Here is a 110859-nt window from a genome sequence, read left to right on the forward strand (position 1 = left end):
GCGCAGTTCCACGAGCGCTTCGACCTGCTGCTGACGCCGCCGCTGCCGCCAGAGTTGCTTGCCGAACCGCCGCCCGATCCGCCGCTGCCGGAGTTCCCATCTCCGCCGCTGGAGCCGTCGCTGCCGTTGCGGCCATTGCCTCCGAAGCTCGCATCGCTACTCGGCCCTCCAGACGACAAGGCTCCCGTCGTCTGTGGCGGGCAGGCCCAGAGTTGATTGCCGTCCTGCTGGACCAGTGTGCATGCGGAGTTGGGAGCGCGCGTGCGCCTGCCATTGGACGAAACCGCGCTGTAGTATTGGATGTTGCCGGCCGCTGCGCCCTGAGGCGCCGGTGCCGGGCTGCCGATCGAAGCGGTCGTCAGCGGCGGGCAGGTCCAGAGCAGGTCGCGCTCATACTGCACGATCACGCAGTCGCGGCTCGGCGCCCGCGTTCTGCGGCCGTTCGCGGACAGGGCGTTGTAGTAGCGTACCCCGCCGGCGTCCGCCATCGTGGGTCCCGCTCCGGACGGCGCTACTGCGTTGTGGCGGAACGGGTTGCCGCGCGCCGCCGGATTGCATTCCCACAGCCAGCTGTTTCTGATGAGCTTGCGTTCGCAGGCGCTATGCGGCTGCGGTGTCGGAGTGCCGTCGATCTTGAAGCCCTCATGATACTCTGGCCAGGGGCTGATCGCCTGGGCGTAAGCAAAGGTTGATGTGGTGACGAAAAGTCCTGCAATGAGGATCTTGCCGTTCAAATGTCGCATGACATCCCTCCCGACTGAGAGGTCTATCGGCCGCCCAGTGCAAAATTTTACTTCGGCACGGTCGAGGATATACTCGGAGGATGGCCATGCCGACTACTTGATCAGTAGCGCATTGGTCTGAGTTGATCTTGTTCTATTCAAGTGAAGGGCCTAGGTCGCGCGTATTAACCCGATCGGGCTATTGCTCGGCTTGGCGCTGGGAACGGAGGCCGGCGATGATGACATGCTGGAAATGCGCGCTGGCGGCGCTGGCCGTATCGTTGTTTGCACTCCCGACGCTCGCCCAGATCGGTACGCCGGGCAATGCCCCGCTGGCGCCGGGTGGCCCGCGCCAGGGCCTCGGGCCGCCCTCGATCTTCGATCATCAGCCCGATATCAGGCTGCATGCGCCGGGCCCGGGCGGCCTGCCCGGCGCCGGCCCGCCGGTCGACTATGGCGGCACGCCGCGCGGCGCGCCGCGCTCGCAGAATCCGATCTACATGCCACGCTACGGGGCGGTCGATGATCCCTCGCCCCGGCGAGCCGTTGTCGCCTATTGCAAGACCCCGCGCCGGGCCTGCGCGGCCCCGAGCCGGGCCCGGCCCGGGGCGGCCTGCTCCTGCCGCCTGCCGAACGGGACGCGGCTGCGCGGGCGGGTCGCCCGCTGATGCGGTCGGCTAGGCCGTCAGCGCCGGGCCACGGCCCTGACCAAGCCGCTCTTGCCGCCGCCGCAATAGAAGCGGTCGCCGCCGGCCTCGAGCCCTGAGACGAAGACGCCTTGCGGCATGTGCACGCTGTTCAGCACCTTGCCGCTTTCGGGATCGACCTGGCGGAGCTCGCTCTCCTCGTCCTCCCAGGTCGCATGCCAGAGCTCCCCATCGCTCCAGGTCACGCCGGTGACGAAGCGGTTCGACTGCAGCGTGCGCAATACCTTGCCGGTCTCGGGATCGATCTGGTGGATCTGGCGCTCGCGATAATGCCCGACCCAGAGCGTGCCTTCGGCCCAGGCGAGGCCGGAATCGGCACCGCCGGCCGGCGCGGGAATGGTCGAGAGCACCTTTCCGGTGTCCGGATCGACCTTCTGGATGCGGTCCTCGGCGATCTGGTAGAGGTGCTTACCGTCGAAGGCGGTGCCGGCATGGGCGGGGACGTCGAGGCTGCGCATGGTGTCGCCGCTCTCCGGATCGAGCGCGTTGAGCTTGTCGCCCGAGGCGAACCAGACGTTCTTGCCGTCATAGCTGACGCCATGCACGGCCTCGACGCCGGGGAAGGGGCCGTATTCACGGATGATCGTGGCTGTCCTGGTCATGGGATGATCTCCTCTGTTCGGTTGGACCGACACAGGGTCTAGCCATCCGGCAGCGGAGCCGGGAGTAACAAGGCTGTCGGGAAACCGGGCACCGGCGGCGTCAGCCAGCGCCGCGCCCGCGCCTGGCCGAAGGACTGGATCTTGCCGGCCGCGGCCAGCGCCTCGAGCGCGCGCTGCATGTTGCGCTGGCTGGTGCCGAGCGCCAGCGCCAGCGCCGAGCTCGACCAGGCCTCGCCATCGGCCAGCAGGGCGAGCACGTCGGCATGCGCCTCCTCCAGCGGCTGCGCCAGCACCGCGACCTCGCGCGCCCGGTGCGGCTTCAGGGCAAAGCCGCGCTGGGTCGCGTTGATCTCCGCGATCCCGTGCAGTTCGGCGCGCAGCCGCCCGATCTCGACCCGCAGGCGGGCGCGATGCGACTCATCGGCCTCCTTCGCCCGGAAGGCGCGCTTCAGCAGTTCCTCGCGCGAGGCATCCGCCGGCCAGGCTTCGGCGAGCGTGCGCGCGAGCGAAAACAGCACGGGCCGCGTCGCCAGCGGCACGGCGGTGCCGGCCTCTCGCACCATATTGCGGCAGGCATCGACGACGAAGGCGCCGGAGCCGAGCAGCGCCGCGACCTCGCCCAGCATCAGCGGGCGTTCCGCGCCTCGGTTGATCAATCGCGCTGCCGGCGCTGCCAGCACCTTAGCTGCCGCGTCGACCTCCACCGCGAGCGCGGGAATGCGGGCGCGCCCTGCCGCCTCTTTCGCTTTCGCGAAAGCCGCCCGGGCAGGCTCTGCCTGCAGCCGGCGCAAGGCGATGCCGCCGATGGCGAGCGCCCGCGCCGCCTCCAGCGCCGGCGGCAACGGCTTCCCGTCGAAGCCGGCGAGCAATCGCTCGGCCTCGCCTAGCCGGCCGATCAGCAGCAGCCGGCGCAGCTCGATCGTGCGGGCATGGGCGGCGTTGAGCCGGTCGCCATGGGCCTCCAGCGTCGTGCGCGCCGCATCGAGCGCCTTCACCGGCCAGGACAAATCGCGCGAGACCAGAGCGATCTCGGCCTCGGCGAGGATGCAGCGCGCCCGCGCCACCGGCTGCTTCACGCCAAAACCCTGGCCGGCGCGCTTGAGCAGGACCTTCGCTCTGGCGAGGTCGCCGAGCTGCGCCATGGCGATGCCGCGCAGCGCCAGCGCCGGCGCATCCTCGCGCAGCGCGACGCGGTTGAGCGCGCCGAACGGATCGCCCGCCGCCAATGCTCTCCCGGCTGCCGTGATCAGCGAATCCATGCCGCCCGAAATCCCGCCAAACTTGTCACTCCCGCTCCCGGTCGCCCCAAGCCTACCCCTGTTTCCGACGCCGCATCGCGAAACGGCGAGCGGCGAATGTCAACCGATGACAGGAGCAAGCATCATGACGGCTCACCTCACTGGAACGCGCGAGGAGTGGCTCAAGGCCCGGCTGGACTTGCTCGCGGCCGAGAAGGCATTGACGCATCAGAGCGATGCCGTGGCGCGGCAGCGCCAGGCTCTGCCCTGGGTCAAGATCGACAAGGATTACCGCTTCGTCACCGAGGCGGGCGAGGTTGGTCTCGCCGATCTCTTCGCCGGGCGCTCGCAGCTGCTGGTCTACCACTTCATGTTCGGCCCGGATTTCTCCGCCGGCTGCCCGTCCTGCTCGCTGATCGCCGACGGCTTCAACGGCATCCATGTCCATCTCGCCAACCATGACGTAACGCTGGCGGCGGTGTCGCTGGCCTCGCTCGACAAGCTCGTCGCCTTCAAGCGGCGTATGGGCTGGAGCTTTCCCTGGGCCTCTTCGGCGACGAGCGATTTCAACTTCGACTTCAGCGCCTCCTTCACCGAGGAGCAGGAGCGGCGGGGCGCGGTCGACTACAATTTCCAGCGCGAGCCGCAGATGGACTGGAGCAGCAACGGCGTCGTCTCCGGGCTCGCCGTGCAGAGCGGCACGACTCCGGGTGGTTACATGCGCGAGCGGCCAGGGGTGAGCGCCTTCATCCGCGAGGACGGCGCGATCTATCACACCTACTCCAGCTATGCCCGCGGCATGGACGCGATCTGGAGCATGTATCCCTGGCTCGACCGCGCGCCGAAGGGACGCAACGAGCCGACCGGGCCCTGGTGGCGTCTGCGCGACGCCTATGAGGCGCCGGCAGCCGGCAAGGTCCAGTCATGCTGTGCCTGAGCGCCAGGGCGCATGCTGATCGCGGAGCGCCGGATATTCCATCCGGCGTCTCCGTCGCCGATGCAGGCCGCGTCTTTCGCGCCGTCTGCATCCTGCTGTTCATCGCCAGCGCGAGCGCGACCATCCTGATCTGCCGCGCCATGGCCGATATGGGCGAGGTGCCGATGGCCGGTGGCTGGTCGATGTCGACGGCCTGGACGCCACTCTGCGGCGGCTCCTGGGCCGCTGCCATCGGGGCCTTCCTCGGCATGTGGGCCACGATGATGATGGCGATGATGCTGCCTTCGCTGACGCCTGTGCTCCGCAGGATACACGAGGATGCCGCGATAGCCGGCGACGCCCGGCCGGCTCTGTTCACCGCTCTGGCCGGCCTCTTCTATTTCATGGTCTGGACCGCATTCGGCCTGGTGGTCTTCATCGGCGGTGCGACGCTGCTCGAAGCCGCGCTGCGCTGGCCTCAGCTGGCCCGTGCCGTACCGTTCGCCACGGGCCTCGCGATCATCGCGGCCGGCCTCTTTCAGATGTCGCGCTGGAAGCTGGCGTTGCTCGGCCAGTGCCGACAGGTGAACTCACGCGGCGTCGGCTCGGCAGCCGCGGCCGGGCATGGGCTTCGGCTCGGCCTCGCCTGTTGCGCCTCCTGTGCCGGGCTGACCGTGCTGCTGCTCGTCGGCGGCGTGATGGACCTGCGCGCCATGGCCGTCGTCGCGTTGGCGATCACCGCCGAGCGGCTTGGCTCGGCCGGCGAACGCATCGCCGGCGCCTCCGGCAGCCTGATGCTGGGGGCGGGCGTTGTCCAGCTGACGCAGGCATTCTGGCTGCTCTGAGCCGCGTCGGAGTGCGGCCGCCATGCCTGCCATGCATTTTTGCATCTGCACAGAAACGCGCCACGCAGTGCCGCGGCGCCTCGCTCTGGCCTATACAGGTCGCAGGCGACCCGCGGATTGGGTCGCACGCAAAGATTGTATGATCTACGAGGAGACGCACATGACGCTCAAAGCCCGATTCCTGATGGGAGCGGCCTTCGCCACGGCAGTGCTCGCAGGTGCGCCGGCGCGCGCCGACATCACCATCGGCCTGCTCGCGCCGCTGACCGGCGCCGTCGCCGCCTATGGCGACCAGGTCAAGAACGGCGCCCAGGCCGCCGTCGACGCGATCAACAAGAAGGGCGGCATCGGCGGCGAGAAGGTCGTCCTGAAGCTCGCCGACGATGCCGGCGATCCCAAGCAGGGCGTCTCGGCCGCCAACCTCCTGGTCGGCGACAAGGTCCGCTTCGTCGTGGGCCCGGTGACCTCCGGCGTCGCCATGGCCGCTTCCGACGTCTTCGCCGAGAGCGGCGTGCTGATGGTGACGCCGACCGCGACCTCGCCGGCCTTGACCAGCCGCGGCCTTTCCAACGTCTTCCGCACCTGCGGCCGCGACGACCAGCAGGCCGAAGTCGCCGCCAGCTATGTGCTGAAGAACCTGAAGGGCAAGAAGGTCGCCATCGTCCACGACAAGGGCACCTATGGCAAAGGCCTCGCCGATTCCTTCAAGAAGGGCATCAATGCCGGCGGTATCACCGAGGTCGCCTATCTCACCGTGAACCCGGGCGACAAGGATCTCGCGGCGGTGATCACCCGGCTGAAGTCGGGCGGCGCCGAGCTGATCTATTTCGGCGGCTATCACCCGGAAGGCGGCCTGCTCGCCCGCCAGCTGCACGATGCCGGCGTCAATGCGACGATCATCGGCGGCGAGGGCCTCTCTAACACCGAACTCTGGGCGATCGGCGGCGACACCGCGGCCGGCACGCTCTTCACCAACGCGACCGACGCGCTGAAGAACCCGGCCTCGGCCGAGGCGGTGGCGGTGCTGAAGGAGAAGGGCATCCCGCCGGAGGCCTTCACGCTCAACGCCTATGCCGCCGTCGAGGTGCTGAAGGCCGGCATCGAGAAGGCCGGCAAGGACGCCAAGGCCGATGCGGTCGCCAAGGCCTTGAAGGCCGGTCTCGAGGTCAAGACCGCGATCGGCACGCTGACCTATGGCAAGACCGGCGACCTGAGCTCGCCGAGCTTCTCCATGTACAAGTGGGAAGCCGGCAAGATCGTCGCTGCCGACTGACGAACGCGCCTCTCAAGGCGAGGGGAGGGCCTGCGGCATGCCGCAGGCCCTTATTCGTGACGCTTAGCGCTGGGCCACTCACCTGAACGCGCCGTTCGGGAACCGTTCAGGCGCCGGGTCGTTCAGTCCGGCGACCGAACTGGAACTGCCCGCAAATGCCAGTCACTGAAGCCTTCGCTGCCGAGCCTCTCGCTAAGCCGTCCCTGATCGCGATTCGGCGGGAAGCGGACGGCTATGGCATCCGCTTCGGCCTCAGCGAGGCCGAGGATGCGCGGATGCCGGGCCCGATCTTCGCGACACTGGATGAGGCAATGGCGTGGATCGAGTGTATCGACCGTGCCGGCGGCCATTGAGGCGGCCTGATCGGGACGATTTGCCCGATGCCTGTCGATCGCGCGTTCTGACGGCTTGTCAAAGCGGGTCGCGATCGGGCATAGAGCCTTCCAACGGAGACGTGGCCGAGAGGCTGAAGGCACTCGTTTGCTAAATGAGCATACCCCACAAGGGTATCGAGGGTTCGAATCCCTCCGTCTCCGCCACTCTTTTTCACGTAAGTAGCTGATATTATTCGATTTTCTGTCGCGCGCTTCTAGCGGAACCCTAAGTTTCACCCTAAGCCTTGCTGAGCGCTACAGCGCCGGCGGCGGACGAACCCCGTCAAAATTCTGTATCACAAAATAAATCGCTGTGTAGTCAGCGTTTTCGACGTGGTGAAGGCTCTATCGATACGTCTTCGCGCTAGGGTCGGACAATTTGTCCGGCCGATCGGTGTCTGATTAGATAACAAGACGGACAAGTTGTCCGATTTTATTTTCAGAAAAATCTATAGCAGTGCCTACTTGACACGGGATGGTCCATTGTTGAATCTCTATCAAGAAAGTTGATATTGAGGGATTCTGCGATGGATACTGACAGTCGACCTGCCGCATTCACCGTCAAGGGACTGCAGACTTATCTCAGCCTCTCCCGAACGACGATCTATCGGATGATCAAATCAAATGAGATCACGCCCGTGAGAGTGGGCGGCCGCGTGCTGTTCAGACGCGCAGACGCGGATGCACTGCTCGGCCTAAAGCCCGCGACTCAGTCGTCCGCTCGTTCCGTCTTTGACTGAAGCGGGGCGGCACGATGTACACTGCCAGCCTGATTGCCTTGCTCGAAACTGCGGAAACCCGGACGCCGTCAAAGCGCGGCAGCGTGGCAGTTGCCGCTCGTGTCGAGCGTGCTCGCGCGTCGTGGGGTGCCTGACGATGGCCCTTCCTGAACCAGCGCATGCAAAGAAGCCCAACCCTCGCGCAGGCATCATGCTCGGGCCGAGCCCGCTCACTGATCCGCCGGCGGGCTCCAGGCTGAAGTTTCTGGCGACTCATCTCCGGCCAACCCCCGCCGACGATGAAGCCTATTGGCAAGCTCTGGACTCTGACGGCCGCCGCCTCTCCGTGGCTTTGCAAATCCATGACGATCCTCGCATCTGGACACTGCCGTTCGCCAAGTATCGGGATTATGTGCTGATCCCGGGGTTGGAACGTCTCGGGATGCCGCCGGCGCCGCGGCCGCAATGGCTCGAAATCGTCATCGATGAACTGGCGTCGTTCCTCCAGGCACAAGACCGCGCCGCACACCCCCAGAAACCCGGCAAAAAGGGGCGTCCGAAGCCAGACGAGAGCATCAAGAACATCGTCTTCGGCGCGTTCACGCTAATGCAAATTCGGTGGCCAGGTGCATCCGACACGGCGCTGTTCGCCAAAACCGAGGAGTATCTAGGCCCCGGCGTGCTCGCCGATGTGGTGCGGCGGGTCGTGACGGGTCTGCGGAGCGCAACACGAGCTCGGGAGTTGAACGTCGCCGTGCTGAATCTCGCCGGGGTCGGTACGGCGAAGCTGCTTGACGAAATCGAGCGCGAGCGTCCCTGGAAGCGCAGCCGCCGTGCCCAACATGGCGTCCGCGAAAATGCCCCGTAAGGCGCTCCCCTGTTTCCGCGCAACCTGGTCGGGCAGGATCGTCCTCTCGCACGGAATAGAGGGGCGGTGATGATCTCAACCGGACCTACCCAAAGCGGCGCGTCGTCGTTGCTGCTTACCGTTGCCGCTGAGCGTGCAGGCCGAAGCTACGGTTGGGCTTACGCCTGCGCAAAAGGCGGCCGCCTTGAACTCGTCTCCAATTCGCGCCCGCTGTCGGTTACCGCCGATAGCTTTGACCGTCTCCTTTTCACGATCAAGCGCCAGCGACTTGGCCAAGCGTTCTCCAAGCCGCGGCAGAAGAAAAGACCGCATCTGAGGCTCGTAGTCGACAATACCTGAAATAGAAGGGCCGGCTGCGTCTTGACCACGCGCCGGCCCGAAAGGCATGTCAAATGAACTCTCATAATATACCCGTCACCGGATCAGTTGTCCAGTCTCGACAGTTCGGTGATTTGGTTTCCCCGCATAAGCTCTCAACTGACGCGAAGGCGCCGGACGCTAGAGCCGTCCGAGTAGCTGCGAAGGTGAATCCCTTCCGCGAATGGCACGATGCCGGCTACCGCGAGCTGATCCCGATCGTTCCGCCCGGCGCGGCTCTGCATCCGAAATCGCATTACTCTAAGGCGCCCGCCAACTCCATCGGCAAGCAGCCCGGCATCCCTTGGGACGGCGGCCTGTGGGGTACGCTGAAGGGCTGGTCAACCATCCAGGCCGACGACGAGGCGCTCGACGCCTGGGGCGCCTGCGGGGCGTCCGTGGGTCTGCGCTGCGGTGAGGTCGTGACGATCGACATCGACGCCATGGATCTCGCACAAGCCGAACAGATCGAACGGATCGCAATCGAGATGCTGGGACCGGCACCGGTTCGCATCGGCCAGGCACCGAAGCGCGCCTTGCTGTACCGGGGCGTGGGTGAACTGAAATTCCCCAAGGTCCGTTTCCTTGGGGCTAGTGGCGCGATCGAACAGATCGAGATGCCCAAGCAGCTCGTGATCGACGGTGTCCACGCCAAGACGGGGAAGCCCTACCAGTGGCCTCGAGGGCGCCCCTCGTTCGATAAGCTGTCCTTGGTCGATCAGGGGACGTTGGACACGTTCAGGGGACGTGTCCGGTCGCTCTTGCCGCCCGTCGGCAGTGATAGCGCAGCCAGCGTGGACCGCGACAAGGTCGACCAGACCGGGCTGCGTGGTGATGCTGCCCTGATAGAACGGGCGGTTGCCGCCATCCCGAACAAGCACGCACTCTTCGACTACGACGGCTGGGTCAAGATCGCGGCTGCACTACGCGCGGCCCTACCGGACGACTACGAGACCGGGCTGCGCATCTTCGAAGAGTTCAGCGAGCGCACCGATCTGTTGGAGCCGGAAGAGGACGCCGCACGCGTGTTCGGGTCGGTCAATCCCCCCTTTGCCGTGGGTGCCGGTTACTTGCTCGATCTGGCTGCCAAGCACTCGTCAACCGGCAGCGCGATCAAGGCCGAGCTCTGGCTGGATTCGCAAGGTAGCGACGCACCGCTCTTTCCTGAAACATCTGGTGGCACTGTTCCGGCTGGCCACTTGCCGGAGCCGATCGACATTTTTGGCGACGCCTCGCCCGCGGAACTAGGCAGGCTACCGTCAAACTCCGTACCGAGCGCCGTGCTTCCTTGGATCGCGAGCGAGGCGAGGCGAAAAGGCGTACCGGAAGCCTTTGCGGCTGCTTGCGCCGTGGGAGCTGTTTCCGCGGCTATTGGAAACTCACTTCGAATTCAGGTGCGCCAGCACGATACCGAGTGGACGGAGCCCGCAAGCTTGTGGATCTGCCTTGTCGGCGAACCTGGTAGTGGCAAGTCGCCCATCATCTCTGAAGCGCTTCGACCACTGCGGGATCAGGATCGCGATTGGGCACAGGTCGATATGCCACGGCACGCGCGATGGCTTGAGACGAAGCGCAAGCCACCCGGCGGCATTCCTCTGCCCGAGCCTTCAATCCGTCGCGCGGTCGTCGACGACGTCACGCTCGAGAAGCAGATCAAAATCCACGCCGACAACCCCCGTGGCATCCTGCGAGCACCGGATGAATTGGTGTCCCTGCTCGGCGCGTTGGGCGCCTACAAGAAAGATGGGTCTGCTGACCGCGGACAAATGCTGCGCTTCTTTGACGGCGGAAGCATCACCGTCGATCGCGTCTCGTCTGCTCCGGTCCGGGCTGACTGCGCACTCATGAGCCTGCTGGCCGGAACCCAACCAGAGAAAATCGCGAAGCTAACTAGCGACCTAGGCGCCGACGGGATGCTCCAACGCTTCCTGTTTTTCCGTCACGACGGATCTCGGCGCACTGGCGCCGATGAGGCTCCCGATCGCGAGGCTCAGGAGGCCTACAGGCGCCTTGTCCGAGGATTGGCGTCAGCGCCTGCCGGATGCCACATCCTGCGGATGACGCCTGAGGCGCAGGCCGTCTTTCGCGCCTCCACTGGCATTATCAAGACGCAGGCTGAGCTCCCTGGCGCCTCCTCAGCTTGGCGCGGCCATGTCGAGAAATGGGAGAAAATCCTGGCGCGCCTCACGCTGTGCTTCCATGCGGTCGAAATGCTCGCTGCATTCGGCGAGGTATTTCCCGAGATGCGGATCGACCCGGAGACGGTCACGCGGGCCTCAAACTTCGCCAGGCTCTCAATCCGGCACGGCTTGCGCTTTTACGAGGAATTCTTCGGCGCCGCGGCCGCGGCGAGCGAAGCCAGGGAAATCGCCGGTTACCTCCTCACCAAGCCCGAGCTCAACGAATTGAACCGTCGCACAATCTACGACGCGAGGAAGAACCTGCGTGGCGATGAAAACCGGAGGCTTCTGCAGGCGGTCATGCGCGAGCTGGAAGAGGCCGGGTGGTGCCTGAGCACGGGACGGGACAGCGATGGCCCGGCACGCTGGATCATCAATCCCCTCGTCCGTGAGCGGTTTAGCGAGCGTGCGAAGCGGGAGGCTTCGGAGCGAGCGGCCCGCCGAGAGCGTATTCGGGAAGCATCGGAGCTGCGCCGAAATTGGACGGATACGGACAATGTGTCCGGAGGAGCTGCAAAATGAGCGTTGGCCCGGCCATTCCGTATCCCGAAATCGCTGATTTGCGGAAACTGCGGCTTGCGTGTGCGAGAGGTAGAATCATTCTTCTTCCTTCTTCTTATATTAAGCCCGGGGATTGGCAGCTTTCGCTGTCTTCGCGCGCACACAAGCCGCAGTTTCCGCAAATCTCTAGTGGCACGGTGCAATGGGGTAGGCCGACGATGCCGAGCCGGTGCATTACGTCACGGGGCCTTGGCGCGAAATGAGCCGGCGGAGAAGACCCCAGGCCAACGGTCCGACGACTTGGCAGCGCTCAGCAGAGTTCCGCGAGATTGCCCGCGCTGCAGCACGCAAGCAAAACCACCGTGCCAAGTCCGAGCCGCTCTGCGGAGCGGCGAAGCGCGATGGGGAGCCCTGCCGCAACCTCGCAATGAAGAACGGCCGCTGTCGGATTCATGGTGGCACGACCCCCGCCGCCGACAACTGGCACGTGGTCCGATGGCCAGATCCGAATTCGCCTGGCGCGAACGAGAAGCTCCACCGAAAACTGAAAGATCGAGAGCGGCGGGAGGCCCAGCGAGCGGCCCGGATCGCGGCCATGACGCCTGAAGAGCGAGCGAAACATGAGCGCTGGCATCGAACGCACCAGCCGGGCAGCGCAGCGGCCAGGCGTCGCGAAAAGATCCTGCGCCAACAGAACCGGGCCGTGTTGGGCATCTTTCCGGAGCCGAGCGAGGAACCACCCTTGTCTCCCGAGTCGATCGCACTGCGGGAACGCGTGCGCCAGCTTGAGGAAACTGCAGCAGCAATGAGGGCCGACCTTGCCGAGATGGAAGCCCGCGCGCAGCCGCCGGATGATCCTCCTCAGCTTCCAGATTGCGTACCAAATGCTTTTGGAAATTCGGAGGCTGATCCAGAGATCTCCTCCGATCCTATTGGAGTGTTCGCATGACCGACCACATCACAGACGCTGAGCTCGTCGAAGTCGACGATGATGACTTCCTAAAGCACGTCCGGACGGTTGGCATCCGGGCAGCCTACGACGCAGCGCTTGCGATGGTACGCGATCCAAAAACGCCAGCAGGCGCACGTGTCACGGCCGCCAGGTGGATCGCGGATATTGCCGGATATCTGGGCGGCGCCGGAGACGAAGGCGCCAGTAAGGAGCTGCACGAGATGACCGGCGACGAACTGCGGGCGCACACGACCAAGCTGGAAGCCCAGGCCGCAGCCATGCGCCAGGGGATGGCCGGACGAAAATCGGCCTCCGCCTCAGTCTCCGTCTTTGACTGATGGTCGGTTAGGGCGCCGCTTTACGTTTCCCAGCTTCATCTGGAGCCAGGCCTCCCGCGCGCGTATCGCAGCCGCTGCAAACGAGGCTTTCTCCGCTGCTAGCCTTCTCGCTTCCACAATCTCCGATGTAGGCGCCTCGGCCGCATTCGCAGAACGCGTTTCGTCAGCGATATAGGCAAGCAGATCGTCTCGATCGATTAGGGGCGGCCGCCCGGGTATATAGGCTAGCCGCCCGTCCAAACGCAGGCGTTGGACCTTCTTGGTCGAACACCGCAGGTAGGCCGCGACCTCACGCTCCGTCATCATCATGTGAACCTCCCGTGCCAAAAAATCCAACATTCAACGAAAGATTGACCGAGTAATTTGTGATTCGCAAGTAAATATGAGTAGTGTCCTGTTTGTCCGTTTAGACCGTTTTGTATAGATGGGCAGGACGGACAAGATATTTCTTGACGATGTCGTTTACCACAGCGTAATTTTCTCGTGGAAGTTAGCGCACCGGCGCGATATAGGTAATGGGCTTACTTGATATGCCCGGAGTCTCGGCGTGTATGTCCAGGGTGTGAGCCTAAAGACGCTGAGGCCGACGTAGCCGGTGTTCTAGCTCCGGGTGATCAATCGCCGCCTAGAACGCGGCAGTGGAGCTACAGCCATGAGCAACGTTTACGATCAGGAACTGTCGATGTTTCAACGGATCGCTGAGGATCTGAACAACCCAAGCATCTCGCCAAGGAAAAGGGAACGATTTCGCGACGAGATGATAGCTTTCGGTCTGATGTGTACGACTGACGTTGCCGATTTTGCGGCGAGTGAGGCGGCGAAAATCGCAGCGCTCAAAGTGGACCCTGTAGGATTCGACCCTAACGCAGAGCCCGTTCCTGTAGTGGGGGCGCCGGAAGCTCGTCTGTGGGCTCGGTCCGACGGTAAGTACGATCTCGCGCTTTGTGATCTCGGCGGCGAGTTCGCCGACAAGGTCATCGATCTGTACGAAGACTATTTGGACGCCGAAGCGGCAAATTCTGAGCTTGAAGCTGCCGAGTGAGACGCTGGCTTCCTATACAAGATTGGCAACACGGCGCCCTCGGGCGCCGTTTTCATGTGCTTTTCCTCAGTTTAGCGCAGCTGCGCGCGCCAGAGCCCTTTGCCGCTGCTCCAAATGAATGCGAGGTTCGGCACTGCCGACCTTACGACGGAGAGATGAATATGCGCGCCTTGGTCACCGCAGCAATGTTTGTGTTGTGGGCGCCATTCTGCCAGGCCGAAGAGCTGCGGCCGTCCGCGGGCACCGAAAGAGATCGGGCCGTGTTCATCGGGACCGTTGCGCTGACACTGAATAACGCCAACGTCCAGCTTATTGCCGGCGGCGAGAAAGCGCTGTTCTGCAAGCCTGGCGTGATGGTGACGAGCGCAGAAGCTTGGGCGGCCGCATCGGCGGCGCTCAAAGGCCCCCACGAGCCCACCACAATCGTTACCGCGGCGATAGACGGCCTGCGTCGAGCCTATCCTTGCTCAAGGTAAGCTGGACGCCGACTCCCAGGACAATCTAGGCGGAAAGCCGTCCAGCCAACTCCCACTCGGCCAAGGCAAACTCGGCGGCTGCGGGGTCGTCCTTGAGACGATAGACCGTCTGTCTGCTGAGACCGGTAGATTTTGCGATTAAACTAACGCCGTTGCCCTGGGCCAACAGATCCTGCGCCGTTTCGAACTGTCGCCGCGTGTAGCTAGGTTTGCGTCCGAGGTAGCGTTTGCCGTCCTGGGCTTTCGCGTGCTCGATCCCAGCTGCCTGGGCGGCTTTGGACGCTTCGGCCTGAGCCTGGGCCGTGGCCGCCATGAATCCGATCAGCGCGTCTCTAACAGCCTGCTGAATGGGGTCGCTAGTCGCTCCGTCGAACGTCATTCCGTTGATTATGGTCCGCACGATCACCCCGCGCCGCATGAGCTCGCGGATAGTGTCCGTCACGTCGGCATAATTCCGGCCGAGGCGGTCGACCCAACGCACGACTAGCACGTCGCCGGCGCGCAGAATGTCGAACAGCCTCTGGCCCTCGGGGCGGTCAACGAGTCGTGTGCTGACGCCTGAGACGCCATGATCGGCCACGACCCGATCGAACTTGAAACCGGCGGCTTCGGCCTGCGCCTGTTGATGGGCGATCGTCTGATCGATTGTCGAAACGCGGGCGTAGAGCACAGTCTGCATGGCATCGCCTTCTGTAGTCCGTTAAGGTTATGTCCGTATAAGATAATGTCCGTTGATCAATGTCAACCCTTGCGGACGCCCTCTTTGCACCTCCACGCCGTGTCCGCAGCGGTATACCCCTGCGGACGATCCATGATGCACTGGCCGGCTGCCCGGCAGCCGGGGGCACCCTCCCGGGGTAGTCCAAACGCATTCGCGAAAGCCTCGTCGGGCGCCGCTACCAATTTTCGCCCCCACCAACTTTCGGACATTCTGTCGGCCACTTTGCGCGAAAACTCGCCGAATTTTGTCTCTGTATCCGCGCATTTTCCGCCGCTAGCGTCCCGTCATCACGCCGTTTGGGCCGAACATGACGACGAACCAGATCAGCGCGGACGACCCCGATTTCGGCTTTGAGGCCGACCCTCCGAGCTCGGAGGAAATCGCTGTTGGCCACAGGGTCGCGTTCATCATCGGTCTGCTTGAACAAGCTGGCCGCGGACAGCATGTTGCCTGGGCGCTGAGCGAAGCGCTCGCATCGCTGGCGAGGGGACCAGCGTCGGCCATCTCGCCGGGACAGGCCCAGGCGCTGAAAGATGCAGCCCTGCGTGCCGAACTGGCTGCGATGCGTCTATTGCCCGCGATCTACAGCCGCGAGGGCATCCGTACCGGGATGTGGGCAATGGGTCTGCAGATCGCTCGATGGGGTGGCGACTCCGCGGCGTTGAAGCACCTGTCTCCGGGCGCCGCTCGCGATATCAATCTTTACGCCCGGATCTTCCGGAACGACTGCCACAGCATGTCGATCGGGGAGGAGCTCCGGGAGCGGGCGGCGAAACGCCAGGCCGAAGCTCAGGAGCGATTGAGGCGCCAGACAGCGGCCATCATTCGCGATGCGCTGGAGCACGTGCCTCAGTTCATCCCGCCCGATGGGGCCGACACTCGAGGCGACGTCAATGGCTGAGGTCGGGACGCCAAGTCTCACTAAGGACGTCGGAAGTGCCGAGGTCGACAGCATGACGCAGGCCGTCGGCTTTCGCCTGCTGGCTGCTTCGCGTGAGGCCGCGTCGTGCCAACACCTTCTGCGCGCTTTCCGCACTGTCCTGCATATAGCCGGCAAAGCGGAGCGGCGACTTATCTCCGTCGCGCGTCGCGACGAGATCGCGAACCTGCTGCTTGACCTTCGACCGCAGCTGGAAAGCTGCCTGCCAGATGGCGCGGAAGACGCGACGCTCATCCTGGCAGCCGGCGCCATGCTGGTCGGTCAATGGGGAGAGGACGCACCGGCCTTGCCGCCCGATCTGCACCTCGATTGCTTCGACGCGGTCACGATCGCAGCGAACCGGCTGGAGATCGTCCACCTGCAGGCAGGCATGGCCGCCCGCGGCGACGTGCTTAAGGCCCAGGCCACGAAGATCAGAACGCATCTGGGTGCACCCGCGCCCCGGGCAATTCATTGAGGGGAGGACCTCGCCATGGGCATGAAAACGAGCAAGCGCGAGTCTAACATCGCGCGTTTCGAAGAGAACGAACGTCAAGGCCGTATTCGCGCCGGCACCGATCGCATCGCCAACATCTTCGACGGCAATTTCAACGACGCTTTCTTCAAGGGCCGCCGCGACGCCTATACGGCATACGCGACGCCTCAGTTGGAGGATCAGTATGCTGATGCGCAGAAGGAGCTGACCTACTCACTCGATCGGTCGGGGCTGCTGGACAGCTCGACGCGCGCTGAGAAAGTCGGCGAGTTGCAGAAGCTCTACGACACGAACAAGCAGAACATCGCCGACCAAGGGCTGAACCACGAGAATGAATCGCGTGCTGCGGTCGAAGGCGCACGCAGTGATCTGGTGCAGACGCTGAACGTCACCGGCGATGCTCAGGGCGCCGCGAACTCCGCGATTAACCGGGCCACGGCCCTTTCCGCACCGCAGACCTTCAACCCGCTCTCGCAGCTCTTCGCCGCGTTCACGACCGGGCTCGGCCAGCAGGCGGCGCAGGAGCGCGCTGAATCCATGTCGGGCGTCAACGCGAGCGGCGAGCCGAACTACAAGGCGAGGTACAACACCGGCCTCTTCGGCACTCCGTCGAGCTCTGTTCAGGTGAAGTGACGTTTTGGAATCGCGTACAATCAAAGAGGTCATGTGACCCGGCCGGTTGCGCGGAACAATATTGAAACTCGCCCCGTGTCATTCTCTGACACCCGCTGCGAAGGAGGCCGCCACTAGTTAACGCACGGGGCGAGCGGTCAATGCAGGCCGGGCGGCCACCCGGCGAGCCTGCGCATGCTCTTGCGCCTGCTGAGCTGCAGCAGCGGCGGCCTTCTCGAAATCTCGCCAGTTGCTCGCCCCCGGTGGCTCGCCGATCCGATACAAGATGTAGAGAGCCAGGCCAACGACCAGGACGCCGATGATAGCGCCAATCTCCGGGTGAACCTCGAAGTTCGCGGTTGCGCTGTCGCCAAGCTCTGGTCCCAATCGCTTCACGACGCCAGCAAAAGCGTCCTTGCTGTCGCGTATTTGCCCCTGGATGGTGGTTAGAGGATCGCCGCGATCTGCGGCAATTTCTTCCGCGGTGCGCGAAGTCAAAAGACGATCCTGCAACGTCAGAAGTTGCCCCTCGCTCAGGGTTCGAGAAAGCCTCCCGGCCTCTTTCAGCAGCCTGCTAGCCGCGTCTGGCGCCATCGCCGGTACAGGAATGGCAAATGTTTCCTGTCGCCGCGCGAACTCGGCCTCGCGAAGGGTGCGCGCCTTTTCAACATTCCACTGCTTGTAAAGGTTGCGTTGCGTAGCGGTGAATAACCACGCCTTGGGATCTGCGATCGACGCGAACCCGTCCTTCCGGCATTTCGCTAGCAGCGATATTGTCGCGTCCTGCAAGGCGTCATCAATCTTCTCAAAGCTGAATCTCAAAAGCGCGGAACGGTCGAAGCTGCGAGCCTTCACGACCATATCCTGGCAGGGGTCGACGGCTTCGGGCGATTTGGCTGTTGCGCCGGCACCGAATAGCAGCGCGAAGGTAACGAGAGCTTTCAGAACAATGTTCATTGTCTGCATCGCTTTCAGAACAGTAGGTTTCTTGAAATGGTGAAATGAGGCCGCCCTAGGGCGGCCTCGATCGCCTCAGCGTGACCGCCCGCCCGAGTTTGTGGTCTGGCTGCCGGACATGGTCACACTCTTGCCGTCCGTGTTGACCCGAACGGTTGTTTGGGTGTTGCCCCGGTTTTGGGTGTGGCTGGCCCCGGCATCAAAGCTGACCTTTCCGGTGTCGGTCTGAACCGTCACCGACCCGCTGACCGTGGTTTCGTCCTGCGCGAGCGCTGTGCTATTGAGCGCCAGGACGGCCAGTGCGGCGATCTGAAGTTTCGTCATTGGGGTCACCTTCAGCGGGCGTGTGAGAGGTTCCCGCTGCCTTTCTGACCTGATGATCCGGCTGGCCGTAGAATTTGGACTTTTCTTTCAGGATTTTTCCATGGGCGCTCCGGCCGCCCACCGCGGCCGTCGATCCGGGCTATACCTGGGCGAATGTCGACACCGCCCCGCCCGAAGCGATGAACGCCAGCATTGCGCAGATCGACGAGCTCATGGAGCAGCACAGCCCCAACTTCGTCGCAGGCAAGCAGGCGTACACGGATTTGAGCCGCGACATTGTTCAGACTGTAGCTGCCGGGCCGCTCGGCCAGGTCGCCGCGGCGTCGCGTGCGGTGCTGCCGCCGCGCCCGCTGGCGGTGGCGACGCCGAGTTCGTCGACACGATCATGCGCATGTCGTCGCGCGATCCCGAGCTCGCCGCCGGCATCTCGCGTCAGCGCCTGGCCGATCAGTTCGATCAGAGCGCGGGCCGGCTCGTCGGCGGCGAGAACCAGTACGGCGGCGCTCGCTTCGCCAAGGACATCGCCGGCACGCCGCAGCAGGAAGCCAATCTGCGCGGCGTCGTCGGCGCCCTGCCGAACGGCGCCACTGCCGGGCCCGCAGTGGACGACATGGTCGACATTCTGCGGGCCACCGGCATGCGAAGGCCGCAAAGCAGCGCCACAGAATTCAATCGCCAGATCGCCGATGACCTCGGCGCCGTGCCGGTGGCGCTTGGTGGCGTCTCGACGGTCGGCACCGCCTTGCCGCGCATTGCAGGCGATGCTGTCCGATGGGCATGGTATGGCCGCGGTGCGAATAGACTGGCTGATCTCTTCCTGGCGCCGGACAGCGTCGATCAGATGCGAGCCATCGCGGCGCGAGGGGGTGAGACGCCGTTCACCGACGCTCTGTTGCGCCAGATCATCCAGGCGCCGAACGTCCAGCCCTAGCCGCCGCGGTTAGCGACCATCGCATCGGGCGCCCGCCGTCTTTCTCGACGACGCCGCGGAGCTCCAATTCGCGCAGATATTTCCTGGCGGACGGCTCTGAGACTAAAATTGCAGCGGCGAGCTCATGGCACCGCAGGAGCGGCGATGTCTGCAGAGCTCCCCGTACCGCATTCTCGATCGCTTTACTCAGCGGTCGCGCCGGCCGTTTCTTCTTGCTCGAGGTTCGGGGTTGGCCGCGACGGCTGTTTCCCGGCCCCGTTCCGATGCGGCTTTGCCGAGCCGTGATCTGGGCCGCAGTCAGAGCTGTCGGCAAGACCTGCCTCTTTGGAAGGCGCGTTAAATCCACGACGAGGGCCCAAGCAAGAGACCATCGGGCCGGACGCCCGTGATCCTTGACGCAATCGTTTCCTTTTAGGGCGCGAAGGTGCCTTCTGACGCAGTTTTCGGACAGACCGACCTTCAGAGCGAGCTCTCTACATCGCTGCGCCGGCCGTTCCCGTAGCGCAGCCATAATGTCGAGTTCGCCGCTCTTGTCGCCGGGCAGCCCCTCCCATCGCGAATTTACCGGACGCCATTGTCCGTCGACTTGCTCTTCCGTTTCGCCGAGCTCATGGAGCTCGAGTGCGGGTAGCCACTCTGGGTGGTGGTAGTGTTTGGCCGCTCGCGCTTCCGCAAATTCGGGCATGTAAGCGGTCACTAGCTCACGAGCTGCCGTTGCGAGTGACATGCCAGCCGGAATGTTCACGACCGCCTCACCGGCGACAGTCGTCACGAGCTGGAGTGCCAGAGTTCGAAATTCGGCGCTTGAATGTGAGCCCGGCCCAATCGCGCCGAAAGCCATCGTCTGCACCATGGATATAAAAAGCGTCTTGCAATCCGTCATGGCAACAATTCTAGAAGCAAATTTGTAAAACAAGCAACCGACTCCGAAAGTGTATGTCGGTTGAATGTCGCATGTATGCTTTGATTTGCCAGTTTGACATACAATATTCTTATGTGTTCGTTAGTAATTAGAGCCTAGAAATCTCCGACGTAGCTGCTTCCCCTTCCGGGGTCTTCGCGCGCATGTCCAGGGCATCAGCCTAAAGGCGCGAAGGGCCGCCTATGCCGGCTTTCTAGGCCCCGGAACCGATCGCCCTAGAAAGCGATCCCTTACGAAGGGAATGCATAGATGACCGCGACCATCATCGATTTGGCTGCGCGCCGCGAAGCGCGAGACGCCGCAGAACGCGAAGACCTGGAAGTGGCGAGCTATGGCATCGCCCAAGAACGCCCGGGCGACGGCTTCGAACTTTACGCCGAGCTCAGATCCGGCCGGCGCGTTCTCGTCGGCGGTGATCTGCCGTTCGCCGAAGCGCATCGGCGGCTGCAGACGGCGATCGAAGCCGAAACCGTTCAGTCGGCGCCCGCGCGTCGAGGCCGCTATACGAATTGAAGGAAGGGAGATCACGCGCCCGCTTCCCGTCGCGACACTTGCAGGGAACCAAGGGCCAACCCATTTCGTTGTCCGCGCGGCATCCTTGGATGCCTGCCTGCTCTCCAGTTGGATGCGTCGCCGCGGATGTACCGGCCGCACCGACAGGAGGGCAAAGCCAGTTTCCCGGCGATTGCCGGAGCCGCCTAGTCCTGACTGAAGTCAGAGGCCCGTCGCTTTCCAAGCGGCGGGCTTTTTCGTTTCACCGAACGGAAGCCGCTTCATCGGCCGTTGCTCAAATCCCGCCTGAATCGCCTGATACATCGCAGGCGCGCGGTTTTCCGGGCAGGAGTGGTTCGGAGCGTCGCATCGGCATGAAGCGCATTTTGCCCATCCTTGGGCTCGGCCTTGCCGCAGCCGGAATTCTTGTCCTGCCTCTTGGCTTTCAGCACTGGCAGATGGTTGCCGCGGCGGACGATCCGATCGCTCTCTCCGATCATCCGCGACATGGGTGAGTATCGGTGGCGCCCTGCCGGCGCGAAACGGCCTGAGCGCGGTGAAAGCGGCGAGCAAGGCGAAAGTGCTGTCGCCCGCTCTAACTGCGAACCTGACGCGGGCGGCCGCGGGCGCCATCGACGGTCCAGCCCTCAATGCCAATCTGGCAGCCGCGTCGCGGCTGAACCTCGCGGCAGCGCGCGCCAACGCGGGCAGGATCATCAAGCCCGCCTCCCTGGCTCGGTTCACCACGCTCGGCCAGGATGCCGGGGTGTTCTACAGCCGCACCGGACAGCGCGGCCTTCGTCAGGTGCTGACGCTGGCCGACGACGCCGGTGATATCGGAAAGGCCGCGAAGCTCAGCCAGGCCAAAGGCGTGACGACGCGCGCAATCCTGAAGGTGCTTGGCCGTGGAGCTCTGGTGCTCGGCGCCTTAAGCGTGAGCGCAGTGGGCTGGATGGTCGCGATCATCGGCTACGCGATCGCATTGGCTATGCTGGCACAACGCTTCGGGTGGTGGCTCGGGAGGAGACTGGCGCCGCGTCAGGTGTCAGCCTGAGCAAGCGATCGATGACGAAGTCGAGCGCCGTTTTCAATGGCGCGATGCATATCGGAGGCGCCGTGCGGCTGCTCTCGCTCTCGGCATCGTTACGCGGCCGCTTCTCACAAAGCGCGCCGGCTGATCTCCAACCGCGTCAGCACTTTTGGCTTGCAGAGCGTCGCTTGTAGGGTGATCACGACCATCGCAATCTGCGGTGACAGAGGAGGCATCTATTGGCCCAGGGGTACGCTAAGGCGCCAATTACGGAAGCCACGGTTGAGTTTCGGCTTTCGGAAGCATTGACTGACCGCGAGCTGAGTAGGCTCGGCGCGCGCTTCAAAAAAGGCAATTGGAAGTCCGACGATCTGGCCGAAATTTCCGTTCGCGTCGGCGTCACATCCGAGATTTTGCAGAATCCTATTGGACATAAGTACACATCCGCCGACGGACGGTACGTAATCCAACAACTTCGGAAATCTCTTGTCGTTTCTAGGAATGCTCCGTACTGCGGGTGGGACGATTATATAGCATTTGTTAGAGATCAATACAGTAGATGGCGAAAAGTAATTGGCCATAAATCGATAGAAAGGATAGGTGTTAGATACATAAACAGGATAGATATTCCATTTGACGGGAAAGAACATATAGATCCTCAGGATTATTTTAGATTTCTACCTAGAAATCTGGAAATCCTAGATGCACCTCCGTTGGGATGGCACGCGCAGGTTCTGTCAACCCATTCCACTAATAGAATTAGCGTGACCTTAACGACCGCTACGGTAGAACCTGTTCTGATCGACCATATTTCCGTTCTGCTCGACTGCGACATGTACCGCTTTCGCGTTGACGTTCCGCAGGCGGATGACCAAATATGGAGCTTCTTGGATCTGGTCCGCGAATCAAAGAACGAGATTTTTGAGGCATGCATCACGGACAGCACGCGGCAGCTGATCAGCTGATCACTCTGCCTCTGAGCAAGCCGCGTATTTCGCCCGTGTCCGATGGGACGGCATCGCTAGTTGATACCGCTCTGGCGGCGCAGACGCGGTTCCGCTCGGTCGATCAGGGCACTGCTTGGGTCGACCCGGCTGTATCACCCCGAAGCCGAATTGAAGTTCCTTCGAAGCCTTCCGACGAAGAGGCCGTATTCGATCGCCTGGTTTCACTTAAAGTTCAGGCTTCCCAGCTTTCCATGCACCTCGAAACAGCATGGCGAACAGGTATGTTCGGGCAGCTCGATTGCCTGCTAGATCACGACAATTGGCATCTTTCCGATAAGCTTCCGAGGCTGGATTCTTTTCGTACCTTTCTCCGCGCGGTTGTTTTTAATAAACTCAGCCGTCGCCCCGGATTAGGTGTCACGGCCGAGGGCAATATTGTCGCTGCCTGGACCAAAGGAAAAGATCGGCTAACCGTTGAGTGCCTGGCGCAGGATAAATTGCGCTACACGGTGATCAAATATGTCGGTGAGGAGCGGGTCAGCGCTGCCGGCCAGGCACCGGCGCGTCTTCTCCTTCGATACCTACAGCCGTACGAACCAGAGGTGTGGTTTGGCTAAGGTCGTTCCGCTTCCGGATTCAGACCATATCGCCAGACACGTTACGCCCAGTCGCTTTCGTCGCGACGAGAACCTAAAGGTCATCGGGTTCCTTGGCGTTGCATTTCGTCTCAGAGACAAAGAGGCGTCATTGTCTGCCGCGTGGGTCGAATACCACGGCACTGGCTCGAAAGCATCGGATATCGCGGCCACGATCCAATCGTTTAGGAACGCAAGAGAAGTTAAGAAAAACGACAGGTTTGCGATAGGTAACGTCAGGCGAATTCGTGAGACGTGCGCAGGATCAGGACAAAAGGTCAGAATTGTCCACGAGCCCCAGCCCGGATTTTCCTGCCATGCTGCTGTTCGCCAGATAAGCACGGACGACGACGGTCTGCTAGAATTGCTGGCCGAGGACGCTTGGGCCGAAATGCACCCTTAGCGGCAGATCAATGAAAGACCACTTCCGGTGTCTGAAGATGATGCCGATCGGATAGCGCCCTCGATAGGCCAACAATCGAAAATCCGGCCGTGGCGCGGTCGCGGTCAAAGCGCCCTGATCTGCTCCTCGAATTCCTCGGGGATCGCGCCGTGGCGGGCGAGGACGTCGAGCGCGCTGACCTCGCCGGTCTCGTCATCCGCGGTGACATGGATGACGGCGACGCCTTCCGCGGTGCGGCCCAGGCGCTCGCCCTCGTTCAGGGCGTGATATTTCGTCTTTGCCGGCACGCGCTGGCCCGGCACCAGTCGCTTCCGATGGGTCTTGAAGGGCTGGAGGAAGAATGTGTCGACGGTTGCCATGGCTTGACTCCCTGCTATGGTTTGTTCTCATAATGTTCTCATTCAGAGGACGCAAGCCATGTCAGCCGTGCCATTGCCGGACACGTCGCCAATGACGGAACTGGAAGCCGAGATCGATGATCTGATCGCGGAGCATGGCAGTGAGCGCGCGTTGATACGGGCGTTGCTGCTGGATCTGGACGAGCTCGCGCGTGACGGTGATCGCGCATCCTCGAAGGGCTTTCTCCGCGGGTTGTTTTCGGAGGGCGCCAGGCCGCTCTCAGTCGATGACGAGCCGTGATGAAACCCCGCATCCGGAGACGACGCTTGAGCACTATCCTTGGATCATCGTCCGGTTCCGCTGCACCCGCTGCCGGCGCTATGGCGATGCCCGGCTGGCGCGGTTGGCGGAGAAGTTCGGGGCAGCGGAAACCATCGCCAAACTGGTCGAACGCTTTCATGCGAGCTGTCCGCACCGGCCGGCCAAGCGCAATGGCAGGCTCGCGCATCGCCCGGACCCGTGCGGCGGTTACTGTCCCGATCTCGGCACCAACATCCCGCCGGACCTGCCGCCGAGCATATCTGGCCTCACTCTAATCGAAGGAGGAAAGGATGAGCAGCTTGCAGAGAAACCCGCCCGGAATGACCGTCGCCGCGTTGTCGGAGGCTGAGAAGCTCATGGCCGATCTGCTCAAAGAGATCGAGGCGGTGGAGCAGACGGGCCAGCCCTATGTAATTACCATGAGCGAGATGCTTGATCTCGGCCTTTTCGATGAGGTCAAGGTCAAGGGCTGGACGATGCACGTCATATCCGGCGAGCTAATGGCGGCCTTGGGAAGTCGAGGCTGCTATTGCAGCGGACCGTATCTCGGTCACCCCGAAGTCGGCGCCGACGACTACTATCTGGTCGAGCGCAAAAAGGCCGCATAGGCTGCCGGCCGATTGAGTGGAGGTGCACATGTGTGGCCGCTATAGCGTCAACTACACCTGGCCCCAGATTTACGCTTTCAGCCAGCCGCTCACCGTCCCGGCCGAGCCGGCTCGCAATGTGCAGGCGCGCTACAATATCGGTCCGACGACGCTGATCGACATTCTGGTGAAGACACCGGCCGGGCGTGAGCTCTGGAAGGCGCGCTGGGGCCTCATCCCGCCCTGGCACAAGGGCACGAAGAGGGACATCAAGCCACACATCAACTCCCGCATCGAGACGGTCGATACCAACGGCCTGTTCAAGCGCGCCTACGTCAAGAACCGTTGCATCATCCCTGCCTCGGGCTTCTACGAATGGACTGAAGAGGATGGTAGCAAGATTCCGCACTTCATCAGCGCCAAGGATGAGGCGATCCTGGCCTTCGCCGGCATCTGGGAGCGTTGGCGCGACGAGAATGGCGAGGAGGTGATCAGCGCCAGTATCATCACCCGTGAAGCCAATGAGTTCATGTCGAAGATCCACGACCGTATGCCAGCGATGCTGCATCCGTCAGACTTCGATGCCTGGCTCGACGGCATTGCCGGCAAGGATGTGCTGATGAAGCCGCCGCCGGAGCTGCGGGAATGGATCGTCAACAAGCGGATGAACAAGGCCGGCGTCGGTGACGACGATCCGGCGACAGCCGCCCCGGTCGAGCCCGAACCCTCGCCGCCTGCGCCAGAGCCGACTACGCAGGGCAGCCTTTTCTGATGGGGCACTGGGAGCAGATCGGCCGGGGTAATGCCGAAAAGCGAGAGCGCAGGGCTGCCTGGCCTCGCTGGCGCCGCGAACTTCATAGCCATGGCAACGCAGCGTTTGCTGCGGCCGGCTGGGGTATTCTAGTGGCGATGGCGCTCTGGGCCTTCGGCCTGCTCGACGAGCTTGCGCAGATAAGTAAATAGTCGATCCGAAATGGAGATGATCCGCCGCCGCATCTATCGTCGCAAGCTCCAGCGGATGCTAGCGCGCGTTCCCGATCAGGCGTTCTTCACTATGTGCTGGGCCACGCACGCGATCCAATCCGGGCGTGAGGCCGGTGTTGAGAGGATACTTCGGTTTCCGCCAGACGCAGTCGTCGATCGGCTCAACCACCCCCTATCCATTCATCCATGGGCGATAGAGACGCTTCTCAACGAAGCTCTTATTGCGCCCAAGGCCCTCAACATAATTGGCCCAATTAGCGCCTGCAGCTCATTCAGCGAAATGTCGCGATTCTTTCAGGTGCTAAACGATCTCGAAAACGAAGAACATCTACTTACGCCCCCGGCCGGCCGAGGAATAGCCAACCTCGCGCGCATCTCACAGCGGCAATTCGAATGGCAGCGTGGCTTCTTATCCCTGCCGCAAGTTTTTCGGGCAGGCTATCTGTATGGCGGCCCGCACGCTCGCGCGCATTTCGAGCGCAAGCACGGTTTCACTTTCGAAGCTTTCACGTTTACCTGCTTTGCTATTCACGCTGCCCTGATGGAGGCGCCTTGTGTTCGGCTGACTGACGGCCTGGAGGCGTACGGCTTCCCCAGGTCAGTCATGGCGCCGGTGGTTGCCGCAATCTCACGGCCGATCCAGGAAGCGCGACAGGTCGCCGCTGAACTTCGGCAAGGCGACGGTGAAACGGCCTACAAAATCAGCATTCTCCGAACGCATCCCTGTGTGACGTTTGACGATCTGATCTACGCGCCACTGCCCGAGCTCGTCAGCCTGAGGGGCTCAGCAGGCATATTCTACGATATCGTTGGCGGGCCACCCGACGCCACCAAAGAAGTCGGCCGGCAGTTCGAGAGGTATACCGAACGTCTCCTAACGGCGATGACCGCCCCGTTAAGAGTTTCCGGCGAGTACAAGTACTCCTTCCGGCGGCAACAGCAGCCCACGCCCGACATTCTTGTCTACGACCAGGACGAGTTAGCGCTTATCGTCGAATGCAAGGCGGTTCGAATGCCCCTCGCAGCTCGTTATTCGTCTGTCCCCGATGTTAGCGACGCCAATGGCTACGACGAACTTGCTTGGGGCGTCCGCCAGATTTGGCGCTTTGCTTCCCATGTTCGGCGCGGCTTAGCGCCGATGGAGCGGCTCAGCCCTGCTGCGATAGGGATGATTGTCACGCTTGATACATGGCTGTCGATGGCACCGGCCGTTCGAAACCAAGTGCTGAGGAAAGCGGGCGACTTGGCTGACCAAGACCCCGAGATCCGGGAGCAGGATCGAATACCAATCGCGTTTGCACTGATTGACGATCTTGAATCGTCGCTGTCAGTCCTTACAGCACAGCAGTTTCTTGCAACGGTGCGCGCCGCGACGAAAGCACCGTATGATGGGTGGTTGCTGTTCTCTATATTGCAGGAACTATTTCCGGAGCGCGGCCGGCAACGTCCGTACCCGTTCGAAGCGGAGATCAATCAGTATGTGCCTTGGTGGAAAATGAAGCCCGGCGCCGAGTAGGCCACAATCGACGTGACGCAGGCTGACGGGCGGCTTCACATTTCGACCGCCGATGCCCATCTACGTCGTCGAGCGGCTTACGGCAGCAGCGTCGTGCAGGTCGTCAGTCCTTGGAGTCTTGTCAGGTTCGATCGTCGCCCTCGTCCTCCTCAATCTTCCGATGACCGGCATTACGCCGGCTCAACCGAATGGAGGTCTCGCGATGATCCAATCTACTTGCTCTAACCTCGTTGCCGGATTTCTTGCTAGCTACGTCGCCGGACTGGTGCTCCTGCCGTAAGCCGCTCAACCTCTATCGACGTCAGCAAGGTCCGCTTCGGGTGATCCGCGTCACGCGCCAGCTATCGGCTGTGCCCTTCGCATCCGCAGCCTCAGTCTCGACGAGCATCTGGCACTGGAAGCTGCGTCCCACCGTCGGAGCCCCGTAGCTGCCCGGGACCACGATCGACGTCGTGGGGCCATGCACGACGAAGGTCCGGCCAGAGCTCGTCGGATACGCATCGGACGGCGTCAGGCTGGTGCGCCGCATGAAATCGGCCATGGTCCCGCCAACGAGAGATTGGAATTGCGCCTCGCGCTGCGCCGCGATGTCGGCATTCGTCGTGCAGGCCGCGGCTGCGAGACAAAGCGATAGGGCTACGTTCCTCACGAGAATACGTCGAAGCATTCGTCATCCCCCCGTCCTGCTTGGCTCACCGCTTCTGCTTTCGCTGGCTTCTTATCGACCTGCTTCGGCTCGGGTGTAGGCGAGGGGGCCTTCATCGGGGGCTGCGTGCTCATGCAGAAGGCCGCCCATGCATCCATCAGATCCCGGCGCTTCGCCAGAGCATCGCCGCGGCGGTAAGCGCGTTCGGTCGCGTCGCCGACGAGGTGCGCTAACGCCGCCTCTGCTAACTCCCGCGGGAACGAAGTCTCTTCGCCGCACCAATCACGGAACGAAGATCGAAAACCGTGCACAGTTACGTCCAGCTTCAGGCGCCGAAGCACCATGTCCATTGCCATGTTCGACAGCGGCCGGTGGATATCGCGGCTGAAGAAGATGAAGTCGTGGGGCTCGCGCCCCTCTCTGGCCATCGCGTTGAGCTCAGCGACCGCCGGCGCGGAAAGCGGAACGCGGTGTTCCCTTTTTCCCTTCATGCGCTCGGCCGGGACGGTCCATACAGCACGCTCCAGATCGACTTCGCGCCATGTCGCTCCGAACGTTTCGCCGGAGCGCGCGGCGGTCAGGATGGTAAATCGGAGCGCACTCGCTGACATCGACTTCAACTCGCCGAGCCGCGCGAGAAACGCCGGCACATGAGGAAACGGCATAGCCGCGTGATGACCACGGGCTAGCTTCCTTCGCTTTGGAAGAAGACGATCGAGATGGTTGCGCCAGAGGGCAGGATTGGCGCCGTTCCGGTGTCGCTTTGCCGTCGCGGCCGCCAGAACGGCTTCGATCCGCCCGCGCAGTCGGGAGGCGGTCTCGGGTTTCTGATGCCAGATCGGTGCGAGCACTGCCAAGACATGCTCCGTTTCGACCTGGTCGATCGGCAGCGCGCGCAGAATGGCAAGAGCGGCACGGTGCTCCTTCTCTGCTGCTTCGTTGATCCGCAACTTGCTCGCGTCAGCTTCGGTGTTCCCAAGGGTCGTACGCCACTGTTCGACATGCTTCGGGTTCCGCCAACCAGGAGCCATGCTATCCACGTAGTCATTGGCGACTTCGCCGAATGTCGGCACGGCGATGACAGCTGCGGGCTTCTCGGCCAGTGGGTCCTTGCCTTGCTGCAGCAAAGCCCGGGCCGCTTGCGCAAGATCTCGAGCTTGAGCCAGGGAGACAGCGTTGATGCTCCCGAGTCCCTTTTCGCGCAGCTTCTTGTCCAGCCAATAGAGGAACACCCAACGTTTGGCGCCGGACTTGTCGACCTGAAGATACAGATTGCCGCCGTCGGCATGCCTGCCCGGCGTCGTGATGGCCGACACCGTCCTTGCCGTCAGCCTGTTTATCTGCCTAGCCACGTCACCCTAATTCCTACCCTAAGCCGAGACGGGGATTAGGGTGCACACGCCGAAGCGGCTGGCTACAAAAAACGACAGAATTGGCCAAAAATAAGAGAAAATAGGACAGTTAGAGGCATGCTGGGAAAAGAGTTAGGCGGACTCCGTCTCCGCCACCATTTTTTCATCTTACTTTTCAATCGCTTATCTTGGAAGTTGTAAGCGATTATGTAGCAAAAGTGTGGGTGCTTTTGTGTAGCGATTTCCGGCCGCTCATTGGAAGCGCCGACGCTTGAACGCTGCGACATCGGCCACGGTCAGCTTGAACCACTCCCCGTTCGCTCGCCGGTTGGCGAATCGCCGATGCCAGTAAGCTTCAATGCCGGCCGGATCGTCGGTCGCGATGACGTGGACAAGCTCGGCCTTATCCGGCAGCGCGGTCCTGATTTCTTTCACGCGGCGCTCAAGTTCATCGCTGCGGCCGATCTTGTGGTGAGCGCCCGACTGGATCAAGTAGACCGAACCGTCAGCTGGCCGGCGAGATGGGTGCGGCTTTGGAGCCGCCGGAGTGTCCGGCAGGACGGTCGCAATGTCCGCGAACTCCGGGTTCGCAGCGATCCATTCCCGCAGAGCTTCGGCGAGCACCACACCAGCAAGGGCGGTTGAGATCGTGGTGTGCGACGGGAAGCCCGGCTTGCCCCGGCCGTAGATGCGAAGCTCCCCATGCGTCGGCACTTTGCCGAGGTGCCGGGCAGCCTGCGCGATCTCGCGCAGTATGGCGTCCCTATCGAGGCGCTTTTGCATGACGTTCGGGCTCAGCCCCGCCTCGGCAAGGGCGTCGCTCCAACGCGCCCAAAAGACGCCATACCACTCATGATAGCGAATGCCGGTCTCGGCCTCGAATGCCTGCCGGCCGGGAGTCTTGCCGGCGTTGGCAGCCGCTAGGCGTTTGATCTCTGAAAGGATTCGCTCGCGCGTATATTGATGATTGAGAGGATATATAGTTCAATCGTCACTCTGCGGGAAATTTTTATCGTCATGTTTCGTTATCATTGAAAAAAGATGTAAACTTGGCATGCCAGAGACCAATCATGAATTTGAGACGACTTGTAAATGGCTCGAAGACAATAGGTTTCTGCCGGATGCCGATAATATCGAACTACTCAGGACGCTATCCAACGCAATTATGCATCAGATCTATACCGTTATGAAGAAATTCCCCAAATTATTCGAGCCGTGACCATCTCACGACAAGGCGTGGATGCTCCGAAATTTCATTGAGACTGTGCAGTTCGGGGATTTGGTGGGCGCTGTTAAGCGATCCGGACCGCAAACTAGTTTGATCTAGGCTGCGGAATACAGCAGCGCCCTCGTCCTGCGCCTGCCGGATCGCCTTGATGCGACCGATCAGGATCGTATGCGAGTGGCGCTCGATCGCCTCGTCGGTCTCGCAGTCAAGGACCGCCAGGGCGCCGACGAGGGGCGGGGCGCCGGCCACGAGTGATGCCCAGTCGCCCCCCGCGAAACGGGCCTCGCCCTTGAAGCCGCCGCGACCGGCGAAGCGGTCGGCAATGCTCTGATGGCGGGCCGCCAGGACGTTGATCGCGAAATGGCCGGGGGCCTCGATCTTCGGCTAGGCCGAGGCGCCGCGATTGATGCAGACGATCACGGTCGGCGGTTCGGCCGAGAGGGCGGTCAGCGACGTGGCGGTCAGGCCGGCGCGATCGCCGGCGTGTGAGGCTGTGATGATGCTGGTCGCGCCCGCGACATTGCGCATCACCGCCTTGAACGCGTCGGAATGGGTATCGGCGGCGGGCGGCGCGAACTGCTGATTCATGATCTCACCGAATGCGGTTTCCGCTTCGAATGAGAATAGGGGCGGCTGCCTTTTGTCTACTAAAGAAATAGATTTTAGATCGCGAAATCGATCTCGGGTTTGTGGGCAGCGGCGCGGCTGACGAGGTCGGCGATCGTCGTGTTGTCGACCACCGCCGCCATGGCGTCGCGCACCTCGCGCATCACCGAACGAACGACGCAGGCCTCGATGTCCCCGCAATCCTGGCACGGTTTGAAAGCAGACTGGCTGGCGCAGTCAATCGGCGCGATCGGCCCTTCCAGGGCGCGAATGACGGCGCCGACCTTGATAGTCCGGGCGGGCTTCGCCAGGGCGTAACCGCCACCCGGTCCCTTCTTGCTGCGCAGCATGCCGGCGTTGCGCAGATCCAGCAGGATGGCGTCGAGAAACTTCTTCGAGATGTTGTTGCGCTGCGCGATCTCGGCGATCTGGGCGGTCTCGCCGGCTTCGAGCCTGGCGAGATGCACCATGGCCTTGATGCCGTATTTACCCTTGTTGGTCAGCATTGCCAGCCCCCCGCCTAGAAGTACAGTATATCGATCTATTTTGCGGGAGCTGCAAGTGAGTGGCGGTAGACCGTCAGGTACGAGTCTGCGGCTCAGGGCGCCGGGCTGCCATGGAGCTGATAGGCCGCATCGATACGCGCCTCGATCTCGGGCGTGATCTTCACGTCGAGCGCGGCCAGATCGGATTCGAGCTGCTCCAACGATGTGGCACCGATGATCGCCGACGTCACGAAGGGCCGGCTCGCGACATAGGCGATGGCGAGCTGGGCCGGGTCGAGCCCGAAATCGCGGGCGATGGCGAGATAGCTGTCGATGGCCGCTTCGGTGCCCGGCTTCTGATAGCGCTGGCCGCGCTCGAACAAGGTCGTGCGGGCTCCAGTCGGGCGGGCGCCGCGCTGATACTTGCCCGTGAGGAAGCCCTGTCCGAGCGGCGAATAGGCGAGCAAGCCGACCTGCTCGCGCTCATGGAATTCGGCGAGTCCGATCTCATAGGTTCGGTTCAGCAGACTGTAGGCGTTCTGCACGCTGGCGACCCGCGGCAAGCCGCGCGTCTCCGAGAGGTGCAGGAAACGCGACAGGCCCCAGGCGGTCTGCAGGCTGTTCCGGCAGGCCAATACGAGGCGGCGAAGGAGCTGGGGCTGTCCTATTGGCGGACGATGCGCCTCGTCGTGCTGCCGCAGGCTCTGCGCGCCGTGATCCCGCCACTCGTCAACCTCGCGATCGGCATCTTCCAGGACACGACGCTGGTGATCATCATCGGCATGTTCGATTTCCTGAACACGGCGCGCGTCTCGGCGACGGACCCGAACTGGCTCGGCTTTTACCGGGAAGCCTACGTCTTCGCCGCACTGGTCTATTTCATCGTCTGTTTCTGCGCGTCTCGCTGCAGCCTCTGGCTGGAGGCAAGGCTGGCAGCCGGGCAACGAACGCGAATCGGCAGCTGACGGGCCGTGAGAAGGGACTCAAGCACGTGCACGCTTGCAATAATTCATAGCTGCGCGCTGAGAGGCGTCAGAGCGGTATTGGATTATTGCCCATACGGGACATCCATGGCCAGGACGCGGAGCGACACTTGCGCCCCGAAGTCGACCCGCTCGAATGATCGTCCGCGAAGAAAGCCATTCGCGGAATCACGGCCGTGACTGATCGTCGAGCTTCCGACCTCCCTAATAAACATCCGCCTGATAGCGCCCCGCCTTCTTCAACGCCGCGACATAGGCCACCGCCTCGTCGACCGAGCGCTTGCCATGCTCGGCGACGACGTCGACCATGGCGCGCTCGACATCCTTGGCCATGCGCTTGGCGTCGCCGCAGACATAGAAATGCGCGCCCTGTTCCAGCCAGGCGAAGAGCTCGGCGCCGCGCTCCCGCATGCGGTCCTGGACGTAGATCTTTTCCTTGCCGTCGCGCGACCAGGCGAGGGTGAGGCCGGTCAGCACACCCTCCTGCTTCATCGCGTTGAACTCGTCCTCGTAGAAGAAGTCCGAGGCCCGGCGCTGATGGCCGAAGAACAGCCAGTTCTTCCCCTTGGCGCCGGTCGCCTTGCGGTCATGCAGGAAGGCGCGGAATGGTGCGACGCCGGTGCCGGGACCGCACATGATCACCGGCGTCTCCGGGTTCTCCGGCAGGCCGAAGCCATGAGCACGCTGGACATAGACCGGCACCTTGTCGCCGGGTTGGACGCGCTCGCCGAGAAAGGTGGAGGCGACGCCCCAGCGCGGCCGCGAGCCCACCTTGTAGCGCACCGTATCGACGGTCAGCGAGATCAGGCCCGGCGTCGCGTTGAACGAAGAGGAGATCGAATAGAGCCGCGGCTGCAACGGATCGAGCGCCTCGACGAAGGCCTCCGGCGAAAGCCGCGCCGAGGAGAACTTGTGCAGCGTGCCGAGCACGTCGAGGCGGTCGAGATCGCCGTCCGGGTCCTCGCCGGCTGCCAACCGCTTGGCCTTCTGCCGGGTCTCGCCGCCGGTGACATAGGAGATCAGTTGGAACAGCGCATCCGGCGCCGGCCCGAGCGCGCAATCGACCAGCAGTTTTTCGCGGAGGGTCTTGCCGCCCAGATCGGCATCGGGGCGGGCACCCAGCAACGCGATCACGGCGTCGACGAGGCGCGGATCGTTCTGCGCCACGATGCCGAAGGCGTCGCCGACGATGTAGTCGAGCCCGCTCTCGGAGAGATCGAACTCGACATGCCAGGTCTCCTTCTCGGAGCCCTCGCCATTGAGCTTGCGGCGCGACAGGAAGGTGGCAAGCGCGGGGTTCTCGCGGGAGCGGCCTATCGGACCCGCGGGCGCGGCTGGAGCGAGCTCGGTGGGTGCGGCAGCAGGAGCGGCGCCGCCAGCCTCCATCAGCACCTTGAGCTGGCGCAAAGTCTCCTTGCCGCCGGGCGCGCAGAGATTGAGCCGGCCCTCCTTGCCCTCGGCGATCGCCGCCGAATAGGTCTCGCAGACATAGCCGCACTGGCCGCAATCCTGCTGCGCCATCGCCGCGAAGAGCTTGCGCGGCAGCGGTTTGCCCTCGGCGAGCTGCATGCGCTCGGCGATCGCCATCGCCGGATCGTGCCAGGGCGCGCCGTCATCGGCCTCACCCATCACCGCGGCGTTCTCGGCTGGCGACAAGGCGGTGACGCCGGCATTGTCGAGCGAGAGCAGGCCGGCGAAGAAGCCGTTGAGCCAGGAGCGTTGCTCCTCGCTGAAGGGCGCGGTTTCCGGCAGGACCTGGACCAGTGGGTTCGGCGTCTGCACGGTCATGCGGCCTCTCCCGTCTCGGCGACCAGTGCCTGCAGCGCCGCGATCTCGTGGCGGCGGGCGAAGGCGACGAAGCTCTCCTCGGGCGCGGCGCGATGGACCTGCCAGGTGCGGAGGATCGCCTCGACCAAGGCCGGCGCTTCCTCGGCCTTGACCTTCTCGCGGAAGGGCCGGGCCATGCCGCCATCGACGCCATAGCCGCCGCCGACCAGCAGGTCGTAGCCCGGCACGGTGTCGCCCTCCTCATTGACCGGCACCTTGGCGCCGATCAGGCCGAGATCGCCGATATAGTGCTGGGCGCAGGAATGATGGCAGCCGGTCAGGTGGATGTTGACCGGCTGCTCCAGCGTGATCCGCGGCTCGCAATGGGCGGCGATGGCGAGCGCATCTTCCTTGGTGTGGGCGGCGGCGAATTTGCAGCCGGTCGCGCCGGTGCAGGCGATCAGACCGGCACGCAATATCGAGGTCTCGGCGGAGAGGCCGATCGCCTGCAGATTGGCGATGACGTCGTCGACCTTCACGTCGGGCACGCCGGAGATCAGCAGGTTCTGCCAGACGGTCAGGCGGATATCGCCGTCGCCGCAGGCCGTCGCGATCGCGGCGATGGTCCGCATCTGCTGGGCAGTGAGCTTGCCGACAGGCAAAGCGACACCGACCCAATTGAGCCCGGGCTGAAGCTGCCCGTGCACGCCGATATGGGCGAGCCGGTCGTAAGTTGGGCGCGGCTTGACGAAGGCGCTGTCGACCCGGACCAGCCGGCGGCCGAGAGTCTCCTCGACCGCTGCCAGGAACTTGTCGAAGCCCCAGGCGTCGAGCACGTATTTCAGCCGCGCTTTGTTGCGGTTGGTGCGGTCGCCACTGGCGATGAAGACGCGCACGATCGCGTCGGCCACCGCGATCGTATCGGACGGCGCGACGACGACGCCGGTGTCGCGGGCGAGGTCGTGATGGCCGGTGATGCCGCCGAGTGCGAGCCGGTACCAGATGCCGGGCTCGACCGGCTGCCCTTCGAAAGAGGCGCCTTCGCCGATCTCGATGGCCTGGAAGCCGATATCATTGGTGTCCTCCAGCGTCGCGATCGAACCGGCACCGTCGAAGGCGACGTTGAACTTGCGCGGCAGCCCGTAGAGCGAGCGGTCGTTGAGGATGTGGTGATGCCAGGCGCGGGCGTGCGGGCGCGTGTCCAGGAGTTCGAGCGGGTCGATGCCGGCGGTCGCCGAGCCCGTGACATTGCGGATGTTGTCGGCGCCGGAGCCCTTGGCGGTGAGGCCGAGATCGGCGAGGCCTTCGAGCAGCAGCGGCGCGTTTTCGGCCTTGATCTCGCGGACCTGGAGATTGGCGCGGGTGGTGACGTGGCTGTAGCCCCCGCCGAAGCGCTCAGCGAGGTCGGCGACGCCCTCGAACTGCCAGGCCTTCAGGATGCCGTTCGGGATGCGCAGGCGGCACATATAGCTGTCCTGCGCCGGAGCGACATAGAACAGGCCGTGATAACGCCAGCGGAAATTGTCCTCGGGCTTGGGATAGGTGCCGGACGAGGCCTGCTCCTTGAAGCGGGCATAGGCGTCGAAGGGGTGCTCGGCGGCCTTCCACTTCTCCTGGTCGACGAGCTTGCCGCCGCCGGCGACGGTCTTCGCCTGGGCCTCGGCGTGCTCCTTGTCAGGGCCTGACGGCGTGGCGTTGCCGGAGCCTCCGGCGCCGCCGAGCGGCCCGAGGCCACGCGCAGTCCGCGCCGATTGCAGGCCGCTCATGAAGCCTTCGAGATAGCGCTTCTGCTCGGGGGAGAAGTCGTTGCTCATGGGCGTTTCCGTCACGCCGCCTCGACGAAGCGGTGGCGCTCGTAGAGGAATTTCAGCACCGCCTCGCGCGCCGCGATGTAGGTGCGGTCGGAGACCAGCTCAAGCCGCTTGCGCGGTCGTTCCAGCCTGACGTCGAGCACTTCCCCGATCCGGGCCGAAGGGCCGTTGGTCATCATCACGATCCGGTCGGAGAGCAGCACGGCCTCGTCGACGTCATGGGTGATCATGATCATCGTGTTTCCGAGCGTCGCGTGGATCTGCATGATCGAATCCTGCAGATGGGCGCGGGTCAGCGCATCGAGCGCGCCGAAGGGCTCGTCGAGCAGCAGGATCTTCGGCTCCATGGCGAGGCCGCGGGCGATGCCGACGCGCTGCTTCATGCCGCCGGAGATCTCTCCGGGGCGCTTGTCCTTCGCGTGGCCCATCTGGACGAGGTCGAGATTGTGCATGATCCAGTCATGCCGCTCGGCCTTGCTCTTCACGCGGCCGAAGACCTTGTTCACGGCGAGCGCGACATTGTCGTAGACCGAGAGCCAAGGCAGCAGCGAGTGGTTCTGGAACACCACGGCGCGCTCGGGGCCCGGCGCATTGACCTCCTTGCCTTCGAGCAGGACCGCGCCAGCACTCACCGGCGTCAGCCCGGCGATGATGTTGAGCAAGGTCGACTTGCCGCAACCGGAATGGCCGATGATCGAGACGTACTCACCCTTGTCGATGACGAGGCTGACATCCTTCAGCACATTGGTGCTCGCCGCGCCGCGCTGGAAGGTCTTCTCGACATGGTCGATCTTGAGATAGGCGCTGGTCATGGTCGCGCTCCTCACTGTGCCGCGGTGCCGCGGGTGACGATCGCGCCGATGAAGGCGACGAGGCGGTCGAGCACGAAGCCGACCACGCCGATATAGACGAGCGCCACGATGATGTCGGACAGGCGCGATGAGTTCCACGCGTCCCAGATGAAGAAGCCGATGCCGACGCCGCCGGTCAGCATCTCGGCGGCGACGATGGCGAGCCAGGACAGGCCGACGCCGATCCGAAGGCCGGTGAAGATGTAGGGCGCCGCCGAAGGCACCATGATCTTGAAGAAGAACTCGACCTGGTTCAGCCGCAGCACCTTGGCGACGTTGCGATAATCCTGCGGAATGTTGCGGATGCCGACGGCGGTGTTGATGATCACCGGCCAGATCGCGGTGATGAAGATCACGAAGATCGCCGATGGCTGGCTGTCGCGGAAGGCGGCGAGCGACAGCGGCAGCCAGGCGAGCGGCGGCACGGTGCGCAGCACCTGGAAGACGGGATCGAGACCCCGCATCGCCCAGACCGATTGGCCGACGAGCGCCCCCAGCAGCACGCCGACCACGGCCGCCAGGCTGAAGCCGATCGCGACGCGCTGGAGCGAGACCAGGATGCGCCAGCCCAGCCCGATATCCTGCGAGCCGGCCCAGTAGAACGGCTCGGTGATCAGGTCCTTGGCTTCCTCCCAGATCTTGCTCGGCGGCGGCAACGAGGATTGCGGTCCCGATGCCGCGATCTGCCAGAACAGCAGGATCAGGGCCACGGTGACGAGCGGCGGCAGCACTGTGACCAGCACCGACTTCGCCAGCGGCGCGAGCCTCTCCCCCAGTGGCTTTCCGGTCGCCTGAGGCAACGCCACCACCGCGGCGCCGTTTGCCGGCAAGGCGATGACCTCGGCCCCCGTGCTCGCCGACTTCAAGGCAGCCTGACCCATTGCGTCACTCCTGTGATCGATCGGTGCGTTCATGCCGGCACCTCGACGCGGGCTTGCGCGCCGATGCGGCGGATTTCGGGAAGGCACGAACCGCAATTCGTGCCGGCCTTCAGCTTACGGCCGATGTCCTCGACCGTGACGCTCGTGCCTTCGGCGAAAGCGGCGCGGATCGCGTTCAGCCCAACGCCGAAGCAGGCGCAGACGGTCGGGCCCTGGTCGGCGGCGCCGTCGAGGCTGCGGCCGGAGAGGAGCGCGAGGCGCTGGCTCGGATCGATTTCACTGCCGGCGAAGACCAGCTTCACCGCATCCCAGACCGGCGCGTCATGATCCGGTCCGAGGAAGACCGCGGCTGCGAGCTGGCCGTCGCGGATCAGGGCGCAGCGATAGAGACCGCGCTCGGCATCGATCATCTCGATCAAGCCCTCGCCATCGAAGGCTTCGCGGGCGAGTTGCATGATCTCGGTGGCGTCGGCCTGCGTCGCGAACAGCCGGCCTTCCCCGCCTTCGACCGCGACGCGGGTCCACCAGCTTCCTTCCGGCAGAACGAAGCCGTCGGCACCGAGCAGGAAGCCGCGCGAACGGAATGAAACAGGAGAGATCGCGGCCGGGGTCGCCTTCAGCTCAGGCTGACCGGAGAAGGGATCGGTCAAGGGCTGGACGGCGGCCCCGACACGGGCGTCGGAGGCGTTCTCTCCCGACCAGTGGATCGGAGCAAAGAGCGAGCCCGGCTGCGCACCCGGATCGAGTGCGACCTTCAGGATGACAGCGCCATGGGTTGTGGCGATGCGGGCGAAGCCCTTGTCGACGAGGCCAAAGCGCGTGGCGTCGTCCGGATGCACAAGCACCGTCGGCTCGGCGATATGGCCCGAGAGCCGGGCGCTGAGGCCTGTGCGCGTCATCGTATGCCAGTGGTCGCGGACGCGGCCGGTGTTGAGCAGCAACGGGAGGGCTTCGCTGGTCGCGGCGGCGAGCGCCGGCACGGCGAGCGGCTGCAGATTTGCCCTGCGGCCGGCGGTGAAGAAGCCGCCTTCGGCGAAGAGGCGGGCCGTGCCCTCCGGTTTGCCGGCGGGAACCGGCCACTGCACCGGGACGAGCGTATCGTAGGCGCGGCGGGTCAGCTCGGCATGGGCGCCGATGTCGAAATCGCGGCTGCCCTCGTTCTCGAAGGCCGAGAGCGCCGCATGCTCGGCATAGATCTCGTGCGGGCCGGCATAGTCGAACGCCGCTTCGAAGCCGAGGCGTTCGGCAATCTCGCAGATGATCCACCAATCCGGCTTCACCTCGCCCGGCAGGGTCAGGAAGCTGCGCTGGCGCGAGATGCGGCGTTCGGAATTGGTGACGGTGCCGTCCTTCTCGCCCCAGGCGGCGGCCGGCAGGATGTAGTGCGGGCCGGCGGCGAGCGTGTCGTTGGAGAGCACGTTCTCGGAGACGACGAAGAGATCGAGACCGCGTAGCGCCGCCTGAACCGCATCGGCCCGTGGTAGTGAGACGGCCGGGTTGGTCGCCATCACCCACATCGCCTTGATCCGGCCGTCAGCGACGGCGTCCATCATGGCGACGGCTTTAAATCCCTCCCTGTCCGCCATGCGCGGCGCGTCCCAGAAGCGGCGGACGCGGTCGATCTCTGCCGGCGAATAGCCCATATGAGCGGCGAGCATGTTGGCGAGGCCGCCGACCTCGCGCCCGCCCATGGCGTTGGGCTGGCCGGTCAGCGAGAACGGGCCGGCGCCGGCTTTGCCGATGCGGCCGCTGGCGAGGTGGCAATGCAGGATCGCCGCGACCTTGTCGGTGCCCTGCGCCGACTGGTTGACGCCCTGGCTCCAGGCGGTGACGACGGCAGGCGTGCCGGCCCAGAGTGCGTAGAAGCCGGCGATCTCGGCCGCAGACAAGCCGGTCAGGTTCGCGACGGCGGCAAGGTCCGGCGCGATCTCGCGCGCATTGGCGAGCGCGGCTTCGAAGCCTGCAACATGGCGCTCGATATAGTCGAGGTCGAGCAGACCAGCCTCGGCGAGATGGACAAGCAGGCCGGCGAAGAGCGTGCTGTCCGAGCCCGGCTTCAGGGGCAGGACGAAATCGGCATCCTCGGCGGTCGCGGTGACGCGCGGATCGATCACCACGAGCCTGGCGCCGCGCTCGGCCCGGTTCTGCTGGATGCGGCGGAACAGGATCGGGTGGCACCAGGCGGTGTTGGATCCGACCAGCACGATCAGGTTGGCGCTGTCGAGGTCCTCATAGCAGCCGGGCACAGTGTCGGAGCCGAGCACGCGGCGCTGGCCCGCTACCGTCGAGGCCATGCAGAGCCGCGAATTGGTGTCGACATGCGGCGAGCCGATGAAGCCCTTCATCAGCTTGTTGGCGACGTAATAGTCCTCGGTCAGGAGCTGGCCGGAGAGGTAGACGGCGACTGCTTCTGGGCCGTCGCGGTCGATGATCGCCTTCAGCCCGGCTGCGACCGCATCGAGCGCTTCCTCCCAGGACACCCGGTCATAGGCGCTACGGGCGTTGCGCTTCAGCGGGTGGAGCACGCGCGTGCCGAGGCCGAGCGTCTCGCCGAGCGCCGAGCCCTTCGAGCAGAGACGGCCGCGATTGGCCGGGTGATCGGGATCGCCGGCGATCGCCGCGCCGCCCTTGCCGTCCGGCGTCGCGAGCACGCCGCAGCCGACCCCGCAATAGGGGCAGGCCGTGCGTGTCGGGACGGGACCGGCGAGCGGGGCGTCGTGGCGCATGATCAGGCCGCCCTCGCGCAATAGGCTTCGCCGAAGGGCAGGTCGGCGCGGATCGGCGAGATGTCCTGCTGCGAGCGGATCAGGCCGAGATAGAACAGTGCCCCCGTGGTATCGCCGACGAGAACGCAGCCGGCGAGCCGGCCCTGGCGCAGCACGAACTTGCGATAGACCCCCATGGCCGGGTCGCGCAGCAGCAGGACCTCGTCCTCCTCGTCCGGCTCGACGGAACCCGCCGAGAAGACGCTGACGCCGCTGACCTTGAGATTGGTCGCCAGCAAGGAGCCGGTATAGCGCGCCGCTCCGCCGGCAAGTCGCGTCGCCAGCACGCGGGCCTGCTCATAGGCCGGCTCGACCAGGCCATAGACCAGGCCACGATGCTCGGCGCATTCGCCGATGGCGAAGATCGAGGGATCGCTGCTGGCGAGGCCGTCGTCGACATCGACGCCGCGATTAACGTCGAGCCCTGCCGCGACGGCGAGATCGACGCGCGGGCGCACGCCGATGGCGACGACGACGAGGTCGGCCGGGATCGTGCTGCCATCGGTCAATTCCACCGCCTCGACCCGTTCCGTGCCGACGAAACGCTCGGCTGTGCAGTTCAAGCGGATGTCGATGCCGCGGGCAGCGATCTCGGCCGCGAGCAGGCCGGCCCCCTCGCGGTCGAGCTGGCGCTCCATCAATCGGTCGGCCAGATGCAGCACGGTGACCCGGGCGCCGATCCTGGCGAGCCCATAGGCCGCCTCCAGCCCGAGCAGGCCGCCGCCGATCACCACGACGCGGGCGCCGATCGCGGCGATGGTGCGGAACAGCGCGACATCGGCGACATCGCGGAAGGTCGCGACACCCGGCAATTCGAAGCCCGGCACCGGCGGCATCAAAGGCTTCGAGCCGGTGGCGAGGACGAGCTTGCCGTAAGGCAAGGTCAGGCCATCGGCCAGCGTCACGCTCTTCGCCGTCCGGTCGATGCCGGTGACCGGCTTGCCGTAGAGCATCGAGACGCCGCGCGCCTGCCACCAGGCGGCGGGCTTGAGCTCGATCTCGGGCTCGCCGATCTCGCCGGCGAGCAGCGGCGAGAGCAGCACGCGGTTGTAGGCGAGCCTGGGCTCGGCCCCGATCACTGCGATCGAATAGCGGCCGAGCGCGCGCTGGCTGAGCTCGTCGACCAGCCTGGTCGCCGCCATGCCCTTGCCGACGATGACGAGCGGCTCGGCCATTGCGTCAGGCCACCCGCTTGATCTTGAGCGCTTTGAGATAGTCCATCGGCGCTGCCGGATCGAACTTCACGCCGTCGAAGAAGGTCTCGACGCCGCGCGAGTCGCCGCTGGCCGCATTGGCGACGCCGAGGGTCTTGGCCGCCTCCGACCACAGGTCCGAGCGGTTGGTCTTGTCGACCAGCGCCTTGATGTCGGTGTTGGTGTCGAACTTGCCCCAGCGGATGTTCTCGGTGACGAACCAGCTGTCATGGCTCTTCCAGGGATAGGAGACGGTGCCGCCTTCGCCCCAGAACTTCATGTAGAGGTTGGTGCCCTTGGCCTCGCGGCCATTGCCGTAGTTGATGTCGCCCTGCAGGCGCTTGTTGATGTCGCCGACCGGGACGTTGAACCATTGCCGCTTGCCGACGATCTCGGCGAGCTCCTGGCGGTTCTCCATCTTGTCGGCCCACATCTGGGCCTCCATCACCGCCATCAGGATGGCCTGCGTCGCCCTGGGATTGGCGTCGACGAAATCGGCGCGCATGCCGAGGATCTTCTCGGGGTGCTTGAACCAGAGCTCGCCGGTGGTCAGCGCGGTGTAGCCGATGTTCTGGTTGACGAGCTGCTCGTTCCAAGGCTCGCCGACGCAGAAGCAGTCCATGGTGCCGACCTTCATGTTCGCCACCATCTGCGGCGGTGGCACGACGATCACCTTGATGTCGCTGTCGGGGTCGATGCCGCCGGCCGCGAGCCAGTAGCGGATCCAGAGATCGTGGGTACCGCCCGGGAAGGTCATCGCGGCGGTCAGCTCCTTGCCGGCCGCCTTCTTGCGCTCGAACGCCTGCTTCAGCGGCGAGGCGTCCTTCTGGACGTTGAGGTCCTTGTATTCGTTCGAGACCGAGATCGCCTGCCCGTCCTGGTTCAGGTTGAGCAGCGTGTACATCGGCAGCGGCTGGCCGTTCTGCATGACCTTGCCGGTCGAATAGAGATGTGTCTTCGGCCGCAGGATGTGGCCGCCGTCGATGCCGTTGTTCTTGAAGCCGAGCGCCATGTTGTCGCGCGTCGCGCCCCAGGAGGCCTGCTTGGCGATGTCCATGTCGGGCAGGCCGTATTTGGCGTAGAGACCCTTCTCCTTGGCGATGATCAGCGGCGCCGCATCGGTCAGGGCGATGTAGCCGAGCCGGGTGCCCTTGACCTCGGGACCGGCGCCTTGCGCGAAGGCTCCATTCGGCAGCGCGAGCTTGGCTGCGGCAGCCACGGCCGCTGCGCCGGTCAGATTCAGGAAGTCGCGTCGGCTCGGCTTAACCGGAAGGGCCAGGGCCCTGCTCTGAACGGTCTTCGTCATCGATCCCTCTCGTGAGCGGCGAAGTTGGGGTGTCCGCGAAAACGAAAACGCCGCGCGAAAGCGCCCTGCCGGGCTCCCTTCGACAGCGGCGTTGCTGTGCGTTCCGATTTCGAACTTGCGCGCGGGCAGCATTGGCCGCGGTCAGAATGAGCTTTACAAGGACCGTGCCAACTCCGGGGCGAACGGCAAGCGTTTGAATTGTTTCAATTTACCTCGGCGAGCTGAGGTGGGTGGCGTCCTCGATCTGATTTTGTGCATCGCACAATTCCACTGCATCTGCATAAAAAACAGGCGAGCCTAGAATTTCATCTCGCGGCGATGCCCGCGACGAACGGACGGAAGACCGCCTGTGCCCGCTTGCTCAATTCCGACGTAACCGCGACCTGCCCGGCACGCGCCATCGCGGTGAGCAGGACATCGGCATGGGCCGGATCGGGTCGGATCGCGGCAGCGTCGAAGCGGATATAGTCCGATACGTGCCGGGTCGGCCTCCCACCGCCTTGAACGATGTCGCCGCGCAGGATCGCCTCGATCAGGCCGGCAGGGGCAGCGAGGCGATCGGGCGCGCCGAGCATCTGGGAAAGAGCAGGCCAATTGCTTTCGTTCGAAACCCAATGGCTCGCTTCGATCAGGGCAGCGTTCAGGCGCGCGACCGCCTCGCCGCGCTGCTCGACATCGTCGGCGCGCCAGGCCAGCACTTTTTCAGGGCAATCGGCCATGAGATCGACGCCGCAATGCAGGATCGCGCCGGCACCGGCCTCCACTGCCAGGGTGTTCCAGGGTGCGCCGGCGCAGAAGCCGTCGACTTCGCCACTGGCCAGCGCCTCGACCGTGCGGACCGGAGGTACGATCTCGAGCCGGACATCGTCGCCGAGACGAAGGCCGGCCAGCGCCATCCAATCGCGCAGCAGATAGGTGTGGCAGGAAAAGCCAAAGACCGTCGCAAAGGCGAGCGGGGGCAGGCCGGAAGTCTTGCGGGCAGAGACCAGCTTCGCCAGCGCCTGCGCTGACACAGCCGGATCCGCCAGATCGCCCTCGGCTGCGCGCGCTATCTCCTCGAAGCGACGAGTCGACAGGGTAAGTGCATTGCCGTTCAGGTTCAGCAGGATCGGCGCCGCCATCGGCGCGGTGACGCCGCCGATCCCGAGCGTCGAGGCGATCGCCGCCGGCGCCAGCATATGCGCGGCGTCGAGGAGCCGGACATGCAGGCGGTCGCGCAGGTTCGACCAGGACACCTCGCGCACGAGTTCGAGCGCAAGACCGTGGCCTTCGGCGATGCCGCTGTCGGCGGCAGCGACCAGCAGCGCCGCATCGACCAGCGGCATGAAGCCGACCCGCAGGTGCAGCGTGGTCATTTGAGCATCTCCGCGGCGGTGATCAGGGAGCGGGCGATGTCGACGAGCTTGCGCTTCTCGTTCATCGCGGTCCGGCGCATCAGCGCGTAGGCCTCTTCTTCGGAGAGGCCTTTCAAGCGCATGACGATAGCCTTGGCGCGGTCGATCGTCTTGCGGTCCTCGAGTTGGGAGCGGGCTTCATCAAGCTCCTCGCGCAGCTTGCGGAAGGCGTTGAAGCGGCTGATGCAGGTCTGCAGGATCGGCTGCATTCGCTCCTTCTTCAGCCCGTCGACGATATAGGCGGAGACGCCGGCCTCGACTGCGGCCTCGATCGAGGCGGAGTCGGACTGGTCGACGAACATCGTGATCGGTCGCCGCACATGCCGGCTGACGAGGAACATGTCCGCCAGCGCATCGCGGCTCGGATCCTCGAGGTCGATGACGACGACATCGGGATCATGGGTTTCGATGGCGGCGACGAGTCCGGTCGTACCTGTGATGCGGATGAGCTCGTCATAGCCGGCTTCGCGCAGGCCTTCCTCGATAATCGCGGCCCGAACCTGGTTCGCGTCGACGATGAGTATCCGCAGATTTGGCGCCATGCCTTTCAGCCGTTCTCGTGGGTGACTTGCGACCAGCCAATCAGGAATCGTGCCACGACGGCCAGCACCCCAGTGCAGGCTCGTGAAAGCCGGCGGCGCGGGCTCGGCGCAACGGCAATGTCATTCGGTCGCCCGCGACGAGGCCGTCTCCGCGCCTTCCTTGACATAACGCAGCATTCGATATAGGAATAATAACCTAATTAGGTTCATTATCATATGGAGTGCCAATGTCAGCCACGCTCCGCCTAGCTCTTCCGTTTCTGGCCGCCGGGCAGGCGCAGAAGCATGTCACCCACAACGACGCGTTGATGGATCTCGATGCGCTCGTGCAATTGCGTGTCGTCGCCCGCGATGCGCTCTCGCCGCCGCTTTCTCCGGCCGATGGAGAGATTTGGCTGCTCGGTGCTGCGCCGCTCGGCGATTGGGCGGGGCAGGCCGGGCAACTGGCCGAGCGGCGCGACGGCGGCTGGATCTTTCATGCCCCCCGCGCCGGCTGGATTGCCTGGGTCGCAGACGAGCAGGTGCTTCTCGTCTGCGACGGCTCGACCTGGCGCGGCATTCTCGACGGTGGGTCTGCGGCCTCGCTGACGCGTTTCGGGCTCGGCACCCCGCCCGATGCCGCCAATCCGTTCGCGGCCAAGCTGAACAAAGCGCTGTGGACGGCACGCGGCTCGGGCGAGGGCGGCGACGGCGATCTGCGCATCACCCTGAACAAGGAGGCCGTCGGCGGCGTGCTCTCGCTGTTGTTCCAGAGCGGCTATTCCGGGCGGGCGGAAATCGGTCTCGTCGGTGACAACGATTTGCAGTTTCGCGTCTCCGCCGACGGCTCCCTCTGGCAGGAGGGGCTGCGCATCGATGCCGCGACGGGCGCACTGCGGCTGCGCGCCGGCTCGGCTGCTGCGCCGGCGCTGTCTCCCGTGGGCGACAGCGATACCGGGCTGGTCTTTCCGGCCGCCGACACGGTCGCGATCTCGACCGGAGGGAGCGAGAACCTTCGCGCCCTGCCGGGCCAGATCCTGATCGGGACGCAGACCGGCCTCGACCCGAGCCAGGCCCCTTCGGCGCGGTTCCAGGTTGCCGGCACGACCTCCGGCAATGCTTCGATGGCGCTCGGTCGCTATTCGGCGAACTCCGCCAGTGCTTCCTTCAATTTCGTGAAGTCGCGCGGGGCTTCCGGCGGCCATGCAGCCGTCGCGGCTGGCGATCAGCTCGGGGCGATCCATTTCGACGGCGATACCGGGGCGGCATTCGAACTCGGCGCGCGCATCTCCGCGAGCGCGGACGGGACGCCCACGGCCGGCAGCATGCCGTCGCGATTGAGTTTCGCAACGTCGCCGTCGGGCTCGGTGGCGCCGGTCGAGCGGCTGCGCATCGCCGCCGATGGACGTGTGAACTTTCCGAATGTCGCTACCACGGCGGCTGCGGCCAATGCCGTGCTCGACAGCGCCTCCGGCAACAGCCTGCTGCGCTCGACCTCGTCGCGCCGCTACAAGCGCGACGTCAAGCCACTCGATCCGGCCGCGGCAGACCGGGTCCTCGATCTCGTCCCGGTCCGCTACCGCTCCGCCGCACCGCAGGATCGCGCCGAATGGAGCTGGTACGGCCTGCTCGCCGAGGATGTGGCGGCGATCGATCCGCGCCTGGTCCATTGGGGCTATCAGGACGACCAGTATGAGGCGCTGCCGGAGGGCGCCGTCGGGCGGCGCTTGCTCCCGGATGCGCAATTGCGGCCCGATGCCGTTCAGTATGACCGTCTGAGCGTGCTGCTGATCGACGTGGTGCGCCGCCAGCGCACCACGATCGCCGGGTTGGTGGCCCGCGTCGAGGCGCTGGAGGCACAGGCCGGCCGCGGCTCTTGAATGCCGCGGCGCAGCCGACTGCCGCGCTGTCTCAATCCGTGAAGACGACAGCTTTCTTGCCGTTGAGCAGCACGCGATCCTCCAGATGGTAGCGCACTGCCCGCGCCAGCACGCGCCGCTCGATGTCGCGGCCCTTGCGGACGAGGTCGTCGGGCGTGTCGCGATGGCTGATGCGCTCGACGTCCTGCTCGATGATCGGCCCTTCGTCGAGATCGGAGGTGACGTAGTGCGCGGTCGCGCCGATCAGCTTCACCCCGCGCTCATGTGCCTGATGATAGGGCTTGGCGCCCTTGAAGCCGGGCAGGAACGAGTGGTGGATGTTGATGCAGCGCCCCGAGAGCTTGGCCGAAAGCCCGTCCGACAGGACCTGCATGTAGCGCGCGAGCACGACAAGATCGCTGCCGGTCTCCTGGATCAGGCGCCAGAGCTCGGCTTCCTGCTCCATCTTGGTTTGCCGGTTGATCGGCAGGTGGTGGAAGGGCAGGTCGCCCAGATCGGTCGAGGCGATATGCTCGCGGGCATGGTTGGAGACGATCGCGGTGATCTCCATCGGCAGTTCGCCGATGCGCCAGCGATAGATCAGATCGGCCAGGCAATGGTCGAATTTCGAGACCAGCAGCAGGACGCGCTTGCGGGCAGCGGCATCGCGTAGCGAGACGGTCATCTTGAAGCGCGCCGCCAGCTCGTCGACGAGGCCGCGGATGTCAGTGGCGCTGCGCGCGCCCTCCAGCCGGTCGAACACCACCCGCATGAAGAAGCGGCCGGTTTCGAGGTCGTCGAACTGCTGGGCGTCGCGGATGTTGCAGCCGGCCTCGGCCAGCAGGGTCGAGACAGCGGCGACGATGCCCGGCCGGTCGGGGCAGGACAGAGCGAGGATCATTGGAGAATCGGACATATGACGGATCGGCCCGCTCGCGCGGGTCCCTGAAGACTTGAGGATCGGAAAAGGTCGAAGGAAGGGACGGCGCGCGACGCGCTGCCGTCAACCTCGGCCGGTGGCGCGGTCGATAGAAATCCGGCAGCCGAATTCGGCCGCGGAGGCGGCGAACCAGGACCAGAAGCTTCCCACCATGCTGCGTGCGACCATGATCTCGAACACGGACCCATCCGGCCCGTCAGCGAGCCGCCAGAGATGCACACCAACATGGGCGATGCTTGTCAAGGCGGTATCGCCGACCGCGAAGGCTGCGGGATGCAGATCGAGCATCACGCCCTTGGCCAGAACGTCACGCACATGCGGACCGGAGAGCCGCAGGGCCGCGCGCGCATCGCTCTGGTCGCTGACCGCTGCCTGAGTCGACAGCGCGTCCAGCAGGCCGCTGAAACCGTCGCGCGTGGCGGCACGCAACAGCCACTGATCAGGGCCGGACCAGATCGCGTCATGCGAGGCGCCCGAGGCGATCTTCGGCGTCGACGGCAGGGCGATGCCGGCCCGGCCTTCGACGAGAGTCGACAAGGCTGCTGTCCCGCCCGGCGCGGCGATCATTGTCGCCAGCCCAAAGCCGTCGAGCAGGGTCGCAGTGACGCCGGCCGGCCCGGCCGCGCCGATCTGCCCGGGCTGCGCGATGCCGGCCCAGGCGCTGCGCGGCGCCCATGAACGCGCTGTCTCAGCCATGGAGGCGGGCTCCTTCGGGGTCGACGAAGACGGGCGAGCAGATCTCGACGACGACGTCGCCATTGCGCACCGGATCATAGGCGCGCACGCGTTCGCCGATGCGGGCGGCGCCGCCCTTGATCAGGCCGAGCCCCATCCAGTGGTTGAGGTGAGGGGAGTAGGCGACCGAGGTCATGTAGCCCTCGTCGTTCTCCATCGCCGCTGGCTTGCCGATGCCGATGAAATGCGCGCCGGCGCGCAGGCGCTGGCCGGGCTCGACCGGCTTGAAACCGACGAAGGAGGGCCGGTTCTGCTCGACCAGGGCCTGCCGGCCCGCCATCAGCCGGCCGACGAAATCCTTCTTCGACGACATCATCTTGCTCAAGGCCAGATCGCGGGCCGTGGTCTGGCCGTTCAGCTCGTTGCCGGCGACATGGCCCTTCTCGATGCGCATCACGCCGAGCGCCTCGGTGCCATAGGGCGTGATGCCGAAAGGCGCGCCCGCCTGCATCAGAGCCCGCACCATCGCATCGCCATAGTCGGCGGGAACGGCGAGCTCATAGGCGAGCTCACCCGAGAAGGAGATGCGGAAGAGCCGCGCCGGGATGCCGCCGCCGACGGTGACGGGACGCGCTGCGAGATAGGGGAAGGCCTCGTTCGAGAGGTCGTGCTCGGGGTCGACGACACCTCGCAGGGTCTCGCGAGCCTTCGGCCCGGCGATGGCGACCTGCGCCCATTGCTCGGAGACCGAGACCATGCGGACATCGAGCTCCGGCCACAGCACCTGATGGCAGAATTCGAGATGCTGCATCACCTTGCCGGCATTGGCGGTGGTGGTGGTCATCAGGAAATGCGTCTCGCCGAGGCGCGAGGTGGTGCCGTCGTCCATGACGAAGCCGTCCTCACGCAGCATCAGCCCGTAGCGGGCCTTGCCGACCGGCAGCGCCTTCCAGCCGTTGATGTAAACCCGCTCCAGGAATTCGGCGGCATCGGTGCCCTGGATATCGATCTTGCCGAGCGTCGAGACATCGCAGAGGCCGACGCCGGCGCGCACCGCCTTGACCTCGCGGTTGACCGTCGTCAGCCAGTCGGTCTCGCCAGGGCGCGGGTAGTATTGCGCGCGCAGCCATGGCCCGGCCTCGACGAAGACGGCGCCCTGTTCCTTCGACCAGTCATGCGTCGGCGCGAGCCGGATCGGCCTGAAATCCCTGCCGCGATGATGGCCGGCGAGCGCCCCGATCGCGACCGGCGTATAGGGCGGGCGGAAGGTGGTGGTGCCGGTCTGCGGGATCGTCCGGCCCGTCTGCTCGGCCATGATCGCGAGGCCGGCGAGGTTCGAGGTCTTGCCCTGGTCGGTCGCCATGCCGAGCGTGGTGTAGCGCTTGAGATGCTCTACCGGCCGGAAGCCCTCGCGGGCGGCGAGCTCGACATCCTTGTCGGTGACGTCGTTCTGGTAGTCGACGAAAGCCTTGCCCTTACCGCCCGATACTCGCCAGACCGGCGTGAGCCCGTTGGTCTCCGGATCGGTCGTCGGGGTCGGCTCGGCCGGCCTGGCGGCGAAGCCAGCTTCGACAGCCGCCTCGCCCCCCAGCCTCGCGCCGTCCTCCAGCGCCTGCGCCAGGGTGAAGCGTCCGGCGGCGCTGCCGGCGACCGTGAGCCCCCCCGGCACCGTGCCGGGCACGAAGCATTGCAGGCCATCGTCCCAGGCCGGCTTGCCGTTCTGGTGCGAGGTCAGGTGCAGCGTCGGGTTCCAGCCATTCGAGACCGCAAGCAGATCACAGGACAACTCGCTCACCGCGCCCGAGGCATCGCGGATGGTGACGCCGCTGAGCTGCCGCCCACCGCGCGCGCCCATCACGGCGCCACCGGCGAAGAGCCGCGCGCCGAGCTTGTCGGCGAGGGCCTTGCGAGTGGGATCTGCGGGGCGGGAATCGACGATCGCGGCAACCGTGCCACCGGCAGCGGTGATGTCGCGGGCCGTCGCCCAGCCATCGTCTCCGGCGGTGAACAGCACGGTTTCGCGGCCGGGCAGGACGCCATGGCGATTGACATAGGAACGCACCGCGCCGGCCAGCATGACGCCCGGCCGGTCATTGCCCGCGAACACGATCGGCCGTTCCAGCGCGCCGGCGGCGAGGATCGCGCGTTTGGCGTGGATGCGCCAGCCGCGCTGGCGCGGCTGATGCGCCGGCGGCTGCGGCAGATGGTCGGCCACCCGTTCGACCGCGCCGTAGATGCCATGGTCGTAGAGGCCGAATACGGTAGTGCGCGACATGATCCGCACCTCCGGCAGGCTCTTGAGCTCGGCCAGCGTCGCGGCGAGCCATTCGAAGGCCGGCTTGCCGTCGATCTCGCGCTTCTCGGCCAACAGCCGCCCGCCCAACCGGAAATCCTCGTCGCAGAGGATGACGCGGGCGCCGCAGCGCCCGGCTGCGAGCGCCGCAGCGAGGCCGGCCGGCCCGCCGCCGATCACCAGCAGGTCGCAGAAGGCGAAGGCTTTCTCGTAATGGTCCGGGTCTTCCGCGCCAGCCGCACGGCCGAGGCCGGCGGCGCGCCGGATCAGCGGCTCGTAGAGCTTCTCCCAGAAAGAGGCTGGCCACATGAAGGTCTTGTAGTAGAAGCCGGCGACGAGGGCCGGCGAAACCAGCCCGTTGATCGAGAGCAGGTCGAAGGCGAGCGAGGGCCAGCGGTTCTGGCTCGCCGCGTCCAGCCCTGAAAACAGCTCGACCACGGTGGCGCGGGTGTTGGGCTCGCGACGCGCGCCGGAACGCAGTTCGACCAGCGCGTTCGGCTCTTCCGGTCCGGCCGAGAGGACGCCGCGCGGACGGTGGTATTTGAAGGAGCGGCCGACCAGGCGGACGCCATTGGCGAGCAATGCAGAAGCCAGCGTGTCACCGGCATAGCCGCGATAGGAGGTGCCGTCGAAGCGGAAATCCAGCTGCTGGCCGCGGTCGATCAGGCCGCCGGAGGCGAGGCGGAAAGGCTGGGTGCTCATGCCGCCGCTCCCGCCTTGCGCGCCTTGGCCGGCTCGACTGCCGTGATCGCGTGGTTGCGGGTATCGCGGGTCACCACCAGCCAGGCATGGCAGCCGGCGCCGTGATACCAGAACTCGCGAAGAACGCCGGCCGGATTGTCGCGCTGGTAGACATAGTCAGCCATCGCGGCTTCGCTCGCCGCCATGCCGTCGGGGCGCTTGAGATCGGCGGCGCCGAGATAGCTGAATTCCTGGGCGTCGCGCGCGCCGCAATGGGGACAGGTGATGCGCATGGTCAGGATTCCACGATCTTCGGGATGCGATGCGCCACCACCGTCATGCTCGCCCTTGTGGCGGGCATCCACGTCTTGAGCACCACGCTCGACCAGCGAAGACGTGGATGGTCGGGACAAGCCCGACCATGACGGGAATGGGGAGCGCGGCTTGTCATCTCAGTGCAAATTCGGCTGGGCGCCGGCGCCCTTTTCGTCGATCACCCGCCCGGTGGCGAAGCGGTCGAGCCGATAGGCGGTGGCGACCGGGTGCGGCTGGCCCGTCGCGATCAGATGGGCGAAGCAGAAGCCCGAGGCCGGCGTCGCCTTGAAGCCGCCATAGCACCAGCCGGCATTGAGATAGAGCCCGTCGACCGGCGTCGTATCGATGATCGGCGAGCCGTCCATCGACATGTCCATGACGCCGCCCCAATGGCGCAGCATCCGCACGCGGCCAAGGCCCGGCCAGAGCGCCATGGCGGATTCCATCACGTCCTCGATCACCGGCAAATTGCCGCGCTGGGCGTAGGAATTGTAGCCGTCGATGTCGCCGCCGAAGACGAGGCCGCCCTTGTCGGACTGGCTGATGTAGAAATGCCCGGCGCCGTAGGTGACGACGCAGTCGATCAGCGGCTTTAGCCCCTCCGAGACGAAGGCCTGCAGGACATGGGTCTCGATCGGCAGGCGTATGCCCGCCATCGCCGCGACGCGCGAGGAATTGCCGGCGACCGCCATGGCGATCTTCTTCGCCCGGATCGGTCCGCGCGAGGTCTCGACGCCGATCGCGCGCGCGCCGGACATGGTGATGCCGGTGACCTCGCAGTTCTGGATCATGTCGACGCCGCGGCTGTCGGCGGCGCGGGCGAAGCCCCAGGCGACGGCATCGTGCCGGGCCGAGCCGCCGCGGCGCTGCAGCAGGCCGCCCTGGATCGGGAACCGTGCATTATCGAAATCGAGATAGGGCAGCATCGCCCGGACCTGCTCGGTGCCGAGCAGTTCGGCATCGACCCCGGCGAGCCGCATCGCGTTGCCGCGCCTGGCGAAGGCGTCGCGCTGGGCATCGGAATGGTAGAGGTTCAAGACGCCACGTTGGCTGACCATGGCGTTGTAGTTCAGGTCTTGCTCCAGCCCCTCCCAGAGCTTCATCGAGAGCTCGTAGAACGGGGTGTTGCCCGGCAGCAGGTAGTTCGAGCGGATGATCGTGGTGTTGCGGCCGACATTGCCGGAGCCGAGATAGCCCTTCTCCAGCACAGCGACATTGGTGATGCCATGCCGGCTGGCGAGATAATGCGCCGTCGCCAGGCCATGGCCGCCGCCGCCGATGATGATGATGTCGTATTCGGGCTTGGGCGCTGGATCGCGCCAAGCAGGCGTCCAGCCCTTGTGGCCCTGGAGGGTCTGCGACAGCAGCGAGAAGATGGAATAACGCATCGACGGGTCCGGGCGGTCTTGTCATCGCGAGATTGACCGACATAGGTTCGCCGACATGCTCGATAGCGACATCAGATTGCCTGAAAGCGACGACAGCACGCCGACCCATGTCGGCTTCCTGCTGATCCCCGACTTCGCGCTGCTGCCTTACGCTTCGGCGATCGAACCCTTACGCGCCGCCAATCGGCTCTCGGGCCGAGCGCTCTATCGCTGGAGCCATGTCTCGATCGATGGCGCCGCCGCGCCGGCCTCGAACGGCGTCGCCATCGCCGCCGATGCCAGCGTCGGCGCCGAGCTCAGGCTCGACTATCTCTTCGTCTGCGCCGGCGGCAACCCGGCGCTGTTTCATCACCAGCCGACCTTCGCCTGGCTGCGCCAGCTGGCGCGGCGCGGGGTCAAGATCGGCGGCGTTTCGGGCGGCCCCTATCTGCTGGCGCGCGCCAACCTGCTCTCCGGCTACCGCTTCACCATCCACTGGGAGCACGCGCCGGCCTTCCTGGAGGAGTATCCCGATCTCGACCTGCGGCGCTCGCTCTACGAGATCGATCGCGACCGTTTGACCTGCAGCGGCGGCACGGCGCCGCTCGACATGCTGCACGGGGTGATCGCGCGCGAGCATGGCAGCGAACTCGCGCTCGCGGTCAGCGAATGGTTCCTGCAGACCCATGTCCGGGAAGGGGCGGGGCCGCAGCGCATGCCGCTGCGCGAGCGGCTCGGCATCGCCCATGCGCCGCTCCTTCGCGTCATCGCCCGCATGGAACAGACCATCGAGACGCCCGAGGCGCGCGAGGATCTCGCCCGTCTGGCCAATGTCTCGCTGCGCCAGCTCGAACGCCTGTTCCGCCAGCATCTCGGCCGCTCGCTCGGCGAGCATTATCTCGGCCTGCGCCTCGATCGCGCCCGCGACCTCCTGCGCCAGACCAGCCTCTCGATCCTGGAGACGGCGCTCGCCTGCGGCTTCGCCAGCGCCAGCCATTTCTCGCGCAGCTATCGCGAGCGCTTTGGCCACCCGCCGCGCGCCGAGCGCTTGCAGGAGGTCCGCCCGGCTCGCCGCTGAGAGTCAAGAAAGCGTCGCACAGGATCAAATCTGTGCGCCGATCCGCCGGAAGCTAGAGCCTCAAATAAAATAAAGGGGATCGCGACCGATGAAACGATTGACCGCTCTTGCGTTCGCACTCGCCGCCACGCTTGCCGCTGCGCCGGCTTTTGCCCAGGACACGCTCGCCAAGATCAAGGAAAAGGGCGTCCTCACCGTCGGCGTCAAGAACGACTACAAGCCCTGGGGCTTCCTCGATCCGTCAGGCAAGATCGTCGGCCTCGAGATCGATCTTGCCCAGGAGGTTGCGAGCAAGATCGGCGTGAAGCTCGAAATGGTGCCGGTGATCGCCGCCAACCGCATCGAGTTCCTGCGCCAGGGCCGCATCGACATGATCCTGGCGACGCTCGGCGACACGCAGGACCGGCGCAAGCAGATCGGCATGATCGAGCCGAACTATTATGCCGGCGCCACCAATGTGCTGGCGCCCAAGAGCGCCGGCCTGAAGAAGTGGGAAGACCTCAAGGGCCGCAAGGTCTGCGCCGTGCAGGGCGCCTATTACAACCGCCGGGTCTCGCAGATGTATTCGCCGGAGATGGTGGTGTTCCCCTCGGTGCCGGACGGGTTGAACGCGCTGCAGGGCAACAACTGCGTCGCCTTCCTGTTCGACGACACGCTGATCGTCTCGACCCTGTCGGGCGGCGACCCGAAATGGGCGAACTACGAGATGCCGCTGACCTCCGAGGACCCGCAGCTCTGGGCGATCGGCGTGCGGCTGGAGGATCTCGACGGCGCCTTCGGCAAGCTGGTCAAGGAGATGTCGGTCGACTGGCACAAGAGCGGCAAGCTGCTGGCGCTCGAGACCAAATGGGGCATCAAGCAGAGCCCCTATCTGATCGAGACCAACAAGAAGCTGAAGGGCGGCTCGTAGGCGAGGGCGCGTTGGTTCCACCCGCGCCGTCATCCCGGACGGAGCGCAGCGGAGATCCGGGATCCATGCCCGAACCTCATTCGTCTGCGCTCCGACATGGATCCCGGGTCTCCCTTCGGTCGCCCGGGATGACGGTGTGGCCAGCGACGGGCCGATGACACAATGATCGCCGCTTTCTTCGAGCGCCTGAACGAGGTCCACGGCCTCAACTTCTCGATCTTCTACGACGCCTTCGACCGCTCGCGCTTCCTGACCGGGCTGTGGACGACGACCTATATCTGCGTCGTCTCGATCCTGGCTTCGCTCGCGATCGGGCTGCTCGGCGTCTGGATCGCTGGCAGCAATTCGCGGCTCGGCCGTCTGCTGGTGCGGGGTTACGTCCAGTTCTTCCGCAACACGCCGCCTCTGGTGCAGCTCTCCTTCTTCTATTTCGCCGTCGGCGGCCTGCTGCCGACCGTTTCGGACGGCTTCGGCGGACAGTCGCCGCTGGTCAGCGGCACCGGCTGGGCGATCATCGCCTTCTCGCTCTTCGCCGGAGCCTTCAATGTCGAGATCTTCCGCGCCGGGATCGAAGCCGTGCCGGAGACGATGGTCGAGGCGGCGGAATCGCTCGGCTACACCCGCTTCCAGCTCTGGCGCCAGATCGTGCTGCCGCTCGCCTTCCGCATCTGCCTGCCGGCGCTCAACAACAACCTCGTCAACCTCGTGAAGACCACGACGCTCGCCTACGCCATCGGCGTGCCCGAACTGCTCTATGCGGCGTCACAGATCTGGTCCGAGGTCTTCAACGTCCGCGAGATGATGAACGTGCTGCTCGTCGTCTATGTGCTGCTGGTCGCGGTGCTGGTCTGGGTGATGCATCGCTGGGAGCGGGCCATGCGCATTCCCGGATACATGCCATGAAGACCGCCGCGACCGATTTGCCCGTCCTGAAGCCATTCCGCGCGACGCCGATCGCACCGAGCGGGCTCGCGGCGCCGATGATGCTCAGCGCCGGCCTCGTCGCAGGCGTCGCCGTGCTCTTCGCTGCCTCGCTCGCCGTGGCGCAGGCGACGGCTCCTGCCGCGCGCGATGGCGCCGTCACCATCCTGCTGCGCTGGGCGCCGCTGATCTTCCAGGGCTTCCTGTTCAACCTGCTGATCAGCGTCCTCTCGATGGCGCTCGGCACCGCGGTCGGCGTGCTGTTCGGCATCGGCCAGGTCTCGCCCTCGGCCGCTTTGCGCAAGCCGTCCTGGGCGGCGACGCAGTTCTTCCGCAACGCGCCCTGGCTCGTCCTGCTGTTCTACGCGATGTTCCTCCTGCCCTTCGAGATCAGGCTCGGGCCGGTTACCATCGCCTTTCCGGCCTGGGTCAAAGCGATCATCGGCTTGGCGTTGCCCGTCGCGGCCAATGTCTCGGAGATCGTGCGCGGCGGCATCCGCTCGATTCCCTCTGGCCAGTGGGAATCGGCCGAGGCGCTCGCCTTCACCCGCCGCCAGACGATGTGGATGATCATCCTGCCGCAGGCGGTGAAGCGCATGCTGCCGCCCTGGATGAACCTCTACGCCATCCTGACCATGGCGACGACGCTGATCTCGGTCGTCGGCATCCAGGACGGGCTGACCATCACGCGCGCCGCCCTCGTCGCCGAGAGCCGGCCCGAGCTGATGCTGCCGATGTACCTGCTGCTGCTCCTGATGTTCTTCGCCTACTGCTACCCGATCGCGCGCCTGACCATGGCGCTCGAACGCCGCTTCAATGTGAAGGGATGACCATGGCCGCCAACCATGAACTCGGCGAGCCGGTCGTCGTCGTCGAGGGCGTCGAGAAGGCCTTCGGCGCCTTCGTCGTGCTCAAGGATGTCAGCCTCACCATCCGCCGCGGCGAGACCGTCTGCATCATCGGCCCGTCCGGATCGGGCAAATCGACGCTGCTGCGCTGCATCAACGCGCTGGTGCCGATCAGCCAGGGCTCGATCACCGTCGCCGGACGGCAGGTCAACGATCCCGCGCTGGACAAGCTGGCGCTGCGTCGCGACGTTGGCATCGTCTTCCAGCAGTACAATCTCTTCCCGCACAAGACGGCGCTGCAGAACGTGATGATGGCGCCGATCCATGTGCTGAAGCAGGACCCTGCCGAGGTCGGGGAGCGGGCCAGGCGCCTGCTCGCCAAGGTCGGGCTCTCGCACAAGCACGACGCCTATCCGGGCGAGCTCTCCGGCGGCCAGCAGCAGCGCGTCGCCATCGCCCGCTCGCTGGCGATGAATCCGAAGGTGATGCTCTTCGACGAGGTCACCGCCGCGCTTGACCCCGAGACCAAGAAGGAGGTGCTGGTCACCATCCGCGACCTCGCGGCCGAGGGCATGACCTGCATCCTCGTCACCCATGAGATGGGCTTCGCACGCGAGGTCGCCGACCACGTCTACTTCACCGATGGCGGCGTCATCGTCGAGCACGCGTCGCCGGCCGAATTCTTCGGCGCACCACGCGAGCCCCGCACCCGCGCCTTCCTCGAACAGGTGCTCTGAGCGGGGCAAGTGTCCCAAGCCGGGATGTCGCGTCCCGGCCGGTCGATGTCGCAAACCGGCCGGCTCCGCCAGGCGCCGGTGCCAAGAATGAGCCCAGTCATTCGAAAGCGCAGCCCATGACCGTTCCGGCCTCCGATCCCAAATCCGTCACCGGCAAGCCGCTCGCCATCGCCGAGAGCGTTGATGTCCTCGTCATCGGCGCCGGTCCGGCTGGGCTCGCAGCGGCCATCGGCGCGGCGGCGCGGGGCTTGGGCGTCTTGCTGGTCGATGAGAACCCGGTTCCGTTCAGGACGATGGGTGACGACGTCCCCTTGCATTTCGGCCAAGGCATGGCGGCGAGTGCTCGCAACCGCAACGCCATGATGGAAGCCTTCGTTGCCTCCGAGCCGCGGATCGCCGAAGCCTTCGAGGCCGGCGTCGATCTTCGCCTCGGCACGGCCTGCTGGGGGCTCTACGCCAACGGCCCGGCGCTCGGCTGGATGCCCGGCCTCGTCGCCGGCCTCGCCGATGAGGAGAGCAGTATCCTCGTCCAGGCGCAGCACGTCATCGTCGCCTGCGGCCGCCGCGACATGGGCCTCGGCTTCCCCGGCTGGGAAAAGCCTGGCGTGATGGGCGCCACCGCCGCGCTCAACCTCGCGACCCGCTATGACGCCTTCGGCCCGCGCAAGGCCGTGATCCTCGGTTCGAGCACGGAAGCGCTAACCACCGCGCTCGCGTTGCGTGAGGCGGGCGTCGCGATCGCCGCCATCGTCGAGCAGGCGGCGGAACCGATTGGCGATGCGGACTTGCTGGCGAAGCTCAGCGCCAGCGGCACCGAAATCCTGCCCGGTCATGTCGTGCGTGAAGCGACCGGCCGCGACGGCGTCGAAGCGGCGCTGGTCGCGAGCCTGGACGGGGAAGGCCGCCCGGTTGGCGAAGAACGCGCCATCGCCTGCGACGGGATCGTGCTGGCGGTCGGTGCGACGCCGGTCATCGACCTGATCGACGCCGCCGGTTGCAAGGTCGCGTTCCAGGCCGAGTGCGGCGGCTATGCACCCGTGCTCGACACGAGCCAGCGCACCACCATCGCGAACGTCTATGCGGTGGGCGATTGCGCCGGCATCTGGGCGGACAAGACGCGCGATCGCGCCATTGCCGAAGCGGAGGCCGCCCGCGCCGTCGCGGCGCTCGGCGAAGACAGCGCCAGTATGGAGGCCGCCGCGCCGCCCCCGCCGGGCTATGACATCTCCGCCTATCGGCTCGCCTGGGTTCGGGCCAGCGTGATCGAGGCGCGCGCCGAATTCCATGTCTGCCAATGCGAGGAGGTGACGGCGCGCGAGATCCTCGAAGTCCGCCCGCCGCGCTATCTCGACTGGCAGAACGAGCGCCGCAATGACCGCTCGCTCTCGGCTTTGCTCGGCGATGGCCCGCCCAATCCCGACCAGGTCAAGCGCCTGACCCGCGCCGGCATGGGTCCCTGCCAGGGCCGCCGCTGCCGCGAGCAGGTCGCCGCCCTGCTGGCGCTCGGCGCAGCGCAGCCGCTCTCGGCGATCCCGCTCGCCGGCTACCGCGCGCCGGTCCGGCCGATGCCACTGGCGATGACCGCCCTTGTCCCTGAGGCGCCCGAGCAGGCCGAGCATTGGGACACCTGGTTCGGCATGCACGCGCAATGGGTGCCATTCTGGGAGGTGCCGGCGCGCTACACCGTCGCGACCAATGACGCGACCGGCCCCGTCGCGAGCGAGTGAGAGCCATCATGAGCGAGATCAAGGGAGCTTCCGTCGTCATCGTCGGCGGCGGCGTCACCGGTCTTTCCGCCGGCTGGTGGCTGGCGCGGGACGGCGTCGATGTGCTGGTGCTGGAAAAGGGGCTGATCGGCTGGGAAGCCTCAGGCCGCAATGGCGGCGGCTGTTCGCATCATCATTCGCCACTCTTCGCCGAGGAGCAGCGGCTCTGGCCGATCATGGACGAACTGCTCGGCTATCCGACCGAGTTCAGGGGCGAGCGTGTTCGCCTCGCATCGAGCGAGCATCAGATGGCGCTCTATGGCCGCGCCCTGCGCAATGCCGCACGGCAGGGCTTCGAGTCCGAGGTGCTCGACGTCAAGCAGGCCAAGGAGATGGTGCCGTTGGCGGGCGACACTGTCGTAGGCGGCTACCACTACAAGTTCGGCGGCCATGCCAATCCGCATCGCACGCTGCAAGGCTATGCCTGGGCGATGCAGGACCATGGCGGGCGCGTTCTGCAGAACACCACCGTCACCGGCTTCCGGACCGAGAGCGGCCGCGTTGTCGCGGTCGAGACCGATCGCGGGCCGATCGGCTGCGATAGCCTCGTGCTCGCCGCCGGCCCGCAGACCGGGCGGCTCTCCGCGATGCTCGGGCAGGAGGTGCCGGTGCAGTCGGCCCGCTGCGAGATGATCGTCACGGAGCCGCTGCCGCTGATGCCGCTCGGCGGCGTCGATGGCTGCGGGCTCTATGGCCGCCAGACGCTGCGCGGCAACCTCGCCTATGGCGGCGGGCCACATGAATGGCTGGCCATGGCGGAGGAGGGCACGCCGGCGAAGCCGACGACGCCGCTGATGCTGCATATGGGCATGCGGCTCGCGCAATTGCTGCCCAAGGCGGCGCATGCCCGCATCATCCGCTCCTGGGCCGGGGTGATCGAGAACACGCCCGACGGACGGCCGGTGATCGACCGTCTCGCCTCCCAGGCAAATGTCGTGGTCGCGACTTTGTCGAGCGTCGGCTTCGGCCTCTCGCCTGCAAGCGGGCGGGCGATCCGGGACCTCATTGTCGACGGCGCCTGCGGCTTCGCCGACATCTCCAGCTTCGGCCTGGCGCGCTTCGCCGAGCTGGAGCCGAACTGGCGCGAATTGCAGGGCTGGCAGGTGACCGCCGCAACCGAGGCGTTGGCGGCGTAGAACGGCGGGAGGACCGCCGCACTCGGCTTCGGCCTCCAGCATATCGTCCTTGCCGTCGACCCTTGTCGCGACCGCCGGCGTTTCGACGCCCATGGATCGCAGCCTCGATCCAGCCCCGCGGCCCTGCCCGGCAAAGCATATTCAATCTGCAAATAATGGGCATTTCGGAACCGGGCTCACCGTGGAGCGCCAATCGGACTATTCGGCATGGTCGGAGCCAGTGGTCGGGCCGAGCCTGAAAGACCGCGGCGCACAGGGGAGATCATCATGTCGACAGCCGTCACTCACGGAGCGGACATCTCCGAGAGCACGCCATCACAGCAATTGGATGCGGCTTTCAGCAAAGTTACCTGGCGTCTCATTCCGTTTCTGATGGTGCTCTGGATCCTTGCCTGGATCGACCGGGTCAACATCGGTTTCGCCAAGCTGCAGATGCTGAACGATCTCAAGTTCAGCGAAGCGATCTACGGCCTCGGCGCCGGCATCTTCTTCATCGGTTACTTCCTGTTCGAGGTGCCGAGCAATCTGCTCCTCGAGCGGATCGGGGCGCGCAAGACGATCGCCCGCATCACCATGCTCTGGGGCATCACCTGCGTCGCGATGATGTTCGTGACGACGCCGACGCAGTTCTACATCCTGCGCTTCCTGCTAGGCGTCTTCGAGGCGGGCTTCTATCCCGGCGTCATCCTCTATTTGACCTACTGGTATCCGACGGAGCGGCGCGCCAAGGCCTTCGGCTTGTTCATGTCCGCCTCGGCCCTGGCCGGCGTGCTCGGCGGCCCGCTGGCCGGCACGATCATGACCCAGCTCAATGGCGCCAATGGCTGGGCCGGCTGGCAGTGGGTCTTCCTGATCGAGGGCATTCCCTCGGTGATCGCCGGCATCGTCACCCTGTTCTACATGACCGACAAGCCAGAGAAGGCGAACTGGCTCACCGATAGGGAGAAGAGCCTGATCCTCGCCGATCTGGAGCGTGATCGCACTGCGCTCGGCCCGCGTGAGCACAAGATCCTGAAGTCGCTGCGCGATCCGCGGGTCTGGCAGTTCATCGCGATCTACTTCTGCATCATCCTCGCGAATTCGACCCTGACCTTCTGGGGCCCGACCGCGGTGCGTGAGGTCGGCTTCACCAGCCCGGCCGCCGTCGGCTGGATCATGGCGGCCTGCTATCTCTGCGGCGCCGCCGGCATGATCCTGATCGGCCGGAGCTCGGATCGTCATCGGGAAGCCCGGCTGCATACCGGATTTGCCGCCCTGCTGGGTGCGGCTGGGATGGCGGCGCTCGGCTTCCTGGTTCCGAACGGTTCCTACTTCGCCCTGATCGCGCTGGCTTTCGCCATCATCGGCACGATGAGTGCCATCCCGGTATTCTGGCAGATGCCCAACGCATTCCTGTCGGGCTCGGCCGCCGCCGCCGGCGTCGCCTTGATCAACTCGGTGGCGAACCTGGCCGGGTTCGGAGCGCCCTTCGCGATGGGCGTAATCAAGGATGCGACGGGGCTGATGTCGCCAGGGCTCTGGATGGTCGCCCTGTTCGAAGCGGCCACTGTGTTCCTGATCATCAAGTTCATCCCCACCTCCGCCAAGGCCGGGAAATAAGGGGGCTGGGGCCGCGGCCGCAGAAGCCGCGAGCGTCGCGAGACGCTACCTAAGCGGAGGCGGTTCCCCGTCGCAGCTGACGGAAAGCAGCTTCTGCCAGACCGGGCCGCCCGCATGGTGCAACACCGGTGGGCGGCCGTTTCTGTTCGATCCCTACGAACCCGCGGCAGGCTCGCCCGGGAGGCGGTTGCGGGTCAGGACCTGGCGCAGCCAGTGGTGGATCGGCGAGTGCTGGGTGCGGTCGTGCCAGAGCTGGTAGAACCGCATGCGCGGGAATTCGAGCGGCGGCTCGACGATCGCCAGCGGCAGGATCGTGGTGAAGTAGCGCGCGAAATGCCGGCTGGTGGTGAAGACCAGGTCGGTCCCGACGAGCATATAGGGAGCCATCGCGAAATAGGAGATCACCAGCCGCCGCTCGCGGCTGATCCGCATCTTGGTCAGATGGGTCTCGACCACGCCGCGATGGGCGATCGAATAGGGCGTCGGCGCGATGTGGTTGGCCGCGAGGAAGTCCGCTCGCGACGGGGCCTCGCGCGCAAAGGGGTGCTCGCGGTCGACCAGGGAGACGACATCGTCCTCGAACAAGGTCGAGGTGCGCAGATAGGGCGGAGGCGAGGGCCAGTTCCCGATGACGATGTCGACCGTACCGGCTGCGAGCGCGCCTTCGAAATCGAAATCGGCGCCGAGCGAGCGCAAAGCGAGCCGGGCATGGGGCGCGCGCTGGCGGAACTCGCGGACCGCTCCGGCGAGATAGGCCGGCGCGACATAGTCGGGTAGGGCGATGGTGAAGCTCTGAAGGCTCGAGGCCGGGTCGACCCGGTTCGGGTCGACCAGCAGATTGTCCAGCTCCTCCAGCGCCTTGATCGCGGTCTGCTGCAGTGCGATCGCCCGCTCGGTCGGCACCATGCCGTCGCGGCCGCGCACCAGCAGCTGATCGCCGAAGATTTCGCGCAGGCGCTTCAGGGCGAGGCTGGCGGCAGGCTGCGACAGGTTCAGTCGGGCGGCCGTTCGGGTGACGCTGCGCTCCGCCAGGAGGATGCAGAAAACCCGCAGGAGCTGGGCGTCGAGGGGGTTCTCGGTAGGCTGCATGGCCGACGACCTTCGCGACGGAACGGCTCGGGCAAGCCATCCCCCTCAAGCTCTATTCGGCTTTGCAAATAATGGGAATTGGGCGCGCCCGATCTTCAGGTAGCGCGGCATGCGGTACATGCGAGGGAGCGATGGCGAGCCGTTTGCGCCGGCCATGTTCCGAAGGACAGGAAACCGAGATGACGCCCTCTTCCAAAGCAACGCAGCCGCCCTTCACCCTGGCGGCGATCAACGCCATGGATCGGCCCGGCTTCGTATCCGCCTTCGGCGCGATCTTCGAGCATTCGCCCTGGGTCGCCGAGGCGGCCTCTGCGGCGCGTCCCTTCGCCAGCATCGACGCGATGCATGCGGCCATGATCGCCGCCGTCCGCGACAGCGACGAGGCGAAGCTGATCGCACTCCTCTGCGCCCATCCGGAGCTCGCCGGGCGCGAGGCCAAGCGGGGTGAGCTGACCCAGTCCTCGGATGTCGAGCAGGCCAGCGCCGGCCTCACCAGCCTGACGCAGGCGGAGGTCCGGCTGATCGACACGCTCAACCGCGCCTATCGCGAGCGGCACGGCTTTCCCTTCATCGCCTGTGTCAGGCACTACACCAAGGCCGGCATCTATGCCGAGCTGGCGCGCCGCGCGGCGCGCGACACCGCTCCGGAGCGCGAGGAAGCGCTCGCCCAGATCAGCTTCATCACCCGCAGCAGGCTGGCGCAGGTGACGGATGAATTGCAGGCCTCGCGCGCGGCCTGACGCCTGCAAACGCATCCGCTCCGGAGCTTTCCAGGAGGCGTTCTGGAAACGGCCTCGGGGTTTTCTCCGGTTGTCTAGGTCGACTTAGAAACGAAATTATGACAATAATTTACGGGCGATTTCTGAATCGCCTTCGCATCAGTTTGAATCACTCTGGCAGGATTCGGCGATGCTGGCGCGGGTCGAAATCAGCTCTCTTTTTCAGCTGAACGAGCTGCTGCCGCGATAGACCCGCCTAGCTGGCCTTCGCCTGTGCGGCGAAGGCGATGAACTGGTCGATGATCGGCTCGGCGTCCTTCTGCGTCACGGCATGCACGTCCGCCACAGGGCAGGGGCCGGTGAGGCGCAGATAGCGCAGGCCGGGCAGGCCCTGCCTGCCGACCGATTCCGGCACGAAGCCGATGCCGAGTCCGGCCGAGACCAGGCTGACGATCGACATCGACTCGACCACCTGCTGCACGATCCTGGGCAGGAAACCGAGCTGCGCGCAGAAGGACTGCAGATGCGCGGCGAAGGCGGAATCGCGCAGCCGATAGAAGACGAAGTCCTCGTCCTTCAGCTCCAGGATCGTGGTCGCCTTCTTTCCCGCCAACTTATGGCCGGCCGGGACCGCCAGGCCGATCCGCTCGCTCCAGACGCGGCGGATGACGAGGTCGCGGTCGTCGGGGGCAAGGCGCAGGAAGCAGATGTCGACCCGCCGCGCCTTGAGCGCCGCGATCTGCTCCTGCGGTGGCATCTCGTCGATGGTGATCTCGACATCCGGATGCATGCGCTGAAACTCGGCGATCGCCAGCGACAGACCGCTGAGCAGCACGGAATTCGTCGTCGCCAGGTGGATGATTCCGGCCCGGCCCTGGCCGATCGCCCGCACCTGCGCCGCCGCCTGCCGCGTCTGCGCCAGGATGGCGAGCGCATGGCGGCGGAAGGCATGGCCGGCAGCGGTGAGCTCGACCTGCCGGCTGCTGCGGCGGAACAGCTCCGTCTTCAGCTCATGTTCGAGGTCGCGGATCTGCTGGCTCAGCGGCGGCTGGGAGATGTTCAGCTTCTGGGCGGCGGCAGTGAAGCTCAGCTCTTCGGCCAGGGCCACGAAATAGCGCAGGTGACGCAGTTCCATCCCGAGCTCCCGCCGTGCCGCCGGTTTCCTATCTATATGTCATACATATAGATAGGAACGAACAATATATTGGACCGATTGGTCTTCGACTGCCACTGCTTTCCGACAACAAGGCGCGGATGCGCTGATCGGGAGGATAGGCCATGCCGAAGATGACCGCTGCCGAAGCCGCCGTGCTGATCCTGGAGCTGGAGGGCGTCAGGCAGGCCTTCGGCGTTCCGGGCGCTGCGATCAACCCGTTCTATGCCGCGCTGAGGCCGCGCAACCGCATCGGTCACATCCTGGCCCGCCATGTCGAGGCCGCCTCGCACATGGCCGAGGGCTATACCCGCGCTGAAGCCGGCAATATCGGCGTCTGCATCGGCACGTCCGGGCCGGCCGGCACCGACATGATCACCGGGCTCTATTCGGCCTGGGCGGATTCGATCCCGATCCTGTGCATCACCGGCCAGGCGCCGCGCGCCCGGCTGCACAAGGAGGATTTCCAGGCCGTCGACATCGAGTCGATCGCCAAGCCCGTGACCAAATGGGCGGTGATGGCGCGCGAGCCGGGGCAGGTCCCGGGCATCTTCCAGCAGGCCTTTCATCTGATGCGCAGTGGCCGTCCCGGCCCGGTGTTGATCGACCTGCCCTTCGACGTCCAGACCGCCGAGATCGAGTTCGATCCCGACACCTACCAGCCGCTGCCGGTCTACAGGCCGGCGGCGACCCGCGCCCAGATCGGGAAGGCGCTGACCATGCTGAACGGCGCCGAGCGGCCGCTGATCGTCGCCGGCGGCGGCATCATCAATGCCGACGCCTCCGATCTCCTGGTCGAGTTCGCCGAGATCACCGGCGTGCCGGTCGTCCCGACCCTGATGGGCTGGGGCTCGATCCCGGACGACCATCCGCTGATGGTCGGCATGGCCGGCCTGCAGACCAGCCATCGCTACGGCAACGCGACCATGCTCGCCTCGGACCATGTCCTGGGCATCGGCAACCGCTGGGCCAACCGCCACACCGGCAATGTCGACGTCTATACCAAGGGCCGCAGCTTCACCCATGTCGATATCGAGCCGACCCAGATCGGCCGCGTCTTCACGCCCGATTTCGGCATCGCCTCGGATGCGGGCAAGGCGCTGGAGCTGTTCGTCGAGGTCGCCACGGAATGGCGCGCCGCCGGCAAACTCAAGGACCGGACGGCCTGGGTCGAGGAATGCCGCGAGCGCAAGCGCACCATGCTGCGCCGGACACATTTCGACGAGAACCCGATCAAGCCGCAGCGTGTCTATGAGGAGATGAACAAGGCCTTCGGCCGCGACACCACCTATGTCAGCACGATCGGCCTGTCGCAGATCGCCGCCGCCCAGTTCCTGCACGTCTACAAGCCGCGCGGCTGGATCAATTGTGGGCAGGCGGGGCCGCTCGGCTGGACGATTCCCGCGGCGCTCGGCGTCTGCGCCGCGACGCCCGGCACGCCGGTGGTCGCGATCTCCGGCGACTACGACTTCCAGTTCCTGATCGAGGAATTGGCGGTCGGCGCCCAGTTCCGCACGCCCTACATCCATGTCCTCGTCAACAACTCCTATCTCGGGCTGATCCGCCAGTCGCAGCGCGGCTTCAACATGGACTACTGCGTGCAGCTGTCCTTCGAGAACCTCAATGCGCCCGAGCTCGGCGTCTACGGCGTCGACCACGTCAAGGTCGTCGAAGGGCTCGGCTGCAAGGCGATCCGGGTCACGCAGGCGCAGGAGATCCTGCCGGCGCTCGAGCGGGCCAAGGCGATGCTGGACGAGTTCCGCGTGCCGGTCGTCGTCGAGATCATCCTGGAGCGCGTCACCAATGTCGCGATGGGGACCGACATCGACAAGGTGACGGAGTTCGAGGACCTCGCGCTCGCGGCCGAGGACGCGCCGACCGCCATCGCGCTGCTCGACTGACACCGACCGGGAGCTTTCAACCCATGCCGAAGTTCTGTGCCAACCTGACGATGCTCTTCAACGAGCATCCCTTCCTCGACCGCTTCGATGCCGCCGCCAAAGCCGGCTTCAAGGGCGTCGAGTTCCTGTTTCCCTATGCCTTCGCCAAGGACGACATCGCCGAGCGGCTCAAGACGAACGGCCTGACCCAGGTGCTGTTCAACCTGCCGGCCGGCGACTGGGACAAGGGCGAGCGCGGCATCGCCTGTCACCCCGATCGCGTCGGCGAGTTCCAGGACGGCGTCGGCAAGGCGATCGACTATGCCAAGGCGCTCGGCGGCACGCTGGTCAACTGCCTGGCGGGCCTGGCGCCGGCCGGGGTCGAGCGCGACAAGGCGCGGCAGACGCTGGTCGACAATCTCGCCTTCGCGGCGGCGGCGCTGAAGCGGGAGGGCATCCTGCTGATCATGGAGCCGATCAACGCTTACGACATCCCCGGCTATGTCGTGAATCGCTCGGCCGAGGGCATCGCCATCATCGACGCGACCGGCTCCGACAATCTCAAGCTGCAATACGACATCTATCACATGCAGCGCATGGAGGGTGAGCTGGCGGCGACGATCGAGAAGCTGCTGCCGCGCATCGCCCATATGCAGCTCGCCGACAATCCCGGCCGCAACGAGCCCGGCACCGGCGAGATCAATTACGGCTTCCTGTTCGGGCTCATCGACCGGCTCGGCTACGCCGGCTGGATCGGCTGCGAATACAAGCCGCAGGCTGGCACGGTCGAGGGGCTGGGATGGCTCAAGACCGCAACGCGCTGACCCCAGCGAGCAGAGGACACGTCATGAAGATCGGATTCATCGGGCTCGGCATCATGGGCGCGCCGATGGCGGGCCAGCTGATCAAGGGTGGACATGAGGCCCATCTCTACAGCCGCACCCAGGTTCCGCAGGAACTGACCGCGGCCGGCGGGCGCCCTTGCGCCTCCGCGACGGAGGTCGCGCAGAACGCCGAGATCATCATCACCATGGTGCCGGACACCCCTCATGTCGAGGACGTGCTGTTCGGCGAGACCGGCGTCGCCAAGGGCCTGTCGAGCGGCAAGATCGTCGTCGACATGAGCTCGATCTCGCCGGTCGCGACCAAGGAGTTCGCCAGGCGGATCAACGCACTCGGTTGCGACTATCTCGACGCGCCGGTCTCGGGCGGCGAGGTCGGCGCCAAGGCCGGGACGCTCTCGATCATGGTCGGCGGGCCGCAGGGCGCCTTCGATACGGTGAAGCCGCTCTTCGACCTGATGGGCAAGAACATCACTTTGGTCGGCGGCAATGGCGACGGCCAGACCACCAAGGTCGCCAACCAGATCATCGTCGCCCTCAACATCGAGGCAGTCGGCGAGGCGCTGCTGTTCGCAGCCAAGGCGGGCGCCGATCCCGCCAAGGTCCGCCAAGCGCTGATGGGCGGTTTCGCTTCCTCCCGCATCCTGGAGGTGCATGGCGAGCGCATGATCAAGCGCACCTTCGCGCCGGGCTTCCGCATCGAATTGCACCAGAAGGACCTGAATCTGGCCCTGTCGACGGCGCGCGCGCTCGGCGTTTCCCTGCCGAACACGGCGACGGCGCAGGAATTGTTCAACGCCTGCGCGGCCCATGGCGGTGCCGCCTGGGATCATTCCGGCATGGTCCGCGCGCTGGAGACGCTGGCGAATTTCGAGATCGGCCAGACTGAGAAAGCCTGAAGGCTCCGATCGGGGCGGGCAGGGGCCTGCCAAGGGGAAGCGCACCATGACGCTCTTACAGAACGCATCCCGTGACAGGCGCTCCAACGCGGCGCCGGACGGCCATGAGGTCATGCGCCGCCTCGACGATCTCGCGCGCTTCTCCAGCGACCAGGGCGCGCTGACCCGGCTGTTCCTCACGCCGGAGCATCGCCAGGCCATCGGCCAGGTCGATGCCTGGATGCAGGAGGCGGGCCTTGCGACCCATGTCGACGACATCGGCAACGTCGTTGGCCGTAGCGAGGGCGGCGGCGAGGGCCTGCCGACCCTGCTGCTCGGCTCGCATATCGATACGGTTCGCAACGCCGGCAAATACGACGGCAATCTCGGCGTTGTCGCCGCGATCCAGGCGGTCAGGCGACTGCGGGCTGAAGGGATCGAACTGCCCTTCGCGATCGAGGTGCTCGCCTTCGGCGACGAGGAGGGCGTGCGCTTCCCGGTGACGCTGAACGGCTCGCGCGCCGTCGCCGGCCGCTTCGATCCCGCCGCGCTGGAGGTCTGCGATACCGACGGCGTCTCGCTGCGCCGGGCGCTGACCGAGTTCGGCCTGGATCCGGCGGGCATCCCCCGCATCCGGCGCGACCCGGCCGGTATCCTCGGCTATGTCGAGGTCCATATCGAGCAGGGGCCGGTGCTGGAGGAGCGCGGCCTGCCGGTCGGCATCGTCACCGCGATCAGCGGCGCCAGCCGCTTCACCATCACCATCGACGGCGTCGCCGGTCATGCCGGCACGGTGCCGATGAACCTGCGCCGTGACGCCTGCGCGGCGGCGGCTGAGATGATCCTGGCGGTCGAGCGTGTCGCCTCGATGCGTCGCGACGTCGTCGCCACGGTCGGGCGCATCGCCATCGCGCCGAGCGCGGTCAACGTCATCGCCTCGCGCGCCGAGTTCTCGCTCGACCTGCGCAGCCCCTCGGACGAGGCGCGCCACGCCGCTGTCCGCGACCTCAAGCGCGCCTTCGAGGCGATCGCCGCCTATCGCAATGTGACCTCGACGATCGTCGCCTTCTACGAGGAGGACGCGGCGGTCTGCTCGCCGGCGATCGTTGCGGCGCTGGAGAAATCGGTGGCGGCGCGGGGCGTCGCCCCGCTGCGGCTGCCGAGTGGGGCGGGGCATGACGGCCTCGCCATCGCCAATCTCTGCCCGTTCGGCATGCTGTTCATGCGCTGCGCCGGCGGCATCAGCCACAATCCGGCGGAGGCGGTCGAGGCCGCCGACGTGCAGGTCGCGGTCGACGTGCTCGTCGACGTCCTGCGCACCGCTTCCTCCGAAACCTTCAGGACCTGAGCAGGAGACCGACCATGAGCGTCGCGATCGACGGAACGACACTGACCGCGGAGCAGGTGGTGCGCGTCGCGCGCGCCGATGGCGAGGCCGGCTTCGCCGCCGCGACGCTCGCTCCCGAGGCGCGCGAGCGCATCGCCGAGGCGCGCGACTATATCGATGCGAATTTCATGAGCGACGACGCGCCGTTCATGTATTCGTTCAACACCGGCGTCGGCCTGTTCAAGGACCAGCGCGTGCTGATGTCCGAGATGACGGACTATCAGCGCAACACCGTCTATGCGCATGCGACCGGCATCGGCGAGCCGCTGGCCGAGGACGCGACCCGCGCCACCATGCTGCTGCGCGCCAACGCCTTCGCCTCGAACTATTCCGGCCCGCGCGTCGAAGTGGTCGAGCGCCTGCTCGCATGCCTCAATGCCGGCTTGCATCCGGTGATCCCGTCCAAGGGCTCGGTCGGCGCCTCCGGCGACCTTGCTCCGCTCGCGCACATGTCGGGCGCGATCTGCGGCTTCCCGGAAGCCGAGATGGTCTACAAGGGCGTGCGCATGCCGGCGCGCGAGGCGCTGCAGCGGGCCGGGCTCCAGGTCGAGTTCCCGCTCGCGGCCAAGGACGCTTCGGCCCTGATCAATGGCTCCACCGTCTCGCTCGCCATCGGCGTGCTGGCGATGGAGGATGCCCGCCGGCTGTTGAAGCATGCCGACATCGCGCTCGCGCTGACGCTGGAATGCATCCGCGGCGAGCTCGCCGCCTTCGATCCGCGTGTCCACAAGGCTCGCCCGCATCCCGGCCAGGCGGCGACGGCACGCAACATCCTGCGCATCGCCGGCGACTCGAAGCGCTGCGGCGAAGCGGCCAGGCAGCTTGTCTTCCCGGACGAGGCGCGCACGCCCGGCAGCAAGGCGCCGTCGCGCGTGCAGGACGTCTATTCGATCCGCTGCGGCCCGCAGGTCCACGGGCCGGTGCGCGAGGCGATGGAGTTCGTTACCCGGGTGATGACCACCGAGATCAACTCGGCCACCGACAACCCGCTGATCTGCAAGGACGGCGACGGCTATGTCTGCATCTCGGCCGGCCATTTCCATGGCGCCTACGTCGCGCAGGCGATGGACCTGCTCGCCATCGCCGCCACCGATCTCGGCTCGATCTCCGAGCGTCGGCTGGCGCGCCTGATCGACCCGACCATGAGCTACGGCCTGCCGCGCAACCTCTTGGCGGGCAAGCGCGGGCTCAACACCGGCTATGCCACGGTGCAGTGCTCGATGTCGGCGCTGGTGATGGAGAACCGGCATCTCTCGACCCCCGGCTCGGTCGACTCGATCCCCGGCAAGTCGAACGCCGAGGACCATGTCTCGAACTCGACCTGGTGCGCGCGCAAGGCCCGGACTGTGGTCGAGAACGTCGAGCAGATCCTCGCCTGCGAGATCCTGATGGCTTGCCAGGCGCTCAGCCTCGTCGACGAGCTCGCCAGGGATTATCCGATCGCCAAGGGCAGCCGCGCTGCGCTCGACGCGGTGCGGGCGGTGATCCCGCCTTCGCTCCAGGGCGACCGCTGGTACGCCACGGAGATCAACCAGGCGCTGACGCTGCTGCGCTCCGGCGCGATCGTCGAGGCGGTCGAGAGCGCGGTCGGCCCGCTGGAATGACGACGGGACGCGCCCGGCACCGGCCGGAAATTGTTCGTTTTCTCCGATTTGAAAGCAAGGGCCGGAGCGCGGTCCTTCGCTCGGCTTTCTAGACTCGCCCAACACTCAGCTTCGAGGATTGGGACGATGAAAGAGATCATCCGTTTTGCCTGGGGGATCAGCTCCCTCGGCGACTTCATGGTCGCGATCTCCGACAAGGGGATCGTGGCCGTCGAGTTCAGTTCCGACCATGCGGCGATAGAAAGCGCGCTTGAGGCCCGCTTTCCGGACGCCGTTCTGGAACATAGCCAGGAGGGGCTGACGGAAGTGGCGACGACGGTGGCGGGCGTGATCGACGATCCGGCGAGCGTTTGCGACTTGCCGCTCGACCTGCGCGGCACAGCCTATGAGGTGAAGGTCTGGCAGATGCTCCGGGAGATTCCGACCGGCCAGACCACGAGTTATGGCGCACTCGCCGCCAGGCTCGGCACGCGCGATTCCCGCGACGTGACGCAGGCGATCGCCAACAACGCCGTCGCGATCCTCGTTCCCTGCCATCGCGTCATCAAGAAGGACGGCTCGATCTCTGGATATCGCTGGGGTGTCAGGCGCAAGCGGGCGCTGCTTGCGCGCGAGCAGGGCTCTCAAGCGCATTGACCGGTGCGGCGAGCGGCGGGAAGCCAAGCCAAAAAGCTCCGGCGGTTCGATCGCCGAGGCTTTTTCATGTTGGTGATCGCGTGAGACGGCCGATGCCTGCCCTCAGCGCGCGTCGTGGAAGATGATGCCGAGTGTGTGGCGCCTGCCTGAGCGGACGCGGCTGACGCCATGGCGCAGGTTGACGCGATAATTCCCCTTCGAGCCCTGCACCGGCCGGTTATGGACGGCAAAGGCGACCGCATCGCCCCGGCGCAGCGGTACAACCTCGACCCGGCTCTGCATGCGCGGGCGCTGCTCGGTCAGGACGAACTCGCCGCCGGTGAAGTCGCGTCCCGGTTCGGACAGCAGGATCGCGACCTGGATCGGAAAGGCGATGTCGCCGTAGAGGTCCTGATGCAGGCAATTGAAATCGCCCGGGACGTATTGCAGCAGCAGCGGTGTCGGCCGTGACTGGCCGGCCTCATGGCATTGCTGCAGGAATCCGGCATGCGCATCGGGATAGCGCTCGTCGATGCCCATGCGAACATTCCACGCATTGGCGACGCCGGCGAGGCGCGGATAGAGCGCTGTCCGGAGGCTGCCGACCAGATCGGGGAGCGGATACCTGAAATAGCGGTACTCGCCCTTGCCGAAGCCATGCCGCGCCATGACGATATGGCTGCGGAAATGGCTCTCGTCGGGATAGAGCGCCGCGACCGCGCGGCACTCCTCCAGCGTCAGCAGCTTGGGCAGAACGGCGCTGCCGAAGCCGTCGAGTTCATCCGCGAGCACGCCCCAATCGTAAGTGGCGACCCGTGCCTCCGCGGACTTGTCCGCCGAGGCGCGATCGATCGTGGCCATCTCGTTCATGCCGTGGCTTCCTTCTCGATGAGCGCGCGCTTGCGTTCGAGGCCCCAGCGATAGCCGGCGAGGTCACCATCGCTGCGGACGACGCGGTGGCAGGGAATGGCCAGCGCGATCGGGTTGGCGGCACAGGCCCCGGCGATGGCGCGCACCGCATGTGGCGAGCCGATACGGCGGGCGATTTCGGAATAGGATACCCGCTCGCCGACCGGAATCTCCTGTAGTGCCTGCCAGACGCGGCGCTGGAAGGCGGTGCCGCGCACGTCGAGCGGCAGGTCGAGTCCGAGGCCGGGATTCTCGACGAAGCCGACGACGCGGGCGATCAGCGCCTCGTAGTCCCGGTCGGCGCCGATCAGCCGTGCCTTCGGAAAACGATCCTGGAGATTGCGGACGAGTTCGCCGGGATCGTCGCCGAGCAGGATCGAGGCGACGCCTTTCGTGCTTGATGCGACCAGGATGGCGCCGAGAGCGCTCTGGCCAACCGCGAACTTGATCGCCTCGTCGGCCCCGCCGGCGCGATACCGTGTCGGCGTCATGCCGAGCATCCCTGTCGATTTCTCGTAGAAGCGTCCGCTCGAATTGAAGCCGGCATCGTAGATCGCCTGGGTGATGCTGCTGCCGGCATCCAGGCCCTCGCGGAGCTTCTTCGCCCGGTCGGCTGCGGCATAGTCCTTTGGCGTCAGGCCGGTCGAGGCCTTGAAGAGGCGGTGGAAATAGCTCGGGCTGCGGCCGACCGCGTTCGCCAGCACGTCCAGAGACGGTTCTTCTTCGCTCTCCGCGATGAACCGGCAGGCCTTGGCCACCAGGGCCGCGTTCTCGCAATCGAGTGAGGGGCCCTCCGGCTTGCACCGCCGACAGGGTCGGAATCCCGTTGCCCGCGCACTCTCCACCGTGTCGTGCAGCGCGACGTTCCTGGGGTTGGCCAGGCGCGAGGGGCAGGACGGGCGGCAATAGACCCCCGTCGTCGCGACCGAATACCAAAGTTCGCCATCGGCGCTCTTGTCGCGGGCGACGATGCGGGCCCAGCGCGGATCGCTCGCGACGGCTAGGAGCGGTGGCCTCGGGCTCGCTGCGGGCCGCGTCGTGATCGTCATCGTCGTCATCTCGCATCGTCCCTGTTCGACCGTGGCTGCGACCAGCGCTCATCACCCTCCGATCCTTGCTGGCGAATGTGCTCGCCGGCCACCCGATTTCCGGATGGCTCGCTCTTGGCCCGTGTTCGCCACTTCGAAACGTCTTGGTACGATCATGCCGCGAGCCGTTCGGAGAGCCTGCGTGGAAACCACCCTTTACCCGCCCGTCAAGCGCTTCCTCGAGGAGCTCGGCTATGCCGTGAAGGGCGAGATCGGCCGCTGCGACCTGGTTGGTCTCAAGGAGGGCGATCCGACGGTGGTGGTCATCGGCGAGCTGAAGCTCGCCTTCAATCTGGAGCTCGTCCTGCAGGGCGTCGACCGGCTGCGCTTCGGCGACGAGATCTGGCTGGCCGCGCAGCTCTCGGCCAGGGGCAAGGGGCGCGAGAGCGATCCGCGCTATCGCGATCTCTGTCGGCGCCTCGGCTTCGGCCTGCTCGGCGTGAGCAGCACCGGGCGCGTCGAGGTGCTGGTCTCGCCGACCGCACCGACGCCGCGCAAGAACGCGCGGGCCCGCTCGCGGCTGGTCGACGAGCATCGGCGACGCAAGGGCGATCCGGCGGCCGGCGGCAGCACGCGCCGGCCGATCATGACCGCCTATCGCCAGCAGGCGCTCGCCTGCGCGGCGGCGATGAGCGCCGCGCCGCAGCGCCCGCGCGATCTCAGGCCGTCATGCCCGGACGCCCAGAAGATCCTGCACCGCAATGTCTATGGCTGGTTCGAACGCGCCGAGCGCGGTGTCTACGGGCTGACCGAGGCCGGCCGCAGCGCCCTGGAGCGATGGGGCGCCGCTTCTCCGGCAATCGAGGCGGACCGCAGCAAGCTATCGGCCGTCTAGCCCCGCCAGTCTGCGCGTCAGCTCGGCCGACGACATCGGCTTGGCGAGAGGATAGGCCTGCCCGGCCCAGAGCAGGGTGAAGTCGTCGCGGCCGGCCGCCTCGGCAGCGCTGCGCAGCGGTCCCAGCGCCGTGCCGGCGGTCGGGAAGGCCGGGGCGAGCTCCGAGAGCGGGCCGAGTTCCGCCATCGCCCGGTTGACGATGCCGCGCGCCGGCCGCCCGGTGAACAGGTTGGTGATCGCGGTCGGCCGCTCGCTCATGCCGAGCGCCTTGCGATAGATCGGCGAGATGCTCGCTTCCGGCGTGAACAGATAGGCCGTGCCGGCCTGCACTGCCGCTGCCCCGAGCGCGAAGGCGGCTTCCACCCCGCGCCGGTCCGTGACGCCGCCGGCGGCGATCACCGGGACCGAGACCGCGTCGACGACCTGCGGCACCAGCGCGAAGGTGCCGACCTGTTCGGAGATCCTGTCGTTGAGGAAAATGCCGCGATGGCCGCCGGCCTCGGCGCCCATGGCGATGACGGCGTCGACGCCATGCTCGGCGAGCCAGCGCGCCTCGGGAACGGTGGTCGCGGAGGCGATCACCTTGGCGCCGGTGCGCTTGACCCGCTCGAACAGCTCCGGCGCCGGCAGGCCGAAATGGAAGCTGACGACCTCGGGCCGATATTCCTCGAGCGCGGTTGCGAGGGAAGCGTCGAAGGGTGTGCGCCCGCTCGGCGTCTTCGGCATGTCGGGATCGAGCCCGGCCTCGGCATAGTAGCCGTGGAGGTGCTTCAGCCACGCCGCCTGACGCGCAGGGTCGTCGGCCGGGGGCGTGTGGCAGAAGAAGTTGACGTTGATCGGTCGGCGCGTGCCGGCCCGCACCGTGGCGAGGGCCGCGCGCAGCCCCGCCTCGTTGTATTGCGCGCCAGCCAGCGAGCCGAGGCCGCCGGCTTCGCTGACGGCGATCACCATCTCCGGGGTCGAGGCGAGGGCCATCGGCCCCTGGATGATCGGCAGTTCGATGCCGAACAGGTCGAGCAGCTGTGCTTGTGCCGTGCTGGTCATGGTCGTTCCTCACAAAGGGCCGAACGGGCAGCGGCCAATCTCCGCCGCGGCCCGTCGATTTCAAGGCGAAGGTCAGCGCATCCGCAGTGCAGGATTGAGCGAACTTCTGGTCAGCTCGCCGCACGTCGCTTGCGGTATTCCGGGACGGGCAGGCCGCCCCAGCCCCAATTGTCGAGCGTGACCTCCTCGATCACGACGAAGGTCGAATCGAGCGGCTTGCCGAGCACATCGAGCAGGAGCTGGCTGGCCCCGGCGATGAGCTTGGTCTTCTCCTCGGCGGTGGCGGCGCTTTGGCCGGGCGCGGAGCCCTCACGGGTGATCTGGATAGTGACGATCGGCATGGCAATCTCCTGCTGGTTCGACTTGCGGGTCAATGGCCGGCGCTCTGGCCGCCGTCGACATGCAGGATCTCGCCGGTGACGAAGGGGGCGCTCTCCAGGAACAGCACGGCGTCGACGATGTCCTTGATCTCGCCCAGTCGCTTCACCGGATGCAGGCCCGCCAGGAATTCGTGCGTCTGCGGTGCGTGCATCGGCGTCTTGATGATCCCTGGCGAGACCGCATTCACGCGGATGCCCTTCTGGGCGTACTCGATGGCGAGCGCCTTGGTCGCCGAGTTGATGCCGCCCTTCGTCAAATTGGCGAGCACGGTCGGGACGGTGCTGACGGCCTGGTCGGTCAGGCTGGTGGTGATGCTGACGATGTGGCCGGAACCCTGCGCCAGCATGGCACGCGCGGCCTGCTGGGTGATGTGGAAGAAGCCGGCGAGATTGGTCGCGATCTTCGCCTGGAAGTCCTCGACCGTGTAGTCGGTGAAGGGCTTGGCGATGAAGATGCCGGCATTGTTGACCAGCGTGTCGACGCGCCCGAAGCGGGTTTGTGCTGCGTTGATGATCCGCTCGGCGGTCGCCGGGTCGGCGATGTCGCCGGGCACGGCGAGAATGTCGGGGTCGGCGCCCTGCGTGATCGAGCGCGATGTCGCCACGACACGATAGTTGCGGTCACGGAAACCCTTGACCAGCGCGGCGCCGATGCCTTGCGAGGCGCCGGTGATGATCGCCACCTTCCGTTCGTTGCTCATGATGTTCCTCGTCTTTTCGACAGCGAGCGGACGTGCCGCTGTCCGGCCCTCTGGCCTGGTGACGGGGAATCTGGAGTATCTCGCAGTTCGGCTGAATGCCCGTCGTTCGGCAGTCATTCTTCCCTCAAGTGGAAGAATGACTGCATCGGGATTACATCGCGACCGACTCGGCGGAAAGCCGGGCGAATTCGGCGCGCAGCCGCGGCACGGCAAAATCGAGGAAGGCCCGGACCTTCGGGATGCTGGAGCGGCCCTGCGGCATCACCAGGTTGACCGGCCGCGCCGGCGGCTCGGCATCCCGCAGCAGGAGCTGGAGCGCGCCATCCTGGACCTGCTCGGCGACGTGGTAGGTAAGGAGGCGGGTGACGCCGAGCCCGCCGAGCGCGGCCCCCCGCGCCGCGCGAACGCTGTTGACGACGAGGCGCGGCTTGAACTGGACGGAGCGCGGAACCGACCCGCCTTTGGCAGGCGGGAAGATCCAGGCATCGCGCCCGAAATCGGTGCAGGCGATGATGCTGTGCATGGCGAGGTCGCCGGGCTCGTCGATGCGCGGATGCTGGTTGAGATAGCGTGGCGAGGCGACCGTCACCAGCCGGACCTCGCCGCCGATGCGGATCGCGGTCATCGAGGAGTCCGGCAGGTCGAGGATGCGCAGGGCGATGTCGATCCCTTCCTCGACCAGGTTGGCGCCGCGCACCAGCAGGACGAGATTGACCGAGACGGCGGGGTAAGCCTCGATGAAGGCATCGACGATCGGCCGCAGGATCTCCTCGCCGCTGATCGGTGGCGCGGTGATGGTCAGGGTACCGCGTGGAGCGGCCTGCTCGCCGGCGCCGACGGCCTCCAACTCGTGCAACTCTGCGAGAATGCGGCGGCAGACGTCGGCATAGCGCTCGCCGGTCTCGCTCAGCCGGATCGAGCGGGTCGTGCGATGCAGGAGCGGCGCGCCGGCCTGCTGCTCCAGGAAGGCAACGGCCCGGCTGACGGCAGCCGGCGAGCGGCCGAGCAGGCGCCCCGCCCCGGCGAGGCTACCCTCGTCCAGCGCGGCGATGAACACCTTCATCGCGTCGATGCGATCCATCCGGCCTCGGCCCCCCGCGCCTAGGCTCGGTCATTCCGGCGGGCTGTCAAGCCAGCGTGGAGCAGGGCAGTCCTGCCGCCGCGGTCAAGCCGGCTTGTGCGGCAGGGCAAGGCCGTAGCCGCCCTCCGCGGGCTGCTCATCGACCTTCCGCAGCCTGGTGTCGCGGAGCTCGTCGGCCGCTTCCAGGATCGGATAGGCGACCGAGGTGATGTGGCCGTGGATGCGCTTCAGGTCGCGCAGCACGTCGAGATGGATCGAGGACGTTTCAAGCGACTCCGTGACGCCGCTGCGCAGGCGCTCGTAGTGGCTCTCGGTCGCCTGGCGCTCGGCGATGCGCATCGCGCTCTTCTCGTCGAAGAGCTGGCGGGCGAGGCCGATATCGCGCGAGGCGAGCACGTTGAGCGCGAGCTGCAGGCTGTGGCTGACCCGCGCGTGGAAGTCGCGGATCTCGGCGAGGCCTTCTTCCGAGAAGCGGTAGCGCTTGCGGATCTTCTTTTCGGCGAGCTCGCGCAGGTTCTTGTCGATGATGTCGCCGATGTGCTCGAGATTGGTGGTCAGCGTGATGATCTCGAACAGGCGACGGCTGTCTTCCTCGCCGAGCGGGCGGCGCGAGAGCTGGACGAGGTAGAGCTTGATCGCCTCGTGGATCGTGTCGACGCCGTCGTCGGCCGCGGCGATCTCGCGCGAGAGGGCGAGCTTGTCCTGCTCCAGCAGGGTCAGCATGTCCTTCAGCATGGCGCCGACGCGATCGCCGAGATGCAGCGTCTCGCGCATGGCGCTGGCGAGCGCTTCCGGCGGGCTGTCGAGCAGGCCGGGGTCGAGATAGAGCGGCCGCGTGCGCTGTTCGGCTTCGGGCTTGACCGGGGTCAGGCGCGTCACCAGCGCCGCGATCGGGTTGATGAATGGCAGGAAGGCGAGGGCGCCGACGATGTTCAGCGCCAGGTGGATCTCGACGGCAAGACGCGAGGGATCCTGCGAAAGCTGCGCGAACCATGCGGAGAGCGGCTTGGCGAAGGGAATGACGACAAGTGCGATGACGATGCGCGTGAGCAGGTTGGCGAGTGCGACGCGGCGCTGCACCACCGGGGCGCCGAGCTGGTCGATCACCGGCACCAGCGCATTGCCGAGATTGGCACCGACGATCAGGATCAGCGCGGTCGGGGCCGGGAACAGGCCACCGGCCCAGAACGAGGCGATCAGCAGGACGATGGCGAGACTGGAATGGGTCAGCCAGGTCGCGGCCACGGTCAGCGCGACGGCCAGCAGCGGCTCGCTGGCCAGCGCCTCGAACACCGTGCGGAAGACCGGCGACTGCGCCAGCGGGGCCGAGGCGGTCTTGAGCTCGGCGAGCGAGAGCAGGATCAGCCCGATGCCGACGATCAGCCGGCCGATATTGCGCGCCCGGTTCATCGCCTCGTTGGCAAGGTAAAGCGCGACGCCGACGGCAAGGCAAGCGCCCCAGAGCCAGCCGAGGTCGAAAGAGATCACGAACGCCGCCATCGCCGTGCCGACATTGGCGCCGAGCAGCACGGCGAAGGCCATGGGCAGTGCGATCAGCGCCTGACCGGCGAAGGAGGAGAGCAGCAGCGTCGTCGCCGTCGAGCTCTGCAGGATCAGCGTCACCACCGCCCCGCTCGCCATTGCCGAGACGCGATTGCCGGCGAAGCGCGCCAGGCCCTGCCGCAGCGACGGGCCGAATGCTCGCGTCGCGCCCGTCCGCACCAGCCTGACCGCCCAGATCAGCAGCGCCACCGAACCGGCGAGGTGGATCAGGATGGCAGTAGTGCTCTCGGCGGCGTTCATCGCGGGGAGGGCGCTCCTTCAGGCGGGAATCGAAGAGGTCAAGCGGCGGATTATGCCGCCAAATTCGTTAGCCGTCTTATAAAATCGGCGGCGGAAATGGTCTACTTCTCTCGCACGCATCCTGGCTGGAAAACGGTCGTCATACGCTCAGAAGCGCAAGAGCCAGCGGCCGTGACGATCCACGACAACGCTGGCGAAGCAACCCTTCTAACCGGTCAGTGTGGAAGAATTGCGGTCGCGGCCTGCGCCGCACGGACTGCTACGAGGCCGGAGCAGGTTTCGGCAGAGCCTTGCCCGCAAGCGCCGCCCGTTCGGCCGCCATCGCCGCGATCAGGCGCGGATAGGCTTCCTGCATCGCCTCGCGGAAGGCCTCGAACGGCATGTCGTCATGGTCGCCGCGGTCGAGCACGTAGTCCATGTGCTGGCGTCCCGCCGTATCGAAGGGCTGGAAGATCGAATCCGTGCTGCCGTCGAAATCGAGCGGCTCGACGCCGAAGCGGGCGCAGAAGGCAAGGTCGAAGGCCGGTGTCGCCTTGACCCAACGGCCTTCGAGGTAGAGCAGTGTATAGGCGTGCCAGCGGAAGACGTCGCTGCCCATCAATTCGAGGATGCGCGGCGAAGCCAGATGGTTGCGGACATCGGCGAACCCGACTCGCGCGGGGATGCCGGCGGCACGGCAAACCGCAGCGAGCGTCAGCGCCTTGGGCACGCAGAACGAGCCCTTCGCCTCCAGGCAGCGCGAGGCGACGAAGATGTCGCGCTCGATACCGAAATAGCGCAGGTCATAGGGCACGGCGTCGCGGACGGCGTAGTAGAGTCGCACGGCGCGATAGCGGTCCGGGCCGCTGCCGGCATGCTGCTCGACGAAGTCGCGGATCGCCGGCGCATTGGCATCGATGAAGGGCGTCGCCTTCAGCGCCCCGGCGAGCCTGTCGTCGCTCATTGCACCCTCCATCTACGCTCCGCCGCGTGGGTGCTGCAGCCGCCAGGCGATCTGCGGCAGGCGGTCGGCACCGAAGAAGCTCTCGCCGTCCAGCGTGACGAAGGGCACGCCGATTACGTTGGCAGCGCAAGCTTCGTCCACCGCTTCGCCGAGGTGTTGGCGACCTTCGCTGCCATCGATCATGGCGCGGATCGCTTCCGGAGTCTCTCCTGCGAAGCAGGGCAGCGCGGCGAGCACGGCTGGATCGGCGATGTTCTCGGCCCTGGCGAAGAAGGCTTCGAAGATCTCGCTCGCCAACCGCAAACCATCCTGCGGCCGCGTCGCGGTCCAGCCATGATAGAGCCGGCCGGCGAGATGGGCCGAAATCTGCAGCGGCTCGGGCACGCGGAAAGGCAGGCCGAAGAACTCGGCCGAGCGCACGACATCCTCGAGGAAATAGCGCCGCCGCGCCGGCTTCTCCAGCGGGTTGACGACGCCCTGCTGCTTGAACACCGCCCACAGCAGGATCGGCCGGAGCTCCAGCGTCCGGCCATGCTCTTCAGCCAATCGCGCCAGCGGACGAAGCGCGAAATAGGAATAGGGCGAGGCGAAATCGAGATAGAGACGGATCGCTCCCGGCATGGCGATCAGAACCGGAAGACGCCGTAGCCGGGCGGGCCGAGCGGGGCGTTGAGAGAGGCCGAGATCGCCACGCCGAGCGCATTGCGGGTGTCGAGCGGGTCGATGATGCCGTCATCCCAGAGCTCGGAGGTCGAATGATAGGCCGAGAGCTGCTCCTGATAGGCTTTGCGCGTCTCCTCCCAGAGCTGGTCGATCGCGCTCTGGTCGACAGTGCCGCCATTGCGCTTCATTTGGTTGGCCTTGACCTCGGCCAGCGTGTTCGCTGCCTGGTCGCCGCCCATCACGCCGATCTGGTGGTTCGGCCAGGAGAACAGGAAGCGCCCGTCGAAGGCGCGCCCGCACATGCCGTAATTGCCGGCGCCGAACGAGCCGTTGCACATCACCGTGAATTTCGGCACCCGCGAGCAGCTCTGCGCCATGATCATCTTGGCGCCGTCCTTGGTGATGCCGCGCCGCTCATATTCGCGCCCGACCATGTAGCCGGTGATGTTCTGCAGGAAGACCAGCGGCGTGTTGTTCTGGTTGCAGAGCTCGATGAAATGGGCGCCCTTGATCGAGGAATCGTTGAAGAGCACGCCATTGTTGGCGAGAATGCCGACCTTGAAGCCCCAGATATTGGCAAAGCCGCAGACCAGGGTCGTGCCATAGTTCGGCTTGTATTCGTGGAAGCGGCTGCCATCGACCATGCGGGCGATGATCTCGCGCATGTCGAAGGCCTTCTTGATGTCGTCGGGCACGATCCCGTAGATCTCGGCGGGATCGTAGAACGGCTCTTCCGGCGCCTCGCGCTGGGCCTCCCAGCGCGGCAGCCGATCCCATTGCGAGACGATGTCGCGGCCGATCTCGATGGCGTGCTCCTCGCTGTCGGCGGGATAGTCGCAGGTGCCGGACACGCTGGTGTGCATCTCGGCGCCGCCGAGCTCCTCGACCGTGACATCCTCGCCGGTCGCGGCCTTCACCAGAGGAGGGCCGCCGAGGAAGACCGCGCCGGTGCCGCGCACGATGACGCTGTAGTCGGAAAGCCCCGGGATATAGGCGCCGCCGGCCGTGCAATGACCGAAGACCAAGGCAAGCTGCTTCACGCCCATCTTCGACAGCATGGACTGATTGCGGAAGATCCGCCCGCCCATATAGCGATCCGGAAACAGCTCCGACTGCAATTGCAGGAAGCCGCCGGCGGAATCGCAGAGATGGACGACGGGCAGCCGGTTCTCCATGGCAATATCGAGGGCGCGGACGATCTTCTTGACCGTGAGGGGATACCAGGCGCCGCCCTTCACGGTCGGGTCGTCGGCGCGGATCATCACCTCGCGGCCGGAGACCATGCCGATGCCGACGATCGAGCTGGCCGAGGGCGATTCCCCGCCATAGGCCATGTTGGCGGCGAGTGAGGAGAGTTCGAGGAAAGGCGTGCCGGGGTCGAGCAGCATTTCGATGCGCTTGCGCTGCGGCATCTTCTGCTGGCGGGCGAGCCGGTCGAGGTCACGCTGCGGGCGGGCGTGGCGCGCCGCCTCCTGCTTCGCCTTGAACTCGGCGACGAGGCGCCGGTTATGCGCTTCGTTGCGACGGAAATCGGCGGAAGCGGTGTTGATCGACGATTGCAGTCTGGACATCGGGTCAGCCTTCCACCGGGGCCGCGAGACGGGCGAGCACGGCATCCTTGTCGAAGCCTTCGCCCTCGCGGGCCGCGATCTCGGCGATCTCGCCGTCGCGCGGCGCATCGAGTTTCATCTGCAGCTTCATGCTTTCGATGGTGACGACGGTCTCGCCGCGCTGGACGCGATCGCCGACGCGCTTGTGAACCACGACGACGGTGCCCGGCATCGGCGCGCGCACGACATTGGCGCCGCCGCCGGCGACCGAGGCTTCGGCGGCGGCATCGAGCCGGCGCAATGCGAAGCTGCGCCCCTCCAGCCGGATGATGGCGCCATCGGCGCTGCCGGCACGGGCGAAAGCGACCGGCTCGCCGTCCAGGGTCAGCTGGCGGCTGCCGTCGCCGGCTTCGTCGAGGTTCTCGACGACATGCCGGCGGCCATCGACCGAAAGGACGAGATGCGGCCGGCGCGCCAGGATGGTGACGTGGTGGACGGTGCCGTCGAGGTCGAGCTTGAGGACCATGCTCAGTTCCTCCAATGCCCGATCGAGGCGTGCGGCTCGGGCACGCCGAGGACGAGGTCGCGGAAGTCGCGTAGGCCGAGCGCCGCGGCGATCAGGACCTTGTCGCGCGTCGCCTCATCCGGCTCGGCGGCGGCGAGCGCCGCCTTGTGCTGGGTGACGAAGCCGGTGTGCAGTTCGCCGGCGGCGAAGGCAGGGTGGCCGAGCACGCGGGCGAGATAGTCGATATTGGTCTTCACCCCGAGCAGAGCGAGAGCGTGCAGCGCCGCGATGGCGCGCCGGGTCGCGCCGGCCCGGTCCGGGCCATGCGCGACGAGCTTGGCCAGCATCGGGTCGAAATCGGCGGTGACGCGCTGGCCGCGGTCGAGCGCGTTCTCGAAGCGCAGGTATGCCGCCTGCGGCGCATCGAGATGCAGGATCGTGCCGGTCTCGGGCAGGAAGTCGTGCTCGGGATCCTCGGCGCAGATCCGGCATTCGATGGCGTGGCCGTTGGCGGTGACTTCATCCTGCGCGAAGGGCAGGTCGTGCCCGGCGGCGATCTCGATCTGCAAGCGCACCAGATCGAGCCCGGTGATCATCTCGGTGACGGGATGCTCGACCTGCAGGCGGGTGTTCATCTCCAGGAAGAAGAAGCGGCCATCGGCGCCGAGAATGTATTCGACCGTGCCGGCATTGCGGTAGTTCGAGGCGGCTGCGAGCCTGACCGCCGAGGCGCAGATCTCGTCGCGCAGCGTCGCTGGCAGGTTGGCGGCCGGTGCTTCCTCGATGATCTTCTGGAAGCGGCGTTGCACCGAGCATTCGCGCTCGAAGAGATGGATCGCATTACCCTTGCCATCGCCGAAGACCTGCACCTCGATATGGCGGGGCCTCTCGACGAAGAGCTCCGCATAGACGCGCCCGTCGCCGAAATAGCGCTGCGCCTCGCTGGCCGCGAGACGCGCTGCGCCCTCCAGCTCCTCGGCCGAGCGCACGATGCTCATGCCCTTGCCGCCACCGCCCGCCGCCGCCTTGATCAGCAGCGGGAAGCCGATCGCCGTGGCCTGGCGGGTGAACTCGGCGAGGTCGTCGGTCGGCATCACCGAGGGCGCGACCGGCACGCCGTGATCGGCCGCGAACAGGCGCGCCGAAATCTTGTCGCCCATCAGCGCGATCGTGTCGGCATCCGGGCCGATGAAGGTGATTCCAGCTTCCGCCACGGCGCGGGCGAAGCGCGCATTCTCGGAGAGGAAGCCATAGCCGGGATGGATCGCGTCGGCGCCGATAGCGCGGGCCGCTGTGATGATCTGGGCGATGTCGAGATGGGCGGCGACTGGCGTCTCGCCCAAAATCTCGATCGCCTGATCGGCCTCGCGCACATGCCGAGCGCGGGCTTCGACCGGATGGTGGATCGCGACCGAGGCAATGCCCATCTCGCGCAGCGTCCGGATCACCCGGCAGGCGATCTCGCCGCGATTGGCGATCAGGACCTTGCGGAACGGCGGGGTGTCGTCCGGAGCCGTCATCATGCGTCGTCCGTGGTCTTGAAGCCGTGGAGAGAACCGCCCGGCGCGAGCCAGACTGCAGGCACCGGCACCGGCAGGCTCATCAGCACCTGCGCCATCGCCTTGCCCTGCGGATCATGGCGCAGCGAGGCGATGCCGCCGCCGCCGAGCGCCCGGTGCATGACGAAGTTGAAGCCCCCTAAGCCCGGCCAGTCGAAGCGCTCGACCTTGCCTTGGACATGGTGGGCGAAGTGTTGGCCGACCGCCTCGGGCGTCAACGCCCGCCGCAGCCAGGGCAGGAAAGCGGTGTCGCGCGCGATCACACCGATATTGGCGATGTCGCCCTTGTCGCCGCTGCGGCCGAAGGCGAGGGCGACGAGCGGGACGGTGACGGTGTCGCCCGTGGCCTCCGCAACATCCGCGCCTGCGCTAGCAGGAGAGGGCGCGTCCGTGGCCGCCGCCGGGATATGCGCTGGCACCGGCAGGCTCGCTTCGCCGAGGCTGACGGTCGGGTGCAGTTCGGCCTTGTCGATCAGGAAGGAGAACAGCCTGATCACCGGCTGCGGCTCGGGCCGGCCACCGGCGAAACCGGTCAGACTCTGCGCCATCGCGGTTGCGGCCGGGTAGATTTCGCGGGCGAAAATCTGCAGCGCCTCCTTGCTCGGATGACGCACGCCGATCTTGAGCACGACCTCGCGGGTCGTTTGCGCCCGGCTATGGGCGCCATAGCTTGCTTCGGCGCCGAGCGTCTCGACCGAGGTCTCGGCGAAATCGGGAAAGCCGGCCTCGCGGATCAAGCGGCCACAGCGAGCGAGAACTGCTTTAGCGACCGCTTCAGCTCGCGAGACCGCGTCATCGCCGACGATCATCATCGTTGTCGCGCAGCGATAGCCGTCGGGGTAGGTGGCGCTGACCTTGTAGCTGCTCGATGGCGCCCGCCCGCGCGCACCGGAGACCCGGACACGGTCCGAGCCTGAGGCTTCGAGCTTCACCTGCGACCAGTCGCAAGCGACATCCGGCAGCATATAGGCGGCGGGGTCGCCGACCTCGTAGACCACCTGCTCGGCGATGGTAGCCGGGCTGATGCGCCCGCCGGTGCCCGCGGGCTTGCCGATCTCGAAGCTGCCATCGGCTCGGCAGTCGGCGAAGGGGAAGCCCATATCGGCCCAGTCGGCGGCGACCTCGCGCCAGTCGGTGACGATGCCGCCGGTCGCCTGCACGCCGCATTCGAGGATGTGGCCGGCCAGACTCCCGGCCGAGAGCCGGTCATAGTCTTCAGGCGTCCAGCCGAATTCATGGATCAGCGGGCCGAGGACCACGGCCGAGTCGACGCAGCGCCCGGTCACCACGACATCGGCGCCGGCGGCGAGCGCAGCGGCAATAGGAAAAGCGCCGAGATAGGCGTTGATGCTGGCGATCCGCTCGGGGAAGGGTGCGCCCGAGAACATCTCGCTGACATCAGCAGCGCGCAGGCGCTCGGCTTCGCCGGAGAGATCGTCGCCGGTCACGATCGCGACCTTGAGTTCGACGCCGACCTCCTTGAAGGCGGCGAGCAGGGCGTCGCGGCAGGCTTCCGGATTGACGCCGCCGGCATTGGTGACGACGCGGATGCGCTTCTCCGCGATTTCGCGGGCGAGCGGCTTCATCACCAGCGAGACGAAGTCGGTGGCGTAGCCGAGCGCCGGGTTCTTCGTCTTCATCCGGGCGAGGATCGACATGGTGATCTCTGCCAGATAGTCGAGCACTAGATAATCGATGCCGCCCCGCCGGACGAGCTGGCGCGGCCCCTCCGGGCTGTCGCCCCAGAAGCCGGCGCCGCAGCCGATGCGGATGCTCTCGCGCATTGTCGCCACTATGGCGCTCATCGCCCGGTCCAGGCTGGTGGGCGCTTTTCCGCGAAGGCGGCGAAGCCCTCGCGCGCATCCTCGGTCCGGGCCATGTTGGCGAGCATGAACTGGGCGTATTCGAGCGCCGCGTCTGTCGACATCTCCCTGATCTTGGCGAGGCTCTGCTTGCCCAGGCGAATGCCGGTCGGCGACTTGTCGACGAGCCGGCCGACCAGCCACGCCGTCTTGGCGTCGAGCTCGCCGGCCGGCACCGCGTAGTTGACGATCGCGCTGGCCTCAGGATCGCCCGCCTTGATGGTTTCGCCGGTGAGGCAGAGCTCCATCAACCGGCGATAGGGCAGGACCCGCATCAGATAGGGCAGGATCATCATCGGGAAGAGCCCGACCTTGACCTCGGTCACCCCGAGCAGGACGTCGTCGCGCGCCACCACGAGATCGCAGGCGCAGATCAGGCCGAAGCCGCCGGCGAGCGCATGGCCATTGACCCGTGCCACCAGTGGCAGCCGGCAGGCGTCCATCCGGTGCAGCAGTCGGGCGACGTAATGGCGGGGATCGGCTGCCTCGATGGTGAAGGGCGTTCCGTCGGCATTCGGCTTGAGATCGCCGCCGGCGCAGAAGGCCTTGTCGCCGGCCCCGGTCAGGATGATGGCGCGGATGTCCGGATCGGCCTCGGCGCCATCGAGCGCGGTGACGATGCCCTCGGCGACCGCTTCGTTCAGGGCGTTGCGACGGCTCTCGCGATTGATCGTGACGACCAGCGCCGCGCCTTCGCGTCGGGTGATGACCTCTTCGCTCACGGGTTCCGTCCCTGCGCGGCTCGCTGAGGGAGCCTTCGCCGAGTAAATGATTTCAATTCATTTGCTGTGTCAATAGTCACTCTCGGATCATAATGGGCGAAAGCGTGCGTAATCGGATTGGTCGGATTTGCCGCATTCACCTCGCGTTGACAGTTGCCTCTGCCGCTGATGAAATGAGCTCAATAAGATCGATGAGCCGAATGGCTCGATGCCCGCACGCTGCGTGACGAGGCGAGGGAGGAGATCGACGTGAACGCCGTGAACGGTAGCAACCACGCCAACGCCTTCGGTCTCGACGAGGAACAGAACGCGATCCTCGACGGTGCTGACCGCTATGCCCGCGCCGAGCTCTATCCGCTGTCGCAGCGCATGGACGACGAAGAGTGGTGGCCGGATGAGGCCTTCCGCCAGATCGGCGCCAATGGCTTCCTCGGCGCGACCATTCCCGAGCAATATGGTGGGGCGGGGCTCGATCTGCTTCAGGCCGGGCTCGTGCTCCAGGGCTTCAGCCGCTGGAACCACGCCATGGCGCTCTCGGTCGTCGCGCATGACAACCTCTGCGCCAACAACATCTATCGCAACGGCAATGAGGAGCAGCGCCGCCGCTATTTGCCCGATCTCTGCTCGGGGAAGGCGATCGGCGCGCTCGGCCTGACCGAGCCGGGGGCGGGTTCGGACGCGCTCGGCTCGATGCGCACCACCGCCCGCCGTGACGGCGATCACTACGTCCTCAACGGCAGCAAGATCTACATCACCAACGGCCCTGTCGCCGACGTGCTGCTGGTCTACGCCAAGACCGACAAGGAGCGCGGCGCCCACGGCATCTCAGCCTTCATCGTCGAGAAGGGATATCCCGGCTTCAAGGTGGCGCAGAAGCTGGTGAAGATGGGTTATCGCGGCAGCCAGACGGCGGAATTGCTGTTCGAGGACTGCCGCGTGCCGGCCGCCAATCTCGTCGGCGCCGAGAACCAGGGTGTCGCCATCGTGATGAGCGGGCTCGATCTCGAGCGCGCGATGATTTCGCCGCTTTGCCTGGGCGTCGCCGAGCGGGCGCTCGAGCTATCGATCGACTACGCCAAGACACGCAAGCAGTTCGGCAAGCCGATCGGCGCCTTCCAGATGGTCCAGTCGATGCTGGCTGAGATGTATGTGCTGGTCGAGACCATGCGCAGCTTCAGCTACCGCACCTTGGCCGAAGCCGCGCCGCTCGAAGTCGGCGGCGGTGGTCGCGGCGACATCCATCGCCTGACCGCGGCCTCGGTGATGTATGCGGCGCAGGCTTGCCACGACGTGCTGGACAGGGCCGTGCAGGTCCATGGCGGCGCCGGCTATATCTGGGAATCCGAGATCAACCGGCTGTTCCGCAGCACCAAGCTGCTGGAGATCGGCGCCGGCACCACCGAAGTCCGCAAGATGATCATCGCCGGCGAACTGCTGAAGGGGATGGAGCGCCATGGCTGACGCCGCCGATCCGCGCGAGCTCGGGCTGGACGACGCCGACCTCGCCGTGCTGCCGACGGTCTACGGGCCGGAGGCCTTCGCCGGCAAGACCGTCCTGATCTCCGGCGGCGCCGGCGGCATCGGCCGCGCCACCGCCTGGCTGCTCGGTCGGCTCGGCGCGCAGGTGATCATCGCCGGGCGCGACGAGGGCAGGTTGGAGGCGACGGCGGAGGCGATGCGCACCGCCGGGCTCAAGGCGGCCGGCAAGACAGTGAATGTCCGCGATCCCGCGACGATCACAGCGCTGCACGACTGGATCGCGGCCGAATTCGGCGGCATCGACATCCTCGTCAACAGCGCCGGCGGCCAGTTCCCGCAGGCGGCGATCGATTTCTCGGTGAAGGGCTGGAACGCCGTCGTCGACACCAACCTCAACGGCACCTGGTACATGATGCAGGAGGCCGCCCGGCGCTGGCGTGATGCCAGGCGGCCGGGCAGCATCGTCTCCATCGTGGTGGTGACGCGCCAGGGGCTGCACGGCGTCGCGCATACCATCGCGGCGCGCGCCGGCGTGGTCGGCCTGACCCAGGCGCTGGCGGTGGAATGGGCGCCGCTCGACATCAGGGTGAACTGCATCGCGCCGGGCGCGATCGAGACGCCGGGCTGGCGCGTCTACGATCCCGCGCAGATCGAGGCCTATCCGCGCTCAAACCCGATGATGCGCACGGCAACGACATGGGAGGTGGCCGAGGCCTGCGCCTATCTCTGTGGCCCGGCGGCGGCCTATGTCACTGGCGAGGTTCTCAACGTCGCGGGTGGGGCGCAGCTCTGGGGCGAGACCTGGACGATCCCACGCCCGGCCTTCTTCGATGGTCCGGGCAGCAGTGGCTCATGACCTCAGCCCTCATCCTGAGGAGCTGCGAAGCAGCGTCTTGAAGGATGTTCCAGTTGGTTCCGGAGCCTCCTGGAGCATCCTTCGAGACGCGCTCCAACGGAGTGCTCCTCAGGATGAGGGCTGAATTTTTAGCTGCGTCGAGGAGACGCCTTCGCCGGAGCAATCCCGGCCGCTGCTTCCAGCCGGGCGGTCGCGGTCTCCAGCCGGGCGACCACGCTCTCCATCGGCGAGGCTGGCTCGCTGCCCAGCACCAGCCCGTGATGGACGAGATTGGTGATCGCGTCCGCCATCTCGGCCGGATCGAAATCGCCTTCGCCGCGCAGGAAGGCCCAGGTGCGATGCTCGATGCAACCGAAGACCAGGTCGCGTACCAGGCTCGGCGAGGTCTCGGGGCGCAGTTCGCCTGCCGCGATGCCCGCCTTCACCACGTCGACAAGGCGATGGGTGTAGGCCCGGTTGAGCTCGAACAGATGCGAGCCGCGATAGTCCGGCGCCGGCCGGATCTCCTGGAACATCAGGCGCGACAACGCCGGATCGCGATGGATCGAGGTGAGGTGGTTGTAGACGATGAAGCGGATCTGATTCCAGCTGCCGCGCACCGCGGCGAACTGCTCGGCATCGTCGCGCAGCATCTCCTCGAACCAGTGCTCGACGACCTTGACCAGCAATTCGCGCTTGTTGGCGAAGAAGCGGTAGATGCTGCCCTCGACCACGCCGGCGCGCAGCGCGATGTCGGTGATCAGCGCGTCATTGTAGCCCTTCTCGACGAAGACCTCCTTGGCGGCGGCCATGATGTCGGAGATACGCCGTTCGGGCGGGAGCCGGTTGACCTGGCGCTTCAGGGCAGTGCGGGGCGGCATCGATGATCCTTGCTGAGGCGAAGCGGCGAGCCGTTCCCTGCTCTGGCCGAACGGCGCTGCTCCGGGGCGCGCCGTCGCTAATAAATAGCATTCATCATCGGCGCACGCCAGACAAGGGCGCGGTCGCAAGCCACGCCTTGCAGGATGGGTACCCATGCCGGTCCATGCGGGTTCTTTAGGGGAGGGGTCGTTGCCGTTGCCTGCCACCTTTGCCGGACGCCTGCGCGTTCCCGTCATCGCCGCCCCAATGTTCCTGATCTCGGGGCCGGATCTTGTCGTCTCCTGCTGCCGCAATGGCGTCGTCGGCAGCTTTCCGGCGCTCAACCAGCGCAGCACGGCCGGCTTCGCCAGCTGGCTCGACGAGATCACGGAGCGGCTCGGTGGGGCGGTCGATGCCGCGCCGTTCGGCGTCAACCTGGTGGTCCATCGCAGCAATCCGCGGCTCGACGCCGACCTCGCTGTCGTCATCGAGCGCAAGGTGCCGCTGGTCATCACTTCGCTCGGGCTCAATCGCGACCTGATCAAGGCGGTGCAGGGCTATGGTGGCCTCGTCTTCCATGACGTGACGACGTTGGCCTTCGCCGCCAAGGCGGCCGAGGCCGGTGTCGACGGGCTGATCGCCGTCTCGGCCGGTGCCGGCGGCCATGCCGGCCCGCTCAACCCCTTCGCAGCGCTCGCAGATATCCGCCGCATCTTCGATGGCGTGCTTGTGCTTGGCGGGGCGCTGAGCAACGGCGCGCAAGTCGCTGCGGCCCGGATGGCGGGCGCCGACATGGCCTATCTCGGCACGCGTTTCATGGCGACACGCGAGAGTCTGGCGCCGGAGGCGTTGCGGGCGATGTTGCTCGGCGCATCCGCCGCCGACATCGTCTACACCCCCGCCATCAGCGGCGTGCACGGCAACTTCCTAAAGCCCAGCATCCTGGCGGCGGGGCGCGATCCCGACGATTTCAGCAAGCCGGCGAGCTATGATTTCGGCACGGCGGAAGCCAAGGCCTGGCGCGATATCTGGGCGGCGGGGCAGGGCGTCGGCGCGATCCACGACTTGCCGGCCGCGGCTGATCTTTGCCGACGGCTCACCGATGAATACGAGACGGCGCTGGCCGGCGCGACGAGTCTGTCGTGCAGGGCGGCGGCCCATCAAGTGAGCTGAGCCCGGTTCATTGAGGCTACTTCGCATGCGCCGGGCAGGCGGGGCTCGCCGAGCGATGCAGCGGTCTGTTCCGCATGTCGGCCGTGCAAAAAATCGCAGCCGCCAACGGCGCCGAATCCGGCGTGTCGAAGAGTTGACAGTACAAGATGAATTCTGTTCATTAGCTGCATCGAGCTGACGCCTACCAAGACAACAAGCCAGCGCAGCCGGGGAGGATGCCGTGGGAGTCAACGCCGTTCGCGCGGCGGCGCCGTATACGCGCCGCGCGCCCGCAGATGCCGCGGTCGAGATCGTCGGCTACGACCTGCAAGCCGGCCGTTGCGGGTGCCTCGGATGAATGAGGTTCAATACCGCTCCGCCGCGAGCGTCGCAGGCGCCCCCGTCGCGCTCTCCTGCACGGGAATCGAGCGCGTCTTCGGCGGTCTGCGAGCGCTGAAGGGCGTCTCGCTCGATGTCCGCCAGGGGGAGATTCTCGGCCTCGTCGGGCCGAACGGCTCGGGCAAGACCACCATGGTCAACGTGATCACCGGCTTCTACCCGCCCAATGCCGGCAAGGTGAGCCTGTTCGGCGAGGACATCACCGCGCTGAAGCCGCATCGCGTCGCCGCCCGCGGCGTCGCCCGCACCTTCCAGAACCTCGCTCTGTTCAAGGGCATGAGCGTTCTCGACAATATCCTGATCGGCCGCCACACCCACATGAAGCCGAGCGCGCTCGGGGCGCTGTTCTACTGGTGGTGGGCGGAGCGCGAGGAGCTAGCGCACCGGCGCGTCGTCGAAGAGATGATCGAGTTCATGCAGCTCCAGGACATCCGCGACGAGCCGGTCGAGGTCATCCCGCTCGGCCTGCAGAAGCGCGTCGAGCTGGCGCGCGCCCTCGTCGCCGAGCCGCGCCTGCTGATCCTGGACGAGCCGATGGCCGGCATGAACCAGGAGGAGAAGGAATATATCGCCCGCTTCATCCTCGATGCGCGCGAGGCCCGCGGTATCACCACCCTGATCATCGAGCACCACATGGACGTGGTGACCTCGATCTGCGACCGCGTCGTCGTGCTGAGCTATGGCGAGGTGATCTCGGAGGGCGAGCCGCAGGCGGCGATCTCCCATCCGAGCGTGGTCAGCGCCTATCTCGGTGAGCGCGCCGCCAAGCGCCACCAGACCGGGAGCGCGGCATGACGGCGGCACCGGGTACGATCGGGGAGGTGGCCCACTGGCCCGTCGCCGCGAACGGCGAGCCGGCGACGTTGATCGCGGCGCTCGCCCGCAACGCGGCGCAATTCGGCGATCGCGTCGCCTTTCGCGAGCGGCGCTACGGCATCTGGCAGGAGCAGAACTGGCGTGAGGTGTTCGCGGAGATCGCCGCCATGGCGGCCGGCCTCGAGGAGGTCGGGCTGGTCGCCGGCGCGGCGATGACCGTGATCGGCGACAACCGTCCGCGACTCTACTACGCCATGCTCGCCGCCAACATGCTGCGCGCTTTCCCGTCGCCGGTCTTCCCGGACGTGCCGCTCGAGGAGCTGATCGTCGCGACCCGGCATGGCGCGCCACCCGTCGGCATCGCCGAGGACCAGGAGCAGGTCGACAAGCTGCTGCAGCTCCGCGATGCGACCGGGCGCGTCGCCACCATCCTTTATGACGACGAGCGCGGGCTCGATGGCTACGATCAGCCCGGGCTGATGTCGCTCGATAAGCTCGTGGAAAAGGGGCGCGCGCGGCTGGCACGCGAGCCGGAGCTGCTCCGGCGCTTCATCCAGGCGCCGCAGGCCGACGACATCTCCGTGCTGCTGCATTCCTCCGGCACGACCGGCCTGCCCAAGGGCATCCCGCTGCGCCATCGCAACGTCACCGGCGGGCTGCTCAATGCCGGCGCCAGCGGCTATTTCCACAAGCACGAGGAACTCTACGCTTACCTGCCCACCGCCTGGGTCGGCGACTTCGTCTTCACGCTTGGCGCCGGCATGATGATGGCGGCGACGATCAACATCCCCGAGCGGCAGGAAACGGTGATGCGCGACCTGCGCGAGGTCTCGCCGACCTTCTATCTCGCCGCGCCGCGCGCCTGGGACCAGATGCTGACGCGCGTCCAGGTCGGCATGAAGAATTCGACGCCGTTCAAGCGCTGGCTGTTCGAGACCACGATGGAGCGCGCCGTCGGCTTCGAGCGCAAGCGCCTGTCCGGGGGCTCGCTGACGCTCAAGGAGAAGCTGCTCGACGCCGTCGGAAACGTGCTGGTCTACGCGCCTTTGCGCGACCATCTCGGGCTCGGCCGCGCAGAGCGCGCCTTCACCGGCGGCGAGGCGCTCGGCGAGGACACTTTCCTGTTCTTCCGGGCGCTCGGCATCAAGCTCAAGCAGTTCTACGGCCAGACCGAGACCTGCGCGCTGACGGCGGCGCAGACCGAGGGGCAGGTCAAGCTCCACACGGTCGGCAAGCCGATGGAAGGCAGCGAGATCCGCATCGACGAGAGCGGCGAGATTCTGGTGCGTTCTTCCTCGGTGGTCGACGGCTATTACGACGACCCTGAAAGCAGCGCCAAGGCGCTGGTCGACGGCTGGCTGCACACCGGCGATGCCGGGCGGATCGACGAGGATGGCGAGCTCGTCGTGCTCGGCCGCGTCAGCGAAGTCGTGCGCACCGCCTCGGGCGAGCGCTACATCCCGAACTTCATCGAGAACCGGCTGAAATTCAGCCCCTATATCCGCAATGTCGCGGTGATCGGCGCCGGGCGCGACCAGCTCACCGCGATCGTCTGCATCGATTTCGACGCGGTCGGCCACTGGGCCGAGGAGCGCGGCATCTCCTACACCTCCTATGCCGAGCTCTCGCAGAAGCCCGAGGTGCAGGCTCTGATCGGCAAGGTGGTCGGACACGTCAACGGTACGCAGCCGGAGGGCCTGCGCGTGCGGCGCTTCTCCAACCTGCACAAGGATTTCGACGCCGACGACGGCGAGATCACCCGCACTCGCAAGCTGCGCCGCAACACCATCGAAACCACCTACGCCTCGCTGATCGAGGCGCTCTACAGCGGGGCAATCGAGACCGTGTTCGATGCCACCATCGCCTATGAGAACGGGGAGCACGGCGTGATCCGGCGGACGCTCAAGATCAGCGAGGTCGTCGCCTGATGGACTGGATCCTGCTCGCGGAACTCTCGACCAACGGCGTCTTCGTCGGCCTGATGTACGCGCTGGTCTCGCTCGGCATCGTGCTGATCTACAAGACCTCCGGCACTGCCAATCTCGCCCAGGGCGCCATCGCCATGACCGGCGGCTACGTCACCTGGGCGCTTGGCACCCTGGTTGGCCTGCCGATCTGGCTGGCGATCCCCGTCGCGCTCGTCGGCATGTTCGGCTTCGGCCTCTTGATGGAGCGCGTCGCGCTGCGCCGGATGATCGGCCAGCCGGTGATCATGACGATCATGCTGACGCTCGGCGTCGAGATCATGCTGCGCGGCCTGCTGCCGGGCGTCTTCGGCGCGGCGGTCAAGCGCCTCGACATCGGCCTGCCGCAGCAGCCGCTCTTCGTCGGCGAACTCCTGATCAACCGCGCCACGCTGATCGGCGGCTCGATCTCGCTGCTGCTGATCCTGGTGTCGCTGGTCTTCTTCAATTCGCGCTTCGGCGTCGTGATGCGCGCCGTCGCCGACGACCAGACCGCCTCCTGGTCGGTCGGCATCAGGGTCGAGCGCGCGATCGCCGTCGCCTGGGGGCTCGCCGCCGTCTCTGCCACGGCCGCCGGCGTGCTCTGGGGCAGCACGCAGGGCATCGACTGGTCGCTCTCGCTGCTGCTGATCAAGGCGCTCGCCATCGCCATCCTCGGCGGGCTCGACTCGATCCCGGGCGTGCTCGTCGCCGGCGTCATCGTCGGCGTCGCCGAGAGCCTTGCCACCGGCGTGCTCGACCCGCTGGTCGGCGGCGGCTCGCGCGACGTGGTCGCGGCCGTGATCATCCTGGTGACGCTCCTGCTCAAGCCGCACGGCCTGTTCGGCCGCCACCACATCGAGAGGGTCTGACGCCGTGTTCTATCGTCGCGCCGGCATCCGCCACACGCGCTATCAGGACGAGCGCCAGCTGTTTCCGCTTGGCTTCGACCGCGGCCTGATCATCGCGGTCATCGCCATCCTGCTGGCGGCGCCCTTCCTGTTCGATCGGCTCTATGTCTCCGGCTACCTGCTGCCCTGGCTGATCTGGACCTCGGCGGCGCTCGGCCTCAACCTGCTGATGGGCTGGTCCGGCCAGATCCATCTCGGCTATGGCGCGGTGATGGGCATCGGCGCCTATGGCTCGGTCCATCTGGTGCGCCTCGGCGTTCCGCTCGAGATCGCGATGATCGCCGGGGGCCTGCTCAGCGCCACCATCGGCACCATGTTCGGCGGCGCGGCCCTGCGCATGAAGGGCATCTATCTGGCCATGGCGACGCTCGCCATGCAGTACGTCGTCGACTTCGTCATCTCGCATTCCTCGGTGATCAGCGGCGGCTCGCTCGCGACTTTGCAGGTGCCGCCGGTGCGCTTCCTCGGCATCCCCCTGCAGGGCGACCTGCCGACCTATTACCTCGCTTTCGGCGTCTGCTTCGTCATCACCCTGTTCATGCTGAACGTCAGGCGCACCAGCTTCGGCCGAGCCTTGGCGGCGCTGCGCGAGAAAGATTACGCCGCCCAGATCCTCGGCATCTCGACCTTCCGCTACAAGCTGCTGGCATTCTGGGTCTCGTCCTTCATCGGCGGCGTCGTCGGCTCGGTGCTGGCGGTGACCTATCTTCGGGCGATCTCGCCGGACCAGTTTCATATCGAACTCTCGATCCAGATCCTGGCGATGATCATCGTCGGCGGCCTCGGCAGCGTGCTCGGCCCGTTCTTCGGCACGGCGCTGATCCTGTTCGCGCCGATCCTGCTCAACAACCTACTCGGCGCTGCCGCCGGTACGTTCGGCCTGTCGCTGCCGATCGATCTGCGCGCCCATCTGCCGCTGATGGCCTATGGCGCGCTGGTGATCGGCTTCCTGCTCTACGAGCCGCTCGGCCTCGCCAAGATCTACGCCAATTTCCGCAACTACTTGCTCGTCTGGCCGTTCCGCCATGCCCAGCGGTGACGGTGCCTCAATCAACGACAGGGCTGGAGGAAACAGGATGTCGCTCGATCGCCGTTCTTTCATCGCCGGCTCGGCCGCGCTCGCCGCGCCGTTCGCCCTGCCGGCCCAGGTCTTCGCCCAGGAGAAGATCGTCCGCTTCTCGCTGCCGCAGGACTTCACCCGCATCTACACCTTCGTCACTTCGGAATATAACCAGGGCCAGCGCGACTACTTCACCTTGGTCAACGATCGCGGCGGCGTCGGCGGCTACAAGATCGTCGCTGACATCACCGACCACGCCAACGACCTGCCGCGGGCCATCGAGGCCTATGAGCGTGGCAAGCGCGAGGGCGCCGTGCTGATCGATCCGCTCTCGACCCCGGTGGCGCGCGCGCTCGTGCCGCGCGCGCTCGAGGACAAGATCAACATGATCACCGCCTATTCCGGCCGCAGCGACGCCGCCGATGGCAGCGCCTTCCCCTATGTGCTGCCGCTCTCGATCAATTACTGGACCCAGGCCGGCCTGATCATCGAGCAGTTCAAGAAGACCGAGAAGGGCAGCCTCAAGGGCAAGAAGATCGTCTTCGTCCACATCGACACGCCCTTCGGCAAGGAGCCGCTGCCGATTCTCAACGTGCTCGCCAAGAAGGAAGGCTATGAGCTCACCGCCTTCCCCTATACGCCGCCGGGCAACGACCAGTCGGCGATCTGGCCGCAGGTGCGCCGCGCACGGCCCGATTTCGTGATCTTCTGGGGCGCCGGCGTCGGCCAGACCGTGGCGCTGACCGAGGCGATCCGCAACGGCCTGCCGATGGACCGGGTCTCCGGCAGCGTCTGGCTCTCGGAATCCGACATGGACGTGGTCGGGCGCGAGGCGGCCAAGGGCGTGATGAAGGTCGAGCCCTGCGTTGGCGGCCGCGAGCCAAAGGTGATCAAGGACATCCTCGCCGACGTCGTCGGCAAGGGGAAGGGCGCCGGCCCGGAGAACAAGGTCGGCACCGCCTACTACAACTACGGTGTCCAGATGGCGACGCTGATGGTCGAGGGCGTGCGCAAGGCCGTCGAGAAGGCGCCGAACGGCCCGGTCACCGGCCCCTGGCTCAATGAGGGTCTGCGCTCGATCACGAACTTCACCGCCGACGGCCTGCTGCCGCCGACCACGATCACCAAGGACGACCATCAGGGCGGCGGCATGGGTCGGATCGCACGCTGGGACGGCGCCAAGTTCGTGCCGATCACCGACTGGTTCTCCGCCAACCAGGACGTGGTCTGGGAGGAGATCCGCAAGAACTCGGACGAGTTCAAGAAGACCGGGAAATGACGAAGTCCGGGCGGCGCGTCTCTGACGCGCCGCCCACCATTATCGGATCGGGCCGATGACGCTGCTGGCGCTGAACAATATCGAGATCGTTTACGATCAGGTCTTCCTCGCCGTGCGCGGCGTCTCGATCGAGGTCCCCGAGAAGGGGCTCGTCGCCGTGCTCGGCGCCAATGGCGCCGGCAAGAGCACGGTGCTGAAGTCGATCTCCGGCCTGCTCAAGCCCGAGCGTGGCGCCGTTACCCGCGGCGAGATCAGCTTCGAGGGTCGCTCGATCCTCCCGATCGATCCGCCCGAGCGCGTGCGCCTCGGCATCGTCCACGTGCTGGAGGGACGGCGCGTCTTCGGCCATCTGACGCCGAAGGAGAACCTGATCGCGGCCGCAACGATGCATCGCGAGCGCGGCCATGTCACCGCGCTGATCGACCGGATGTTCGAGACCTTCCCGCGCCTCGCCCAGCGCGCCAAGGCCGAGGCCGGCTATCTCTCCGGCGGCGAGCAGCAGATGCTGGCGATCGCTCGCGCCCTGATGACCGAGCCGCGCCTCTTGATGCTCGACGAACCGAGCCTCGGCCTCGCGCCTTTCCTCGTCGACGAGATCTTCGACATCGTGCGGCGCGTCAACGAGCGCGACGGCGTCGCCGTGCTGCTGGTCGAGCAGAACGCCACCGCAGCACTGGAGATCGCCCAATACGGCTATCTGATCGAGAATGGCCGCATCCTTATGAGCGGCGAGGCGGCGGTGCTGAGCGCCAATCCCGACGTTGCCGACGCCTATCTCGGCGGCCATCAGAAGGTCGATTACCACGCGGTCAAGCATTACCGGCGCCGCAAGCGCTGGCTGGCTTGAGGGCGACGCCATGGCCAAGCATTACGACCGGCTGGAAACCCGCGCGCCCGCGCGCCGCGAGGCCGATCTGTTCCGGCGGCTGCCGCAGGTGATCGCGGCGGCGCAGCAGCTGCCGGCTTGGCGGAAGCATCTGCGCGGCATCGATCCCGAGGCGATCACCGACCGTGCGGCGCTCGCCAGCCTGCCGGTGCTGCGCAAATCCGATCTGCCGGCGACCCAGCGCGGAAAGCCGCCCTTCGGCGGATTGCTGCCAGGCAGGCCCGGTGATTATCGGCGGTTGATGATGTCGCCGGGGCCGATCTTCGAACCCGAGAGCCATGACGACGATCCCTGGCGCGTCGCCCGGGCACTGGCTGCGACCGGCGCCGGCTGGCGCGACATCGTGCTCAACACCTTCTCCTATCACCTGACGCCTGGCGCCTGGTGCTTCGATGCCGGCGCGCGTGTGCTCGGCTGCGCCGTGATCCCGGCCGGGCCGGGCAACAGCGATGCGCAGCTCGACCTGATCGAGGCCTATCGGCCGACCCTCTATGCCGGCGTGCCCGATTTTCTGAAGATCCTGCTCGATCTCGGCGCGGCGCGCGGGCGCGACCTCTCCTCGCTGAAGCGGGCAGTGGTCTCCGGCGCGGCCTTCCCGCCGTCATTGCAGGCCGAGTTCCGCGCGCGCGGCATCGACGCTTACCAATGCTACGCCACAGCCGAATGCGGCATCATCGCCTACGAGACGCCGGCCCGCGAAGGCCTCGTCGTCAACGAGGACATCATCGTCGAGATCCTGCGCCCCGGCACCGGCCAGCCGGTGGCGGAAGGGGAGGTTGGCGAGATCGCGGTGACCATCCTCGATCCCAAAAAGCCGCTGATCCGCTTTGCCGTCGGCGATCTCACTGCGGTGCTGCCGGGGCGCTCGCCCTGCGGGCGCACCAATCAGCGCATTCGCGGCTGGCTCGGGCGGGCCGACCAGTCGGCCAAGGTCAAGGGCATGTTCGTGCGGCCTGAGCAGGTCGCGGCCGTCGCCGCGCGCCATCCGGAGCTCGGCCGCTGTCGGCTGGTGGTGTCGCGGGCCGGCGAGACCGATGCGATGTGCTTCAGGGCCGAGGCTAACGCGCCTGAGGCAGGGCTGGCCGAGGCGGTAAAAGTTTCCGTGCGCGACGTCTTCAAGCTGAGCGGCACGGTTGAATTGGTGGTGCCGGGAGCATTGCCCAATGACGGCAAGGTCATCGACGATATGAGGGCGCCGGGCTGAGGCTCGTGGCGCAGGCGAGATGAGGACGAGACGATGAGCGATGCGGCAGGCGAGGTGGTGATCACGCAGCGGCAGGGACCGATCCTGACCGTGACCATGAACCGCCCCAAGGTGCTCAACGTCCTCGACGAGGCGATGGCCGATGCGCTGGTCGCGGCCTTCTCCGGGCTGGCCGCCGACGCATCGATCCGCGCCGTCATCCTGGCCGGGGCAGGGCGCTCCTTCATGGCAGGCGGCGATCTCGCTCGCTTCCAGGCCGATCTGCCCGGCGCGCCGCAGACCGCGACGACGCTGATCGACCGCTTCCACACGCTGATGCGCCTGATCAAGGCGATGCCGCAGCCGGTGATCGCGGCGGTGCAGGGGCCGGTCGCCGGCGGCGGCGTCGGCCTGGCCTTCGCCTGCGACCTCGTCGTCGCCGCGCAGGATGCCAGCTTCCTTTCGGCCTATACCAAGCTTGGCACCAACCCTGATGGCGGCACGACCTGGACGCTGACGCAATTGCTCGGCCCGCGCCGGGCGCTGGAATTCGTGCTGCTCAACGAGACGATGAATGCGCAAACCGCGCTTCAGCTCGGCCTCGTCAATCGCGTGGTGCCGAACGGCGAGCTGATGGAGGCGGCCCGCGCCATGGCGGAGAAGCTCGCCCGCGGCAGCGTCGGCGCACAAGGAGCGAGCAAGGCGCTGGTCCAGGCCGCGACGCACGGCACGTTCGACGCGCAGCTCGATCTGGAGAAAAACGCCTTCGTCGCCAATGCCGGCACGGCGGATTTCCGCGAGGGAATCAAAGCCTTCTTCGAGCGCCGGCCGCCGACATTCTGAACAGCGGGCTTATCGGCCCGCCGCCCCGGTGGTCATTCCGTCTCAGCCGGTCTTGGCCTGATTGAAGTCCGAGATGCCGCCATGCGCGGCCGACCACTTGGCCGGCTCGTTCAGAAAGCTCTCGACCTCGTCCAGCACCTTCGGCTCGAAATGGCCGCTCGCCTTGGCGACCTTGAGCACGTCCCACCACGTCGTGAGATAGTGCAGGCCGACGCCGATCTCCTTCATCATCTCGCGCCCCTGCGGGAAGATGTCGTAGTAGAACAGCACGAAGCAGTGATCGACCTTGGCGCCGGCGTCGCGCAGCGCCTTGCAGAAATTCACCTTGCTGCCGCCATCGGTGGCGAGATCCTCGACGAGCAGCGTGCGCGCGCCCTCGACCACCTCACCCTCGATCTGAGCGTTGCGGCCGAAGCCCTTGGGCTTCTTGCGGACATACTGCATCGGCAGCGCCAGCCGGTCGGAGATCCAGGCGGCGAAGGGAATGCCGGCCGTCTCGCCGCCGGCAACGATGTCGATCGATTCATAGCCGATGTCGCGCACGATCGTCGTCGCCGCGAAGTCGATCAGCGAGGAGCGCAGCCGCGGGAAGGAGATGATCTTGCGGCAGTCGATATAGACCGGGCTCGCCCAGCCCGAGGTGAAGATGAAGGGCTTGTCCTGGTAGAAGTGGACCGCCTTGATCTCGAGCAGCATCTTGGCGGCCTCGAGCGCGATGGTCTCCCGGTCGACCGGCATGTAGAGATTGGGCATGGTCTCGTTCTCCAGGGCCAGCGCGCGCCATCCTTCGCCGTTTGCAGGCGTTGGCGCGGCTCGTGTCGAATTCGCAAACGGCCCCTTCTCGACAGGTTGCCGGTGAAGGTCAATCCCTCCCGCGTGCTGTCCCCGGCATGATTGCTTGGATGTGCTCGCGTGGCCCGGGCAAGGCGGTTATGGAAAGGCCAGCCCCTTGGTGGATTCGCCTGGCGGGCAGGTCAGAACAGGGGCAGGTCATGAGCGTCACGGAACTCTTCGGCAGCAGCGAGGCCAAAGCCGCCACCCCGTCGCAGACGCTGACGATCCGCCGCCCGGACGACTGGCATGTCCACCTGCGCGACGGCGCCATGCTGAAGGCGGTGCTGCCCTTCACCGCCGCCCAGTTCAAGCGCGGCATCATCATGCCGAACCTGGTGCCGCCGGTGACATCAGTGGATGCCGCCTCGGCTTATCGCGAGCGCATCTTGGCGGCACGGCCGGATGGCAACGACTTCACCCCGCTGATGACCTGCTATCTGACCGATTCGACCAATCTGAACGAGATCGAGCGCGGCTTCAAGGAGGGCGTCTGGGCCGCTGCCAAGCTCTATCCCGCGGGAGCCACCACCAACGCCCATCACGGCGTCACCAATATCGCCAAGCTCGCGCCGGTGCTGGAGCGGATGGAGAAGATCGGCATGCCGGTCCTCGTCCATGGCGAGGCGACCGACCCGGCTGTCGATATCTTCGACCGCGAGGCGGTGTTCATGGAGACCGAGATGCTGCCGCTGCTGAAACGGCACCAGGGCCTGAAAGTGGTGGTCGAGCACGTCACCACCGCCGAGACGGTCGATCTGGTGCGTGCCCATGCCGGCCGGGCGGCAGGCACGGTCACGCCGCACCATCTGATCATCAACCGCACCTCGATCTTCCAGGGTGGCTTGCGCCCACATCTCTATTGCCTGCCGGTCGCCAAGCGCGAGCGCCATCGCCTCGCCTTGCGCAAGGCGGTGACCGCCGGCGACGGCAACTTCTTCATCGGTACCGACACTGCCCCGCATCTGCGTAGCGCCAAGCAGGCCGAATGCTGCTCGGCCGGCGTCTTCGGCGGCGCCACCGCCCTGCAGACCTACGTCCAGGTCTTCGACGAGGAGGGCGCGCTTCCGCATTTCGAGGCCTTCGCCGCGGAGAACGGTGCGCGCTTCTACGGCCTGCCACTGAACGAGGGCACGATCACGCTGGAGAAGCGGCCCTGCCGCATCTCTCCGACGGTGGCAGTCGGCGAGGAGGACGTCGTCATCTTCCGTGGCGGCGAGGAACTGCCCTGGTCGCTGGGCGAGGTGAGGGGCTGAGGCTTCTTCCCTTCTCCCTTTGCGGATTCCTCTGCGAAACGCCGCTCGCCCTGGCTCCTCCCTTCCCCTTTGTGGGGAAGGGTTGGGGATGGGGGGCGAGTGGCTCGGTGCAAGGTTGATTGTAGAGGCGGATCGGCCGATTCCCGACGAATTGGCCTCGACTTTGCGCCCCCCACCCCTGCCCCTCCCCGCAAGGGGGAGGGGGTTCCCGCGCCTTTTCTTGTTTTGCAGAGGAAACCGCAAGGGGAAGCGGAAAACGCGCAGGTGCCGCCGCCCACTCAGCCCGCTGCAGCCGGCTCGATCAGCTTGGCAATGTTGAGCAGCTGCAGGTCCCGCCCCGCGACCGCGCTCAGCATCAACCCGCCGGAGAGACCGCCGCCGAGCGGCATCGGCAGCGAGATCGAGCACAAATCGAACAGGTTGCCGAAGGCCGGGTTGCGCAGGATCAGCCGGTTCGCGTTGAAGAAAGCCTCGTCACCGGCCTCCATCGCGGCGATCGTCGGCGCCTCGATCGGCACGGTCGGCGCGAGGAAGCCATCGAGCCCGTCGAGCTGGGCTTTGAGCCTGGCGATCAGCGCCCGGCGCTTCTCCATCGCGATGATGTAGTCGGCCGCCTTGCAGGGCACGCCGATGGCGATGCGGGCCGCAACGCGCCGGTCGTACGAATCGGCCTTGCTCGCGAGGAGATCGCGATGCACTGCCGCTGCCTCGACCGTGACCAGCGGCACCGGAGCGATCGCCAGCATCTCCTTGTAGAACCCGTCGAGATCGATCGGCTCGACGGCGATGCCGAGTCGCGTCACGCGCTCGATCGCCGCCTCATAGGCCTTGGCGACGGAGGGATCGGCCTCGGCCAGAAAACCGCCGCGGGCTACGCCGAGCCGGACACGGGCAGGCGAGAGGCCGTCCGCCAGATCGAAAGGCCGGTCGGCGAGCACCGAGAGCAGTTGCGCGCAGCCGGCGACATCCTTTGCCAGTGGGCCGATCGAATCGAGGCTCGGCGCCAGCGGGAAGCAGCCTTCGTCGGGAACCGTCTTGTGCGTCGGCTTCATCCCGGTGATGCCGTTGAAGGCGGCGGGGATGCGGCAGGAGCCGCCGGTATCGGTGCCGACCGTCAGCTCCGAAGAGCCCTCCGCCACCGAGACGGCGGCGCCCGAGGAGGAGCCGCCGGGGATGCGCGTCTTGTCGGGCACACTGCCCGGCGTGCCGAAGGTGGCGTTGAGGCCGATGCCGGAGAAGGCGAACTCGGTCATGTTGGTCTTGCCGATGATCACCGCGCCGGCCCGGCGCAGACGCGCCACCGATGGGGCGTCCTGAGCCGCGGGAGCTGCGCCCTTCAGCGCACTCGAGCCGGCCCAGGTCGTCACGCCCTTCACGTCGAGCAGGTCCTTGACCGAGACGATCGTGCCGTCGATCGCGCTCAGCTGCAGGCCGGCCTCGCGCCGGCGGTCGGCGGCGTCGGCCTCGGCGCGAGCGGTGTCGATCAGGAGCTTGGTGAAGACCGGGGCGCCGTCGCCGATGCGGGTGAGGGTGGCTTCGAGCTTGTCGCGGACGCTGCGGGACATCGGGCGGACCTGGCTGCTGGAGGGTGCGCGGCGGATGCCGGCGCCTCTGGTTAGGCCAGTTCGCGATCCGATGGAACCGCCGGCCGGTCATCCCGGCCTTGCGCGGCTAGGCGGCTTGTTCCGGCTGATGAGCGAGCGCTCCCGCTGCCACGCCGCCGGGGCAGGGCAGCAGCGGCTTGCCCTGGAGCAACGCGTTCCTCGCGAACAATTCGGCCAGCCAGTCGACGAAGACGCGGACCTTGTTCGAGAGGTGCCGGTTCGGCGGGTAGATGATGTGCAGCGGCTTCGGCTTGGTGCACCAGTCGGTGAGGACCGGCACCAGCCGGCCAGCGGCGATGTGCGCCATCGCCATGAAGGTCGGCACCTGCATGATGCCGAGCCCCGCCAGCCCGGCGGCGACATAGCCGGTGCCCTCGTTCAGCGAGACGACATAGTCGCCCTGGATCTCGATGGTCTCCTTCGCGCTGGCGAAGGTGAAGGGCAGGATGCGGCTGGTGCCGGCCCGGCGATAGCCGATGGCGAGATGGCCGTCTTCCAGATCGCGCGGGTGCTGCGGCGTGCCATGCTTGGCGAGGTAGCCGGGCGTCGCGCAGGTGATCAGCATCATCTCGCCGATGCGGCGGGCGATCAGGCTCTGGTCGTCGATCGCGCCGGCGCGCACGGCGAGATCGAGATTCTCGCCGATCAAATCGGCCGGCCGATCGGACAGGCCCATGTCGATCTGGATCTCGGGATAGCGTGCATGGAAGCCGGGTAGGGCGGGCAGGATAATGTCGGTGGCGAGCGGCACGCTGACATCGATGCGCAGGCGACCGCTCGGCCGGGCCTGCGACGAGGTCATGCTCTGGTCGAGTTCGTCGATCTCGCCGAGCACACGCAGGGCCCGCTCGTAATAAGCGGCACCGTCCATCGTCACGGTGACGCGGCGCGTCGTGCGGTTGAGCAATTGCGCGTGCAGATGCCCTTCGAGCTGCTGGATCAGCTTGGTCACGGTCGGCTTGGGCAGGTCGAGCAGCTCCGCCGCGCGGGTAAAGGTGCCGACTTCGACGACGCGCACGAAGGCGCGCATGGCGTTGAGCTGATCCATATCTGGAACTCCAGCCTATCCGGCGATTGTTTCCATACAGAAATAATGTAGGAGCGGATCGGCGGTTTATTAAGCAGATAGCATCACCTAAATCGTGACGCACCGCAACATTCGCCGGCCGTCATCGCCATGCTCGCCCCGTCAAGCTCCGAAAGCCGCTATCGCCGCGCCGTCTTCTGGCGCGAGCAGAGCGTCCAGGTCGAGCGCGACAAGCTCGCCGGCCGGCTGTATGCGCCGGCTTCCGTGCCGGACGAGGCAGGTCTCGTCGTCCACCTGCATGGCGGCACATTCGACAGCGGCTCGCTTGCCTCTGGTGAAGCTGTTGCGACGACGCTGGCCGAGGCCGGCGCGATCGTGATCTCGCTGCCTTACCCGCTCGCTCCGGCCAATCCCTTCCCGCAGGCGCTCGAAGCCTCCTATGCGGCGCTGGAGAAGATCGCCCGCGACAAGGCGCGCTGGGTCGGCAAGACCGCGCCGCTCTATGTGGCGGGCGAGGAGGCCGGCGGCAATCTCGCCGCAGCGCTCGCCATGATGGCGCGCGACCGGCACGGGCCGGCGCTCGCCGGCCAGATCCTGTTCTCGCCGATGCTCGATTCCTGCCTCGGCACCTATTCCTTCCGCAATGCCGAGGCCGGTCCTGTCGGCTGCCGCTGGGCCGATGGCTGGCATGCCTATCTCGGCTCGCCCGAAAAGGCGGCCCATCCTTATGCCGCCCCGGTCAATGCCGTCAGGCTGACCGGTCTCGCCCCAGCCCTGATCGTCACCGCCGAGGACGATCTGCTGCGCGACGAGAGCATCAACTATGCCCACCGGCTGAAGGCGGCCGGCGTCGACACCACCATCCGCGTCGTCGGTGGCCCGAGCCGCTGGCCGGACGCCTTCGCTGAAGGCCCCTGCGACGGCACCTGCCTGTGCGGGGCTTGTCATCACGTCAGCGAGTTCTTCACCGCGACTGCGCCGTCCTAGCACCGCCAGCCGCCAGCTCTTTCAATCTCTCTCCACGAAGGACTAGACCCATGATTCTGGGAACGATCCGTCATGCCATGTTGGGCGTTACTTTCGCCGCCGGCGTCTCGCTCGCGGCGCTGGCCGTCGCCGTCCATGGTTCCGACAAGGCGCAGGGCGACACCGCCCCCGCCGCGCCGGCCGCGACTCCTGTTTCTGTCGCTGTCGTCGAGCAGCGCGAGCTGGTCAGCTGGGCCGAATTCTCCGGCCGGCTCGAGGCGATCGAGCGCGTCGAGATCCGCTCGCGCGTCTCCGGCGTGGTCGAGCAGGTGCACTTCTCGCAAGGCGCGCTGGTCAAGCAGGGCGACCTGCTCGTCAGCATCGACCAGGCGCCCTACCAGGCCGAGTTCGAGCGTGCCCAGGCGCAGTTGCTCGCCGCCGAGGCCCGCGTCGCGCTCGCCCAGAACGAGCATGAGCGCGGCCAGAAGCTGATGTCGACGCAGAACGTCTCGCAGCGTGATCTCGACGCCAGGCTGAATGCCCTGCGCGAGGCGCAGGCGAACGAGCGCGCCGCCCGCGCCGCCCTGCAGTCGGCGAGGCTCAACCTCGACTACACCCAGATCCGCGCCCCGATCGGCGGCCGCATCGGCCGGCTGGAAGTCACCGTCGGCAACCTCGTCGCCGCCGGCGCCAATGCGCCGCTGCTGACGACGCTGGTCTCGGTCGATCCGGTCTATGCCGGCTTCAATGCCGACGAGGGCTCGCTGCTCAGGGCGCTGGCCACCCTGCCGGCTGAGGCGGGCAAGCCGCGCGATCTCAAGCGCATCCCGGTGCAGATGACCACGGCAACGAACGAGGCCGCGCCGATCTCCGGCCATCTCAACTTCGTCGACAACGGCATCGACGCCGCGACCGGCACGGTCCGCGTCCGCGCCATCTTCGACAACAAGGATGGCGCGCTGATGCCCGGCCAGTTCGTGCGCCTGCGCATGGGCCAGGCCAGGAGCGAGCCGGCCCTGGTCATCAACGAGCGCGCCGTCGGCACCGACCAGAACAAGAAGTTCGTCTTCGTCGTCGGCAAGGACCACAAGGCGCAGTGGCGCGAGGTCACCCTCGGCACCGCCGCCGAGGGGCTGCGCATCGTCACCAGCGGGCTCGAAGCCGGCGAGCAGATCGTCGTCAACGGCCTGCAGCGCATCCGCCCGGGCGCCTCCGTCGCCCCCGAGCAGGTGCCGATGGCCGAGCGCTCCGAATTGAAGAAGCCCAAGACCGAGCTCGCGCAGCGCTGAGCGCGCCAGCCCTTCCCAGTTCTATCGCCCCGCCGGCCGCTTCGGGACCGGCGAGGCCGCCGCCTTGAAGGGGCACCCCCATGAACCTCTCGAAGTTCTTCATCGACCGGCCGATCTTCGCCGGCGTCCTCTCCGTCCTGATCTTCCTCGCCGGCCTGCTGGCGCTGCGGGCGCTGCCGATCTCGGAATATCCCGAGGTCGTGCCGCCGACCGTGGTGGTGCGCGCGCAATATCCCGGCGCCAATCCCCGCGTCATCGCCGAGACCGTGGCGACGCCGATCGAGGAGCAGATCAACGGCGTCGAGGGCATGCTCTACATGTCGAGCCAGGCGACCACCGACGGCGTGATGACGCTGAACGTCACCTTCAAGCTCGGCACCGACCCGGACAAGGCTCAGCAGCTGGTCCAGAACCGGGTCTCCCAGGCGGAGCCGCGCCTGCCGGAAGAGGTGCGCCGCCTCGGCGTCACCACGATCAAGAGCTCGCCGGACCTGACGATGGTGGTGCACATCACCTCGCCGAACGGCCGCTACGACATGACCTATCTGCGCAACTACGCCGTCCTCAACGTCAAGGACCGGCTGGCGCGCATCGACGGCGTCGGCCAGGTACAGCTTTTCGGCTCGGGCGACTATTCGATGCGCGTCTGGCTCGACCCGCAGAAGGTCGCCGAGCACGGCCTCTCGCCTTCCGACATCGTCCGCGAGATCCGGGCCCAGAACGTCCAGGCCGCGGCCGGCGTCATCGGCGCCTCGCCGAGCGGGCCGGGGCTCGACCTGCAGCTCTCGGTCAACGCCCAGGGTCGCCTCGCCAGCGAGGAGGAGTTCGGCGAGATCATCGTCAAGACCGCTCCGAGCGGTGCGGTCGTGCGCCTGAAGGACGTCTCCCGCATCGAGCTCGGCGCCGCCGAATACGCGCTGCGCTCGCTGCTCAACGGCAAGTCGGCCGTGGCCGTGCCGGTCTTCCAGGCGCCGAACTCGAACGCCATCGCCATCGCCGACCGCGTCCAGGAGACGATGCGCGAGATCAAGCAGAACATGCCCGAGGGCGTCGACTACTCGATCGTCTACGACACCACCCAGTTCGTGCGCGCCTCGATCAAGGCGGTGATCTCGACGCTGCTCGAGGCGATCGCGCTGGTCGTGCTCGTCGTCATCGTCTTCCTGCAGACCTGGCGCGCCTCGATCATCCCGCTCGTTGCCGTGCCGATCTCGGTCGTCGGCACCTTCGCGGTGATGTACCTCTTCGGCTTCTCGATCAACGCGCTCTCCCTGTTCGGCCTGGTGCTGGCGATCGGCATCGTCGTCGACGACGCGATCGTCGTGGTCGAGAATGTCGAGCGCAACATCGAGAACGGCCTCTCGCCGCGCGAAGCGACCTACAAGGCGATGCGCGAGGTCTCCGGCCCGATCATCGCGATCGCGCTCGTCCTCGTCGCGGTCTTCGTGCCGCTCGCCTTCATCTCCGGCCTGACCGGCCAGTTCTACCGCCAGTTCGCGCTCACCATCGCGATCTCGACGGTGATCTCGGCGATCAACTCGCTGACGCTGTCGCCGGCGCTCGCCGCCCTGCTGCTGCGCGGCCATGACGCGCCCAAGGATGCGCTGACCCGCGTCATGGACAAGCTGTTCGGTTGGTTCTTCCGCGGCTTCAACCGCTTCTTCAACCGGTCGTCGGAGGCCTATGGCGGCGGCGTCACCCGCATCCTCGGCCGCAAGACCGTGATGCTCGTGGTCTATGCCGGCCTCGTCGGCCTGACCGTCCTGCTCTTCCAGAAGGTGCCGTCAGGCTTCGTGCCGGGCCAGGACAAGCAGTACCTCGTCGGCTTCGCCCAGCTGCCCGACGCGGCGACGCTCGACCGCACCGAGGACGTCATCCGCAAGATGGACGCGATCGCCCTGAAGCACCCCGGCGTCGAGAACGCGATCTCCTTCCCGGGCCTGTCGATCAACGGCTTCACCAACTCGTCCAATGCCGGCATCGTCTTCGTCGGCCTGAAGCCCTTCGACCAGCGCAAGGACCCCTCGCTCTCCGGCAACGCCATCGCCATGCAGCTCAACAAGGAGTTCGCCGGCATCAAGGAGGCGTTCATCGCGATGTTCCCGCCGCCGCCCGTGCAGGGTCTCGGCACCATCGGCGGCTTCAAGCTGCAGATCGAGGATCGCGCCGGCCTCGGCTACAAGGCGCTCGACGAGGCGACCAAGGCCTTCATGGCCAAGGCCGCGACGGCGCCCGAGCTTGCCGGCATGTTCTCGAGCTTCCAGGTC

The 110859-nt window shown here is 66.1% G+C and carries 105 protein-coding genes, 1 tRNA gene and 3 pseudogenes (1 of these 109 only partly in view); 60 read left to right on the forward strand and 49 right to left on the reverse strand.

Translation table 11 applies throughout. The features are described from left to right. Positions 1 to 743, reverse strand: a pseudogene (locus tag ACQKLX_RS09925) (hypothetical protein); the annotation flags it as partial. 215 nt (positions 744 to 958) lie between these two features. On the opposite strand from ACQKLX_RS09925, the gene ACQKLX_RS09930 reads away from it, so the two are divergent. Beyond that, positions 959 to 1390 (forward strand): hypothetical protein, encoded by a 432-nt coding sequence (locus ACQKLX_RS09930; protein WP_427361420.1) that lies wholly within the window; start codon positions 959 to 961, stop codon positions 1388 to 1390. A gap of 17 nt (positions 1391 to 1407) precedes the next feature. Here ACQKLX_RS09930 and ACQKLX_RS09935 read toward each other — a convergent pair whose 3' ends face one another. Beyond that, positions 1408 to 2031 carry a Vgb family protein gene (locus ACQKLX_RS09935; RefSeq protein ID WP_427361421.1) on the reverse strand — a complete coding sequence of 208 codons (624 nt, stop codon included), beginning with the start codon at positions 2029 to 2031 and terminating at the stop codon, positions 1408 to 1410. Between the two features lie 38 nt (positions 2032 to 2069). After that, entirely contained in the window at positions 2070 to 3290 is a 1221-nt protein-coding gene (locus ACQKLX_RS09940) for a helix-turn-helix domain-containing protein (protein WP_427361422.1), read from the reverse strand. 124 nt (positions 3291 to 3414) lie between these two features. Here ACQKLX_RS09940 and ACQKLX_RS09945 point away from each other — a divergent pair, with 124 nt between their 5' ends. The 11 genes and pseudogenes from ACQKLX_RS09945 (at position 3415) to ACQKLX_RS09995 (ending at position 12592) form a co-directional block, all read left to right on the forward strand. Beyond that, positions 3415 to 4206, forward strand: a complete 792-nt coding sequence (locus ACQKLX_RS09945) for a DUF899 domain-containing protein (RefSeq protein WP_427361423.1) — start codon at positions 3415 to 3417, stop codon at positions 4204 to 4206. After that, complete coding sequence (locus ACQKLX_RS09950) at positions 4194 to 5030, forward strand: DUF2182 domain-containing protein (RefSeq protein WP_427361424.1); 837 nt, start codon at positions 4194 to 4196, stop codon at positions 5028 to 5030. The genes ACQKLX_RS09945 and ACQKLX_RS09950 overlap by 13 nt, the downstream gene beginning before the upstream one ends. Before the next feature lie 160 nt (positions 5031 to 5190). Beyond that, positions 5191 to 6303 (forward strand): branched-chain amino acid ABC transporter substrate-binding protein, encoded by a 1113-nt coding sequence (locus ACQKLX_RS09955; RefSeq protein ID WP_427361425.1) that lies wholly within the window; start codon positions 5191 to 5193, stop codon positions 6301 to 6303. 155 nt (positions 6304 to 6458) lie between these two features. Next, positions 6459 to 6656 carry a hypothetical protein gene (locus ACQKLX_RS09960; RefSeq protein WP_427361426.1) on the forward strand — a complete coding sequence of 66 codons (198 nt, stop codon included), beginning with the start codon at positions 6459 to 6461 and terminating at the stop codon, positions 6654 to 6656. 95 nt (positions 6657 to 6751) lie between these two features. Then, positions 6752 to 6842, forward strand: a tRNA-Ser gene (locus ACQKLX_RS09965). Positions 6843 to 7204: 362 nt separating this feature from the next. Then, a complete protein-coding gene (locus tag ACQKLX_RS09970; RefSeq protein WP_427361427.1) occupies positions 7205 to 7417 on the forward strand; it encodes a helix-turn-helix domain-containing protein in 213 nt (70 codons plus the stop codon). Between the two features lie 136 nt (positions 7418 to 7553). Then, complete coding sequence (locus ACQKLX_RS09975) at positions 7554 to 8264, forward strand: hypothetical protein (protein ID WP_427361428.1); 711 nt, start codon at positions 7554 to 7556, stop codon at positions 8262 to 8264. Between the two features lie 524 nt (positions 8265 to 8788). After that, positions 8789 to 11323 carry a DUF3987 domain-containing protein gene (locus ACQKLX_RS09980; RefSeq protein ID WP_427361429.1) on the forward strand — a complete coding sequence of 845 codons (2535 nt, stop codon included), beginning with the start codon at positions 8789 to 8791 and terminating at the stop codon, positions 11321 to 11323. Positions 11324 to 11561: 238 nt separating this feature from the next. Continuing rightward, a pseudogene (locus ACQKLX_RS09985) lies at positions 11562 to 11756 on the forward strand (HGGxSTG domain-containing protein); the annotation flags it as partial. A gap of 141 nt (positions 11757 to 11897) precedes the next feature. Further along, positions 11898 to 12251 carry a hypothetical protein gene (locus ACQKLX_RS09990; RefSeq protein ID WP_427361688.1) on the forward strand — a complete coding sequence of 118 codons (354 nt, stop codon included), beginning with the start codon at positions 11898 to 11900 and terminating at the stop codon, positions 12249 to 12251. Continuing rightward, entirely contained in the window at positions 12248 to 12592 is a 345-nt protein-coding gene (locus ACQKLX_RS09995; RefSeq protein WP_427361430.1) for a hypothetical protein, read from the forward strand. Before ACQKLX_RS09990 ends, ACQKLX_RS09995 begins: the two co-directional genes overlap by 4 nt. Here ACQKLX_RS09995 and ACQKLX_RS10000 read toward each other — a convergent pair. Next, a complete protein-coding gene (locus ACQKLX_RS10000) occupies positions 12572 to 12931 on the reverse strand; it encodes a helix-turn-helix domain-containing protein (protein ID WP_427361431.1) in 360 nt (119 codons plus the stop codon). The two genes, ACQKLX_RS09995 and ACQKLX_RS10000, sit on opposite strands and share 21 nt — an antisense overlap. Positions 12932 to 13244: 313 nt before the next feature. On the opposite strand from ACQKLX_RS10000, the gene ACQKLX_RS10005 reads away from it, so the two are divergent. Further along, positions 13245 to 13634: a hypothetical protein gene (locus ACQKLX_RS10005; RefSeq protein WP_427361432.1), complete on the forward strand. Its 390-nt coding sequence runs from the start codon at positions 13245 to 13247 to the stop codon at positions 13632 to 13634. 155 nt (positions 13635 to 13789) lie between these two features. After that, a complete protein-coding gene (locus tag ACQKLX_RS10010; protein ID WP_427361433.1) occupies positions 13790 to 14110 on the forward strand; it encodes a hypothetical protein in 321 nt (106 codons plus the stop codon). Between the two features lie 25 nt (positions 14111 to 14135). Here ACQKLX_RS10010 and ACQKLX_RS10015 read toward each other — a convergent pair whose 3' ends face one another. Next, on the reverse strand, positions 14136 to 14789 hold the full coding sequence (locus ACQKLX_RS10015; RefSeq protein WP_427361434.1) for a recombinase family protein: 654 nt from the start codon (positions 14787 to 14789) through the stop codon (positions 14136 to 14138). Between the two features lie 349 nt (positions 14790 to 15138). Between ACQKLX_RS10015 and ACQKLX_RS10020 the strand changes: the two genes are divergently transcribed. The 3 genes from ACQKLX_RS10020 to ACQKLX_RS10030 are packed head-to-tail and all read left to right on the forward strand — an operon-like array spanning position 15139 to position 16879. Beyond that, positions 15139 to 15732 (forward strand): hypothetical protein, encoded by a 594-nt coding sequence (locus ACQKLX_RS10020; RefSeq protein WP_427361435.1) that lies wholly within the window; start codon positions 15139 to 15141, stop codon positions 15730 to 15732. Positions 15733 to 15784: 52 nt separating this feature from the next. Then, the gene (locus ACQKLX_RS10025; protein ID WP_427361436.1) at positions 15785 to 16228 is read left to right on the forward strand and encodes a hypothetical protein; all 444 of its coding nucleotides are present in this window, start codon (positions 15785 to 15787) and stop codon (positions 16226 to 16228) included. Positions 16229 to 16243: 15 nt separating this feature from the next. Further along, positions 16244 to 16879: a hypothetical protein gene (locus ACQKLX_RS10030; RefSeq protein WP_427361437.1), complete on the forward strand. Its 636-nt coding sequence runs from the start codon at positions 16244 to 16246 to the stop codon at positions 16877 to 16879. A 117-nt stretch (positions 16880 to 16996) separates the two neighbouring features. On the opposite strand, the gene ACQKLX_RS10035 is transcribed toward ACQKLX_RS10030, so the two are convergent. Beyond that, positions 16997 to 17815: an RNA polymerase sigma factor gene (locus ACQKLX_RS10035; protein ID WP_427361438.1), complete on the reverse strand. Its 819-nt coding sequence runs from the start codon at positions 17813 to 17815 to the stop codon at positions 16997 to 16999. A gap of 75 nt (positions 17816 to 17890) precedes the next feature. Beyond that, the gene (locus ACQKLX_RS10040) at positions 17891 to 18139 is read right to left on the reverse strand and encodes a hypothetical protein (RefSeq protein WP_427361439.1); all 249 of its coding nucleotides are present in this window, start codon (positions 18137 to 18139) and stop codon (positions 17891 to 17893) included. A 391-nt stretch (positions 18140 to 18530) separates the two neighbouring features. Between ACQKLX_RS10040 and ACQKLX_RS10045 the strand changes: the two genes are divergently transcribed. Beyond that, the gene (locus ACQKLX_RS10045) at positions 18531 to 19070 is read left to right on the forward strand and encodes a hypothetical protein (protein WP_427361440.1); all 540 of its coding nucleotides are present in this window, start codon (positions 18531 to 18533) and stop codon (positions 19068 to 19070) included. A 1171-nt stretch (positions 19071 to 20241) separates the two neighbouring features. Further along, positions 20242 to 20505: a hypothetical protein gene (locus ACQKLX_RS10050; RefSeq protein WP_427361441.1), complete on the forward strand. Its 264-nt coding sequence runs from the start codon at positions 20242 to 20244 to the stop codon at positions 20503 to 20505. Between the two features lie 260 nt (positions 20506 to 20765). On the opposite strand, the gene ACQKLX_RS10055 is transcribed toward ACQKLX_RS10050, so the two are convergent. Then, positions 20766 to 20993 carry a hypothetical protein gene (locus tag ACQKLX_RS10055; protein WP_427361442.1) on the reverse strand — a complete coding sequence of 76 codons (228 nt, stop codon included), beginning with the start codon at positions 20991 to 20993 and terminating at the stop codon, positions 20766 to 20768. A gap of 2 nt (positions 20994 to 20995) precedes the next feature. Here ACQKLX_RS10055 and ACQKLX_RS10060 point away from each other — a divergent pair, with 2 nt between their 5' ends. The 3 genes from ACQKLX_RS10060 (at position 20996) to ACQKLX_RS10070 (ending at position 23078) form a co-directional block, all read left to right on the forward strand. Continuing rightward, positions 20996 to 21538, forward strand: a complete 543-nt coding sequence (locus ACQKLX_RS10060) for a hypothetical protein (protein ID WP_427361443.1) — start codon at positions 20996 to 20998, stop codon at positions 21536 to 21538. 215 nt (positions 21539 to 21753) lie between these two features. Then, positions 21754 to 22479, forward strand: coding sequence for a TIGR04255 family protein (locus ACQKLX_RS10065; protein ID WP_427361444.1), 726 nt, complete (start codon positions 21754 to 21756; stop codon positions 22477 to 22479). Then, positions 22443 to 23078: a hypothetical protein gene (locus ACQKLX_RS10070; RefSeq protein WP_427361445.1), complete on the forward strand. Its 636-nt coding sequence runs from the start codon at positions 22443 to 22445 to the stop codon at positions 23076 to 23078. The genes ACQKLX_RS10065 and ACQKLX_RS10070 overlap by 37 nt, the downstream gene beginning before the upstream one ends. A 525-nt stretch (positions 23079 to 23603) precedes the next feature. On the opposite strand, the gene ACQKLX_RS10075 is transcribed toward ACQKLX_RS10070, so the two are convergent. Next, positions 23604 to 23858 carry a hypothetical protein gene (locus tag ACQKLX_RS10075; protein WP_427361446.1) on the reverse strand — a complete coding sequence of 85 codons (255 nt, stop codon included), beginning with the start codon at positions 23856 to 23858 and terminating at the stop codon, positions 23604 to 23606. A 58-nt stretch (positions 23859 to 23916) separates the two neighbouring features. On the opposite strand from ACQKLX_RS10075, the gene ACQKLX_RS10080 reads away from it, so the two are divergent. The 5 genes from ACQKLX_RS10080 (at position 23917) to ACQKLX_RS10100 (ending at position 27246) form a co-directional block, all read left to right on the forward strand. Beyond that, the gene (locus ACQKLX_RS10080) at positions 23917 to 24138 is read left to right on the forward strand and encodes a hypothetical protein (protein ID WP_427361447.1); all 222 of its coding nucleotides are present in this window, start codon (positions 23917 to 23919) and stop codon (positions 24136 to 24138) included. After that, positions 24125 to 24508, forward strand: a complete 384-nt coding sequence (locus ACQKLX_RS10085; RefSeq protein ID WP_427361448.1) for a hypothetical protein — start codon at positions 24125 to 24127, stop codon at positions 24506 to 24508. Before ACQKLX_RS10080 ends, ACQKLX_RS10085 begins: the two co-directional genes overlap by 14 nt. Positions 24509 to 24515: 7 nt before the next feature. After that, positions 24516 to 24767, forward strand: coding sequence for a hypothetical protein (locus tag ACQKLX_RS10090; RefSeq protein WP_427361449.1), 252 nt, complete (start codon positions 24516 to 24518; stop codon positions 24765 to 24767). Positions 24768 to 24795: 28 nt separating this feature from the next. After that, positions 24796 to 25518: an SOS response-associated peptidase gene (locus tag ACQKLX_RS10095; protein ID WP_427361450.1), complete on the forward strand. Its 723-nt coding sequence runs from the start codon at positions 24796 to 24798 to the stop codon at positions 25516 to 25518. 207 nt (positions 25519 to 25725) lie between these two features. After that, positions 25726 to 27246 carry a hypothetical protein gene (locus ACQKLX_RS10100; RefSeq protein WP_427361451.1) on the forward strand — a complete coding sequence of 507 codons (1521 nt, stop codon included), beginning with the start codon at positions 25726 to 25728 and terminating at the stop codon, positions 27244 to 27246. A gap of 301 nt (positions 27247 to 27547) precedes the next feature. Here ACQKLX_RS10100 and ACQKLX_RS10105 read toward each other — a convergent pair whose 3' ends face one another. From ACQKLX_RS10105 to ACQKLX_RS10130, 6 genes and pseudogenes are all read right to left on the reverse strand, one after another. Then, entirely contained in the window at positions 27548 to 27787 is a 240-nt protein-coding gene (locus ACQKLX_RS10105) for a hypothetical protein (RefSeq protein ID WP_427361452.1), read from the reverse strand. Positions 27788 to 27891: 104 nt separating this feature from the next. Beyond that, the gene (locus ACQKLX_RS10110) at positions 27892 to 29244 is read right to left on the reverse strand and encodes a tyrosine-type recombinase/integrase (protein WP_427361453.1); all 1353 of its coding nucleotides are present in this window, start codon (positions 29242 to 29244) and stop codon (positions 27892 to 27894) included. Positions 29245 to 29496: 252 nt separating this feature from the next. Further along, on the reverse strand, positions 29497 to 30027 hold the full coding sequence (locus ACQKLX_RS10115) for a GIY-YIG nuclease family protein (RefSeq protein WP_427361454.1): 531 nt from the start codon (positions 30025 to 30027) through the stop codon (positions 29497 to 29499). Between the two features lie 421 nt (positions 30028 to 30448). After that, positions 30449 to 31060 (reverse strand): annotated as a pseudogene (locus ACQKLX_RS10120) (flavin reductase family protein). A 74-nt stretch (positions 31061 to 31134) separates the two neighbouring features. Beyond that, positions 31135 to 31584 (reverse strand): RrF2 family transcriptional regulator, encoded by a 450-nt coding sequence (locus ACQKLX_RS10125; protein ID WP_427361455.1) that lies wholly within the window; start codon positions 31582 to 31584, stop codon positions 31135 to 31137. A gap of 92 nt (positions 31585 to 31676) precedes the next feature. Continuing rightward, positions 31677 to 32126: an aldo/keto reductase gene (locus tag ACQKLX_RS10130; protein WP_427361456.1), complete on the reverse strand. Its 450-nt coding sequence runs from the start codon at positions 32124 to 32126 to the stop codon at positions 31677 to 31679. An 18-nt stretch (positions 32127 to 32144) separates the two neighbouring features. Here ACQKLX_RS10130 and ACQKLX_RS10135 point away from each other — a divergent pair, with 18 nt between their 5' ends. After that, positions 32145 to 32528 (forward strand): ABC transporter permease subunit, encoded by a 384-nt coding sequence (locus tag ACQKLX_RS10135; RefSeq protein WP_427361457.1) that lies wholly within the window; start codon positions 32145 to 32147, stop codon positions 32526 to 32528. A gap of 222 nt (positions 32529 to 32750) precedes the next feature. On the opposite strand, the gene ACQKLX_RS10140 is transcribed toward ACQKLX_RS10135, so the two are convergent. The 9 genes from ACQKLX_RS10140 to ACQKLX_RS10180 form a co-directional block, all read right to left on the reverse strand. Next, positions 32751 to 34334: a sulfite reductase subunit alpha gene (locus ACQKLX_RS10140; RefSeq protein ID WP_427361458.1), complete on the reverse strand. Its 1584-nt coding sequence runs from the start codon at positions 34332 to 34334 to the stop codon at positions 32751 to 32753. Then, entirely contained in the window at positions 34331 to 36127 is a 1797-nt protein-coding gene (locus ACQKLX_RS10145) for a NirA family protein (protein WP_427361459.1), read from the reverse strand. Before ACQKLX_RS10145 ends, ACQKLX_RS10140 begins: the two co-directional genes overlap by 4 nt. Before the next feature lie 11 nt (positions 36128 to 36138). Next, on the reverse strand, positions 36139 to 36936 hold the full coding sequence (locus ACQKLX_RS10150) for an ABC transporter ATP-binding protein (RefSeq protein WP_427361460.1): 798 nt from the start codon (positions 36934 to 36936) through the stop codon (positions 36139 to 36141). An 11-nt stretch (positions 36937 to 36947) separates the two neighbouring features. Then, the gene (gene ntrB / locus ACQKLX_RS10155) at positions 36948 to 37856 is read right to left on the reverse strand and encodes a nitrate ABC transporter permease (protein ID WP_427361461.1); all 909 of its coding nucleotides are present in this window, start codon (positions 37854 to 37856) and stop codon (positions 36948 to 36950) included. A gap of 29 nt (positions 37857 to 37885) precedes the next feature. Continuing rightward, on the reverse strand, positions 37886 to 40582 hold the full coding sequence (locus ACQKLX_RS10160; protein WP_427361462.1) for a molybdopterin-dependent oxidoreductase: 2697 nt from the start codon (positions 40580 to 40582) through the stop codon (positions 37886 to 37888). 2 nt (positions 40583 to 40584) lie between these two features. Continuing rightward, on the reverse strand, positions 40585 to 41796 hold the full coding sequence (locus ACQKLX_RS10165) for an NAD(P)/FAD-dependent oxidoreductase (protein WP_427361463.1): 1212 nt from the start codon (positions 41794 to 41796) through the stop codon (positions 40585 to 40587). A 4-nt stretch (positions 41797 to 41800) separates the two neighbouring features. Next, a complete protein-coding gene (locus tag ACQKLX_RS10170) occupies positions 41801 to 43120 on the reverse strand; it encodes a CmpA/NrtA family ABC transporter substrate-binding protein (protein WP_427361464.1) in 1320 nt (439 codons plus the stop codon). Positions 43121 to 43425: 305 nt separating this feature from the next. Beyond that, positions 43426 to 44475 (reverse strand): CmpA/NrtA family ABC transporter substrate-binding protein, encoded by a 1050-nt coding sequence (locus tag ACQKLX_RS10175; protein WP_427361465.1) that lies wholly within the window; start codon positions 44473 to 44475, stop codon positions 43426 to 43428. Beyond that, positions 44472 to 45056, reverse strand: coding sequence for an ANTAR domain-containing response regulator (locus ACQKLX_RS10180; protein WP_427361466.1), 585 nt, complete (start codon positions 45054 to 45056; stop codon positions 44472 to 44474). Before ACQKLX_RS10180 ends, ACQKLX_RS10175 begins: the two co-directional genes overlap by 4 nt. Before the next feature lie 227 nt (positions 45057 to 45283). Here ACQKLX_RS10180 and ACQKLX_RS10185 point away from each other — a divergent pair, with 227 nt between their 5' ends. Then, complete coding sequence (locus tag ACQKLX_RS10185; protein WP_427361467.1) at positions 45284 to 46915, forward strand: DUF2793 domain-containing protein; 1632 nt, start codon at positions 45284 to 45286, stop codon at positions 46913 to 46915. A gap of 31 nt (positions 46916 to 46946) precedes the next feature. Here ACQKLX_RS10185 and purU read toward each other — a convergent pair whose 3' ends face one another. The 5 genes from purU to ACQKLX_RS10210 all read right to left on the reverse strand — a co-directional run bounded on the left by purU (position 46947) and on the right by ACQKLX_RS10210 (position 53186). Beyond that, complete coding sequence (gene purU, locus ACQKLX_RS10190; RefSeq protein WP_427361468.1) at positions 46947 to 47810, reverse strand: formyltetrahydrofolate deformylase; 864 nt, start codon at positions 47808 to 47810, stop codon at positions 46947 to 46949. An 87-nt stretch (positions 47811 to 47897) separates the two neighbouring features. Then, on the reverse strand, positions 47898 to 48530 hold the full coding sequence (locus tag ACQKLX_RS10195) for a sarcosine oxidase subunit gamma (protein ID WP_427361469.1): 633 nt from the start codon (positions 48528 to 48530) through the stop codon (positions 47898 to 47900). Then, the gene (locus ACQKLX_RS10200) at positions 48523 to 51504 is read right to left on the reverse strand and encodes a sarcosine oxidase subunit alpha family protein (RefSeq protein ID WP_427361470.1); all 2982 of its coding nucleotides are present in this window, start codon (positions 51502 to 51504) and stop codon (positions 48523 to 48525) included. Before ACQKLX_RS10200 ends, ACQKLX_RS10195 begins: the two co-directional genes overlap by 8 nt. Beyond that, positions 51501 to 51776: a sarcosine oxidase subunit delta gene (locus ACQKLX_RS10205; protein ID WP_427361680.1), complete on the reverse strand. Its 276-nt coding sequence runs from the start codon at positions 51774 to 51776 to the stop codon at positions 51501 to 51503. The genes ACQKLX_RS10200 and ACQKLX_RS10205 overlap by 4 nt, the downstream gene beginning before the upstream one ends. A 159-nt stretch (positions 51777 to 51935) precedes the next feature. Next, a complete protein-coding gene (locus tag ACQKLX_RS10210; protein WP_427361471.1) occupies positions 51936 to 53186 on the reverse strand; it encodes a sarcosine oxidase subunit beta family protein in 1251 nt (416 codons plus the stop codon). 55 nt (positions 53187 to 53241) lie between these two features. Between ACQKLX_RS10210 and ACQKLX_RS10215 the strand changes: the two genes are divergently transcribed. The 8 genes from ACQKLX_RS10215 to ACQKLX_RS10250 all read left to right on the forward strand — a co-directional run bounded on the left by ACQKLX_RS10215 (position 53242) and on the right by ACQKLX_RS10250 (position 62160). Then, complete coding sequence (locus ACQKLX_RS10215) at positions 53242 to 54243, forward strand: GlxA family transcriptional regulator (protein WP_427361472.1); 1002 nt, start codon at positions 53242 to 53244, stop codon at positions 54241 to 54243. 88 nt (positions 54244 to 54331) lie between these two features. Next, positions 54332 to 55153 (forward strand): transporter substrate-binding domain-containing protein, encoded by an 822-nt coding sequence (locus ACQKLX_RS10220; protein WP_427361473.1) that lies wholly within the window; start codon positions 54332 to 54334, stop codon positions 55151 to 55153. A gap of 162 nt (positions 55154 to 55315) precedes the next feature. Continuing rightward, a complete protein-coding gene (locus tag ACQKLX_RS10225) occupies positions 55316 to 56056 on the forward strand; it encodes an amino acid ABC transporter permease (RefSeq protein WP_326872365.1) in 741 nt (246 codons plus the stop codon). Further along, positions 56053 to 56904 carry an amino acid ABC transporter permease gene (locus tag ACQKLX_RS10230; protein ID WP_427361474.1) on the forward strand — a complete coding sequence of 284 codons (852 nt, stop codon included), beginning with the start codon at positions 56053 to 56055 and terminating at the stop codon, positions 56902 to 56904. The genes ACQKLX_RS10225 and ACQKLX_RS10230 overlap by 4 nt, the downstream gene beginning before the upstream one ends. Before the next feature lie 2 nt (positions 56905 to 56906). Next, a complete protein-coding gene (locus ACQKLX_RS10235; RefSeq protein WP_427361475.1) occupies positions 56907 to 57659 on the forward strand; it encodes an amino acid ABC transporter ATP-binding protein in 753 nt (250 codons plus the stop codon). Positions 57660 to 57775: 116 nt separating this feature from the next. Further along, positions 57776 to 59386, forward strand: a complete 1611-nt coding sequence (locus tag ACQKLX_RS10240) for an FAD-dependent oxidoreductase (protein ID WP_427361476.1) — start codon at positions 57776 to 57778, stop codon at positions 59384 to 59386. Between the two features lie 8 nt (positions 59387 to 59394). Further along, the gene (locus ACQKLX_RS10245; protein WP_427361477.1) at positions 59395 to 60561 is read left to right on the forward strand and encodes an NAD(P)/FAD-dependent oxidoreductase; all 1167 of its coding nucleotides are present in this window, start codon (positions 59395 to 59397) and stop codon (positions 60559 to 60561) included. Positions 60562 to 60828: 267 nt separating this feature from the next. Beyond that, positions 60829 to 62160 carry an MFS transporter gene (locus ACQKLX_RS10250; RefSeq protein ID WP_427361478.1) on the forward strand — a complete coding sequence of 444 codons (1332 nt, stop codon included), beginning with the start codon at positions 60829 to 60831 and terminating at the stop codon, positions 62158 to 62160. 153 nt (positions 62161 to 62313) lie between these two features. Here the strand turns inward: ACQKLX_RS10250 and ACQKLX_RS10255 are convergent, their stop codons facing one another. Further along, complete coding sequence (locus ACQKLX_RS10255; protein ID WP_427361479.1) at positions 62314 to 63249, reverse strand: LysR family transcriptional regulator; 936 nt, start codon at positions 63247 to 63249, stop codon at positions 62314 to 62316. A gap of 179 nt (positions 63250 to 63428) precedes the next feature. On the opposite strand from ACQKLX_RS10255, the gene uraD reads away from it, so the two are divergent. Beyond that, on the forward strand, positions 63429 to 63989 hold the full coding sequence (uraD, locus tag ACQKLX_RS10260; protein ID WP_427361480.1) for a 2-oxo-4-hydroxy-4-carboxy-5-ureidoimidazoline decarboxylase: 561 nt from the start codon (positions 63429 to 63431) through the stop codon (positions 63987 to 63989). 235 nt (positions 63990 to 64224) lie between these two features. Here uraD and ACQKLX_RS10265 read toward each other — a convergent pair whose 3' ends face one another. Continuing rightward, on the reverse strand, positions 64225 to 65103 hold the full coding sequence (locus ACQKLX_RS10265; RefSeq protein ID WP_427361481.1) for a LysR substrate-binding domain-containing protein: 879 nt from the start codon (positions 65101 to 65103) through the stop codon (positions 64225 to 64227). Between the two features lie 143 nt (positions 65104 to 65246). Between ACQKLX_RS10265 and gcl the strand changes: the two genes are divergently transcribed. From gcl to ACQKLX_RS10295, 6 genes are all read left to right on the forward strand, one after another. After that, positions 65247 to 67022, forward strand: a complete 1776-nt coding sequence (gene gcl / locus ACQKLX_RS10270; RefSeq protein WP_427361482.1) for a glyoxylate carboligase — start codon at positions 65247 to 65249, stop codon at positions 67020 to 67022. A gap of 23 nt (positions 67023 to 67045) precedes the next feature. Then, on the forward strand, positions 67046 to 67825 hold the full coding sequence (hyi, locus tag ACQKLX_RS10275) for a hydroxypyruvate isomerase (RefSeq protein WP_427361483.1): 780 nt from the start codon (positions 67046 to 67048) through the stop codon (positions 67823 to 67825). Positions 67826 to 67848: 23 nt separating this feature from the next. Continuing rightward, entirely contained in the window at positions 67849 to 68742 is an 894-nt protein-coding gene (gene glxR, locus ACQKLX_RS10280) for a 2-hydroxy-3-oxopropionate reductase (protein WP_427361484.1), read from the forward strand. A 46-nt stretch (positions 68743 to 68788) separates the two neighbouring features. Further along, complete coding sequence (locus tag ACQKLX_RS10285; RefSeq protein ID WP_427361485.1) at positions 68789 to 70069, forward strand: allantoate amidohydrolase; 1281 nt, start codon at positions 68789 to 68791, stop codon at positions 70067 to 70069. Between the two features lie 14 nt (positions 70070 to 70083). Beyond that, the gene (locus ACQKLX_RS10290) at positions 70084 to 71712 is read left to right on the forward strand and encodes an HAL/PAL/TAL family ammonia-lyase (RefSeq protein WP_427361486.1); all 1629 of its coding nucleotides are present in this window, start codon (positions 70084 to 70086) and stop codon (positions 71710 to 71712) included. A 126-nt stretch (positions 71713 to 71838) separates the two neighbouring features. Beyond that, the gene (locus tag ACQKLX_RS10295) at positions 71839 to 72348 is read left to right on the forward strand and encodes a methylated-DNA--[protein]-cysteine S-methyltransferase (protein WP_427361487.1); all 510 of its coding nucleotides are present in this window, start codon (positions 71839 to 71841) and stop codon (positions 72346 to 72348) included. A gap of 102 nt (positions 72349 to 72450) precedes the next feature. Here the strand turns inward: ACQKLX_RS10295 and ACQKLX_RS10300 are convergent, their stop codons facing one another. After that, a complete protein-coding gene (locus ACQKLX_RS10300) occupies positions 72451 to 73188 on the reverse strand; it encodes a 2OG-Fe(II) oxygenase (protein ID WP_427361681.1) in 738 nt (245 codons plus the stop codon). Between the two features lie 5 nt (positions 73189 to 73193). Further along, positions 73194 to 74285 carry a bifunctional DNA-binding transcriptional regulator/O6-methylguanine-DNA methyltransferase Ada gene (gene ada / locus ACQKLX_RS10305; RefSeq protein ID WP_427361682.1) on the reverse strand — a complete coding sequence of 364 codons (1092 nt, stop codon included), beginning with the start codon at positions 74283 to 74285 and terminating at the stop codon, positions 73194 to 73196. Positions 74286 to 74466: 181 nt separating this feature from the next. Here ada and ACQKLX_RS10310 point away from each other — a divergent pair, with 181 nt between their 5' ends. Then, positions 74467 to 75159, forward strand: coding sequence for a DUF2161 domain-containing phosphodiesterase (locus ACQKLX_RS10310; protein ID WP_427361488.1), 693 nt, complete (start codon positions 74467 to 74469; stop codon positions 75157 to 75159). Here the strand turns inward: ACQKLX_RS10310 and ACQKLX_RS10315 are convergent. From ACQKLX_RS10315 to ACQKLX_RS10370, 12 genes are all read right to left on the reverse strand, one after another. Continuing rightward, positions 75145 to 76203, reverse strand: a complete 1059-nt coding sequence (locus ACQKLX_RS10315) for an NAD(P)H-dependent flavin oxidoreductase (protein WP_427361489.1) — start codon at positions 76201 to 76203, stop codon at positions 75145 to 75147. The genes ACQKLX_RS10310 and ACQKLX_RS10315 overlap by 15 nt on opposite strands. Before the next feature lie 110 nt (positions 76204 to 76313). Further along, positions 76314 to 76544 (reverse strand): tautomerase family protein, encoded by a 231-nt coding sequence (locus ACQKLX_RS10320; protein ID WP_427361490.1) that lies wholly within the window; start codon positions 76542 to 76544, stop codon positions 76314 to 76316. A gap of 29 nt (positions 76545 to 76573) precedes the next feature. Then, positions 76574 to 77284: an SDR family NAD(P)-dependent oxidoreductase gene (locus tag ACQKLX_RS10325; RefSeq protein WP_427361491.1), complete on the reverse strand. Its 711-nt coding sequence runs from the start codon at positions 77282 to 77284 to the stop codon at positions 76574 to 76576. A gap of 151 nt (positions 77285 to 77435) precedes the next feature. Beyond that, positions 77436 to 78365 carry a LysR family transcriptional regulator gene (locus ACQKLX_RS10330; protein WP_427361492.1) on the reverse strand — a complete coding sequence of 310 codons (930 nt, stop codon included), beginning with the start codon at positions 78363 to 78365 and terminating at the stop codon, positions 77436 to 77438. Between the two features lie 84 nt (positions 78366 to 78449). Continuing rightward, positions 78450 to 80168, reverse strand: coding sequence for a Na/Pi cotransporter family protein (locus tag ACQKLX_RS10335; RefSeq protein ID WP_427361493.1), 1719 nt, complete (start codon positions 80166 to 80168; stop codon positions 78450 to 78452). 259 nt (positions 80169 to 80427) lie between these two features. Further along, entirely contained in the window at positions 80428 to 81111 is a 684-nt protein-coding gene (locus ACQKLX_RS10340) for a transglutaminase-like domain-containing protein (protein WP_427361494.1), read from the reverse strand. 12 nt (positions 81112 to 81123) lie between these two features. Further along, positions 81124 to 81732, reverse strand: coding sequence for a 2-hydroxychromene-2-carboxylate isomerase (locus ACQKLX_RS10345; RefSeq protein WP_427361495.1), 609 nt, complete (start codon positions 81730 to 81732; stop codon positions 81124 to 81126). 5 nt (positions 81733 to 81737) lie between these two features. Beyond that, positions 81738 to 83345 (reverse strand): acyl-CoA carboxylase subunit beta, encoded by a 1608-nt coding sequence (locus ACQKLX_RS10350; RefSeq protein ID WP_427361496.1) that lies wholly within the window; start codon positions 83343 to 83345, stop codon positions 81738 to 81740. Positions 83346 to 83349: 4 nt separating this feature from the next. Continuing rightward, positions 83350 to 83850: an acyl-CoA carboxylase biotin carboxyl carrier protein subunit gene (locus ACQKLX_RS10355; RefSeq protein ID WP_427361497.1), complete on the reverse strand. Its 501-nt coding sequence runs from the start codon at positions 83848 to 83850 to the stop codon at positions 83350 to 83352. A gap of 2 nt (positions 83851 to 83852) precedes the next feature. After that, the gene (locus tag ACQKLX_RS10360; RefSeq protein WP_427361498.1) at positions 83853 to 85349 is read right to left on the reverse strand and encodes an acetyl-CoA carboxylase biotin carboxylase subunit; all 1497 of its coding nucleotides are present in this window, start codon (positions 85347 to 85349) and stop codon (positions 83853 to 83855) included. Then, a complete protein-coding gene (locus ACQKLX_RS10365; RefSeq protein WP_427361499.1) occupies positions 85349 to 87193 on the reverse strand; it encodes an acyclic terpene utilization AtuA family protein in 1845 nt (614 codons plus the stop codon). Before ACQKLX_RS10365 ends, ACQKLX_RS10360 begins: the two co-directional genes overlap by 1 nt. After that, positions 87190 to 87972 carry an enoyl-CoA hydratase-related protein gene (locus ACQKLX_RS10370; protein WP_427361500.1) on the reverse strand — a complete coding sequence of 261 codons (783 nt, stop codon included), beginning with the start codon at positions 87970 to 87972 and terminating at the stop codon, positions 87190 to 87192. Before ACQKLX_RS10370 ends, ACQKLX_RS10365 begins: the two co-directional genes overlap by 4 nt. A 249-nt stretch (positions 87973 to 88221) precedes the next feature. Here ACQKLX_RS10370 and ACQKLX_RS10375 point away from each other — a divergent pair, with 249 nt between their 5' ends. Then, the gene (locus ACQKLX_RS10375; protein ID WP_427361501.1) at positions 88222 to 89433 is read left to right on the forward strand and encodes an acyl-CoA dehydrogenase family protein; all 1212 of its coding nucleotides are present in this window, start codon (positions 88222 to 88224) and stop codon (positions 89431 to 89433) included. After that, positions 89426 to 90307 (forward strand): SDR family oxidoreductase, encoded by an 882-nt coding sequence (locus tag ACQKLX_RS10380; protein ID WP_427361502.1) that lies wholly within the window; start codon positions 89426 to 89428, stop codon positions 90305 to 90307. The genes ACQKLX_RS10375 and ACQKLX_RS10380 overlap by 8 nt, the downstream gene beginning before the upstream one ends. A 128-nt stretch (positions 90308 to 90435) precedes the next feature. Here the strand turns inward: ACQKLX_RS10380 and ACQKLX_RS10385 are convergent, their stop codons facing one another. Next, the gene (locus ACQKLX_RS10385; RefSeq protein WP_427361503.1) at positions 90436 to 91167 is read right to left on the reverse strand and encodes a TetR/AcrR family transcriptional regulator; all 732 of its coding nucleotides are present in this window, start codon (positions 91165 to 91167) and stop codon (positions 90436 to 90438) included. A 190-nt stretch (positions 91168 to 91357) separates the two neighbouring features. Here ACQKLX_RS10385 and ACQKLX_RS10390 point away from each other — a divergent pair, with 190 nt between their 5' ends. The 9 genes from ACQKLX_RS10390 to ACQKLX_RS10430 all read left to right on the forward strand — a co-directional run bounded on the left by ACQKLX_RS10390 (position 91358) and on the right by ACQKLX_RS10430 (position 101619). Next, entirely contained in the window at positions 91358 to 92320 is a 963-nt protein-coding gene (locus tag ACQKLX_RS10390; protein ID WP_427361504.1) for an NAD(P)H-dependent flavin oxidoreductase, read from the forward strand. Between the two features lie 333 nt (positions 92321 to 92653). Further along, positions 92654 to 93493 carry an ABC transporter ATP-binding protein gene (locus ACQKLX_RS10395; RefSeq protein WP_427361505.1) on the forward strand — a complete coding sequence of 280 codons (840 nt, stop codon included), beginning with the start codon at positions 92654 to 92656 and terminating at the stop codon, positions 93491 to 93493. Then, entirely contained in the window at positions 93490 to 95442 is a 1953-nt protein-coding gene (locus ACQKLX_RS10400; protein WP_427361506.1) for an AMP-dependent synthetase/ligase, read from the forward strand. The genes ACQKLX_RS10395 and ACQKLX_RS10400 overlap by 4 nt, the downstream gene beginning before the upstream one ends. Then, entirely contained in the window at positions 95442 to 96329 is an 888-nt protein-coding gene (locus tag ACQKLX_RS10405) for a branched-chain amino acid ABC transporter permease (RefSeq protein WP_427361507.1), read from the forward strand. The genes ACQKLX_RS10400 and ACQKLX_RS10405 overlap by 1 nt, the downstream gene beginning before the upstream one ends. A gap of 4 nt (positions 96330 to 96333) precedes the next feature. Continuing rightward, positions 96334 to 97407: a branched-chain amino acid ABC transporter permease gene (locus tag ACQKLX_RS10410; protein ID WP_427361508.1), complete on the forward strand. Its 1074-nt coding sequence runs from the start codon at positions 96334 to 96336 to the stop codon at positions 97405 to 97407. 37 nt (positions 97408 to 97444) lie between these two features. After that, the gene (locus ACQKLX_RS10415; protein ID WP_427361509.1) at positions 97445 to 98707 is read left to right on the forward strand and encodes an ABC transporter substrate-binding protein; all 1263 of its coding nucleotides are present in this window, start codon (positions 97445 to 97447) and stop codon (positions 98705 to 98707) included. Between the two features lie 55 nt (positions 98708 to 98762). Continuing rightward, on the forward strand, positions 98763 to 99554 hold the full coding sequence (locus ACQKLX_RS10420) for an ABC transporter ATP-binding protein (RefSeq protein ID WP_427361510.1): 792 nt from the start codon (positions 98763 to 98765) through the stop codon (positions 99552 to 99554). A gap of 10 nt (positions 99555 to 99564) precedes the next feature. Further along, complete coding sequence (locus ACQKLX_RS10425; protein ID WP_427361511.1) at positions 99565 to 100797, forward strand: phenylacetate--CoA ligase family protein; 1233 nt, start codon at positions 99565 to 99567, stop codon at positions 100795 to 100797. Positions 100798 to 100830: 33 nt separating this feature from the next. Next, the gene (locus ACQKLX_RS10430) at positions 100831 to 101619 is read left to right on the forward strand and encodes an enoyl-CoA hydratase/isomerase family protein (protein WP_427361512.1); all 789 of its coding nucleotides are present in this window, start codon (positions 100831 to 100833) and stop codon (positions 101617 to 101619) included. A 42-nt stretch (positions 101620 to 101661) separates the two neighbouring features. On the opposite strand, the gene ACQKLX_RS10435 is transcribed toward ACQKLX_RS10430, so the two are convergent. Continuing rightward, on the reverse strand, positions 101662 to 102372 hold the full coding sequence (locus tag ACQKLX_RS10435) for an orotate phosphoribosyltransferase (RefSeq protein ID WP_427361513.1): 711 nt from the start codon (positions 102370 to 102372) through the stop codon (positions 101662 to 101664). Between the two features lie 239 nt (positions 102373 to 102611). On the opposite strand from ACQKLX_RS10435, the gene pyrC reads away from it, so the two are divergent. Next, complete coding sequence (gene pyrC, locus ACQKLX_RS10440; protein ID WP_427361514.1) at positions 102612 to 103706, forward strand: dihydroorotase; 1095 nt, start codon at positions 102612 to 102614, stop codon at positions 103704 to 103706. Between the two features lie 278 nt (positions 103707 to 103984). Here pyrC and ACQKLX_RS10445 read toward each other — a convergent pair whose 3' ends face one another. Continuing rightward, on the reverse strand, positions 103985 to 105271 hold the full coding sequence (locus tag ACQKLX_RS10445) for an amidase (protein WP_427361515.1): 1287 nt from the start codon (positions 105269 to 105271) through the stop codon (positions 103985 to 103987). Positions 105272 to 105377: 106 nt separating this feature from the next. Beyond that, complete coding sequence (locus tag ACQKLX_RS10450) at positions 105378 to 106358, reverse strand: LysR family transcriptional regulator (RefSeq protein ID WP_427361516.1); 981 nt, start codon at positions 106356 to 106358, stop codon at positions 105378 to 105380. A 129-nt stretch (positions 106359 to 106487) separates the two neighbouring features. Here ACQKLX_RS10450 and ACQKLX_RS10455 point away from each other — a divergent pair, with 129 nt between their 5' ends. The 3 genes from ACQKLX_RS10455 to ACQKLX_RS10465 all read left to right on the forward strand — a co-directional run. Further along, entirely contained in the window at positions 106488 to 107324 is an 837-nt protein-coding gene (locus ACQKLX_RS10455) for an alpha/beta hydrolase fold domain-containing protein (protein WP_427361517.1), read from the forward strand. Between the two features lie 77 nt (positions 107325 to 107401). After that, positions 107402 to 108592: an efflux RND transporter periplasmic adaptor subunit gene (locus ACQKLX_RS10460; RefSeq protein WP_427361518.1), complete on the forward strand. Its 1191-nt coding sequence runs from the start codon at positions 107402 to 107404 to the stop codon at positions 108590 to 108592. Positions 108593 to 108672: 80 nt separating this feature from the next. Continuing rightward, a protein-coding gene (locus ACQKLX_RS10465; RefSeq protein WP_427361519.1) for an efflux RND transporter permease subunit crosses the window boundary here: on the forward strand, positions 108673 to 110859 show its 5' portion. It continues 996 nt past the right edge of the window; only the first 2187 of its 3183 coding nucleotides appear in the window; its start codon is at positions 108673 to 108675; its stop codon lies beyond the right edge, outside the window.

Source organism: Allobosea sp. NPDC003192, assembly GCF_050275675.1.
In the GTDB taxonomy this organism is placed as follows: domain Bacteria; phylum Pseudomonadota; class Alphaproteobacteria; order Rhizobiales; family Beijerinckiaceae; genus Allobosea.

What these genes read in the sequence shown, in the direction of transcription:
- ACQKLX_RS10325 (WP_427361491.1), bottom strand. Translation starts at nt 77,284, where the DNA reads ATGAGCAACGAACGGAAGGTGGCGATCATCACCGGCGCCTCGCAAGGC.
- glxR (WP_427361484.1), top strand. Translation starts at nt 67,849, where the DNA reads ATGAAGATCGGATTCATCGGGCTCGGCATCATGGGCGCGCCGATGGCG.
- ACQKLX_RS10180 (WP_427361466.1), bottom strand. Translation starts at nt 45,056, where the DNA reads ATGGCGCCAAATCTGCGGATACTCATCGTCGACGCGAACCAGGTTCGG.
- ACQKLX_RS09990 (WP_427361688.1), top strand. Translation starts at nt 11,898, where the DNA reads ATGACGCCTGAAGAGCGAGCGAAACATGAGCGCTGGCATCGAACGCAC.
- ACQKLX_RS10435 (WP_427361513.1), bottom strand. Translation starts at nt 102,372, where the DNA reads ATGCCCAATCTCTACATGCCGGTCGACCGGGAGACCATCGCGCTCGAG.
- ACQKLX_RS10240 (WP_427361476.1), top strand. Translation starts at nt 57,776, where the DNA reads ATGACCGTTCCGGCCTCCGATCCCAAATCCGTCACCGGCAAGCCGCTC.
- ACQKLX_RS10335 (WP_427361493.1), bottom strand. Translation starts at nt 80,168, where the DNA reads ATGAACGCCGCCGAGAGCACTACTGCCATCCTGATCCACCTCGCCGGT.
- ACQKLX_RS10200 (WP_427361470.1), bottom strand. Translation starts at nt 51,504, where the DNA reads ATGAGCACCCAGCCTTTCCGCCTCGCCTCCGGCGGCCTGATCGACCGC.
- ACQKLX_RS10455 (WP_427361517.1), top strand. Translation starts at nt 106,488, where the DNA reads ATGCTCGCCCCGTCAAGCTCCGAAAGCCGCTATCGCCGCGCCGTCTTC.
- ACQKLX_RS10235 (WP_427361475.1), top strand. Translation starts at nt 56,907, where the DNA reads ATGGCCGCCAACCATGAACTCGGCGAGCCGGTCGTCGTCGTCGAGGGC.
- purU (WP_427361468.1), bottom strand. Translation starts at nt 47,810, where the DNA reads ATGTCCGATTCTCCAATGATCCTCGCTCTGTCCTGCCCCGACCGGCCG.
- ACQKLX_RS10315 (WP_427361489.1), bottom strand. Translation starts at nt 76,203, where the DNA reads ATGACCAGCACGGCACAAGCACAGCTGCTCGACCTGTTCGGCATCGAA.
- ACQKLX_RS10365 (WP_427361499.1), bottom strand. Translation starts at nt 87,193, where the DNA reads ATGAGCGCCATAGTGGCGACAATGCGCGAGAGCATCCGCATCGGCTGC.
- ACQKLX_RS09930 (WP_427361420.1), top strand. Translation starts at nt 959, where the DNA reads ATGATGACATGCTGGAAATGCGCGCTGGCGGCGCTGGCCGTATCGTTG.
- ACQKLX_RS10015 (WP_427361434.1), bottom strand. Translation starts at nt 14,789, where the DNA reads ATGCAGACTGTGCTCTACGCCCGCGTTTCGACAATCGATCAGACGATC.
- ACQKLX_RS10020 (WP_427361435.1), top strand. Translation starts at nt 15,139, where the DNA reads ATGACGACGAACCAGATCAGCGCGGACGACCCCGATTTCGGCTTTGAG.
- ACQKLX_RS10165 (WP_427361463.1), bottom strand. Translation starts at nt 41,796, where the DNA reads ATGGCCGAGCCGCTCGTCATCGTCGGCAAGGGCATGGCGGCGACCAGG.
- ACQKLX_RS10195 (WP_427361469.1), bottom strand. Translation starts at nt 48,530, where the DNA reads ATGGCTGAGACAGCGCGTTCATGGGCGCCGCGCAGCGCCTGGGCCGGC.
- ACQKLX_RS10245 (WP_427361477.1), top strand. Translation starts at nt 59,395, where the DNA reads ATGAGCGAGATCAAGGGAGCTTCCGTCGTCATCGTCGGCGGCGGCGTC.
- ACQKLX_RS10000 (WP_427361431.1), bottom strand. Translation starts at nt 12,931, where the DNA reads ATGTTGGATTTTTTGGCACGGGAGGTTCACATGATGATGACGGAGCGT.
- ACQKLX_RS10415 (WP_427361509.1), top strand. Translation starts at nt 97,445, where the DNA reads ATGTCGCTCGATCGCCGTTCTTTCATCGCCGGCTCGGCCGCGCTCGCC.
- ACQKLX_RS09955 (WP_427361425.1), top strand. Translation starts at nt 5,191, where the DNA reads ATGACGCTCAAAGCCCGATTCCTGATGGGAGCGGCCTTCGCCACGGCA.
- ACQKLX_RS10230 (WP_427361474.1), top strand. Translation starts at nt 56,053, where the DNA reads ATGAAGACCGCCGCGACCGATTTGCCCGTCCTGAAGCCATTCCGCGCG.
- ACQKLX_RS10215 (WP_427361472.1), top strand. Translation starts at nt 53,242, where the DNA reads ATGCTCGATAGCGACATCAGATTGCCTGAAAGCGACGACAGCACGCCG.
- ACQKLX_RS10250 (WP_427361478.1), top strand. Translation starts at nt 60,829, where the DNA reads ATGTCGACAGCCGTCACTCACGGAGCGGACATCTCCGAGAGCACGCCA.
- ACQKLX_RS09975 (WP_427361428.1), top strand. Translation starts at nt 7,554, where the DNA reads ATGGCCCTTCCTGAACCAGCGCATGCAAAGAAGCCCAACCCTCGCGCA.
- hyi (WP_427361483.1), top strand. Translation starts at nt 67,046, where the DNA reads ATGCCGAAGTTCTGTGCCAACCTGACGATGCTCTTCAACGAGCATCCC.
- ACQKLX_RS10105 (WP_427361452.1), bottom strand. Translation starts at nt 27,787, where the DNA reads ATGGCCGATTTCATGCGGCGCACCAGCCTGACGCCGTCCGATGCGTAT.
- ACQKLX_RS10350 (WP_427361496.1), bottom strand. Translation starts at nt 83,345, where the DNA reads ATGTCCAGACTGCAATCGTCGATCAACACCGCTTCCGCCGATTTCCGT.
- pyrC (WP_427361514.1), top strand. Translation starts at nt 102,612, where the DNA reads ATGAGCGTCACGGAACTCTTCGGCAGCAGCGAGGCCAAAGCCGCCACC.
- ACQKLX_RS10170 (WP_427361464.1), bottom strand. Translation starts at nt 43,120, where the DNA reads ATGACGAAGACCGTTCAGAGCAGGGCCCTGGCCCTTCCGGTTAAGCCG.
- ACQKLX_RS10095 (WP_427361450.1), top strand. Translation starts at nt 24,796, where the DNA reads ATGTGTGGCCGCTATAGCGTCAACTACACCTGGCCCCAGATTTACGCT.
- ACQKLX_RS10255 (WP_427361479.1), bottom strand. Translation starts at nt 63,249, where the DNA reads ATGCAGCCTACCGAGAACCCCCTCGACGCCCAGCTCCTGCGGGTTTTC.
- ACQKLX_RS09970 (WP_427361427.1), top strand. Translation starts at nt 7,205, where the DNA reads ATGGATACTGACAGTCGACCTGCCGCATTCACCGTCAAGGGACTGCAG.
- ntrB (WP_427361461.1), bottom strand. Translation starts at nt 37,856, where the DNA reads ATGGGTCAGGCTGCCTTGAAGTCGGCGAGCACGGGGGCCGAGGTCATC.
- ACQKLX_RS10035 (WP_427361438.1), bottom strand. Translation starts at nt 17,815, where the DNA reads ATGAACATTGTTCTGAAAGCTCTCGTTACCTTCGCGCTGCTATTCGGT.
- ACQKLX_RS10210 (WP_427361471.1), bottom strand. Translation starts at nt 53,186, where the DNA reads ATGCGTTATTCCATCTTCTCGCTGCTGTCGCAGACCCTCCAGGGCCAC.
- ACQKLX_RS09940 (WP_427361422.1), bottom strand. Translation starts at nt 3,290, where the DNA reads ATGGATTCGCTGATCACGGCAGCCGGGAGAGCATTGGCGGCGGGCGAT.
- ACQKLX_RS10405 (WP_427361507.1), top strand. Translation starts at nt 95,442, where the DNA reads ATGGACTGGATCCTGCTCGCGGAACTCTCGACCAACGGCGTCTTCGTC.
- ACQKLX_RS10010 (WP_427361433.1), top strand. Translation starts at nt 13,790, where the DNA reads ATGAATATGCGCGCCTTGGTCACCGCAGCAATGTTTGTGTTGTGGGCG.
- ACQKLX_RS10290 (WP_427361486.1), top strand. Translation starts at nt 70,084, where the DNA reads ATGAGCGTCGCGATCGACGGAACGACACTGACCGCGGAGCAGGTGGTG.
- ACQKLX_RS10385 (WP_427361503.1), bottom strand. Translation starts at nt 91,167, where the DNA reads ATGCCGCCCCGCACTGCCCTGAAGCGCCAGGTCAACCGGCTCCCGCCC.
- ACQKLX_RS10150 (WP_427361460.1), bottom strand. Translation starts at nt 36,936, where the DNA reads ATGACCAGCGCCTATCTCAAGATCGACCATGTCGAGAAGACCTTCCAG.
- ACQKLX_RS10070 (WP_427361445.1), top strand. Translation starts at nt 22,443, where the DNA reads ATGCATCACGGACAGCACGCGGCAGCTGATCAGCTGATCACTCTGCCT.
- ACQKLX_RS10085 (WP_427361448.1), top strand. Translation starts at nt 24,125, where the DNA reads ATGACGAGCCGTGATGAAACCCCGCATCCGGAGACGACGCTTGAGCAC.
- ACQKLX_RS09960 (WP_427361426.1), top strand. Translation starts at nt 6,459, where the DNA reads ATGCCAGTCACTGAAGCCTTCGCTGCCGAGCCTCTCGCTAAGCCGTCC.
- uraD (WP_427361480.1), top strand. Translation starts at nt 63,429, where the DNA reads ATGACGCCCTCTTCCAAAGCAACGCAGCCGCCCTTCACCCTGGCGGCG.
- ACQKLX_RS10080 (WP_427361447.1), top strand. Translation starts at nt 23,917, where the DNA reads ATGTCAGCCGTGCCATTGCCGGACACGTCGCCAATGACGGAACTGGAA.
- ACQKLX_RS10050 (WP_427361441.1), top strand. Translation starts at nt 20,242, where the DNA reads ATGACCGCGACCATCATCGATTTGGCTGCGCGCCGCGAAGCGCGAGAC.
- ACQKLX_RS10420 (WP_427361510.1), top strand. Translation starts at nt 98,763, where the DNA reads ATGACGCTGCTGGCGCTGAACAATATCGAGATCGTTTACGATCAGGTC.
- ACQKLX_RS10340 (WP_427361494.1), bottom strand. Translation starts at nt 81,111, where the DNA reads ATGAGCGACGACAGGCTCGCCGGGGCGCTGAAGGCGACGCCCTTCATC.
- ACQKLX_RS10160 (WP_427361462.1), bottom strand. Translation starts at nt 40,582, where the DNA reads ATGCGCCACGACGCCCCGCTCGCCGGTCCCGTCCCGACACGCACGGCC.
- ACQKLX_RS10265 (WP_427361481.1), bottom strand. Translation starts at nt 65,103, where the DNA reads ATGGAACTGCGTCACCTGCGCTATTTCGTGGCCCTGGCCGAAGAGCTG.
- ACQKLX_RS10330 (WP_427361492.1), bottom strand. Translation starts at nt 78,365, where the DNA reads ATGGATCGCATCGACGCGATGAAGGTGTTCATCGCCGCGCTGGACGAG.
- ACQKLX_RS10125 (WP_427361455.1), bottom strand. Translation starts at nt 31,584, where the DNA reads ATGCTGACCAACAAGGGTAAATACGGCATCAAGGCCATGGTGCATCTC.
- ACQKLX_RS10355 (WP_427361497.1), bottom strand. Translation starts at nt 83,850, where the DNA reads ATGGTCCTCAAGCTCGACCTCGACGGCACCGTCCACCACGTCACCATC.
- ACQKLX_RS10030 (WP_427361437.1), top strand. Translation starts at nt 16,244, where the DNA reads ATGGGCATGAAAACGAGCAAGCGCGAGTCTAACATCGCGCGTTTCGAA.
- ACQKLX_RS10055 (WP_427361442.1), bottom strand. Translation starts at nt 20,993, where the DNA reads ATGTCGCGGATGATCGGAGAGAGCGATCGGATCGTCCGCCGCGGCAAC.
- ACQKLX_RS09945 (WP_427361423.1), top strand. Translation starts at nt 3,415, where the DNA reads ATGACGGCTCACCTCACTGGAACGCGCGAGGAGTGGCTCAAGGCCCGG.
- ACQKLX_RS10025 (WP_427361436.1), top strand. Translation starts at nt 15,785, where the DNA reads ATGACGCAGGCCGTCGGCTTTCGCCTGCTGGCTGCTTCGCGTGAGGCC.
- ACQKLX_RS10145 (WP_427361459.1), bottom strand. Translation starts at nt 36,127, where the DNA reads ATGAGCAACGACTTCTCCCCCGAGCAGAAGCGCTATCTCGAAGGCTTC.
- ACQKLX_RS10400 (WP_427361506.1), top strand. Translation starts at nt 93,490, where the DNA reads ATGACGGCGGCACCGGGTACGATCGGGGAGGTGGCCCACTGGCCCGTC.
- ACQKLX_RS10175 (WP_427361465.1), bottom strand. Translation starts at nt 44,475, where the DNA reads ATGACCACGCTGCACCTGCGGGTCGGCTTCATGCCGCTGGTCGATGCG.
- ACQKLX_RS10040 (WP_427361439.1), bottom strand. Translation starts at nt 18,139, where the DNA reads ATGACGAAACTTCAGATCGCCGCACTGGCCGTCCTGGCGCTCAATAGC.
- ACQKLX_RS10285 (WP_427361485.1), top strand. Translation starts at nt 68,789, where the DNA reads ATGACGCTCTTACAGAACGCATCCCGTGACAGGCGCTCCAACGCGGCG.
- ACQKLX_RS10220 (WP_427361473.1), top strand. Translation starts at nt 54,332, where the DNA reads ATGAAACGATTGACCGCTCTTGCGTTCGCACTCGCCGCCACGCTTGCC.
- ACQKLX_RS10430 (WP_427361512.1), top strand. Translation starts at nt 100,831, where the DNA reads ATGAGCGATGCGGCAGGCGAGGTGGTGATCACGCAGCGGCAGGGACCG.
- ACQKLX_RS10075 (WP_427361446.1), bottom strand. Translation starts at nt 23,858, where the DNA reads ATGGCAACCGTCGACACATTCTTCCTCCAGCCCTTCAAGACCCATCGG.
- gcl (WP_427361482.1), top strand. Translation starts at nt 65,247, where the DNA reads ATGCCGAAGATGACCGCTGCCGAAGCCGCCGTGCTGATCCTGGAGCTG.
- ACQKLX_RS10205 (WP_427361680.1), bottom strand. Translation starts at nt 51,776, where the DNA reads ATGCGCATCACCTGTCCCCATTGCGGCGCGCGCGACGCCCAGGAATTC.
- ACQKLX_RS10425 (WP_427361511.1), top strand. Translation starts at nt 99,565, where the DNA reads ATGGCCAAGCATTACGACCGGCTGGAAACCCGCGCGCCCGCGCGCCGC.
- ACQKLX_RS10395 (WP_427361505.1), top strand. Translation starts at nt 92,654, where the DNA reads ATGAATGAGGTTCAATACCGCTCCGCCGCGAGCGTCGCAGGCGCCCCC.
- ACQKLX_RS10300 (WP_427361681.1), bottom strand. Translation starts at nt 73,188, where the DNA reads ATGGCCACGATCGATCGCGCCTCGGCGGACAAGTCCGCGGAGGCACGG.
- ACQKLX_RS10045 (WP_427361440.1), top strand. Translation starts at nt 18,531, where the DNA reads ATGTCGTCGCGCGATCCCGAGCTCGCCGCCGGCATCTCGCGTCAGCGC.
- ACQKLX_RS10380 (WP_427361502.1), top strand. Translation starts at nt 89,426, where the DNA reads ATGGCTGACGCCGCCGATCCGCGCGAGCTCGGGCTGGACGACGCCGAC.
- ACQKLX_RS10320 (WP_427361490.1), bottom strand. Translation starts at nt 76,544, where the DNA reads ATGCCGATCGTCACTATCCAGATCACCCGTGAGGGCTCCGCGCCCGGC.
- ACQKLX_RS09995 (WP_427361430.1), top strand. Translation starts at nt 12,248, where the DNA reads ATGACCGACCACATCACAGACGCTGAGCTCGTCGAAGTCGACGATGAT.
- ACQKLX_RS10450 (WP_427361516.1), bottom strand. Translation starts at nt 106,358, where the DNA reads ATGGATCAGCTCAACGCCATGCGCGCCTTCGTGCGCGTCGTCGAAGTC.
- ACQKLX_RS10115 (WP_427361454.1), bottom strand. Translation starts at nt 30,027, where the DNA reads ATGCAAAAGCGCCTCGATAGGGACGCCATACTGCGCGAGATCGCGCAG.
- ACQKLX_RS10445 (WP_427361515.1), bottom strand. Translation starts at nt 105,271, where the DNA reads ATGTCCCGCAGCGTCCGCGACAAGCTCGAAGCCACCCTCACCCGCATC.
- ACQKLX_RS10360 (WP_427361498.1), bottom strand. Translation starts at nt 85,349, where the DNA reads ATGACGGCTCCGGACGACACCCCGCCGTTCCGCAAGGTCCTGATCGCC.
- ACQKLX_RS10295 (WP_427361487.1), top strand. Translation starts at nt 71,839, where the DNA reads ATGAAAGAGATCATCCGTTTTGCCTGGGGGATCAGCTCCCTCGGCGAC.
- ACQKLX_RS10185 (WP_427361467.1), top strand. Translation starts at nt 45,284, where the DNA reads ATGTCAGCCACGCTCCGCCTAGCTCTTCCGTTTCTGGCCGCCGGGCAG.
- ACQKLX_RS09950 (WP_427361424.1), top strand. Translation starts at nt 4,194, where the DNA reads ATGCTGTGCCTGAGCGCCAGGGCGCATGCTGATCGCGGAGCGCCGGAT.
- ACQKLX_RS10140 (WP_427361458.1), bottom strand. Translation starts at nt 34,334, where the DNA reads ATGACCGTGCAGACGCCGAACCCACTGGTCCAGGTCCTGCCGGAAACC.
- ACQKLX_RS10100 (WP_427361451.1), top strand. Translation starts at nt 25,726, where the DNA reads ATGATCCGCCGCCGCATCTATCGTCGCAAGCTCCAGCGGATGCTAGCG.
- ACQKLX_RS10460 (WP_427361518.1), top strand. Translation starts at nt 107,402, where the DNA reads ATGTTGGGCGTTACTTTCGCCGCCGGCGTCTCGCTCGCGGCGCTGGCC.
- ACQKLX_RS10225 (WP_326872365.1), top strand. Translation starts at nt 55,316, where the DNA reads ATGATCGCCGCTTTCTTCGAGCGCCTGAACGAGGTCCACGGCCTCAAC.
- ACQKLX_RS10345 (WP_427361495.1), bottom strand. Translation starts at nt 81,732, where the DNA reads ATGCCGGGAGCGATCCGTCTCTATCTCGATTTCGCCTCGCCCTATTCC.
- ACQKLX_RS10090 (WP_427361449.1), top strand. Translation starts at nt 24,516, where the DNA reads ATGGCCGATCTGCTCAAAGAGATCGAGGCGGTGGAGCAGACGGGCCAG.
- ada (WP_427361682.1), bottom strand. Translation starts at nt 74,285, where the DNA reads ATGACGATCACGACGCGGCCCGCAGCGAGCCCGAGGCCACCGCTCCTA.
- ACQKLX_RS10005 (WP_427361432.1), top strand. Translation starts at nt 13,245, where the DNA reads ATGAGCAACGTTTACGATCAGGAACTGTCGATGTTTCAACGGATCGCT.
- ACQKLX_RS09935 (WP_427361421.1), bottom strand. Translation starts at nt 2,031, where the DNA reads ATGACCAGGACAGCCACGATCATCCGTGAATACGGCCCCTTCCCCGGC.